Genomic DNA, 114865 nt, shown 5'->3' with positions numbered 1-114865 from the left:
CTCCTCGTCAGTCGGCCGGGGCCCCACGCCGAGTACACGCATGCCTGCGCTGCGGGCCGACTCGACGCCGGTGACCGAGTCCTCCACCGCCATCGCGTCCTCCGGCCGCACGCTGCACAGCCGGACCGCGGTGGCGTAGACGTCCGGATGGGGTTTCGGCAGCAGCCCGTCGCCCGCGACGACCACATGCGCGAAGTAACCGCGCAGGCCGGCCCGTGTGAGGCAGGACTCGACCACGTCCAGCGGGCAGTTGCTTGCGACCGCGAGCGGGACGTGGCGGGCGGCGATCCGGACCAGTGCCGCCGCGCCCGGCATGGTCACGGGGTCTTCGGCGACGAGCGCCATGAAGTGCCTGAGGAGCGCCTGCGCCAGGTCGTCGGCGAGGTGGGGCTTCCCGCTCTCCTCGGCCATGAGGCTGCCGCACTCGGTGTAGTGCACGCCCTTGGCCCGCTCGGCGAAGCCTGGACGCGGTTTCAGTCCGAACTCCCCGAAGGCCCGGCTGCGAGCGTCCTGCCAGTGGCGTTCGGTGTCCATCAGGGTTCCGTCGCAGTCGAAGACGATGGCAGCCGGGGACCAGGTGAAGATGTGACGAGTTGTCATTTGCCTGCCGTTCTCGAAGAGCGCGCCACCCCGCTTCTTCAGTGCTCGCAGTACGAAGCAGGGGAGTGCGGAGAGGCCCGCTCGGCCGCAGAAGGTACGCCGCCGAACGAGTCGCGCTCGACTGCGTGTGAAGGCCGATGTCTCTCCTCCGGGCTCTCCAGCAATGGACATCGTCCGGTCTTCTCCGGATGACCCCAGAAACATCGTGATAACTACGTTAATTTCCAGCTGGAGAGGTCGCAATCATCATTTTGAGTGTTTGACTGCGTGCCATATTTCGAGTAATCGCGACGCGCGAGCAACAGCTCAGCGACAGATGAACGGCGCACTCGTTCCCCATAACTCCGTTGCACATAAGGGAACTTGGGCGTGCCAAGTGGACTCCGTGACGGACGTCCGCGCTCGACGACATCAGGGAAGCGCGATTTTTCGCCATTGACCGTACTCACGCGCAACCCAAGAACAATAATAATCTCCACGCATTAACGGCATGGAGCGCCGTCAGTGCGCCGCGGCGCACAACTTTTCCGCTCGAAAAAAGTGCGAACTGACGAACGAAGGTGAAACACGCATGCAGGACAGGGCGCGCGCGACGCGTAGGGCGCTGCTGGAAGCCGCAGCACGCCTTTTCGTTGAACAGGGGTACGTACGGACAAGCATCAATGAAATCAGCGATCTCTCCGGCCGCACCAGCGGAGCCGTCTACTTCCATTACTCCAGCAAGGAAAAGCTCGCGCTGGCGGTCGTACGCGAACAGTTCGCGGCCTGGCCGTCGTTGGCCGAACGCTATGCAGCCGCCGGGGTACCGCCGTTGGAAAAGCTGGTCGCCCTCAGCTTCGATATCGCCAAGGCGCTGCGCGACGATGTCATGACCCGGGCCGGCGCACGCCTATGGGCCGAGCGCCGCACCATCGACATCGCCATACCCACGCCCTTCGCCGTCTGGACGACTGCCGCCACTCGTCTTCTGGCCGAGGCACGCGCCGACGGCGAGTTGGCCGACGAAGTCGAGCCGTCGGACACCGCCACGACCTTGGTGTGCGCGTTCTTCGGGCTGTACAACCTCACCGAGGACATGACCGGTCAGGAGGACCTCTCCGACCGCCTGCACCGGTGGTGGCTACTGATCCTCAAGGCCCTTCAGGCACGCCCCGAGCCCGCCGCCCTGGTGGCGCGGGCACTGGCACACCACCGGCCGACGCCCGCCGGTTGAATCCCGCCACGGAGCAACGGCTCCGGCGTCGGCCGGATCGCGTCTGCCGGGCTGCCGGGCTGCCGGGCTGCCGGGCTGCCGACCACCGCAAGCCCTCCGAGCCGACTCGGCATCCTCCGGGACCGAAGCCTGCTTCATGCCGCTTACCCCACCTGAACAGCGCGAACGCCTCCGGCCCTCCGCAAAACGGCAGAGGGCCGGATCACGTTCACCACGACAACGAAGCCGGTAGATCGGCCTTGAGGGTCACTTGAGGGTCAAGCGACAAGCAGACGCCACAGCCGGTCTGGGCTACTGGGGGCCGACGTACTCGGAAGACGTCCAGCAGTTCTTCCAGTTCTTCCAGTTCTTCTGCGGCAGTTCAGGGCTTCCCCGCCGCCAGGGCGCGCTTGATGCCGCGCCGCACGAAGGCACGGGCACGCAGCGCCCGGCGAACCCGCTGTAAACGGCTGATGGGCATGGGGCGTGCGTAGCGGCGATCGTGGATGTCACGGACCACGTCTGCCGGTGCACCGAGTTCCTTCAGCTCCGCGAGGGCTTCGCCCTTCGTGATCAGCCGCCCGTCGCGTAGCGTGACGGTCGCGCGGGCCAGGACCAGAAGTCCCAGGTCCACCCAGATGTCCCGCAGCCAGAGCAGGGGCCTGCCCGTGGCCGGCAGCCAGAACTCTTCCAGGTCGCGCCGGATGAAGTCTTCCAGTTGTCCTGGAAGGAGCGGCGGAATCAGCTCTTTCGGCGGCGGTCCGTAGAGGGTGAGGCCGCCCGCAAGCAGTTCCCGGCGCGTCACCGGAGTCACCGGGCGTTCGAGGATCGTGCCGTGAGCCCAGGTGACATGATCGGCCCCCGCATCGGCGAGCTCCGTTGCGACCATGTACGAGCAGTGCAACGCGGCCGCAGCCGCCTCTTCCTCCAACAGCTGCTGGTGCATGCTTGCCAGCCGGTTCCTGTCGTCGCCGTCCAGGGGAACTGGGACGATCGCGATGAGATCGAGGTCGCTGCGTCCGGGTCGGAAGTCACCCAGTGCGAGCGAACCGTGAGCCCATACGGCCACCGTCGGCACTACCCGCCGTACGGCAGAGACGAACCTCTTGAGCACGAGATCCGTTTCGGTTGCCCCCATGGCTGAGATCCTTGCACACGGCCCCCTGCCGCACCGTGGCTTCCGCCTGATCACGATCTGAGGTTCTCGATGCGCGCTCAGGTCTCGACGCGCACTCGGATCTCGTCACTGATCGGGCCGCCTTTTCGACGTCGGCCGGCCGACCCGGCCATGAGGCGCGACACCGTCACTGTCACAGGAGCCGGGGCGGGGACGGCGGCTCCACCCGGACATGCACGTCCCAGACCGAGCCCGGTCGAGCCTGCGCCGGGGGCAGCTGTACGGGTGGCCCACGCCGGGTGCCGCGAATGCCGCCGCGCCTGCCGGCCGTCCGCGGTCGTTCGGACGCCGGTGCCGGGCCGGGGCCGGGGCCGGGGCCGAGGATTCTCCGACGCACGGACGGCGTCAGGGTGGCGCCGGAGTTGGCAGCAGACCGGGCTCCGCCGCGCTGCTTACTGGTCCCGGCCCAGCCCGGCACGTCGGCCGGGCACTCCTCAGGGGCGTCAACCGGTCATCGTCGTGCCAGGGCTCGTTCGCGGCCGTTGCGACCGGGCTTCAGCAGTGGCCGCGCCCCTGCGGGCCTGTTCGCAGAAGGCCACCGGCCGAGGCCGGCCCGTCCATGAAGTCCGTCGCCGCCGGAGCCGCAGGCCGAGGGCTCTCCATCCGATCGAGTACGGCCGGTCGCCCTTCCGTTTCGGTGTGTGCGCTCCTGCCCATGATCCGCCTGGCGCCCCGGCGGGCGTCCTGGCCATCCGGCCACAGGTCACACAGGTCCTGGTCAAACAGCCATAGAGGAATGGAGCCGTTCATATGACTACAGAAGGTGGAGAGCCGCTCGCGTCGGTCACCGACGCGACCCTCGCGGACATCGCTGCCAACGGCATCTGGCGCGGCGCGAGCCTCGACATCAACCCGTCGGTACTCGCCGTCGCGAGGGCCCTGCTCGCGGCGCTCCAGGGGACGGCCCCGGCGGGGGCGCTTCCGGAGGGGCTGCGGGAGTTGGTGGAACGGGTCCTGCGGGAGGCCGGGGTCAGTTTCCCGCGCATTGCCGTGACGGACGAGATCGGTCTCTCGGCGTTCGCGATCAAGCAGAAGACCTCGGAGCCCCGCCCCGTGGTGATCGTGCCCGCCGGGTGGAACCCGTACGGCTGGATGCCGTTCATGGTGGGATACCTCTCCCTGGCGGCGCGCGGGTACCACGTTCTGGCGTACACGCCCCGCGGGTTCGGCGAGCCGGGTGGGCCGTTCACGTCCGACGGCACCATCGGAGTCGCCGGCCCGGACGACTGGGCGGACGGGTCGAAGGTGATCGACCACGCGGAAGGGCTGTTCACGCCGAGCGGGGTCGGGTTCATGGGACTGTCCTACGGCTCCGGGATCAGCCAGCTGGTCGCCGCGCACGACGAGAAGAACCGGGTCGCCGCCGTGGTCGCCCTGAGCACCTGGGGCAACCTGGCCACCAGCCTCTACGACAACGGCACCCGGCACGAGAAGGCCGTGGAGCTGCTGATCAACTTCACCGGAGCCGAGAAGGGCAAGGAGAAGGAGAGGTTCGACGACGCGACCTGGCGCATCCTCCAGAACTTCCAGCAGGGGCAGGACATGGAGGAGGTGGAGGAGTGGGGCACCGTGCGTTCCCCGGAGACCTACGTGGACATCACCAACGCCCGAGGGGTCCCGACCTTCTACTCGAACACCTGGCACGAGAGCCTCTTCCCCGCGGGTGAGGCGATCGCGGCCTTCGAGAAGCTCACCGTTCCCAAGCACCTGAACCTGTGGATCGGCGACCACGGCGCCCCGGAAGGCGTCGGGATCACCGGCATGCCGAGCGGCACCCCGTTCTGGGGCTACCTCAAGCCGATGACGGAGGCCTACGCCTGGCTCGACCACCACCTGCTCGGCACGGCCAACACGGTGCCGGACTGGCCGGTGGTCAACAGCCAGGTGATGTTCACCTACAAGACCAGGCCGACCGGAACCGGCGGCGACCGGATTCACGAGGCAGCACAGCGCGAATCGCTCCGTTCCTGGTACGAGGCCACCACCGGCACCGAGACCTGGTATCTGAGCGGCGCCGACGGGGACGGCGGGGGCACCCTGTCCGACAAGCCGTCCACGGGCTGGAGCCGGGCGTTCACCGCCGGGAACGAGACCACCGCCACCGCCATGGACGACATCATGGAGACGGGGCAGAAGGAGTGGTTCGGCAACCCCAAGACCTACGACCCGGCCGGCTTCGACCGCGACCGGCTCCTTGTCTGGTCCACCGAGGAACTGGCGGGCGGGCGCCGCATCCGCGGCGCCGCCAAGCTCAGGCTCACCGTCCGCGCCGAGGCAGGCGACGCCGCGACCCTGGTCGCCTACCTCTTCGACATGGACCCGGACGGCACCGCCCGGATCATCACTCACGAGCCCCTGACCACCACCGGCCTGGACACCGGCACGGACCGGACCGTCGACTGGACGCTCCAGCCCGCCGCCTACGACCTCGCCGACGGCCACCGCCTCGTCCTGGTGATCAACAGCCGGGACCGCCTCTACGCATTCACCGGCAAGGAGGACGGCACCCTGACCGTCACCTCCCCGACCGGTCACGAAGCCGCCCTGGAACTGCCCCTCGGCTGACCAGCACCGCACACGACGACAAAGCCGGTCAAAGCGACGAGGTGTCGCTTTGACCGGCTTCATTCGGTCGATTGACCTTGGTGGTGTCCGAGGGGGGACTTGAACCCCCACGCCCGATAAAGGGCACTAGCACCTCAAGCTAGCGCGTCTGCCATTCCGCCACCCGGACAAGGTGTCTGTCTCGCGGGCTCCCGCCCGTTCCGACGTGGAAAACAATACCAGGGGTTCAGGGTGGCCATCACCCGCATTTCCGGTGGTCAGTGCGGTGCGGCGGATGCACAGGACACGATCCCGCGCCATCTTCGGGACTTCGGCCACGGTCCGTGTCCTCTGCCGTACGCACCGTACGAATCCGGGCTGGGCAACAGCGAAATCCGGCCGCCCGGCGCACCCGGGTCCGGGAACAGGGGTGCGCCGGGGCGCGCGCGAAGGGTCGCGCACACTCCGGACGGCTGCGGATACCTCGCCCGGTCCGGTCCCCTCACGCACGACGGCTCTCCCCCGCCCCCTCGGCGGGGAGGGCCGTCGTGCGTGCGGTGGGTCAGCAGCCCTTTCGGCGCAGGGTGTGCAGGTAGGCGGCCGAGCGGCGGGCCGTGGTGAAGGAGTCCACGATCGGCTGGTCGTGTTCCACCTGCCAGTGGTGGTCGCGGCGTCCGCCGTGGGTCCTCGTGACCGTGTCGAGGAACTTCTTGTAGTCGATGTCGCCGTCCCCGACGTCCACCATGCGGTAGCCGTCGCGGGCGGCGATGTCGTGCTCACCGTCCTTGACGTGGAAGAGCGGGTAGCGGTCCGGGTGCTTCAGCACGTAGTGCAGCGGGTCGAAGGTGTCGCGGGTGCCGTCGGCCCGCTTGCCGAAGCGGAACTGGCCGACGTAGGCCCAGTAGATGTCCATCTCCAGGAAGACCAGGTCGGGGTCGGTCTCGGCGAGCAGCACGTCGTAGAGGCGGACGTCGGGCCGGTCGGTGGCGAAGGAGAACTCCTCGGCGTGATTGTGCTGGTAGAACTTCATGCCGCGTGCTCTGGCCGCCGCGCCGTAGGCGTTGAAGTCCGCGGCGGCGCGCTTCCAGGCGTCGACCGTCGACCCGTAGCGGAACGGCCCCGATGCGGTGCCGATGTGCTTGAGGCCGAGGGCCTGGGCGTCGTCGAGCACCTTGGTGAGGTTCTGCGCGAAGGTGTAGGCGTTGGCGTTGTTGTCGTCGTAGTAGCCGACGTGGCTGCCTATGCCCTTGAGCCCGTGGTCGTGGGTGAGCCGCTTGAGCTGGGCGAGGGTGAGGGGACCGGCCGAGCCCTGGGTGTAGCCGGCGTACTCGACCTCGTCGTAGCCGTACGCCTCCAGTTCGGCGAAGACCTTGTCGAAGCCGAGGGTCGAGACCTTGTCACGGAGGGTGTAGAGCTGGATTCCGAGGCGGCCGGGCGGGAGCAGCGGGTCGCCCTTGGGCCTGCCGTGGGCGGCGGCGGTCGGGGCGGCGGCGCCGAGCAGGGCGGCTGCGGTGGCTCCGGCGGCGACACCGAGCATGGAGCGTCGGCTGAGCTTGTGGGCGAGTTCGGCGTCGACGGGTGTGCGGCGGCTCATGGGGGAACTCCTTCTGGGGGCGGGACGTTGTCAGTGCAGTCCGGCAAGCTTGAGAAGCAAGGACTTCACTTCGGTGGCCCGGACGGGGCCGGTGAACGCGTGGGGGGTGGAGCACAGGATGAGCGGACCTTCTTCGTCGCTCCGTGGAAGGCGGCCGTGGCTGCCGCGAATAGGTGACGGATCCAGGGGCACGACCGCCATGCGGTAGCGCATGCCGAGCTTCTTGCGGGCGACGGCCGCGGCCGCTCTGACCCGGACGTACGGGTCCTGGGGGTCCAGGAAGAGTTCGACGGGGTCGTAGCCGGGTTTGCGGTGGATCTCGACGAGCTGCGCGAAGTCGGGCGCGCGGGCGTCGTCGAGCCAGTAGTAGTACGTGAACCAGGCGTCCGCTTCCGCGACGGCGACGAGTTCGCCGGAGCGCGGGTGGTCCAGGCCGTGCTCTTTCTTGCCCTCGTCGTCGAGGAGCTGCTCGATGCCCTGGACGTCCCGCAGTGCCTCGCGGGTGGCTTCGAGGTCCTCGGGGCGGCGCACGTAGATGTGGGCGAGCTGGTGGTCGGCGACGGCGAAGGCGCGGGAGGCCATCGGGTCGAGGTACTCCATGCCGTCCTGGGTGTGGACCTCCAGGAGGCCGGCGCGGCGCAGGGCGCGATTGATGTCGACGGGCCGGTCGACGCGGGTGATGCCGTATTCGGAGAGGGCGACGACGGTGCGGCCCTCGCGGCGGGCGTCGTCCAGGAGGGGGGCCATCGCGCGGTCGAGTTCGGCCGCGGCCCGGTGGGAGCGCGGGTCGTCGGGGCCGTAGCGCTGTAGGTCGTAGTCGAGGTGCGGGAGGTAGCACAGGGCCAGATCGGGGTGGCGGGTGTCGAGGATGTGCCGGGTCGCGTCGATGATCCATTGCGAGGAGACGAGGTCGGCTCCGGGGCCCCAGAAGTGGAAGAGGGGGAATGTGCCGAGTTTCTCGGTGAGTTCGTCGTGCAGTGCGGGTGGGCGGGTGTAGCAGTCGGGCTCCTTGCGGCCGTCGGCGTAGTAGACGGGACGCGGGGTGACGGTGATGTCGGTGTCGGCGCCCATCGCGTACCACCAGCAGATGTTGGCGACGGTGTAGCCGGGGTGTGCGCGGCGGGCGGCGTCCCAGAGTTTGTCGCCCTCGACCAGTCCGTTGTGCTGGCGCCAGAGCAGGATGTCGCCGAGTTCGCGGAAGTACCAGCCGTTGGCGACGATGCCGTGCTCGGCGGGGGTGGTGCCGGTGAGGAAGGTGGACTGGGCCGCGCAGGTGACGGCGGGGAGGACGGTGCCGAGGGGGGCGTGGGTTCCGGCGCGGCCCAGGGCCTTGAGGTGCGGCATGTGGTCGAGGAGCCGCGGGGTGAGGCCGACGACGTCGACGACGAGGAGAGGGGTGGGTGCCGGGGACTCGGTGGGTGCCGGGGGCTCGGTGGGCTGCTCGGCTGCGGTCACGGGAGCTCCTTGAGGCCGAGGTCGACCAGGAGGTCGCGGGCGAGGGTGAGTTCGGCGGCGATGCCGTCGGCGAGTTGGGTGCGGGTACGGGGGCGCAGCGCGGCCGGGAGCGCCTGCCAGGTGTAGGTCTCGACCTCCAGGTGCCTGGTGCGTGGCTGTGCGCCGCCCACCAGGCGGGTCAGTGCGGTACGGAGCACGGGAAGGGTGGAGGTGAGCGGTGGTGCGGGAGGTGCGTGCAGGGGGACGTGGAAGTGGGCGCGCCAGGGGGCGCCGTCCGGCAGGGCCCGGCCGGTGACGGCCTCGTCGAGGTCGTCGGTGCCGCGCAGTCCGGCGGCGGTGGCGGTGCGGGTCTGGTGCAGGAAGCGGGGCTCGGCGAAGGCGGCGAGCGCGTTACGGACCTCGGGGAGGTGGGGGTGTTCGGCGTGCAGTGCGGCGGAGAGCTGCGCCTTGGCGATCGGGATGCCAGCGGTGCCGAGCGCGTCGACGGCGGTGTCGGGGTCCTCGAAGGAGGTGGCCAGGTGGCAGGTGTCGATACAGATGCCGATGCGGGGGTGTCCGACGGCGGTGAGGGGCGCGACGGCGTCCGTGGTGGTCTCGACCGTGCAGCCCGGCTCGGGTTCGAGGCCGATGCGGATGGACTTGCCGGTGAGTTCGGCGAGGGCGTCGAGCCGTTCGCCGAGGGTGGCGAGCGCGGTGTGTGCCGTGCGGGCCGCCTCCCGGTCCGTGTCGAAGGGGGTGCGCCAGGCGATCGGGAGGGTGGAGATGGTTCCTTCGGTGACGTCGTCGGGGAGCAGTCCGGCCAGGAGCCGGGCGAGGTCGGTGGTGTGGGCGAGCCGCTCGGGATCCGTCCAGTCCGGCTTGTACACCCGGTACTTGACCTCGTCGGCGCCAAAGCCCTCGTACGGGAAGCCGTTGAGGGTGACGACCTCCAGGCCGCGGCGGTCCAGTTCGGCGCGCAGAGCCCGCAGCTCGGCCGGGTCGTTGACCAGGGCGCGGGCCGCGTCCCTGGCGAGCCAGAGGCCGATGCCGAGCCGGTCCCGGCCGAGGCGTCTGCGGACGGGTTCGCAGTGGTCGCGCAGTTGGGCGCGGACGCCGTCGAGCGTTTCGGCGGGGTGGACGTTGGTGCAGTACGCGAGGTGGACGGTGGAGCCGTCGGGGTGGCGGAAGCGCATCGCCTCACTCCCCGCCGCGCAGGATGGAGTTGCCTTCGTGCAGCGTCTCGGGGGCGTCGATGCCGAGCTGGAGCCGGCCGCTCTGCCCGTAGAAGGCCACCGGGTTGCGCCAGAGCACCTGGTCGACCTCGTCGTCGTCGAATCCGGCGGCGAGCATCGCGTCGCCGACGCCGCGGGTCTTGAGCGGATCGCTTCTGCCCCAGTCCGCGGCGGAGTTGACCAGGATCCTCTCGGTGCCGTGGATCCTGAGGATCGCAACCATGCGGTCCTCGTCCATCTTGGTGTCGGGGTAGATGGAGAATCCGGCCCAGCAGCCGCTGTCCAGGGCATCGCGCACGGTGGTCTCGTTGAGGTGGTCGAGCACGACCCGTTCGGGGGCGAGGTGGGATTCGCGGATGACGTCGAGGGTGCGGTGCAGTCCGGCGAGCTTGTCCCGGTGCGGGGTGTGCACGAGTGCGGGCAGGCCGTGGTCGGCGGCGAGCTGGAGCTGGGCGGCCAGGGCGGTGTCCTCGGCCGGGGTCATGGAGTCGTAGCCGATCTCGCCGACGGCGACGACGGAGTCCTTGACGAGATAACGCGGCAGGGCGTCCAGGACGGGGGTGCAGCGGGGGTCGTTCGCCTCCTTGGGGTTGAGGGCGAGCGTGCAGTGGTGGGCGATGCCGTACTGGGCGGCGCGGAAGGGTTCCCAGCCGAGCAGGGCGTCGAAGTAGTCGAAGAAGCTGGCGGGCGAGGTGCGGGGCTGGCCGAGCCAGAAGGAGGGTTCGACCAGGGCGCGGACCCCGGCGTCGTACATCGCCCGGTAGTCGTCCGTGGTGCGGGAGGTCATGTGGATGTGCGGGTCGAAGATGCGCATCAGGACTCCTCCGTGGGGGCGGCACCGGGGGTGGCGAGTTCGAGCACGCGGGTGAGGTCGGCGGGGACGCTGCGGCCTGCGGCGATGCGTTCGGCCGCGAAGTCACCGAGCATGCGGGCGAGTTCGGCGTCTCCGCGCGCACGGCGGGCCAGTCCGTCGACGGCCGCGACGGGGACCTCCGTGAAGAAACATTTGAGAACGGCGTGGCGCCAGTGGTGCGGCGCCAGGTGGGCCCCGGCGTACGGGCCGACGGCTGCGGCGATCAACCGGGTGTCGTTGGTGCGCAGGGCGTCCTCGACGAGTGGGAGGGCGGTGGGGCCGGGTTCCAGCCGGTGCAGGGTGAGCAGTACGGCGCGCCGTTCGGCGGCGGTGCCCTGCTCGTACAGCCTGGTCAGGGCGGGAAGCGCGGCCCGGGCTTCGACGAGGAGCAGGGCGCGTACGGAGTCGGCGTGTTCGAGTCCGCAGTGCCGGCCGGCCGCTGCGTACCGCAGTTCCCACGGCGGGGCGGCGTACGGTCCGCCGGTCTCTTCGGTGTCCGGGTGGGCGGCGGCGTGCTCCGCCTCGGCGAGGGCCTCGTCGAGCCAGGCGCGCGCGGCTCCGCCGAGCCGTGCGTCGAGTTCCTCGCGGGTCAGCAGTGGGGGGTTCGTCGGGGACATCGGCATGGCGTCGCTCCCTTCGGCAGGTTCAGCGGCTCGACGGACTGTGACGCGACGGACTTTGGCGCTGCGGACTGTGGCGTGGCGGGCTGTCTTGCGCGGGGCCGTGCTGCGACGGGACGCGACCGGTCGGGCCGCGTCGGGACGGGCCGTGCCGGTGGAGGAATTCGATGGAGGTGCGGGCGAGTTCGGGTCCGGCGTGGGAGTGGCGGGGCAGTTCGACGACGGTCAGCCCGTGGTAGCCGGTGTCCGAGAGGGCGTCCAGCGCGTCGAGCACGGGCGGGAAGTCGATCTCGCCCTCGCCGAACGGGAGGTGCTCGTGGACACCGCGGCGCATGTCCTCGATCTGCACATGGCGCAGCCAGGGTGCCGCGTCGCGGACGCAGTCGGCGGGTGCGGCGGGCTCCAGGCACTGGCAGTGGCCGATGTCGAGGGTGAGCCCGAGCGGTGGCGGGTCTCCGCTGAGGACGCGCAGGTGGTGGAAGTCGGCGAGGTCGGCGAGGAGGTGTCCGGGCTCGGGCTCGATGGCCAGGGGGACGCCGGCGCGGTCGGCGGCCTCCAGGACCGGGGCGAGGGAGCCGGTGAGCCGCTGCCAGGCGGTGTCGGGGCTGGTGTCCGCGGGGGTGATGCCGCTGAAGCAGTGCACGGCGTGGGCGCCGAGGTCGGCGGCGATGCCGATGGCGCGTACGAGCAGCCGGGTGCGGGCGGCGCGGGCGTCCGGGTCGGGGTCGAGGAGGGACGGGCCGTGCTTGCGGCGCGGGTCGAGAACATAGCGGGCGCCGGTCTCGACGGTCACGCCGAGTCCCAGCTCCCGGAGCCGGGACGCCACGCGGGCGGTGCGGGCGGCGAGATCGGGGGCGAGGGGATCGAGATGCATGTGGTCGAGGGTCAGGCCGACACCGTCGTAGCCGAGGTCGGCCAGGAGGCCGAGTGCGTCGTCCAGGCGGAGATCGGTGAGCCCGTTGGTGCCGTAGCCGTAGCGGATCGTCATGTCGGGCTCACCTTCCGGGACAGGGCGCGGGCGATCGGTACGAGTGCCATGACGGCGAGTCCCGTGCCGACCGCTCCCGCGCGGGCGGCGAGGGCGGCCTGGAGCGGGATCATCGCCCGGATGCCGCCGCCGACGGCGCGCTGGGTGAGCGGCGGCGACGGATTCAGTGCGGCGTGGAGGAGGGGGACGGCCGCGGTCCGGAGGTAGGAGCCGGTGAGTGCGGTGCGGACGAGACCGGGGGCGGTCGCGAGGGCGGTGGCGGTGGCGGCGAGGGGCGCCGGTGAGCCGTGCGCGGGGCGCGGCCGGGTGGTCGGCTCGGTCCGGCCACCGGGTGCCGGACGGGAGTCCGTCCCCCGGTCCTCGTGCCGACCGCGCAGGTCGTGGACCGCCGCCGCGCCGAGCGCGGCGACCGCCCCGAGCGCGGCGAGGGGCGCGGTGGTGGATCCGCCGTGCGCCTCGTGCCGGGAGACTGCGGTGACGGCGTAGGTGTGCGCGCCGAGCAGGGCGGCGGCCGGCAGGGCGCCGCGTACGGCTCCGGTCGTGGCCGGACCCGCGCTGCGTACAGCTCCGGTCGTGGTCAGACCCGCGCTGCGTACGGCTCCAGTCACAGCCGGACCCGCACCACGTACAGCTCCGGTCGTGGCCGGACCCGCGCTGCGTACGGCTCCAGTCACAGCCGGACCCGCACCACGTACAGCTCCGGTGGCCGGACCCGCGCCGTGGACGGCCCCCGAGACCGGGGTGGACACCCGGCCGGAGGCGGCGCCCTTCCCCGGGGTGGCCGTCTTCCCCGAGGCCACCGTCTTTCCGTGGACGGCCGTCTTCCCGCGGGCCGCACCCTTCGCCGGCACGAGCCGCGGCCCCGTCGCCCGCTGCGACGCCTGTCCCGACACCCGCCAGGTCGCCCGCTCCGACGCCCCTCCCGGCGCCGGTCCTGTCGCCCGCCCCGACGTCTGTTCCGACGCCCTTCCCGGCGTCCGTTCCGACGCCTGCCCCATCGCCGGTCCTGTCGCCTGGCCTGCCGCCCGCCCCGACGCCCGCTCCGACGCCCGTCCCGGCGTTCCTCCGCTCGCTCCGGTCGCGGCCGCTCCGAGCAGCAGGTCGAGCCCGCGCGCTGCCGCCATTGCCGCCGGGCCCGCCGGGGTGTGCTTCAGCCGGAGGTCGTACGCCCACACCGTCGCGGCCAGACCCGTGGCCACCGCGAGGGCCGGGCGACCCGCCCGCGCGGCGAGCCCCAGCCCCGCGGCCGTCAGCGCGCCCGCCGCCGCGAGGGCCGCGCCGGGTGCGATCCGGCCCGAGGGAATGGGCCGGTGCGGGCGGTCGACGGCGTCCTCGTCGCGGTCGGCCCAGTCGTTGAGCGCCATACCCGCCTCGTACAGGCAGAGCGAGGCGCCGACGGCGAGCGCGGTCCCCCGGTCGGGGCGCCGGCCGCTGGCCGCCGCTCCGGCGAGCGCGTCGCCGGGGACGGTGAAGAGCGCGGAGATCCGGAGCAGCTCCGCCCAGGCGCGTGCCGTCACCGGTCCCCCCGCAGCGTCCCGGCGAGGGCGAGCAGCGCGTGGTACTGCTCGAAAAGCGCTGCCGGGCCGCCGTCCGGGTCCTTGAAGTAGAAGCCGAGCTGGGGCAGCGGGCCGCTCATGCCCCGCTCGTGGGCGCGGGCCACCAGTCTGGCGAGGTCGAGGACCAGGGGTGCGGCGAGTGCGGAGTCGCAGCCCTGCCAGGTGGTCTGGAGCACCATCCGTGCGCCGAGGAATCCGTCGAACGCGATGTGGTCCCAGGCGGTCTTCCAGTCGCCGAGGGCCGGGACGTCGTCGATATGGACCTCGCCCTCGGGGGCGGCGCCCAGGGTGTCGGCGAGGACGCGTTCCTTTCCGGCGTTCTTGGCGGCCGCCGCGCCCGGATCGGCCAGCGCCGCTCCGTCGCCGCCGCCGAGCAGGTTGGTGCCCGACCAGGCCCTTACGGGGAGGGCGCGTTGCACGAACATCGGGGCGAGTACGGAGCGGAGCAGGGTCTGGCCGGTCTTGCCGTCGCGGCCCGCGTGAGGAAGTCCGCAGGCCGCGACGGCGTCCTGGAGGGCGGGGGTGCGCAGCCCGGTGGAGGGGGTGAAGTTGACGTAGGGGCAGCCGGCCCGCAGTGCCGCCGCCGCGTAGAGCGAGCTGGCGGGAAGCCTCGGGTCGCCGGGGGGCGGTACGGGTTCCGTGGAGGCCACGTTGATGACGACCGTCCTGGCGAGGCCGTTCCGTCGTCCGAAGTCGGTGAGGTCGGCGGCGAACGCGGTGATGAGTTCCTCGTCGCCGCGGGTGTCGCCGGGCAGCGGGCCGCCGGGCCGGATCTCCGCGTCCGCGGCGGTGAGTTCGGCGTGCACCGCCGGGGGCAGTCCGTGCGGCAGCACTCCACCGGCCGCCAGTGCCTCGGCCCGTTTGGGCAGCGGGCAGCTCGCGGTGTCGTGTCCGCCGAAGACCAGTGAGGTGAGCGGGGGCAGCCCGCTGTCGGTGAAGGGCGGGGTCTCGGTGACCATGCCTGCCGCCGGGTGGAGCCCTGCCGCGACCGCCGCGCACCCCGCGGTTGCGGTGGTGGCGACGGAGCCGCGTGCTCCGATGAACCAGACTCCGGTACGTACGGCGGGTGCTGACACGGGCTGCCTCCCTGGCTGGGGGTGCGGGCTGGGTGGAGCGGGGGCGCTGTACGACGAGCGGGTCGGGTGGCCGGGAACGGCGGGCGGGGTGTCGTGCTCTCCCCCGCCCGTCGTTCCCGCGGTGGGTCCCCGGGGCTTCCCGTCCGGACCAGGCCGGGCTCGCGTGCCCCGGCCCGGTCCGGACCGTGGACCCTCGGACCTCACGTCCGGACCGTGCCGGGCTCGCGTGCCCCGGTCCCTGATCCGGTCCGGTCCGGTGCGGACGGAAGACGCTAGGGCAGTTCCTTCAGCTGGATGTTGCGGAAGGACACATGGTCGTCGGCACTGTGGTTCTGAAGGCCGATGTAGCCGTTCTTCAGGCTCCGTACCGGATCGGTGTTGGTGAAGTCGTTGATCTTCACTCCGTTGAGGAAGACCCGGAGACGTTCGCCCTGGACCTTGATCTCGTAGCTGTTCCACTGGCCCGGCGGGCGCAGCACCTGGTCACGGGCCTTGGTGTTCGCGGCCTTGAAGGTGTAGATCGAACCGGTGGTGCGGTCGGGCGCGTCGCTGGCGTCGATCTGGACCTCGTAGCCGTTGTTCACCGCGGACCAGGGGTCGTCGGACTCCGGGAACCCGACGAAGACGCCGGAGTTGTCGTCGCCCTGCATCTTCCAGTCGAGCTTGAGCGAGTAGGACCCCAGCTCCTTGGCCTGGTAGGTCAGCAGGCCCATGCCGCCCTGGGAGCGGAGTTCACCGTCGACGACGTCGAACTTCCCCGGGCCCGCCTGCTTCCAGCCTTCGAGCGTCTTGCCGTTGAAGATCGAGCGGTAGCCGGTGTCGGGCTTGCAGTCGGCCTTCACCTGGCCGGCCGCGTACCGCATGCCGCCGAGGAGCAGCTTGCGGAAGTCCGGTTCGGCGTAGGACTCCTTGGTGTGACCGAGGCCGGTGTAGAAGGAGCGGCCGCCCTGGTAGGTCTGGCACCAGGTGATGGGGTGGTCGCCCTTCATCGTGCCGCCGGTGTAGGTCGTCTCGTCGAGTGTGGCGAGGACCTTGGCCTGGTCCCGCGGGTTCGTGCGGTAGTTGTACCACTCGTCGGTGCGGTTCCATTCGTCGCCGAGGTCCGCGGTGGCCGGATGCTTGTGGTCCTCGACGCGGACGGTGGCGGGCTGGACGGCGGGGTGCGAGGAGAAGTACGCCCCGACGAGTCCGCCGTAGAACGCCCAGTCGTACTCGGTGTCCGCCGCCGCGTGGACGCCCATGTAGCCGCCGCCGGTGGCCACGTAGTTCTCGAAGGCCTTCTGCTGGGAGGCGTCGAGCACGTCACCGGTCGTCGAGAGGAAGACGACGGCGTCGTAGCGGGCCAGGTTGCTGGTGGTGAACTGGCCGGCCGTCTCCGTGGCGTCGACGGTGATGTTGCTGTTCTTGCCGAGTTCCTTGAGTGCGGCGATGCCCTCGGGGATCGCGTCGTGGCGGAAGCCCGCGGTCTTGGAGAAGACCAGGACCCGCTTGGCGGTCTTGTCCGGGGGGCTGTCGGAGAGTTCGAAGTCGTCGATGTCGTAGAGCGCCCCGGCGCCTCCCTTGAAGACCAGGAAGAGTTCGGTGGACTTCTTCGGGACGCCGCGCAGCGGTACGTCGATGTCCTGGAAGTTGTCCCAGGCGCCGGTCACCGGGACGGGTGCGGAGCCGAGGATCTTGCCGGTCGGCGAGCCGGTCCGTACTTCGAGGAAGCCCCCGGCGCCGCCGGAGGAGATCCGGGCGGTCAGCTTGGTGGAGCCGGTGAGGAGGTACGGCTTGAAGGAGATCCAGTCGTCGTTGTGGATGTCGCCGACCGTCTTGCCGCCGTGGGCGGTCGCCTTGTTCTGCGGGCCGACGCCGTGGGAGTCGCTGTAGTGCTCGGCCTGGCGGTGGCGCGGCTGGAGTTCGGCCTGGTCATGGCCGGTCAGGGCGGCCTGGCCGCCTCCCCCGCCGTCCGTGTAGGAGGCGTCGATGACGCCGAAGATGTTGGCGTTGGGGTCGTGTCCGCCGTCCATCTCGGTCTTGATGGTGCCGGTGCAGCCGTGTGCCGAGGTGATGGGGTGGCCGTGGCTGTCGTGCCCGAGGATGAAGCGGACCTCGATCTTCGAGCAGTCGATGGTGCCGTCCTCGGGGTCGGTGACGGTCACCTTGAAGGGCACGTCGTCGCCGAAGGAGAACAGCTGCCCGTCACCGGGGAGTTCCAGCTTCACCACCGGTGCGGTGTTGCCGACCGTCACATGGACGTTGGCCGAGCCCTTGCGGCCGGTGGGGTCCGTGGCGGTGACGGTGGCGGTGTAGGTGCCGTTCTTCTTGTACGTGTACGTGGGGTTGGCGGCGGTCGATGTGCCGCCGTCACCGAAGTCCCAGCTGTAGGCGAGCGTGTCGCCGTCGGCGTCGGTGGTCCCGGCCGAGGAGAAGGCGACCTTGAGGGGGGCGGTGCCGGAGGTCTTGTTGGCGCTCGCCTCGGCGATCGGGGAGCGTCCGCCGGTGGCGTTCTCGATACGGTAGAGCGCCGAGTTCTGGTCGCCGCCGAAGTAGCCGGTGCCGTAGTCCAGGACGTACAGCGCGCCGTCGGGGCCGAACGTCATGTCCATCACCTGGGTGCCCGACCAGGGGAAGGCGTTGATGGACTTCACCGTGCCGTCGGTGTCCTGGTCGATGCGCTTGATCCAGCGCCGGCCGAACTCCCCGGCGAAGAAGTTGCCGTCGTAGGCCTCGGGGAATTTCACCGGCGAGTCGAGGTCGGCGTCGTAGTGGTAGACGGGTCCGCCCATCGGGGACTCGGAGCCGCTGCCGAACTCGGGCACGGATCCGCCGTCGTAGGGGATCCAGGCGGGCTGGGCCGGCGGCAGGTCGACCAGTCCGGTGTTGTACCGGGAGGTGTTCTTGGGCGCCGCGCAGTCGAAGGTCTCGCCGGAGGTCTTGGTGGCGAAGTCGTAGTCGACGAAGGGGTCGTTCTTGCCGGTGCAGAACGGCCAGCCGAAGTTCCCGGCCTCGGTGACACGGGCGAACTCGACCTGGCCGCCGGGTCCGCGCTGGGGGTCGGCCGCACCGGCGTCGGGCCCGTAGTCACCGACGTACACGATGCCGGTGGGCTTGTCGACGGTGAAGCGGAAGGGGTTGCGGAAGCCCATCGCGTAGATCTCGGGACGGGTCCTGTCCGTGCCCGGGGCGAAGAGGTTGCCCTCGGGGACGGTGTACGAGCCGTCGTCGGCGACCTTGATGCGGAGGATCTTGCCGCGCAGGTCGTTGGTGTTGCCCGAGGTGCGGCGGGCGTCGAACGCGGGGTTGCGGTCGGCCCGGTCGTCGATCGGGGTGTAGCCGTCGGAGGCGAACGGGTTGGAGTCGTCGCCGGTCGACAGGTACAGGTTGCCCTGCGCGTCGAAGTCGATGTCGCCGCCGACGTGGCAGCAGATGCCGCGCGAGGTCGGGATGTCGAGGACCTTCTTCTCGCTGGCGGTGTCGAGCGTGCCGTCCTCCTTGAGGACGAAGCGCGAGAGCCGGTTGACTCCGTCGAACGGGGCGAAGTCGGCGGCGGTGCCGTTCTCGGGGGCGTCGCCGGACGGGGTGTCCAGCGGGGGCGCGTAGTAGAGGTAGATCGCCCGGTTCTTGCTGAAGTCCGGGTCGACGCCGACGCCCTGGAGGCCCTCCTCGTCGTGGGAGTAGACGGGGAGGACACCGGCGAGGGTGGTGTCGCCACCGCTGTCGGTGAGCCACAGCTCGCCGCCGCGCGCGGTGTGCAGGACGCTGCGGTCGGGGAGCACCGCCAGGGTCATGGGCTCGCCGGTCTCGGCCACCCCCTTGGCGAGGGTGACCTGCTGGAATTCCTCGGCGGCGGCGTCGGTGGCGGCCGGTGAGGGCGGCCCGGCCGCCGCTCCGGGCGTGGCGCCCAGGGCCAGGGTGGCCGCGGCGAGCAGGCCGCCGGTGAGCAGTGCGAGGGATTTGCGGACGCGGAGCCGTGTTCTGCTTCTGTTTCCGGTCGGTGTTCTGTGCACGAGTGTCCTCCGGAGAGTGCCGGTTGTACGGGCGGGGTGCTGCCGTGCCGTGCTGCGCGGGGACTGCCGCGCGGGTCGTCCGGGGTGTGTGGGACACCGGCGACCCGGGTCATGTCATGTACACGATTTGGACCGTAGACCTGTTCGTCCGGGACGGAAAGACCTTGCGCACCGGTCCGGTCGAACTTTTTCCTGCGTCAGGACAAAGCGGGGCGTGGGCAGGGGCGGGCGCGGGGCGGCCACCCGGCTCGCCGCCCCGGCCCGGACCGGACGCCCCGTTCCCGGCGGGAGGCCGTCAGTCCCCGCCCCCGAACGCCGCGTCGAACGACGCCGACGGCGGCTCGAAGTCGTACCGCTTCAGCGTGGCGAGCGCCTCCGGCGCACCGGCCAGCCGGTCCATCCCCGCGTCCTCCCACTCCACCGAGACCGGCCCGTCGTAGCCGATGGAGCGGAGCATCCGGAAGACGTCCTCCCAGGGCACATCGCCGTGACCGGCCGAGACGAAGTCCCAGCCGCGCCGCGGATCGCCCCAGGCCAGATGGGAACCGAGCCGGCCGTTGCGGCCGTCGAGCCGCTTGCGCGCCTCCTTGCAGTCCACGTGGTAGATCCGGTCCCGGAAGTCGTAGAGGAAGTTGACCGGGTCCAGGTCCTGCCAGACGAAGTGGCTCGGGTCGAAGTTCAGCCCGAAGGCCTCCCGGCGGCCCACCGCCTCCAGCGCGCGGTGCGTGGTCCAGTAGTCGTACGCGATCTCGCTGGGGTGCACCTCGTGGGCGAACCGCACGCCCTCCGCGTCGAAGACGTCCAGGATCGGATTCCAGCGTTCGGCGAAGTCCTCGTAGCCCCGCTCGATCATGTGCGGCGGGACCGGGGGGAACATCGCGACCAGGTGCCAGATCGAGGAGCCGGTGAAACCGATGACGGTGCGCACCCCGAAGGCGGCGGCGGCGCGGGCGGTGTCCTTGAGCTCCTCGGCGGCCCGGCGCCGGACCCCCTCGGGCTCGCCGTCCCCCCAGATCCGCGCGGGCAGGATCCCCTGGTGCCGCTCGTCGATCGGGTCGTCGCAGACGGCCTGGCCGACCAGATGGTTGGAGATCGCCCAGCACTTCAGTCCGTACCTGTCCAGCAACTGCCGCCGGCCGTCCAGATAGCCGGGGTCGGCCAGCGCCTTGTCCACCTCGAAGTGGTCGCCCCAGCAGGCGAGTTCGAGACCGTCGTAGCCGAAGTCCCGGGCGAGGCGGCAGACCTCCTCCAGCGGCAGATCGGCCCACTGGCCGGTGAAGAGTGTGAAGGGACGGGGCATGGGCGGGACCTCCTAGAGAACCACGGGGGTGTGTACGGAGTTCTTCTCGGCGCTCTCCTCCACCGCGGCCAGTACCCGCTGCACCTGGAGCCCGTCGGCGAACGACGGTGCGGGGGCGGTCCCTTCGGCGATGGCGTGGACCAGGTCGCGGGCCTGGTGGACGAAGGTGTGCTCGTAGCCGAGGGCGTGGCCCGGCGGCCACCAGGCCTCCAGATAGGGATGCTGGGGTTCGGTGACGAGTACGCGCCGGAACCCGGCGGTGGCCGCGGGCTCGGTGTGGTCGTGGAAGGACAGCTCGTTGAGCCGTTCCAGGTCGAAGGCGAGCGATCCGCGCTCCCCGTTGATCTCCAGACGCAGCGCGTTCTTCCGTCCGGCCGCCATCCGGGTCGCCTCGAACGAGGCCAGCGCGCCGGAGGCGAGGCGGCCGGTGAACAGTGCCGCGTCGTCGACGGTCACCGCCCCTCTCGCGCCCATGTCCCCCGCGCCGGAGAGCCCGGCCGACGGGCCCGCGAGCCGGGGCCGTTCGCGTACGAAGGTCTCGCTGACCGCCGACACCCCGACCAGCGGCTCCCCCGCCAGATACTGGGCCAGGTCGACGATGTGCGCGCCCAGGTCGCCGAGCGCGCCCGAGCCCGCGCGTTCCCGCTCCAGCCGCCAGGTGAGCGGCGACTCGGGGTCCACGAGCCAGTCCTGGAGATAGGCGGCGCGGACGTGCCGCAGGGGGCCGAGGCGCCCCTCCGCGATCAGCTGCCGGGCATGGGCGATCGCGGGCACCCTGCGGTAGTTGAAGCCCACCATCGCGACCTGGCCGCGCTCCGCCGCGCGCGCCGCGGCCTCCGTCATCGCCTCGGCCTCGGCGACCGTGTTGGCGAGCGGCTTCTCGCACAGCACGTGCTTGCCCGCCTCCAGGGCGGCGATGGCGATCTCGGCGTGGCTGTCGCCCGGGGTGCAGATGTCGACGAGCTGCACGTCGTCCCGGGCGATGAGGGCGCGCCAGTCGGTCTCCGCCGCCGCCCAGCCGAGGCGGGCGGCCGCCCCGTCGACCGCCGCCCGGTCCCGTCCGCAGACCGCGGCGAGAGCCGGTCTCATCGGCAGGTCGAAGACGCGTCCCGCGGTGCGCCAGCCCTGTGAGTGGGCGGCTCCCATGAACGCGTATCCGACCATGCCGACCCCGAGCACCGGCACGCTCGTCGTCGGCCGGTGCGTCGGCGGCGCTGCGGCCTCCCGATCCGTCTCTTCCCTGCGGGCCATCCGGGCTTCCTCCCTCGTCGGTCGTTCGATGGGTGCGGCGGGAAGGCCGGTCAACGCCTTCCCGCGGGGTGGATCAGTTGAAGCCCGTCGGCAGGTACTGGTCGATGTTCTCCTTGGTGACCACCGCCGAGTAGAGGGTGAGGCTGGTCGGGATCTCCAGCTCGGCCAGGCCGCCGACGCCCTTGCCCTGGGCCAGCGCGCGGGCCAGGTCGATGGCGGACGCGGCCATCGTCGGCGGGTAGAGGACGGTGGCCTTCAGCACGCTGTTGTCCGCCTTGATGGCGTCCATCGCGGACTTGGCCCCGGCGCCGCCGACCATCAGGAACTCGTCCCGGCCCGCCTGCTGGACGGCGCGCAGCGCGCCGACGCCCTGGTCGTCGTCGTGGTTCCACACGGCGTCGATCCTCTTCTGCGCCTGGAGGAGCTGTGCCATCTTGGCCTGGCCCGACTCGACGGTGAAGTCGGCGGCCTGACGGGCCACCAGCTCGATGTTGGAGTAGTTCTTCAGCGCGTCGGCGAAGCCCTGGCTGCGCTGCTTGGTCAGCTCCAGGTTGTCGATCCCCGCCAGCTCGACGACCTTGGCGCCCGCCTTGCCCTTGAGCTGCTCGCCGATGTACGTACCGGCGTTGAGGCCCATGCCGTAGTTGTCGCCGCCGACCCAGCAGCGGTAGGCCTGCGGGGAGGCGAAGACCCGGTCCAGGTTGACGACCGGGATGCCGGCCCGCATGGCCTCCAGGCCGACCTGGGTGAGCGCCTTGCCGTCGGCCGGGAGGATGACGAGGACGTCGACCTTCTTGTTGATGAGGGTCTTGACCTGGCCGATCTGGGCGGCGGTGTCGTTGGAGCCCTCGGTGGTCTCCAGTGTCACCTCGGAGTACGTGGCCGCGCGCGACTTGGCGTTCTCGTTGATGGCGTTGAGCCAGCCGTGGTCGGCCTGCGGGCCCGCGAAGCCGATGGTGACGGGCTTGCCGGGCTTGTTGTCGGCGGTGGTTCCGGTGCTCTTGGCGGTGTCCTCGGTCTTGGGGTCGTTGCTGGTGCAGGCGGTGAGGAGGGCACCCGCGGAGACGGCCGCGGTGCCGAAGAGCAGTCGTCTGCGGCTGGTTTCTGGCATGGCTGTCGAACCCTTCATCCGGTGCGTGACATGTCACATGGGGCGAACGGGGCGGTGGGGTGGGAGGCGGGGCGTCAGGTCTCCCCGTGCGCCGATGTGCGGCGCTGGACGAGGACGGCGGCGACGATGATCGCGCCCTTGGCGATCTGCTGGACGTCGCTCTGCAGGTTGTTGAGCGCGAAGATGTTGGTGATGGTGGTGAAGACCAGGACGCCGAGCACGGAGCCGACGATGGTGCCGCGGCCGCCGCTGAGCAGGGTGCCGCCGATGATCGCCGCCGCGATGGCGTCGAGTTCGTACAGGTTGCCGTTGGTGTTCTGGCCCGAGCCGGACAGCACGATCAGCATGAAGGCGGCGATGCCGCAGCACAGCCCGGAGAGCAGATAGAGGAAGAGCCGCTGGCGCCGTACGTCGATCCCGGCCAGCCGGGCGGCCTCCGCGTTGCCGCCGACCGCGACCGTGCGCCGTCCGAAGGTCGTACGGTTCAGCACCAGCCAGCCGATGACGGTGACCGCCGCGAACATCATCACCAGGGGCGGGATGCCGAGGACGTAGGAGCCGGGCAGCCCCAGGTCCAGGACCGACGCGACGGTGACGATCTGGGTCTTGCCGTCGGTGATCTGGAGCGCCAGGCCGCGGGCCGAGGCGAGCATGGCCAGCGTCGCGATGAACGGCACCATCCGCCCGTACGCGACCAGCAGCCCGTTGACCAGCCCGGTGGCGAGTCCGACGACGACCGCGGTGAACAGGATGCCCGCGAAGCCGTACTCCTGGGTGGCGACCGTGGTCGCCCACACGGAGGCGAGCGCGACCATCGCACCCACCGACAGGTCGATGCCGCCGCTGGTGATCACGAAGGTCATCCCGACGGTGACGACACCGATGACGGAGGCCTGCGTCAGGATCAGCTGGAGGTTTCCGGTGTCCAGGAAGGCGTCGGGCTCGGTGATGCCTCCGACGGCGATCAGTACGGCGAGGACGCCGATGAGCGAGAGGTTGCGGACGTCCACGCGCGGGCCCCGGCCGCGCGCGGGTGCGTCCTTCGTCCGGGGTCCGGGGACCGGGGCGGCGCCGGTGTCCGGCCCGCCCTGCTGCGCCGAGGAGACGGGCTGCGTCATGACGTCGGGCTCCCTTCCATCACTAGGTCGAGTACGCGGTGCTCGTCGAGCTCCCGGGCGTCCGCCGTATGCACGACGCGGCCCTCGCGGAGCACCAGCACCCGGTCGGCGAGGCCCAGCACTTCGGGCACCTCGCTGGAGACGAGCAGGACGGCGAGGCCTTCGTCGGCCAGCCGGCGGATCACGGCGTACAGCTCGGCGCGGGCGCCGACGTCGACACCGCGGGTCGGTTCGTCGAGCAGCAGGACCCGGCAGCCGCGCAGCAGCCAGCGGGCCAGGACCGCCTTCTGCTGGTTGCCGCCGGAGAGCGTGCGGACGGGGGTGTCCGGGTTGTCGGGGCGCAGCGAGAGTTCGCGGGTGGCCTCGCGGGCCGCCCGTCGTTCGGCCGCGCGGTCGATCCAGCCGGCCCTGGAGAAACGGGACATCGAGGAGACGGAGACGTTGCGGGTGACGGATTCGAGCATCAGCAGGGCCTGCGCCTTGCGTTCCTCGGGGGCGAGGCCGATGCCCGCGGCGACGGCCGCGCGGACGCTGCCCGGCCTCAGCTGCCTTCCTGCCACCGTGACCCGTCCGGCGGTGGGCCTGCGGGCACCGTAGACGGTCTCCAGGATCTCGGAGCGGCCCGAGCCGACGAGCCCGGCCAGACCCACGATCTCGCCCGGCCTCAACTCCAGGTCCACCGGGGCGAATTCACCCTTCCTGGTCAGCCCTTCGACCATCAGGACGGGCTCCGTCGCAGCCGCTCCGGGAGGGTTCGCGGGGCGGGGCGGGAAGACGTACTCGACCTTGCGGCCGGTCATCATGGCAACGATGTCGTGTGTCGGTGTGGACTCGGCGGGCAGCCCCCCGGCCACCGCCCGGCCGTCCTTGAGCACCGTCACCCGGTCGCCGATCCGGCGGATCTCCTCCAGGCGGTGCGAGATGTAGACCACGGCGACCCCGTCGGCGGTGAGTGCGGCGACGATACGGAAGAGGTTGTCGACCTCGTCCGGGTCGAGCGCGGCGGACGGCTCGTCCATGACGATGAGCCGTACGTCGTGCGAGAGCGCCCGCGCCATGGAGACGATCTGCTGCTGGGCGGCGGACAGCGCGCCGACCGGGCTGGCCGGGTCGATCTCCGGATGGCCGAGCCGCTTCAGCAGTGCCCCGGCGGCCGTGCGGCCCTCGCGGGTGCGGACGACGAAGCGGGCGGTGGTGGGTTCATGGCCGAGGAAGATGTTCTCGGCGACCGACAGGCCCTCGACCAGGTCCAGTTCCTGGTAGATGGTGGCGATGCCCAGGCGCATGGCGGCGATCGGTGACCTCAGCGCGACCGGTGCGCCGCGCCAGGTGATCTCGCCGTCGTCGGGCTGGTGGGCCCCGGCGAGCACCTTGATGAGGGTGGACTTCCCGGCGCCGTTCTGCCCGAGGAGACAGTGGACTTCGCCGGCCTGGACCTCCAGGTCCACGCCGTCCAGGGCGCGCACTCCGGGGAATGACTTGGTGATGCCGGACATGGTGAGCAGGGGTGGTTCTGGTGCCATGACGAATCCCCTCGGCGAATGGGGCCGGTGAGCGGGCAGGGCTGTACCAGGAGCGGTGGTGCGGTGTTCCCGGCGCTCCCCGTGCGACCGGGGTGCGCCGGTGTGCTGTCGGCCCGGGGTCAGGCCGGCGAGAAGAGGTGGTCGCTGATGAGCCGGGCGGCGCCGATCACTCCGGCGGCCGGTCCCAGCTCGCCCAGCACGATGGGGAGGTTGCCGGTGGCCAGCGGCAGCGACTGGCGGTAGACCTGGGTCCGGACACTGGCGAGGAGGGTGTGCCCGAGACCGGTCACACCGCCGCCGATCACCACCAGGCCGGGGTTGAAGAAGCTGACGAGTCCGGCGATGACCTGGCCGACCCGGTTGCCGCCCTCGCGGATGAGGTCGAGCGAGACGGCGTCGCCGGCGGCAGCGGCGGCCGCCACGTCGGCGGCGGTGAGCCGCCCGGCGGCGTCGAGCCGGCCGGCCAGCTCCGCGGACCGCCCGGAGCGTGCCGCGTCCTCCGCGTCGCGGGCGAGCGCGGCACCGCTGAAGTGGGCCTCCAGACAGCCCCGGTTGCCGCAGGCGCAGGCCCGGCCTCCGGGTTCCACCTGGATGTGGCCGATGTCCCCGGCGCTGCCGGTCGTACCCCGGTGGACCTCGCCGCCGACGACGATGCCGCAGCCGATGCCGGTGCCGATCTTGACGCAGAGGAAGTCACCGACGGAACGCGCGACGCCCGCGTGCTGCTCCCCCATCGCCATCAGGTTCACATCGTTGTCGACCATGACGGGGCAGCCCAGTTCCTGGCTGAGCGCCTCGCGGACCGGGAAGCCGTCCCAGCCGGGCATGATCGGCGGTGCGACCGGTACGCCTTCGGGGAAGCGGACGGGTCCGGGTACGCCGATGCCCGCGCCGTCGAAGCCCTCCGCGAGCCCCGAGGCGCGGAGCTTGGCCGCCATGGACAGCACCTGCTCGAAGATGGCGACGGGCCCTTCGCGCACGTCCATCGGGTGGTTGAGGTGTCCCAGGACCTCCAACTCGGCGTTGGTGACGGCCACGTCGACGGAGGTGGCGCCGATGTCGACGCCGAGGAAGCGCAGTTGCGGTGCGAGCCGGATGTTGTGCGAGCGGCGCCCGCCGCGGGAGGCGGCGAGTCCGTCGGCCACCACGAGCCCGGTCTCCAGCAGTCTGTCGACCTCGACGGCGAGCTTGGAGCGGGAGAGATCGACCTGATCCCCCAGCTGTGCCCGTGAGTTGGGCCCGCCGTCACGCAACAGCCGGAGCAGTCGCGCCTGATGCGCATTCGCGGGTCGTGCCGTCATACGTCTCACGCGCCCCTCCCCGCCACATCGGCCTGTACGTCGGGCTTTCGAGGGGAACGTAGCAGCGGTTGCCGGGAGTGGGAAGAAGTTGCGCAGGAATCCACCACAACTTTCTCCACACCGAGGACAAAGACGTACGGCCGCCCCACCGTCCGGGGCCCGGACATCCGGCGCGGGCCGGGCGTCTCAGCGCTGGATTCCGGCCTGCCGGGCGGCCCGCAGCCAGGACGGGAACTCCGACAGCACCCTGTCGTACAGCTCCTGGTCGGAGACCTGCTCGATGTCGTCGACGGCGAAGAATCCGACGTTGTCGACCCGGCGGCCGGGCAGGGTGTCAAAGCGTTCCAGCACGCCGTACCTGGAACTGCCCAGCCCGACGAACTGCCAGAACACCGGTTCGTCGGCGGCCGCCCGCAGCTCCGACTCGATCTCCTTGTCGCGGTACACACCACCGTCCGAGAAGAAGAGGACCAGCGTCGGATCGGGCACCGGATGGTCCCGTACGAAGGCCCGCACCTCGGCGATGACCTTCTGCTCCTCGTTCTGGATGCCGACCGTACGCATGTCGATCTGGCCGGGGAGCAGCCCCTTGGGCGGCTTCCTGCGCCCGAAGCCGAACATCTGCCCCACGCGTACGTGCAGCCCGAGCCACTCGGGCAGATCACCGACGGCGAGGTCGGGCAGCCGGGCCGGGTTGCCGGCGAACGTCCACGCCTGCATCTCGCCGTCGTCGTCGAGCTGGGCCGCGACGGCCACCATCCGCTCGACGACCCCCGCCACCGTGCCCCGCCGATAGAGACCGGCCATCGAACCCGACGCGTCCAGGACGAGCACGACGCGTGCGCGCAGCTCCGGCACACCGTGCTTGCCGAGGCTGACCAGGACCTGCCGCTTGCGCAGCGACAGCCGCTCACGCATCTCCACGGGCAGGTTCTCCTCGCCCTTGGTGAGCCGGGGGCGGGGCTCTTTCCCGGCGGGCGTCGGCTCGGGGGCGGGGAACTCCGGTGCGCGGGCGGGGTACGGGGGCGCCCCGGCCCGGGAGTCGGGCCCGGCCGCGGGCTGTTCCTCGTCGACGCTGATCCCGAAGTCGGTCGCCAGCCCCGCCAGCCCGCTCGCGTAGCCCTGGCCGACCGCCCGGAACTTCCAGCCGCCGTCGCGGCGGTAGAGCTCCCCGCCGATCAGCGCGGTCTCCGTCGCGGCGGCGATGTCGAAGCGGGCCAGTTCGGCGCCGGAGTCCGGGTCGAGCAGCCGCAGACGGAGCCCCGGCACCCGGCCGAAGGTGCCGCCGTCGGCGGACGCGCAGAGCGCGACGCGCTCGATGTCCGCTCCCAGCTCGCCCAGCCGGACCTCCAGCGAGTCGCTGCCGGGTCGTTTGCCGAGGTGGCGCACGGCGCCCGAAGCATGCCGGGGCTGGTTGTAGAAGACGAAGTCGTCGTCGGACCGCACCCGTCCGCCGCGGGTCAGCAGCAGTGCGGAGGCATCCACGTCCGGTACACCGGCCCCTGCCGACCAGTCGAGTACGGCCCGGACCGCGGAGACCGCGAGAGGTATGTTGGCGCCTTTGCTCAGTGTCGTCACACCCGCAAGTCTGCCCGCCGCCCGGCCGGACCGGCGGCGACGGCACCCACAGCCTCCCGGCCGGGGGCGGTGACGGACGACCACGCGGCGAGGGACGGCACCGGAGCACGCGAGCCCGGCCCGATACCGGACGCGGGGCCCCGGGGCGTGCACCGGAAGCCCCGTCCGCCCGGCGGTCTCCGCCGCGTACGCTCGCCGCGTCGTCGGGACCACCCCGGTACGTCCCTGGCGGGGCGACCCTCCGTCTCGCGATCGCGCGCGCCGGACACCGCCGGACCCGCCCTCCGGGCAGAGGGACGGCGCCGCGTTCGATACACGGCCTAGCCGTGCTCCTGCCGCGCGTCTGTGGTGCGCGTGTGCTCCAAGTGGGAGCGCATGACCTCCGAGGCCCGCTCCCCGTCGCGCGCGGCGATCGCCGCGATCAGTGAGCGGTGCTCGATCCAGGACCGGGCACCGCGCCGACGGGCCGCCGGGGTGGAGTACCAGCGGGCCCGGCGGTTCACCTGGGTGGCGAGCTCACCGAGGACGGCGTTGCCCGCGAGCTCCATGACCTTGGCGTGGAAGGCCGCGCCGACGGTGACCGCCAGGTCCGCGTCGTCGTCGGCGACGGCCTGCTCGCCCCTGGCGCAGAGCTCTTCCAGGGCCGCGATGCCCTCGGGGCCGGAGTGGGCCGCGGCGAGACGCGCGGCCTCGGTCTCCAGGAGTGCGCGGACCGGGAGCAGCTGGTCCGCCTCCTCCTCCGTGGGCTCGTGCACGAACGCGCCCTGGGCGGGCCGGAGGTCGACCCACCCCTCGGTGTTCAGCCGTTGCAGGGCCTCGCGGACCGGCTGGCGGGACACCCCGAGATGGCCCGCCAGCTCGCTCTCGACCAGGTGCTGACCGGGGCGGAGCGTACGCGTCGTGATGAGTTCGAGCAGCGTCCCGTAGACGCGATCGCGCAGCGGACCGGGCCGTTCCAGCTTCGGCACGGCGCCCTGCGGCAGCCCTGCGGACACCATCGCGTCCCCTCCCCGGCAGACGAGCGGCCCCGTGCCTTTCGTCGGCAGTCTACCGATCATGGAACCCCCTCAGGGGCAGCGGATCACCTGACCCGCGTACGAGAGGTTCCCGCCGAAGCCGAAGAGCAGGACCGGCGCACCGCGGTGGACCTCGCCGCGTTCCACCAGCTTGGACAGGGCCATCGGGATCGAGGCCGCGGACGTGTTGCCGGAGTCCACGACGTCCCGGGCGATGACCGCGTTGACCGCGCCGATCTTCCTGGCGACGGGTTCGATGATGCGCAGATTGGCCTGGTGCAGCACCACCGCTCCCAGGTCCTCGGGCGCCACCCCGGCCTTCTCGCACACCTTGCGGGCGATGGGGGGCAGCTGTGTGGTGGCCCAGCGGTAGACGGACTGCCCCTCCTGCGCGAAGCGCGGCGGCGTCCCCTCGATCCGTACGGCGTTCCCCATCTCCGGTACCGAACCCCACAGCACGGGGCCGATCCCGGGTCCGGCCGCGTCGTCCGGGTCCGCGACCACGACGGCCGCGCCGGCCCCGTCGCCGAGCAGGACGCAGGTGCTGCGGTCGGTCCAGTCGGCGATGTCGGCCATCTTGTCGGCGCCGATGACCAGGACGCGCTCCGCCGCCCCGGCCCGGATCGCGTGGTCGGCGGTGGCGAGGGCGTGCGTGAATCCGGAGCAGACCACATTGATGTCCATCACCGCGGGCGAGCCCATCCCGAGCCGGGCGGCGACGCGTGCCGACATGCTCGGCGAGCGGTCGATCGCGGTCGAGGTGGCGACCAGCACCAGATCGATCCCGGCCGGTTCCAGCCCCGCCCCGGCCAGCGCCTTGGCCCCCGCGTACGCGGCCATCTCGTCCACCGGCTCGCCGGGCCCGCCGATGTGGCGGGTCCGGATGCCGACCCGGCTGGTGATCCACTCGTCGCTGGTATCGACCATGGCCGCCAGATCGTCGTTGGTGAGCACTCTGGCGGGCTGATAGTGGCCGAGCGCCACGACACGTGAGCCGGTCATGTACGGGGTCCCCTCGCTACGGATGGCAGGAACCATCCAGTCTTGGTCGCTACCGACCGGTACAGGGGCACGTGTTCCCACAGGAATAACGTCCGGCCGTTGGAGGCTTGACAACAGGCTCGACCGTTACGAAGGCATTTCGTAGACAGTATTCCGGCATCGCCTCCCGTCCTGACGCGACGTCACACCGCGTGTGCAGGACAATGACATCGCCGGACCGCCTCCCCCGCGCTCGTCCGTCCGGTGTCCCGGGGGCGGTGTCCGCCGCACGGGCCGCTTCGGCTTCCATCACCTACAGAATCGGGTTCAATCGCCATGGGTCGGGTCACCGAGCGTCGCCGCACCATCCGTATCCGGGACGGAGCCGTCTCCACCCGCCCCGACACGCTCGTCGCCGAGGAGCCCCTGGAGATCCGGCTGAACGGCAGGCCGCTCGCCATCACGATGCGCACGCCCGGCGACGACTTCGCCCTGGCGGCCGGGTTCCTGGTGAGCGAGGGCGTCGTCGGCGACGGCTCCGAGGTGCGGTCGATCGTCTACTGCGCCGGGGCGACCGCCGACGGCGCCAACACGTACAACGTGGTCGACGTGCGGCTCGCCCCCGGTGTCCCGGTCCCCGACATCACGCTCGAACGCCATGTGTACACCACCTCGTCCTGCGGGCTGTGCGGCAAGGCGAGCCTCGACGCGGTGCGCACCACGACCCGGCATCCGGTCGCCGACGCTCCCCCGCTCCGGGTGGATCCCGCCCTGCTCTCCGCCCTCCCCGACCGGCTGCGTGCCGCGCAGCGGGTCTTCGACCGGACCGGGGGGCTGCACGCGGCGGCGCTGTTCTCCGAGACGGGCGAGCTGCTCGACGTCCGGGAGGACGTCGGGCGGCACAACGCGGTCGACAAGCTGGTCGGGCGGGCCCTCACGGACCTCCGGCTGCCGCTGTCCCGGGCGATCCTGCTGGTGTCGGGGCGGGCCTCGTTCGAATTGGCCCAGAAGGCGGTGATGGCCGGGATCCCGGTGCTCGCGGCGGTCTCGGCGCCGTCCTCCCTCGCCGTCGACCTGGCGGCCGAGTCCGGACTGACCCTGGTCGGCTTCCTCCGGGGCCCCTCGATGAACGTGTACGCGGGCGAGCACCGGATCGCCCTGGAGACGACGGCCGACCGGGGCTGAGCCCGGCCGCCCGGCCCGCACCGGGGTCCGGCCGACGCGGGGGCGACTTCGTCTCGGCCGGTCCCGGCTCAGCTCACCGCGGCGGCCTCCCGCGCCACCGCTCCGGCCGCCGGGTCCTCGTCCCGCACGTCGCGCGAACGGCGCTTGGCGATCACGGCGCACACCATCAGCTGCATCTGGTGGAAGAGCATCAGCGGCAGGACGGCGAGGGACGCCTGCGCCCCGAACAGCACGCTCGCCATCGGCAGCCCGGCGGCCAGGCTCTTCTTGGAACCGGCGAACTGGATGGCGATCCGGTCCTCCCGGTCGAAGCCCAGCCGCTTGCCCCCGTACCAGGTCAGCGCGAGCATCAGGGCGAGCAGCAGCGCCTCCGCGCCGAGCAGCGCCCCGAGCCGGGCCGGGGTGACCTGGTGCCAGATGCCCGCGACCATGCCTTCGCTGAAGGCCGTGTAGACGACGAGCAGGATCGATCCGCGGTCGACGAGGCCGAGGACCTTCTTGTGGCGGGTGAGGAAACCGCCGATCCAGCGGCGCAGCAGTTGTCCGGCGACGAAGGGCAGCAGCAGCTGGGCCCCGATCCTGAGCAGCGCGTCCGCCGAGAACCCGCCGCCGCTGTTGCCGAGCAGGGCGGCCGCGAGCAGCGGAGTGAGGAAGATCCCGGCGATCGAGGAGAAGGAGCCCGCGCAGATCGCCGCGGGCACGTTGCCGCGGGCGATCGAGGTGAAGGCGATCGACGACTGGATGGTCGACGGGACGAGGCAGAGGAAGAGGAAACCGCTGTACAGCTGCGGGGTCAGGACGTACGGCACCAGCCCCCGGCCCGCCAGGCCGAGCAGCGGGAACGCCACGAAGGTGCAGATCAGCACGGTGAGGTGCAGCCGCCAGTGCCGGAGGCCGTCCAGCGCCTCGGCGGTGGAGAGCCGGGCGCCGTACAGGAAGAAGAGGAAGGCGACCGCCCCGGTCGAGGCACCGCCCGCCACCTCCGCGGCGGTCCCGGAGGCGGGCAGCACCGCCGCGAGCACGACGGTGCCGATGAGCGCCAGGATGTACGGGTCGAGCGGCAGCCAGGACGGCGGTTTCAGGGTGCGGCGGCTCATGGGCTCCACGGGTTCTCTCGGTTCCGGTCGTGCGCCGTCCATGCTGCTCCCCTTCGGTGCGATCGGGAATCCCGTACACCGCTCTCACTGTCATCATGTCGCGCGATAGCCTGGCGCCCATGTACGACCCCGCGCAGCTCCGTACCTTTCTCGCCGTCGCCCAGACGCTGAGCTTCACCCGGGCCGCGCACCGGCTCGGGGTGCGGCAGTCCACCGTGAGCCAGCACGTGCGGCGCCTGGAGGACGCGGCGGGGCGGCAGCTGTTCGCCCGGGACACGCACCGGGTCGACCTCACCGTGGACGGCGAGGCGATGCTCGGCTTCGCCCGGACGATACTCGCGGCGCACGAGCGGGCCGCGGCCTTCTTCGCCGGGACCCGGTTGCGCGGGCGGCTGCGGTTCGGGGTGTCGGAGGACTTCGTGCTGACCCGGCTGCCGGAGATCCTCACGTCGTTCCGGCGGGACCATCCGGAGGTCGAGCTGGAGCTGTCGGTGGAGCTCTCCGGCACGCTGCACCAGCGGCTGGCGGCGGGCCGGCTCGATCTGGTGCTCGCCAAGCGGCGCGCCGGGGACACCCACGGGGAGCTGGTCTGGCAGGACGCGCTGACCTGGATCGGCGCGCCGCGGCTGCGGATCGACCCGGAGCGTCCCGTTCCGCTGATCCTCTTCCCGCCGCCGGGCATCACCCGGGCCCGCGCCCTGGAGGTCCTGGAGGAGCACGGCCGGGCCTGGCGGGTGGCCTGCACGAGCACCAGCCTGAGCGGGCTGATCGCGGCGGCCCACGCGGGGCTGGGCGTGATGGCCCACAGCCGGGGGCTGATCCCGCCGGGTCTGGCGCCGGTGCCGTCCAGGGCCGGGCTGCCGGAGCTGGGCGGCGTGGACTTCGTCCTGTCGCACGGGCGCCGCCACGGCGGGGCGCACGAGGCCGCGGACGCGCTGGCCTCGGCGATCCTGGCGGGCGGCGACCGGCTGATCCCGGCCCTGGGACGGGCGGACCCCCCGTCGACGGCCGTCGACGGTTCCTCCTGGAACCCGGACCGGCGGTGACCCTGCGCGATCCCCCACGGCGTATCGGCTCCGGGTCCCGCCGGTCTCGTCGAGCGGCGGGGGGCTGTTCCGCCGTGGAGGCCGAGGGGGTCCGGTCGTCGCCCGCCCCGGCAGGCGCGCGAACCGCATGCCGGGGAAGGGCCCGCCGCCGGGACCGGCTACGCGCTCCGGTCCTGGAGCCAGGTGTCGATGACCTCGGCGACGAAGCGGGCGAGCCGTACGTCGCCGGGAGGGCGGCGTCGTTCGAGCAGGTCCAGGTAGTCGACGCCGAGCTGCGCGCGGGTGAGGCTGTCCCCGAGGCACGCGACACGGATCGTCACGGCGTTCCCGGGCCGGACGTGCCGGTGTGCTCGCTCGGGCGGCCTTCGGCCCGGGGACGGTGCTCGGTGCCGAGACCGGCGGTGACGGTCAGGATGCACGTCGGCCCCGCCATGTCGACCGCGTGCCATGTCCCGGCCGGAGTGACGGTGGCCTCGCCCGGCCCGAGCAGAACCCGGTCGGGCACGCCGTCCGCATCGCGGGTGACCGTCACCGACCCGCTGAGGCAGACGACCAGTTCGTCGCCGGCGGGGTGGCGCTCCCAGTGGTCACCGGGGCCGTCGCCGTCGAAGATCGCCACCATCCGGCCCTCGGCGCCGTCCGCCGCGACCGCGGCACTGTATGCCTGGAGCACCTCCGGGTTCCAGGCGAAGCCCTCGACAGGTTTCGCTCTCGACCCCAGCCCGAGGTGCACGGGGGTGGTCCGCAGGTCGATGGCGCCGGGTTCGTGATCGATGAGTCTCATGCCGACGATCGTCACAGGACGGCGATGGGGCGGTCTTGAAGGAAAGGGAACGGAAGCCCACGCGACGGGCGGCCGGTCGGCGGCTGCCCGGTCCCGAGCAGGACTTCGCCGCGACGCCAGGCTGTCGGCGATCGGCCCGTGAACTCGCTCCACTCCCGGACGAGATGGGCCTGGTCGGCGTAGCCGGAGACGGTCGCCACATCGGCCCACGGAAGCGGGTCGTGCGCGGTGGCCAGTTCGTGCGCGTGCTCGAAGCGCAGCACCCGGGCGAAGGTCTTCGGCGACAGGCCCACCTCACCGCGGAACCGCTCGGTGAGATACCGACGGCTCCAGCCCAGTTCCGCGGCGACCGCCCCGACCTGAACGCGGCCCCGCGCGGCCAGGAGGCGGCGCCAGGCCTCGGCCACCTCGGGGCGCATCCGGGAAACGCGGTCGCCGTCGGCGCCGCGGCCGACGGCTCGCAGGAGCAACTCGTCGAGCGCGGCGAACCGCGCGGCCCAGGTCGTCGCCGCGCGGAGCCGGTCGGCCAGCTCGACACCGAGCGTTCCGAGAAGGTCGTCGAGCGGGACCAGTCGGTGGGCGAGGTCGGCGGCGGGCATGCCGTAGACGGCCCGCGCCCCGAGCGGTGTCAGCGACACCTTCACGCCTTCCTGGCGTCCGTCGTGGTGGATCGCGACGGACCGGCGCATCAGACCCCCGGCCACGCTGCCGAATCGGGTGACCGGTGTCCCGTCGTCGACCCCCGCCGCCACCTCCAGTGAGCCGGACAGGCTGATGACCGCGGTGAGCACGCGGCCCGGCGGACCGCAGTGCACCCCCGCCGGGAACCCACGAAGGTCGAAACCGACGTACGAGCGGACGTACCGCCGCAAGGCGGGCGCCGGACGCCCGTCGATGTTGGTGGCAGTATGGTCTTCCACCCTCGCAGTGTACGAACCGGTGGGCGGGGCACAGCCGGGCCGATGCCTCGTCGGTGGCGATGTCCAGGTGGTCGCGGTCGGCGATGCGGTCGCACGGCGGGGAAGCGGCGGAAGACTGCGTCGCGCCCCGGTTTTCCGGCCACCGATCATTCGAGCCGCCGGAATCCGCTGAAGGCGCCGGCCGACCGTGCGATCCTCCGGATTCACCGGAAAACGTGCGGAACTCGATGAATGCCCCCGGATCGGGAGTGACTGCGGCGTACAGATTCGGTGGAGATTCCGGCGCCCGCCGGTTACTCCGCGTTCCCAGCCACGCCCGAGCCTTGCCCATCTGGCCGGATTTCGGTGGCTGACCTGTGCATATGCCACGTTCTCCGCCGGTACGGAACCCTCCCGCCGCGTCGCCGCGTGGGGTAGCGTCACGGCGCTGTGCGGAGCGCCACGAGGAGCAGGTCATTGCGCGAGTTCACTGTCCCACCCATGGCGGCCGCGCCCCTCGTGGGCGGACTGGCCGACATCGTGTTCGACCATGCCGAGGAGGACCCGCAGCGGGTCGCGCTCGGCCGCAAGGACGCGGCCGGAAACTGGCGGGATGTCACCGCCGCGGTCTTTCGCGACGAGGTGCTGGCGCTCGCCAAGGGACTCATCGCCCACGGTGTCCGGTTCGGTGACCGGGTCGCCCTGATGTCGCGTACGCGCTACGAGTGGACGCTCTTCGACCTCGCGCTGTGGACCATCGGCGCCCAGTCCGTGCCCGTCTACCCGACGTCCTCGGCCGAGCAGGTGCTGTGGATGCTGCACGACGCCGAGGTGTCCGCCGTCCTGGTCGAGCACGAGGACCACGCGATGACGATCGCCTCGGTCATCGACCGGCTGCCCGGACTCAAACGGCTCTGGCAGCTGGACGCCGGTGCGGTGGCCGAGCTGACCGGGGCGGGGGCGGAGGTCGAGGACGAGGTGGTGCACCGACACCGCCGCGCGGTGACGCCCGAGTCCGTGGCCACGGTCATCTACACCTCGGGGACGACGGGGCGCCCCAAGGGCTGTGTGATCACGCACGCCAACTTCATGTTCGAGACGGACACCATGGTCGCCCGCTGGCGGTCGGTCTTCCGTTCCCGGCCGGGTGACGAGGCGGCGACCCTGCTCTTCCTGCCGCTGGCCCATGTCTTCGGCCGGATGGTCGAGGTCGCGGCGATCCGCGGCCGGGTGAAGCTCGGACATCAGCCGGAGCTGTCGGCCAGGGCGCTGATGCCGGACCTGGTGACGTTCCGGCCGACGTTCGTCCTCGCGGTCCCGTACATCTTCGAGAAGGTCTTCGACGCCTCCCGGCGCAAGGCCGAGGCGGAGGGCCGGATCGGGCCGTTCGACAAGGCCGTGGATGTCGCGGTGAAGTACGCCGAGGCGCTGGAGGCGCGGGCCTTCGGGACCGGTCCGGGGCCGTCCGCCGGGCTGCGGATGCAGCACCAGTTCTTCGACAAGGTCGTGTACCGGAGGGTGCGCGAGGCGATGGGCGGCCGGATCCGGCACGCCATGTCCGGCGGCTCGGGGATGGAGCGGCGGCTCGGGCTGTTCTTCGAGGGCGCGGGCGTCACGGTGTACGAGGGGTACGGGCTGACCGAGTCGACGGCCGCGGCCACGGCCAACCCGCCGGAACGCACCCGGTACGGCACGGTCGGGCTCCCGATCCCCGGGACGACCGTGCACATCGCCGAGGACGGCGAGGTGTGGGTGCACGGCGACAACGTGTTCGCGGGCTATCTGGGCGACCCCCGGGCCACCGAGGCGGTGCTGCGCGAGGGCTGGCTGGCCACCGGCGACCTGGGCTCGCTCGACGAGGACGGCTATCTGACGATCACCGGGCGGAAGAAGGAGATCCTGGTGACGTCGGGCGGCAAGAGCGTGTCGCCGGCCGGTCTGGAGGAGCGGGTGCGGGCGCACCCCCTGGTCGCCCAGTGCATCGTGGTCGGCAACGACCGGCCGTACATCGCGGCCCTGGTCACGGTCGACCAGGAGGCGGTGGAGCACTGGCTCGCGATGCAGGCGCGGACGCCTCTGAAGCCGGAGGAGCTGGTGCGCGATCCGGACCTGGAGACGGAGATCCGGCGGGCGGTGGTGGCCGCCAACACCGCGGTCTCGCAGGCCGAGTCGATCCGTACGTTCCGGATCCTGGCGCACCCCTTCAGCGAGGAGCACGGGCTCCTCACCCCGTCGCTGAAGCTGAAGCGCCGGGCGATCGAGACGGCGTACGCGGCGGAGGTCGACGCGCTGTACCGCTGAGGCACCCGGGGTGCCCCGGCGGTACAGCGCCTGCCGCCGGGCCTGCCGTTCGGGCAGACCACGCCATGTGCGGTGGCCGGCCTAGCTGATCGAGACCCGGAACAGCTTGTCCGAGCCGTCCGGTTCGTTCCCCTTGTTGTCGCAGTTGGTGGTGGAGAGCCAGAGCTGGTCCTGGCCCGGCACCTTGGTGACCGTGCGCAGCCTGCCGTACGTACCGACGTAGTACGCGCTCGGTGTGCCGAGGTTCTCGGTGTCACCGGTGATCGGCACCCGCCACAGCCGTTCGCCCTTCAGGGCGGCCATGTAGATGACGTTGCGGACGATGGCGATCCCGCTGGGCGAGGCCTCGGAGATGTTCCAGGTCTTCTTCGGGTTCGTCATCCCGTCGGTGGTGCAGGTGCCCTCGCAGACGGGCCAGCCGTAGTTGTTTCCCGGTTTGATGAGGTTGAGCTCGTCCTTCTTGCTGTCGCCGAACTCCGCCTCCCACAGCCGGCCGTTGCGGTCGAAGGCGAGCCCCTGGGGGTTGCGGTGACCGTAGCTGTAGACGTAGTTGCCGAACGGGTTGCCGGGGGCGGCCTTGCCGTCCGTGGTCATCCGCAGGATCTTGCCGTTCAGCGAGTTCTTGTCCTGGGCGAGGTCGGGCGTCTGCGCCTCGCCGGTGGAGGCGTACAGATAGCCGTCCGGGCCGAACAGCAGCCGTCCGCCGTTGTGGTACCTGCTCTTCTTGATCCCCTGGAGCAGGACCTTGTAGCCGCTGAGCGAGCTGCCGTCGTAGGTCATGCGGGCGATGCGGTTGCCCTCGGACGCGGTGTGCATGACGTACACGTAGTGGTTGCTGGACCACTTCGGGTCGACGGCGACGCCGAGCAGACCGCCCTCGCCGTCGGTCGTGACGGCGTCGGGCACGGTGCCGACCTGGGTCCTGGTGCCGTCGGCGGTGGCCCTGAAGACCTTGAAGCTGTCCCGTTCGGTCACCAGGGCGCTCTTGCCGTCGGGCATCCAGTAGGTGCCCCAGGGGATGGACCAGCCGCCGGAGACGGTGGCGATGCCGGAGGGCACACCGCCGTCGGTGGCGCAGTCCGGGGTGGTGAAGGCGACCGTGTTGCTGGGCGGCGACGCGTTGCCCGCCGCGTCCTTGGCGACGACGTCCAGGGTGTACGGGCTGGCGCAGGCGAGCCCGGTGAGTGTGGCCGTGGTGGCCGGCGGGGTGCCGGTCACGGTCTTGTAGACGGTGCTTGCGCTGCGTATCTCGTAGGCGGTGACGGCCTTGTCGTCCGTCGACGCCCCCCAGTCCAGGGCGACGCTGTTGGCGGTGAGCCCCGAGGCGGACAGGGTGCCGGGTGCCGAGGGCGGGGTGGTGTCGGAGCTGCGCAGGGTGGTGCAGTCCACGATCGGGCTGACCGACGACACGTTTCCGGCCGCGTCGCGCGCGAACACGGTGAGGTTGTACGTGGTGCCGGGGGTGAGCCCGGTCAGCTTCTTCGTGGTGGCGGTGCCCGGCGCCTCGCCGGACTTGTTGCCGTGTTCGTAGATGTCGTAGGCGGTGACCCCCACGTTGTCCGTGGCGGCGCCCCAGTTGAGCGTGAGGCCGTTCTCGGTGATCTCGGAGCAGCTGGGCGACGTGGGCGCGGTGGGGGCCTCGGTGTCCGAGGCGGTGACCGTGACGTCGAGGTAGTCCAGGTTGGGCAGCCCGTTGGCCGTCGTGGACGTCAGCCGGATCTTGTTGCTGCCGGCCTTGACCGGGGTGGTCAGGGTGGAGGTGGCCCAGGTGTTCCAGTCGGTGGTGGCGGCGAAGGCGCGGGCGGCCGAGACCACCGTGCCGCCCACGGCGACGTCGGCGGGCCGGGCGTCCGCCGTGCCGTTGGAGTAGCGGATGGCGATCTTGCCGGTGCCGGCGGAGGCCGCGGTGACGGTGAACTCCACATAGCTGCCGACGACGTTGTCGCCATTGACGAATCCGGTGCCCGAGTAGCCGGAGTGGTTGGACTCCGCGGCGCCCTTGACGATCGTCGCGGACTCCGCCTCGTACCGGGTGGCGGCCGCGGAGGCCGGCTGCGGGATCGCCTGCACCAGGGCGGTGCAGAGCAGCAGGGCGGTGAGCGCGGCGACTCTTCCCCGTGGTGTGGTGAGCGTTCCGGTCTGCATCCGAACCCCCGTCACGGAACCCAGTAGTTGCCGGACGCGACGATCATCGACTGGAGCTGGACGCTTCCGCCGTAGTAGAGGTCCGGGTCGATCGAGGTGCCGGCGAGCTTGTTCCAGAGCGCGTCGAGCCAGGCCTGGGAGCCGGAGTCGGTCATCGCGGTGACGACGAACGGGGCGGTGAACGCCATGTCGTTGCCGCTGTCGAACGCCGAGCCGTTCAGGTGGTAGCCGCTGACGATCTTGCTCGGGTTGCCGCCCGTCTTGGACTTGATCCAGGTGTTGAGCTTGCGGGCCGAGGCGAGCGAGGCGCTGTCCCCGCTGGTGACGGCGTCGGTGCCGATGCGCCACGGGTCGCGGCAGGCGTTCCAGGAGTAGTCGCCGTCGTTGGGGCCTTCGAGCACCTCGCCGGAGGCGGGCTTGGCCGTCTTGTCGGTGTTGACGACGAAGTCCGCCAACAGCCCCGTGCCGGAGGCGTACTTGGACTGCTGGGAGGTGATCAGGTTCTGGTGCGCCGTGCGCACGGTGTCCCAGGTGCTGTCACCGGTGGCGGTCCGGAAGGCGCGGAAGTGGTCGATCATCCAGTCCGAGGAGCGGGTCATCCAGTAGTGGGACTCGCCCGAGTCCGACCAGTCGCCGAGCAGCATCAGATGCGTGGTCGGGTTGACCTCGCTCTTCTTGATGGCGTTGATGTGCTTGACCGCGAGATCCTTGTAGTTGTACGTGCCGCCGGAGCCCCACTGCTTGTCGGCGAGGAGCAGCCCGTAGGCCACGTCCAGGTCGCCGTCGGTCGCCGAGTCGGAGCCGTCGACGCTCTTGCAGGAGGCGTTCTGCTCGGCGGCCAGGAGGTTGGAGTTGTTCACCGAGGGGTGGGCGAGCACGTACTTGACCATGCCGTCGAAGACGGTCTTCGCGTCCGGGTCGGCCCCGGCCATCGTCGCGGTGACGACCATCCCGTAGCCCTGGGCCTCGGCGACGTAGGGGTGGTCGGCGTCCGGCGAGATGACCTGGTACCAGCCGTTGCCGCAGTTCTTCTTGACGAACGCGGACTTCCAGGCGTTGTACGTCTTGACCACGGCCTGGTCGAGTGCCGACTGCGTGCCCGAGGGCTTCAGCGTCCCGGCGGCGTAGGGGAACGTGTGGCTGCCGAAGGGCACCGCGGGGCCGTCGGCCGTCGTGGTCGCGGCCGGCCGGACGGCCGCGGTGTCCTCGGCGGCGGCCGGCGCCGTACCGAGCAGGGGCAGCAGCAGCCCGGCGGCGGCGAGCGCCGCCGTGCCGATGGTCGCTGTCTTCGTGGTGGTACGCATGGGATCTCCTCAGCCCTTGTACTGGACGACGATCTTGGTGAATTCGTACGGCGACTGGGACACCCCGCTACAGGTGTCGCCGTCGCTTCCGGAGCCGCAGGCCCGGTCCCGGTTGACGGACCAGAAGGCGTAGCGCGCGATGTGGTGCTGTTGCGCGTAGCCGAGGACGGTCCGGAAGTCCGTGGTGGTGACGGTCTCGTCCGCGTCGTCGGTCTTCCCGTTCATCGAGGAGACCCCGATGTGCCGGTAGGCGGCGTCGTCGGTGTATCCGTAGGCGCTCTTCACGGCCGACTTGAGGCCGTCGAGGGCGGTGACCGTGGCGGCGCCCATGGTGCCGGTGTGTCCGCCGAAGTCGAAGGGCATGACGATCCAGCCGTCGTTGTCGAGCCCCGCGGCGGCGCCCCGCTTGATGAGGTCCTTGCCGGTGGCGTCGGGGCCGGTCGGGGTGGTCCCCATGGTCACGTACGTGACGAGACCGGGGTTGGCCTTCCTGACGGTCTTCAGTGCGTCGACCACCCGCTGCCGCACGGTGGCCTTGGAGAACTCGGTGTCCTCGATGTCGATGTCCAGCGCCTTGAGGTGGTAGGCGTCGATCACCTTCTGGTAGGCCCCGGCCAGGGCGGCGGCGCTGGTGCACTTCTCGCCGAGCTTGGCGCCGCTCCAGCCGCCCACCGAGACGACGACGTCCCCGCCGGCCGCCCGGATGGCGTCGATGGCGTCCTCGTCCGAGCCGCCGGTCAGCGGCCGGTCCCCGTCCCACTTCGGGTTGCAGCCGCCGTCCGAGAGGACGAACGCGAGCGTGAACCACTTCACGCCGGTGGCCGCCATCACCGCGGTCGGCTTCTGCGGCTTGCCCCAGCCGAGGTACTCGTACGGCGCCGCGGCCATGGCACCGGGGCCCGCGGCGGTCGTGCTGGGCGGGGAGTCGGACGCGCCGGTGGTCACGGGGGTGTCCGTGGCGGCGTAGGCCTTGGGCAACTGGCCCAGCAGGGGCAGCAGCAGACAGCTGAGCCCTGTGAGGACCGCCACCAGGCGGCGTGGGGGTGCGGCAGGGTGCACGGATGATCCCTTCCGGTTCTCGGTGTTAGGAAAGGTTCCTAACCGACACTGCATGGGATTCCCTGCGGAGCTTTCTGTCAATGCCCCGCGCGGGCCCAAATCTCAAGCGGTGGCCGCGGGTTGGGTGGAGCGCGGGCAGCCCTCCGGGGCGGCGGGGCCGTCACCCCGTCGCCCGGCCGCGCGCGGGCGCCCCGCCTCCCGTTCTTCAGACCAGTCGGTACCCGCGCATCCTGGCGAGCAGAAGACGGGTGTCCCGCGACGATCCCGACGTGCCGCCGGGCGATCGGCGGATACCCCGCTCGGGCCGGACCCGGTCGCCGAGGAAGGCGTCGGCCCCGGACGCGGACACGTCGACGACGGGGGCCGCCCCGCCCTCCGGGATCCGGCGGACCGCGCCCGACGTGCCGTCACCGATCGTGATCCGGACGTCGACGCCGATCCGCCTGTCCTGCGGCGGGGCGGGGTCGGTGCGGCCGACGGGTACGCCGGCGGAGAGGGGCTCGATGGTCCGGGCGCCGTTCACCCGGCGCGGGGGCCGCACGACGGCCGGCGAGGTGCCGTTGCCCGGCTGCTTCATCCGCATGATGTGCGTGGAGCCGGTGGCCGCCTTCGAGGAGCCCGGGTTGTACGTGCGGTGGGCGATCCGCCGGGTCTCGCCGGGCAGCCGCGTGAGGTACGGGCCGCCGCCGGTGCGCGGCCCGCTCGCCTCCTGGCACCGGCGGTCCGCCGCGGCGCCCCGGTCGGCGGTGTGCGTGATGAACCGGAGGCCGTCGCCCTCGGTGCGGCTGCGCGGACGTCCCGCCGGACGGGCACCGGCCCGGTCGTCCTCGACGGTCCCGAAGACGCCGGGTCCGTCGCCGCTCGCCGAGGGCGACCGGCGTAATGACCAGCTCGCGGTGTGCGCGGGGGCGGGGAGCCCGGCAGCGGCGACGGCGCCGTCGGCCGCCGCGCCGCCGGGCGCCCGCCCGGAAGGGTTCGTCACGTCGACCTCGCTCGGAGTCGTGCGTGCATGATCGCGAAAGAGTGCGTTCACAAGAGTGACCGTTGTTCAGTGACGTGCTCCAGGGTTGCGTGCCGGAGGGATCCGGTCAATGCCCCGGACGGATGAGCCCGAATGAGCCCGGGTGACCGAATCGGAACTCCGCGCGCCCGGCTCGGAACGCGCCGACGGTTCGGGAATGCTTGACGGCCGGTGATCGTTGACCTTCCGAGTACCAACCGACGACGTAAGGATCGACCGCTCGTGAGCCAGGTCCCCTCCATCACTCTCAACAATGGCGTCGAGATGCCGCAGCTCGGTTTCGGTGTCTGGCAGGTGCCGGACGACGAGGCCGCGAAGGCGGTCGCCACGGCCATCGAGTCCGGGTACCGGAGCATCGACACCGCCGCGATCTATGAGAACGAGCAGGGCACCGGCCGGGCCATCGCCGCCTCCGGTGTCGCCCGCGAGGAGCTGTTCGTCACCACGAAACTGTGGAATTCGGAGCAGGGCTACGACTCGACCCTGCGCGCCTTCGACGCCTCGCTCGGCAAGCTGGGCCTCGACTACGTCGATCTGTACCTGATCCACTGGCCGGTGCCCGCCAAGGACGCGTACATCGACACGTACCGGGCCTTCGAGAAGATCCTCTCCGAGGGCCGTGCCAAGGCCATCGGGGTCTCGAACTTCCTGCCCGAGCACCTGGAGCGGCTGCTCGGCGAGACCTCCGTGGTCCCCGCGGTCAACCAGATCGAGCTCCACCCGCAGCTCCAGCAGGCCGAGTCGCGCGCCTTCCACGCCAAGCACGGCATCGCGACCGAGGCCTGGTCGCCGCTGGGTCAGGGCAAGGGCCTCCTGGAGGTCCCCACGGTCGTCGCGATCGCGCAGAAGCACGGCCGCACGGCCGCCCAGGTGGTGCTCCGCTGGCACCTCCAGACCGGCAACGTGGTGATCCCCAAGTCCGTGACGCCGTCCCGCATCGCGGAGAACCTCGACGTGTTCGGCTTCGAGCTGGACGCCGACGACCTCGCCGCGTTCGCCGCGCTGGACGAGGGGCGGCGCCTCGGCCCCAACCCGGGCGAGTTCAACCTCGGCGCCTGATCCGTACCGACGCGCCCCCGGACACGCCCCGGCGGGTCATGTCCGGGGGCGCGCTATGGACGCCGCCGGGTCCGGTAGCGGTGCGCGAGACCGGCGCGATCACCGCCGGGACCGCAAGGCGCCGAGGGCCGGGATCACTCGGCGGCGTGCCGGGGCGGCGTCAGTCCCGGCGCCCCAGGTGCACGGTGCGTGCCGAGAGCAGGAAGAGATCGGGGCGCCGGCGCAGCCCGGCCGGGTCCTCGGGGTCGAGCAGCCGGTCGAGCACGGCGACGTCCTCGGCCGCGAGCTCCTCCTCGAACATCTGCCGTCGGCGGGCGAACTCGGTGATGACGTGGTCCCGGGCCCCCTCGGCAAGCGGCGCCGGAAGGTCGAGCAGGAAGCTGCGGGTGCCCTGCGGCGTCAGGCCCGCGGCAGCGAGGAGGGCGCCCCAGTCCTCGGTCTCCCGCTTGCTGCCGGGCAGCGCCGCCCGCATCTCCTCGAACCGGTTCACCTGGATCGCTTCGAGCCGGGCCTCCAGACCGGGCCGCCCGATGCCGATGTCGCGCGGGAGGCGGCGGGGCTGAAGGCCGCCCTCGGCCAGGGCCACGATCCCGCCGGGGCGCAGCAGCGCGGCGAACCCGGCCAGGACGGCGCGCTGGTCGCCCATGTGGTGCAGGGCGTTGCCCGCCCAGATCAGGTCCGCCTCGCCCAGTGCGTCGAGGTCGTCGGGGATGTCGGCGTGGTGGGTACGGACCCGGTCGCCGAGACCGAGGCGCTCCGCGTGGTCCCGGGTGCGTTCCAGGAGCGCCGGGGTGCCGTCCACGGCGACGACCTCCGCCTCGGGGAACACCTCGGCGAGCAGGCAGCTGATCACGCCCGGCCCGCTGCCGATGTCGGGCACCCGGCGCACCTTCGGGGCCGTGCGGAGCCCGGCGATCCAGCGGGCCGCCGCCTCGTACTGCGGGCAGCCGACCTCGGCCTCCTGCTCCAGCATCGGCCCCATCACGTCCCAGTCGATGTCACCGGCCTCCTGGTGGTGTGCGTGGGGGGTGTGCCGGTGACCCTCGCGGGCGGGGTCCGGGTGGTGGCTGTGCGCGGTGTCCGGGTGGGGACCGTGTCCGGTGTGCTGGCTCATGGGGACAGCCTCACCACCGAGCGCCCCATTGGCAAGTTTCGTTGCCGGTTCAGCAAGTCGCCGCGTACCGGACGCCTCGTACCCCGTCCGGCGTCCGGCGGGTGTCCGTCCGGTATCCGCCAGGCACCTGTCCGGTATCCGCCCGGCCCCGCAGCGCGTCTCACTCCATGGACACCCGCATATTGCCGGTGGGCCGCCGGGCCCATAACTTGCGTTTATGGACCTGGAGTTGCGCCATCTGCGAACCGTACGTGCCATAGCCGACACCGGGAGCCTGACCAAGGCGGCCGCCGCCCTCGGGCTGGCCCAGCCCGCGCTCAGCGCGCAGTTGCGGCGGATCGAGAAGGCACTGGGCGGCCCGCTCTTCGACCGCGACCACACCGGCGCCCGGCCCACGCTCCTCGGTGAGCTGGTGCTCGAACGGGCCCGGGTGGTGCTGCCCGCCGTGAGCGAACTCCAGCAGGAGGCGGTGCGGTTCGCCAACGCCCTGGGGACGATGGAGCGCTTCCGGCTGGGCGGTACGCACGGCCCACTCCTCGGCGGCCTGGTGGACCGGCTGGTCACCGCGCACCCGACCGCGCCGGTGTCGACGTACACCGCGTGGTCGGTCTCCGAGATCGCCTCGCAACTCGTCGACGGGCGCCTCGACTTCGCCCTCATCGGAACCTGCGGGGAGAGCCCTCCGCCCGCCCACGACCGGCTGACGTGGCAGGTGATCGGCGTCGATCCGGTCTTCGTGATGCTGCCCGACTCCCATCCGCTCGCCGGTCGGCAGGAGCTCGACCTCGCCGCCCTGGCGGACGAGTGCTGGGCGGACGTGCCGGGCGAGGGCTGTTTCGCCGACTGCTTCGTCGGTGCCTGCGCGCGGGCCGGGTTCAGCCCGGTCTCGGTCTATGAGACGGACACGGCCTCCGTCGTCCATCTGGTTCAGGTGGGGCGGGCGGTCGGACTGTGCCGGGCGACGTTTCCGCCGACCCCGGGTGTGGTGACGCGCCCGATCACCGGCTCACCGCTGGGCTGGCGCCATCTGCTGGGCTGGCACCCCCGGTCGGCGGCGGCGGGCGCGGCGGCCGGGGCGGTGAGCGGGCACACCCGGGCGGCGTACGCGGATGCCGTGGAGCGCAGCGAGAGCTACACGCGCTGGCTCGCCGCGCATCCACGGTTCGGCGCGGCGATGTGACGCGTCACCGCGCCCGCGCCGTCCGGTGCGGCTACCGCACACCGTGCCCCGGGGCGATCGCCGCCACTCGTGCGGCCAGGGCCAGGTCGTTCTCGGTGACCGCGCCGCCGGCGTCGTGCGTGTTCACGGACAGGGAGACGGTGTTGTAGCCGAGGGTGAGATCGGAGTGGTGGTTCAGTTCGTCCTGGATCGCGGCGACGTGGACGGTCAGCCCGACGGCGGCGAAATGGGTGGCGAGCCGGTAGACGCAGGTGATCCGGTCCCCCTCCAGCGACCAGCCGGGCAACTCCCCGAGCCGGTCCTCGATCTCTTCCCGTGACAGTGGTACGGCGGGCATGCGGCGGCTCCCTCATCGGCGGTCGGTGCCGGTCGGCGGTGCCGGTGACGTTACGGTCTCGGTATGACGACTGTCGCGCTTGACACGGGGGTAGGGCCGCTGCTGCGCAGCTGGCGGGAGCAGCGCCGGATCAGCCAACTGGAGCTGGCGCTCCGCGCCGATTCCTCGGCCCGGCACATCTCCTTCATCGAGACGGGCCGCTCCCGTCCCAGCGAGGAGATGATCCTGCGGCTGGCCGAACATCTGGAGGTCCCGGTCAGGGAACGCAACGCCCTCCTGCTCGTCGCGGGATACGCGCCCCGCTACGCACAGACCGCGCTCGACGACCCCGCCCTGGACACGCTGCGCGAGGGGATGGAGCGGCTGCTCCAGGCGTACGAGCCCTACCCGGCGCTCGTCGTGGACGGTACGTACCACGTGGTGGCGGCCAATCGGGGCATGGCGATGCTGACGGAGGGGGTGGCCGAGCACCTGCTGGCACCGCCGCTGAACGCCATGCGGCTCACCCTGCACCCGCAGGGTCTCGCCCCGCGCATCCGCAATCTGCGGGCCTGGCGGGCCGATCTGCTGGACCAGATGGAGCGCCAGATCGCGCTGGCCCGTTCGGCGGAGCTGCGTGAGCTGTACGAGGAGGTCGCGGGGTATCCCGTACCGGAGGACACCGGCCCCGGGTCCGTGCCGTCGCTGCCCTTCGCGCTGCCCCTGCTGATCGAGCACGACGGGCGGGTGCTCTCCTTCGTCTGCTCCATCGCGACGTTCAACACGCCGATGGACGTGACGGTGGCCGAGCTGGCGATCGAGACGTTCCTGCCCGCCGACCGGGCCACCGCCGACCATCTGCGGTCCCTCGCCTCCTGACGGTTCCGGGCAGGGCCGGAGGGGCACGGCGGCGTCACGGCCGGGTGTCCTCCTGCGGGGTCTCCGGCCGGTGCCCCGCCGACGCGCCTGCGGCGTGGGGCGGTCCGTGCCCGGACCGTCCCGGTGACGAAGCCGTGGCCGGGGGGCCGGCGGACTCCGGGCACCGGGACGGTCCGGGCCGCCCCTCAGACGCGGGCCCCGTTGTCGGACGGATCCCGGCGTGCCGTCCTCGTGCCGGACCGGCGCCCCGGCGACCGCTTGCGGGCGGGTGGCGGGGCCTTGCTGCTGCGCTCCAGGACGAGCGCGGCCGGCACGGCGGTCAGCACCGAGGAGTACGTGCCGACGCAGATGCCGATCAGCAGGGCGAGGGCGAAGTCCGCGAGGGAGTCGCCGCCGAGCACGGCGAGCGCCACAAGGATGAAGAGCGCGCCCATTCCGGTGTTGACCGTGCGCGGAACGGTCTGGAGGACGGCCCGGTCCGCGATGGTGGCCAGCGGCACGCGACGGGCCTTGGCCCACAGCTCCCGCACCCGGTCGAAGACCACCACCGAGTCGTTGACGGAGTATCCGATGACGGTGAGGAGCGCGGCCAGGAAGATGCCGTCGACGGTGCGGCCGAGCCAGGCGAAGGCGCCCGTCAGGATGATCACGTCATGGACCAGCGCCCCGACCGATGCCAGGGCGAACGTCCAGCGGAACCGGACCGCGAGATAGGCCAGTTGTACGCATACGGCGATGGCGAGCGCGATCAGGGCGTTGCGCCTCAGCTCGTCGCCGAGACTGGGGCCGATCAGCTCGTCCCGGACCTTGGTGGTCGTGCCGCCCTCCTTCGCGAGGGCCTCGCGCACGGCGTGTTCGCCCTCGTCGTCGAGTCCGCCGGTCCGTACGGAGAGGTCGCCCGCACCGGCCGTGGTGACCTCGGCGTCGCCGAAGCCCGCGTCGGCCAGGACGGTGCGGGCCCGCTCCACGTCGACCGGACGGCTCGTGGAGTACTCGACGAGCCGTCCGCCGGTGAACTCGACGCCCAGGTTCACCCCGCGCACGACGATACCGAGGACGGCCACGGCGACCAGCGCGGCGGAGATCATCAGCCAGCGCCGCGGGAACCGCATCAGCCGGGGCTCGCGCCGGGTCAGCCAGGTGCGGACCCGGCCGGGGAAGGCGATGCCGTTGACGCCCCGGTAGTCGCTGACGAACCGGGACCCGGCGGCCGTCTCGGTGAGGGCGCGGGCGATGACGAGCGCGGAGAACATGGAGGCGATCACACCGATGGCGAGCGTGACGCCGAAGCCCTTCACCGGACCGGAGCCGAGGAAGAAGAGCAGCCCGGCCGCGATCAGGGTGGTGACGTTGGAGTCGGCGACGGCGCTCCAGGCGCCCCGGAACCCGGCGGTCAGCGAGGAGCGCAGCGAGCGGCCCGGATGCTGCGCGTGCTCCTCCCTGGCCCGTTCGAAGACCAGCACGTTGGCGTCGACCGCCATCCCGATGGCGAGGACGAATCCGGCGAGGCCGGGCAGGGTGAGGGTGACGCCCAGGGCCACCAGGGCCGCGTAGGAGATCAGTCCGTAGGCGGCGAGGGCGACGGCTGCGAGCGCGCCGAAGAGCCGGTAGACGACGGTGATGAAGAGTGCGGTGGCCGCGGCGCCGATCAGGGCGGCGCGGGCGCTGGCATCGATGGCGGCGGCGCCGAGCGTCGGCCCCACGGTCCGCTGCTCGACGATCTCGACGGGGAGCGGCAGGGCGCCGCCCTTGATCAGCAGGGCCAGGTCGCGGGCCTCGTCCGCGCCGAACGACCCGGTGATCTGGGTGGAGCCGGAGGGCAGGCCCGCGCCGCAGCCGACCGAGGGGGCGACCTGCGGCGAGGAGATGATCCGGTCGTCGAGGACGATGGCGACGCGCCGCCGGTCGTCCTGCACCGGGTGGCAGGCGGCTTCACCGGTCAGCCGGGTCCACTCCCGGCCGTCCTTCTTGTGGAAGTCGAGGGAGACGGTCCAGCCCGCGCCCTGCTGGGCGTCGAACGAGGCGGTGGCGTCCTTGACGCCCGCGCCGGAGAGCCGGGCCGGGCCCAGGTCGAGGGCGCGTCCCTGTTCGTCGGGGAGGGTCGGCCCCGCGTCGGCCCCGGCGTCCTCCCCGCTCCCCGGGCCCTGGACCGCGTGGAAGCTGAGCTGGGCGGTCCTGCCGATGACTTCGGCGGCCTTGCGCGGGTCCTGGACGTCGGGGAGTTCGACGATGATCCGGTCCTCGCCGGAGCGGGTCAGGGTGGGTTCGGCGACGCCCAGCGAGTCGATGCGCCGGCGCAGCACTTCGAGTGTGCGGTCGGTGCTCTCCCGGTCCGCCTTCGCGGTGTCCGAGTCCTTGGCCTGGAGCACCATTCTGGTGCCGCCCTGGAGGTCGAGGCCGAGCCGGGGCGACATGGTCAGTGTGATGAGCACGGAGACGAGCAGCACGGCGGCAGCCAGCACCGCTCGCACCGTGGTGGCGCGAGTCATGGTTTTCCTCCGAGGGGGCGCCGGGCGCCCTCACCTCGGCGAGGACGGGACGGCGGTTCTGCGGGACGGGGCCGGTGGCAGGACCGGTGGCCGGTGGACGGCCGTCCGTGGAGGCCCGCGTACGCCGGGGAGCGCGATGCGGGAGCGGCCGGTGGCGCGCGGGGGTGCGGCGGGGCCGGGCCGGTGGGTGCGGTGCGGTGCGGGGACGCCGGGTGTGCCCGGGAGCAGGATGTCGGAGCCGGGCGGCGGGAGGTGGTGCGCGGTACGGGCCTGGTCGCTGCCGGCCCGGGGCGCGGGACCGGGCGTGGCCCGCGGCCGGTCGCGGTGGGGGTCGGTCGCCGTGGCCGTGCGGGTGCGCCGGGTGTCGTGGGCGGTGCCGGTGCGGGCGGTCCGGTCGGTGTGCGGGGTGGGCTGGTGGGCGCCGGGGGCGGAAGCGGCGGCGGGCGGCACGCCGGCGAACGGCCGGGCGGGGAGCGCCGATCCGGCGGCCGCGGGGGCGCCGCCCACGACAGCGAGGACCGTGAGCAGCAGCGCGGCGAGCAACTGCCGGGCCGCCCGTGCGGTGCGGTGCTGGTGTGCCGGGGCCGGGGTGCCCGGCCGTGCCCCGGGGGGCACCTTCCCCCGGGGCGGCCCCGGGAGGGGGGTCACCCGGTCCGGCCGGTCAGGGCCGGGGCCGCACCGGCCTGCCGCAGCACCGCGCTGAGGACCATCCCGGCGCCGCGTACGACCGCGGTCGCCGGGTCGTCGGCGGGACGGACCGGGGCGCCGAGGCGGGCTGCGATGCGATGGGTGATGTCGGGGCGCGCGGCGCCGCCTCCGGCGAGCAACGGGCCCCTGCGCAGGGCACCGAGGACGGCGCCGTGCCGGTCCTGCTGCCACATCTGCGTGATCATGTCCAGCACGGTGCGGACGACGTCGGTGGGCGGCTGTGCCGGGTCCAGGTCGCCCAGTCCGGTCTCGGCCTGGCGGGCGTCGCGGACCTGCCCGTCGACGAGCAGGGTCGCCTCGGTCAGCTCGGCGCCGAGGTCGACGACGAGGAGCGGTCCGCCGTCGCGCGGTCCCGCGTACGCGGCGGCGGCCCTGGCGCTGTCCAGGGCGATGACGGTCGTCGGGCCCAGGGCGGCGATCAGCTCCCCCGCGGCGGCACGGTGCCGGGGCCCGGCGAGGACGGGGTGGCTGAGCACGATCACGGTGCCGGTGCGGTCCGTGCCCAGGGCCGTGTCCGCGATCCGGCCGAGCATCCGCCCGCAGGACTCGGGGTCGACGATGCGCCCCCGCCGGACCGGGCGGCCGTGGCCGGGCCCCGTACCGGAGTCGCCCCGGAGGTCGGTGTCGGCCAGGACTCCGTGTCCGGGCACCCAGACACGGGTGCGGGAGCTGCCGAGGTCGAGGGCGAGACCACGGGTGATGCCCCGGTGGTCCCGGCGGGCGGACGGTCCGAGTCGTCGCCCGTCGTGCAGAGCACGCATCGCCCCTCCCCCCGGCCTGCCGTCGCGGCCGCGTACCCACCCATGAACCCGCTGATCGCGAGGCATGGCCGAGCCCTCACTATGCAATAGGGAGGCAAAGAAAGCCACTCCCGGGCAAAATCCAAGGGCTCGGGTGCTGTGCGGCCCCGCTCCGCGTCACACCTCCGACGGCAGGAAGGCGGCGACCAGCGCGGCGAACTCGTCCGGTGCGGCGATCCTGAGGCCGAGGTCCTCCGCCTTGGTGCGCTTGGATCCGGCCTTCTCCCCGGCGACCAGGAGCGAGGTGCGCTTGGAGACGCTGGACGAGGACTTCCCGCCGGCCCGCTCGATCAGCTCGTTCATCTCGTTCCGCGAGAGCTTCTCCAGGGCGCCGGTCATGGCTCCGGTGACCACCACGGTCATCCCGTCCAGCGGCAGGCCGCCGCCCTGCCCCTCCGGCGCGGCGGCGGCCTCCTCGTCCTCCTCGCCCGGTGCGGGCGGCGGGGTGGCGCCGGGCTCCGTCATGGTGACCCCTGCGGCCATCAGCTTCTCGATCAGCGGGGCCAGCTCCACCAGCTCCGCGACGACGGCGGCGGCCTTCTCCTTGCCTATGCCGTCGACGCGCTGGAGCTCCTCGGCGTCGGCCGCCCTGATCCGGTCCATGTCCGCGAAGTAGCGGGCGATCCGCCGTGACATGGAACGACCGGTGCCGCGCACCCCGAGCGCGCAGAAGACCCGGGAGAGCGGCTGGGTCCGTGCGGTGGCTATGGCGGCCAGGAGGTTGTCGGTGCTGGTCTCCCCCATCCGGTCCAGGCCCAGCAGCTGCTCGCGGTCGAGGGTGAAGAGGTCCGCGAAGTCGGCCACCAGACCGGCGTCGACGAGCTGGACGACGCGGGTCGCGCCCAGGCCCTCGATGTCGAGCTGGTCGCGGCCCGCCGCGTACGAGACGGAGGCGACGATCCGGCAGTCGCGGCCCCGGACACAGCGCCAGCGCTGCTCGCTGGTGTCTATCCCGGAGCCGCACTGCGGGCATGCCTCCGGGAAGTCGATCGGCTGCTCGTCACCGGTGCGCAGATGGGCGACGGGGGCCTCGATGCGGGGGATGATGTCGCCCGCCTTGTAGACCATCACCCGGTCCCCCAGGCGCAGATCGCGGCGGGTGATGTCGGCGGGGTTGTGCAGGGTGGCGTAGCTGACGGTCGAGCCGTCGATCTCGACCGGCTCCAGCACGGCGCGCGGCGCGATGATGCCGGTCCGGCCCACGTTCCACTCGACGCCGATGAGCCGGGTGACCTTCTCCACGGCCGGGAGCTTGTAGGCGATGGCCCAGCGCGGCGCCCTGGTCCCGGAACCGGCCTCGCGCTGGTCGGCGGCGAGATCGGCCTTGATCACGATGCCGTCGATGCCGAACGGCAACGCGGCGCGCAGGGCCGCGACCTCCTCGACCCGGCGCTGCACCTCCTCGACGGTGGTGACGGTGCGCGGCGCCACCTCCGTGTCCGCCGCGGTGTGCACTCCGAGCCGGGCGACGTGGGCGAGGACCTCGCTGTGCGGGAGTTCGACGAGGGTGTCGGCCCACTCGCCGGAGCCGGGCAGCGGCAGGGCGCCGTAGGCGAAGAACGTCATCTCCACCGTGTACGCGCGGTCCTTGGCGCGGAGGGTGCCCGCCGCTCCGTTCCTCGGGTTGGCGAAGGGGGCGCCGCCGTGTTCGGTGCGTACGGCGTTGGCCTGTTCGAACTGCTCGGTGGTCATGAGGATCTCGCCGCGCATCTCGACGGTCACCGGTTCGGTGAGCCGCTCGGGCAGGCCCACCACGGTGCCGATGGCATGCGAGACGTCCTCGCCCGCGGTGCCGTCGCCCCGGGTGATCAGCTGTTCCAGGCGGCCCGCCCGGTACCGCGCCGCCACGGCCAGTCCGTCGAGCTTCGGTTCCACGCTCCAGGCCGCGACGGGGCGGCCTATCCGCCGCTCCAGCGACGCCGTCCAGGTGACGAACTGCTCGGCGGAGAAGACGTTGTCCAGGGAGAGCATCGGGACCGTGTGCGGCACGTCGCCGGTCGCGGCGCCGCCCGCCACCTTGCCGGTCGGTGAGGCGTCCAGCAGCTCCTGCGGGTGCTCCTGCTCGTAGGCGGCGATCCCCCGTACCAGCCGGTCGTAGGCGTCGTCGTCGAGCGTGCTCTCGCCCGTGGCGTAGTACGCCGCGGCGGCCCGCGACGCTTCTTCGACCGCGGCGGCGTAGGCGGCGGTATCGGCGGGCACGACTGCTGAGTTCGTCATGGCCCCCATCCTGCCGCCCACCACTGACAACGCCGCTCAGCCGACCGCCCGGACCGTCCCGTCCGCCTCGTCGGCGCCACCCGCCGCGTCCGGCCGGGACAGGGGGACCTGCGGTCCCGAGCACTCCCGCAGCCAGCGCCGCAGCACTCGGTGCACCTGTTCGGCGCCCACCAGTTCCGCGTCCGGTGCCACCGGCGCGGACAACTCGGCCGGCCACAGCAGGAACGGCCGGGACTGCTCGCCGCCCAGACCGCCGTGCGAGCCGATCTGTTCCTCGAAGGCGTGCACCTGTCCCGTGGCACCGTCGTACATCGAGTTGACCATGATGTCGGCGACGTGCGGGAAGGTGTCGGTCCGCCGGACCGCCTCGGCGGCCCCGGGGCCGAAGGGGGCCAGCGGCCCCTCCCCGTCCACCAGTTCCGCCACCGGGACCTCCGTCCCGCCGCGGCCCAGCACCACCGATCCGTGGCGCTCGCTGCGGACCAGCAGGAAGCCGATGCCGGGGTGGTTGGCGAGGGTGCCGAGGAGGGCCGGGCGGCTGTGGTCCAGCTGTTCGCGCGAGGCGCGACCGCGGATGTCGGGGAAGGAGATCAGCCCGAGGTTCCCGGACGCGAGGACCACGGGGTCGGACGGCCTGGCGAGGGGTTCCGCCCCCGCGTCGACCGGCCGGTGCAGGGCGATCCGTACCGCGTCGCGCGCCTCCGAGGCGCTGGGGGTGCGCTGCGCCCGGCGGGGCACGGGCAGTCCGCAGCCCGCCCGCACCAGATCCTTGAGGGTCAGCCCGTACGCCCCCGCGAAGGTCTCCCCGGGGCTCTGCCCGTGGTCGGACAGCAGCACGATCCGGTAGGCGCGCGGGGTGTGCTCGGTGACCTTGACGATCAGGGCGAGCGAGCGGTCCAGGCGGGCGAGCACCTTGTCGGCGTCGCGGCTGTCCGGTCCGGAGTGGTGCGCCACCTCGTCGTAGGCGACCAGGTCGGCGTAGACGGCGGTGCGGCCGGCGAACATGTCGCCGATGACGGCGGCGACCACCACATCGCGTTCGACGACGGTCGCGAAGGCCCGGATGAAGGGGTACAGCCCGCCGCGCTTGATCCGGGGCGTCTCCTTGCGCATGCGCGCCCGGGTCGACTGGCCGATCTCGCGGCAGACCTCGGCGACGAACGACAACGCGGTGCGTACGGCGTTGGCCGGGTCGGAGAAGTACGCGAAGTACCCGGCCCTGGAGCGGCGGCCCTTGCCGAAGCGGGCCGCCATGGACAGGACCAGCGCCAGCTGGTCGGCGCCGCCGCTGAAGAGGTTGCCCCGGCTGGCGCCGTCCAGGGTGAGCAGCCCGCCGTCGTGGGTGCGGGCGACGGCCCTGCGCTGGAGTTCGAGGGCGCTCGCGGGTCTGCTGGAGACCATGACGTCGCCGGTCTCCTTCTCGTACCAGCGGAAGGCGGGGACGTCGTGGTTGCTGCCGTGCAGGATGCCGAGCTGGCTGGCGCCGGTCTGGCTGGACCAGTCGGTGCGCCACGGGGTGAGCCGGTGCCCCTCCTCGTCGGCCAGCCACCGCGCGACGGTCGGCATCAGGCCCTCGTCGGCGGCGCGGGCGAGCACGTCGTGGCCGACGCCGTCGAGCTGGATGAAGACGGTGCCCGGCGGTCCGCTGCGCCCGCTGTCCGTTCCGCTGCGCCGACGGCGGCGCACGGCCAGCCGGGAGAGCCTGCGCCGGTAGGCGTTGTCGTCGCGGACGGCGAGCGCGGTGGAGGTCGCGGAGGCGACGGCGGACATCACGGCGGCGACGACCACGGCCGTCTGCGGGTCGGCGGCGCCGCGCCCGTCCGGGATGAGCCGCAGGGCGAGCAGCAGGAGCGAGCCGTTCAGGAAGAAGACCAGCAACCCGAGGACGAGCGCGGGCACGATGAGCAACGCCCTCACCAGGGCCGGCCAGACCAGTGCGGAGAGCAGGCCGAACGCTCCGGCGCCCCAGGCGGCGGTGAACGCTATTTTGGTGATGGTGTCGCCGTCGTCCGACTGGAGCTGGAAGTCCGGCAGTATCCCGGCGAGCGCCAGCATCGTGAGCGTCGAGACCGCCCACACCACCACCACTCGCATCAGGGCGCTGCCGGCTGTTCGCCATCGCCCGTCACCCACGCCGTTCCACCTCACGTCCGGACCCCGCCGTTCCGGGCCCTGGCCCCCCAGCTTTGCACAGCGGGTGCGCGGTCCCTCGGCCACGGCGGCCGGCGCCCCGGTCAGCAGCCGTCGTAACCGGCGGTCGGCATGGAGAGGCGGCGGTGCACGCTCGCCTTGGCGCGGGCGCTGTACGTCGGCTCGTCCAGCCCGGCGATCTCCAGGCGGACCCCGCGCCGCTCGCACTCGGCGGCGAACTCCGGCACCGAGGTGAGGGCCCGTGCCAGCACCCGGTCGTTGGCGGCGACGAAGAGTTCCACCTCGCCGTTCTCGACGTCGGTCCACAGGGCGTGGTGGTCGGGGCGCAGACCGTGGAACCGCAGCTGCCGGGTGACGACATAGCCCTTGTCGGCGGCCCAGCGGGCGCACATGTCGTGCTGGCCGCGGGTGTCCACGAGGAACGGATCGCTGTCCAGCTCTTCGAGCGGTGTGAGGCTGGCGATGGCCGCCACCCGTACGTCCGTCACGTCCCCCATGACCGTCCCCCCGGTGTCAGGGCGCCTCGACCGGATCATGCCGGGCTCGTGGAACCCGATCCGGACGCGGGGCCCTAGGCGTACCGGCGACCCTACCCCCCGGACCCCGGCGCAAGAAGGCGCGTGCCGGGAGGGCGGGAGTGCGGGGCGCACTGCCCCGGAACACCTGTGCGCCCTTGCCCCGGTCCAGCCCTTAGGCTCGATGCCGGGGCCGGAATCCGAGGAGCCCGGGGACGAGGAGGCGGCGCGTGCCGGTGGACGTCACTTGGTGGGGCCATGCCACCTGCACCATCGAGGACTCCGGGGTGCGGGTGCTGACCGATCCGCTGTTCGCCCGGCGCTTCGCGCATCTGCGCCGCCGCCGCGGCGAACTGCCCGGTCCCGAGGCCGCCGTCGCCGACGTGGTGCTCGTCTCCCATCTGCACTCCGACCATCTGCATCTGCCGTCCCTGGCCAGGCTCGCCCCCGGCAGCAGGCTGGTCGTGCCGCTGGGCGCGGTGCGCTCGGTGCCGGGGCTGCGGGTGCTGCGCTCGGTGCGCGGGCTGCGGATCACCGAGGTGGCCCCGGGCGACGAGGTCCGGGTCGGCGAGGTGCGGGTGCGGGCGGTCCCGGCGCTGCACGACGGCAGGCGGCTGCCGGTGGGCCCGCACCGCTCCCCCGCGCTCGGCTTCGTGGTCGAGGGCGAGGCCCGGACGTACTTCGCCGGGGACACGGGGCTCTTCGACGACATGGCGCGGTCGGTCGGCCCGGTGGACGTGGCCCTGCTGCCGGTGGGCGGCTGGGGCCCGTATCTGGGCCACAGTCATCTGGACGCGGGCCGGGCGGCGCAGGCGCTGGCGCGGCTGGCGCCGAGGTCGGCCGTGCCGGTGCACTACGGCACGTACTGGCCGATCGGCCTGGACGGGGTCAGGCCGCACGAGTTCCACTCGCCGGGCGACGAGTTCGTCCGCAAGGCGGCGCTGCTGGCGCCGGAGGTGGCCGTGCACCGGCTGTCCCACGGCGAGCGTGTGCGGCCGGAGGCCGCCAGGTGATCCTTGAGGTCGTGAGGCAGCTGCCCCCGGAGTCGACGCAGCAGGCCGTCGGCTATCCGTCGCTGTTCCTGCTGGTGTCACTGGGGGCGCTGGTACCGGTGGTGCCGACGGGCGCGCTGGTGAGTTCGGCCGGGGTGGTGGCGCTGCACCAGTCGTCGCCGTTCTCGTCGCTGATCGTCTTCGCGGTGGCGTCGGCCGCGGCGTTCCTCGGTGACATCTGCCTGTACTGGCTCGGCCGGCGCGGGGTGCGGTCGAAGAACGGCTCGAAGTGGCTGCGGACGATCAGCGACCGGGCCGCTCCGGAGCGGCTGGCGCAGGCCCAGCGGAAGCTGGACGAGCACGGTGCGGCGGTGCTGGTGCTGTCCCGGCTGGTGCCCGCGGGGCGGATACCGGTGATGCTGGCCTGTCTGCTGGGCCGGATGCCGCTGCGGCGGTTCGCCCGCGGGGACGTGCCGGCGTGTCTGGCCTGGGCGGCGACGTATCAGCTGATCGGCGTCCTGGGCGGTTCGCTCTTCCCGGAGCCGTGGCAGGGGGTGGTCGCGGCGGTCGGCCTGACGCTGCTGATCAGCGGGGCGCCCGCGGTGTGGCGCAGGGCGCGGGCCCGGTTCAGCCACTGACCGTACGGGGGGCCGGTTCCAGTACGCGCGAGGCGCCGATCGGCAGGTCCCAGAGCAGGCTCCGGGGGTGTCCGGCCCGCTGCCAGGCGGTACGCAGCCGGGTCAGCGGTTCGAGCACGGGTTCCGCGGAGAGCAGGAAGGTGGCCCAGTGCATCGGCGCCATCGCCCGCGCGCCGAGGTCCTCGTAGGCCCGCACCGCCTCCTCGGGGTCGGTGTGCACGTCACCGAGCCACCAGCGCGGTTCGTACGCCCCGATCGGCAGCAGGGTCAGGTCGATCCCGGGGTGGCGGCTGCCGATCTCGCCGAACCAGTGTCCGTAGCCGGTGTCCCCGGCGAAGTGGATCCGCTGCCCGCCGGGGCCGGGAGCGGTGATGATCCAGCCGCCCCACAGGGAGCGGCAGGTGTCGGTGAGGGTGCGTCTGGACCAGTGGTGGGCCGGTACGAAGTCGAAGCGGACGCCGTCGAGCTCGGCCGATTCCCACCAGTCGAGTTCGGTGACGCGGGTGAAGCGGCGTCGGCGGCACCAGCGGCCGAGCCCGGCGGGCACGAAGAGCGGGGTGTTCCTGGGCAGTCTGCGCAGGGTGGGGGCGTCCAGGTGGTCGTAGTGGTTGTGGCTGATGACGACGGCGTCCACGGGCGGCAGGTCCTCCCAGCGGACGCCGACCGGGGTGATCCTGGCCGGGGTTCCGAGGATGCGGCGGGACCAGACGGGGTCGGTGAGGACGGTCAGCCCGCCGGTGCGGATGATCCAGCTGGCGTGCCCGGCCCAGGTGACGCAGGTGCCGTCCGCGGGGACCGTCGGCAGGGGCTCGGGGGCGTAGGGGAGCCGGTGGATGCCGCGCAGTCCTTCCGCGTCGGGGCGGAGGGCACGCTCACGGGCCAGTCGGGACATGCCTATGACTCCGGGGAGCGGCGCGGTGAGCCGGTCGGCGAAGCTCGCGGGCCAGACCCGGACCTCGCCGAGCGGACGCGGTTCGAGGACCCTGCCGCGGGCCGCCCGGCGCGGCCGCGCGGTTCCGGTGCCGGAGCGCTCGGTCTGTTCCGTCATCGGGAGACTCCTGTCTCGCGTGTCTCGCGGTCGCTCAGCGGAGTTCGTCGAGGGCCGTCCCGAAAATGCTCAGGGCTTCGGCCACGTGCGGCAATTCCAGGGGCGCCACAGCGGTGAGGGACTCCAGCTGCTGCTCCGGGGTGGACCCGAGCAGCGTCCCGGTGCCCAGCCGTACGCGCAGCGCGCCCAGTTCGTCGCCGAACCGGTGCCCGCCCGGCGTCGGGGCTCCGAGACGTTCCGTCAGGTACTCCTCCAGCTCCAGGGAGTCGGTGACGCCCCGGCTCGCCAGCCGGGATCTGAGCGGGCCGAGGTCGGCGTAGAGGTGGCGGCCCGCCTGCGGGGGCCTGGCCAGCGCGCCCGCCGCCAGGACCGCGCGGTGGGCCGCGGCGGCGACCCGGGCCTGGAGCGCGGCGGCCCGGCGGACCCGCTCCGTCACGGCGGCCGGTTCGCGCAGCGCGTGCGCGGCGGCCATGGCGACCGGCCCGGTGACGTGCGCCCCGAGCGCGGTGAGGATGTCGAGCGTACGGGCGTGGCGGACCGCCGCCCGTCCGGTGTCCGGGAACCGGGCGACCGCGACCGGCCAGGCGGACGGGGTCAGCGCGCCGGCGAGGTCGCAGACGACGGTGACGTCGTCCGGGCACATCTCGGCCGGGCTGAGCAGGACCGTGTCGTGCGGGCGGTGCAGGGTGTCGCGCCAGGTCTCGTCGCTGATGACGTGCAGCCCCTCGGCGACCGCCGCCTCGCACGCCTCGCGCACCAGCTCGGGCGGGGCGACGGTGGCGGTCGGGTCGTCGACGGCCGAGATCAGCAGCAGCCGGGGGCGGCCGCCCTCGGCGCGCACCCTGCGCACGGTCTCCAGGAGCGCGTAGGGATCGGGCACACCGCCGCACTCGGCCGGGGTCGGCACCTGGTAGGCGGGCCTGCCGAGCAGCCGGGCCTGCGGAATCCAGGTGGCCGTGCAGGGGCGGGGCATGAGGACGTCGCCGCCGTGCGCGGCGATCAGCGCGAGCAGCAGCGGCGAGGCGCCGGGGGCCGCGGCGATGCGCTCCGGGGAGCCGGGCAGCCCGCGCCGCTCCCAGTAGGCGGCCGCGGCCGCGCGCAGCGCGGGGCCGCCACCGGTCGGTTCGGGTTCGCCGCCGGCCGCCGCCGAGGCGAGCACCTCGGCCAGCTCCGGCAGCACGGGCAGACCGGGGTCCGGGGCGGGCGGCCCGTACCGGACGGGGCCCCGGTCCTCGCGTACGGAGCCCCGTCCGGTCCGCTGCCGCGCCATCCGGGCCTCCTTCGCCGCCGCCCCGTCGCCCTGTCGCGCCGGTCTCGCGCTCAGGGCCCTGTGCACTCAGGGCCCTTTATACGAGGGTTCGGCCGGCCACGCCCGCCGACGGCGCGACGGCCGGCCGCCGGGGCGGGCTCAGCCCGCGAAGACCGGCTGGGGCGTTCCGTGTCCCGCGTCGGGCAGCACGAGCAGCGAACCGGACAGCGGGTGCGGGGCGGTGAGCCCGGTGCGGGCCGTCGAGATGTAGAGGTCGCGCAGTCCGACGCCGCCGAAGGCGCAGGCGGTCGGGCGCCGTACCGGCAGCGCGACGGTCCGGTCCAGGGCGCCGTCGGCCGTGTACCGGCGCACCGCCGCGCCGTCCCAGAGCGCGACCCAGACGGCCCCCTCGGCGTCGACCGTCAGTCCGTCGGGGAAGCCCGCCCCGTCCTCGATGGTGGCGAACGGGCGCCTGTTCACGGCGTGTTCGCCGTCGGTGTCGAAGACGTCGACGCGGCGCGTGGGGGTGTCGATGAAGTACATCAGCCGCCCGTCCGGGCTCCATCCGATGCCGTTGCCGCACGTCACCGCGGTCGGCACCGGGGTCACCGCGCCATCGGCCGCGATCCGCCGGAGACCGCCTCCGTCCGGCGCGTCGTCGTAGCGCATGCTGCCCGCCCACAGCGCCCCGTCCGGTGCGATGGCGGCGTCGTTGCCGCGCCGTCCCGGCACCGGGTCGTGGACCAGCCAGCGGAAGGCGCCGTCGGGGTCGTACAGGCCGATGCCGTCGCGGAGGTTGACCACGAGTCCGCCGCCCGCGCGGGGCTTGGCCGCGCCGACGTGCTGTTCGGTCGCCATCACCGTGCGGCGGCGGCTCACCGGGTCGTAGGTGTGCACGCGGGCGGAGACGATGTCGACCCAGATCAGCCGTCCCGCGGCCGCGTCCCAGGTCGGCCCCTCGCCGAGTTCGGCCTGTTCGGCCACGGCCACGTCCAGGTCTGTGCCGCTCACTGTCTCGCCCCTCGTGGTGTCCGAACCGGCCGGATCGCCTTCGGCGCTCCGGCCGCGGGGACCGTCGGCCCCCTCGTGTTCCTCGGTCCGGCGGATCACCGGAATCACGCGCTCAGCGTAGACGTGCGGCCAGGGCACCGCAGCGGCGGCCGGGCGGGACCGGGGGCCGGGCAAGGGGGGCCGGTCAGGGGGTTCGCCCCCGGTGGCCGGTACCGGCGGGGGCTCGGCGGACGGGTGCGCGGACGGTCCGTGCGTGGTCCGCGCGCGGGCGATCCGGCGGCACGGCCCGCGCGCCTGCTGGTTCGGCGCGGCCGGGCGGGGTATGCGCTGTCCCATGTCCGCACCGTTCTCAGCTTCGCGCCTCCCGTTCACCGTCCCGTCGTCCACCGCGCTCCGCGATGTGCTGCACCGCCGCGATCTCGCCGTGTTCCGGGGGCTGGCCCACCGGAACTGGCCGGGCGCGGGGCCGGTGCTGCCACGGCTGAGCCGCAGCGCCGACCACGGACTCCTGTGGCTGGGGGCCGCGGCCGGGCTCGCGACCCTGGGCGGCAGTGCGCGGGCCAGGCGGGCCGCCCTGCGCGGGGTCGCCTCGCTGGGCGTGGCCTCGGCCGTGACCAACATCCTCGGCAAGAGCGCGGTACGCAGACAGCGCCCGCTGCTGGACGCCGTGCCGGTGGTCCGGCGGCTCGCGCGTCAGCCGTTCACCACCTCCTTCCCCTCCGGGCACGCCGCGTCGGCCGCGGCGTTCGCCACGGGCGTGGCCCTCGAATCGAAGGGCTGGGGCGCGGTCGTGGCGCCGCTGGCCCTCTCCGTCGCCGCGTCCCGCGTCTACACCGGGGTCCACTATCCGAGTGATGTGCTGGCCGGCGCGGTGATCGGTGTGGGCGCCGCGCTGGCACTGCGCGGAGTCGTGCCGACCCGCGGTCAGCTGCCGGCTCCGGGCCGCCCGCCCGCACACGCGCCCGCGCTGCCGACCGGCAAGGACCTGGTGGTCGTGGTCAACCAGGAGTCGGGCACCGCCACGGCGACGGCCTCCCAGGTACGCGGCGCGCTGCCGGACGCCGAGGTGGTGGAGTGCGCCCCGGAGGAGCTCTCCGCCGAGCTGGAGAAGGCGGCGGGCCGGGGCAGGGTCCTGGGGGTGTGCGGCGGGGACGGCACGGTCAACCGGGCCGCGGCCGTCGCCGCCGTGCACGGGGTGCCGCTGGCAGTGTTCCCGGGCGGGACGCTGAACCACTTCGCCTACGACCTGGGCATCGAGACCGTGGACGACGTCTGTACGGCGCTGGTCGCCGGCGACGCGGTCCGGGTCGACCTGGGCCGCTTCCGGCCGGGACCCGAGGGGCCCGGTGGCGCCCACGGCTACTTCCTCAACGCGTTCAGCCTGGGCGTCTACCCCGAATTGGTGCGGGCCCGTGAGCACTGGTCCCCCAGGATCGGAGGCTGGCCCGCGGGTGTGCTCGCGGCCTGGAAGGCGCTGCGCGGGGACCGTCCGCTGGAGATGGAGGTGGAGGGGCGGCGGCGTCCGCTGTGGCTGCTGTTCGTGGGCAACGGGATGTTCCAGCGCGTGGGCCCGGCGCCGGGCCGCCGGCACAACCTCGCGGACGGGCTGCTGGACGTGCGGGTGGTGCACGGCGGCCGTGTGCCGGGGCTGCGGCTGCTCGCCGCGGCCGTCGCGGGGCCGCTCACCCGCTCCCCCGTCCACGCGGCGCAGCGGCGCCGCCGGATCCGGATCACCGGTCTGGCACCCGGCACCCCCTACGCGTTCGACGGCGAAGTCGCCTACAGCCAGGAGGCGTTGGTGCTCGACAAGCTCCCGGAGGCGCTGACGGTGTACTGCCCCATGCCGGTCTGAGAGAGCTTCGGGGAGCAGCCGTGCCGGGACGAGCCGGACGGACCGGGGCGGCCGACGCCGGGTCGGCCGCCCTTCCCGTGCCCGCCGACCGGGCCGCCTTCCCGCGCGACGGCCACCGGCGACCCCGAGGGGCGTCCGTATCGCAAGACGCATATCTCAATATTCGACATCGGCGCGTACGGTGGAGCCGACGATCAGCCCTTCGCGCGGCGCGCGTTCGGGCTCCGCGCCCCGAGGAAGGATCCACGGCCATGCCGAAGGAGACCGCCGTCTACACCCACGGCCACCAGGAACCGGCGCTGCGCTCGCACCGCTGGCGCACCGCCGCCAACTCCGCAGCCCATCTGCTCGACGAGCTCCGCCCCGGCCTGACCGTGCTGGACGTCGGCTGCGGACCGGGCACCATCACCGCCGACCTCGCCGCGCTCGTCGCTCCCGGCCGGGTGACCGCCGTCGAGACCGCCCAGGAGATCCTGTCCCAGGCCGCCGGGGTCGCGGCCGAACGCGGCCTGGACAACGTCGACTTCGCCGTCGCCGATGTGCACGCGCTGGACTTTCCCGACGACTCCTTCGACGTCGTCCACGCCCATCAGGTGCTCCAGCACGTGGGCGACCCGGTGCGGGCGCTGCGCGAGATGCGGCGGGTCTGCCGCCCCGGCGGCGTGGTCGCGGTCCGCGACAGCGACTACGCGGCGATGGCCTGGTACCCGGAGCTTCCCGGGCTGGACGACTGGCTGGACCTGTACCGCCGGGTCGCCCGCGCCAACGGCGGCGAGCCGGACGCGGGCCGCCGACTGCTCTCCTGGGCCCGCCGGGCCGGGTTCACCGACATCACCCCGACCACCGGCAGCTGGTGCTTCGCCACCCCGGAGAGCCGGACCTGGTGGAGCGGCATGTGGGCGGACCGCACGGTCGGTTCGACGTACACGGAGATGGCCGTCGCGGGCGGTCACGCGAGCGCCGGGGAACTGGCGGAGATCGCGGCCGCCTGGCGCGAGTGGGGCACGGGGGACGACGCCTGGTTCATGGTTCCGCACGGCGAGCTGCTCTGCCGGGTCTGAGCCCGCCCGGCCTCCCCGAATCGATCACGCGCCGATGGGCCGCCAACTACCCTTGCGTGCATGGATATTCTGGGAACCACGCTCCGTATCTGCGTCGACGACCTGGAGGCCGCGGTGGTCTTCTACGAGCAGCTCACGGGCGGTTCGGCGCTCCGCTTCGAGCGCGGCGGGGTGTCGGTCGCCGCGATCAGCTGCTTCCTCCTGATGAGCGGCCCGGAGGCGGAGCTGGAGATCCTGCGCAAGGTGACGGCGACGATCGCGGTGAAGGACGTCGACGACGCGCACGCCGCGCTGACCCGCGTCGGTGCCCGGATCCTGGCGGGTCCGGTGCCGACGCCGGTCGGCCGCAATCTGATCGCCGTGCACCCGGACGGCTCGGTCTTCGAGTACGCCGACCGGAGCCTGCCGACCGGCCCGTGAGGGCCGGACGGCGGACGGGATCACACCTCCGTCAACTCCTGGGGCGCATCCGGTAGTTGTACATGTCGGGCAGCGGGTCGTCGGTGATCCGGGCCCACACCTCGTCCAGGATCTCCGCGCCCTCGCGCAGATCCGCGACCTCGAAGCCCTCGTCGAAGACGGCCCGCGCGGCCGCCCGGTCGCCCTCGGCGATCAGCAGCCGGGCCTCCAGCAGGCGGAAGCGGCCGCGCCGCCGGACCGCCGGGGGCAGCGCCGTCCACACGGCCCGGACCCCGGCGGGGCGCCCCGCCTTCAGCAGGGCCTCCATCGCCTCCCGGCCCAGTGCCGCCGCGGCCGCCGTCCATGCCTCGTCCTCGTCGCGGCGCTCCGCGCACAGCGCGTCGAACGCCTCGCCGCAGAGGTCCGCGGCCCGGCCCCACTGACGGCCCTCCTCGGCGGCGACGGCCAGACACCTCAGCAACGGCCAGCGGGACGGGGCGAGCGCCAGTCCGCGTTCCCAGCTGCGCACCGCCTGCGCGCGGTCGCCCGCATGCCACTGGGCGACGCCCAGGTGGTATTCGGTGAGGGGTTCGGCGGGAGCCGTCTCCAGCATGTCGCGCCAGTGCGGGGAGACCAGGGAGGGGCCGGGCGGCACCGCGGGGTCCGGCGCCGGGAAGGTGCCGTGGTCCAGCAACTCCAGCCAGGGCCGCTGCTGTTCGCCGAGGGTGGAGTCGGCGAAGGGGGTGCCGGGAAGTTCGTACTTCCCCCGCCGGACCTCCAGCGCGCCCCAGCCCGAGCCGGTGGCGAGCGACTCGCCTGGTTCGGTGTCGGCGCAGCGGCGCCAGGCGGCGTGGGCGGCCTCGACGTCGGCGCGCGGCAGCGCCTCGGCGAGCCGCTGTTCGGTCTCGGCGCGGGCCGCCGCCCAGTCCTCGCCGTGCACGGTGCCCGGGTCCGCGGACAGCGGCCCGTACGATTCCAGCCAGCTGAACTCGGCGCCCGGTTCCAGGGGGACGTGCTCCAGCTGGGTGCGGGCGAGTCCGGCCTGGATCTCGGCGTAGCCGACGGTGCCGGGCTCGGTCAGCCACTCCTGCCAGCGCCGCCCGCCCGCGCCGCCGCCCCAGAGGAAGAGCTTGCGGCCGCGCAGCAGATCGGTCGAGGTCTGGACGAGTCCGTGGCCGTCCTCGTCGAGCGAGGCTATCCAGCGGCGGGCGCCGTCGGGCACCTCGTAGAAGTAGTCGGCGGGGAAGTCGCCGCGCAGCGGGTACGTACGGTCGACGGAGCCGCTCACCGGCACCGGGACCCGGGTCAGGGTCCGTTCGTACCCGAAGTGCCACGCCTCGTCGGCAGGGGCCAGGACACGGGTGCGTTCGCCCTCGGGCACGGCGATGTTGGACCACCAGTACACGGGGGCGGTGTGTTCGTGCGGATTGCGGATCCGTACGCCCACGTGCAGGAAGTCGGAGTCCGCGGGCAGCCACAGGTCCACCTGGAACGGCAGGTCGCGCAGCCGTTCCCACTCCCAGAGACGGACCATCTCGCCCCCGTCCGGCGCGGGGACGCGGGCCGCGTGGAGCGGGGCGCAGGAGAGCGTGGTGTGGCCGGTGGCACCGATGTTCCACTCGATGCCGCCGGAGAACCAGGCGCCGTTGAGCGCGAAGTCGGCGGGCTGGAGCACGGGGTTGGTGTAGAGCAGTTCGCGGCCGGTCGGCTTGTGGTGGAGGGAGTGGATCCGCCCGCCGAGTCCGGGCAGGACGGTGGCCCGCAGCCGGTCGTTCTCGATGACGATCGCGTCGAGACCGGTGGGGGTCCGCTCACGGCCGTAGCCGTCGAGGACGCGCACCGGCAGCACCGTGGTCAGCGGCCGGTAGCCGATCTGGCGTGCCATGTCGCGCGGCAGCGCCGCCCGGTCGCGGTCGTCGATCACATGCATCTCGTCGAGCGGCCGCAACGCGGGCAGCGGATTCTCCGGGCCCAGTGGCGCGGCGGGCAGAGTCAGTACGGCACGTCGTACGGTCGTGGCCAAGACAACCTCGCTCCCTCGCACGGGACGCCGCGGGTCCGGGCGTCCCCGATGACCATGGAACACGCTGGGCAGCGGCCGGGCCAGGGGCACTGCCGTCAGACTTCGGCAAAGGCCCCGGGGCGTTCCCGGCGCCGCCCGAAAATACGGATGCGCCCCGCCCGTACCGCCGTAGCCTTGGCCCCGACGACCCATGGCGGTGGCCGGTGCGCCACACGGACGGAACGCGGAGCAGAACACGATGAGCACGCAGCACACCTACCGAGTGATCGTGCGCGGCACCTGGGACGGCCTGACGGACGAGGCCCGGACCCGGCTGCTGTCCGAGGTGGACGGACACGGGCTGAGCGCGATGCAGTTCACCGAGGAGGGCTCGCTCGCGTACGACCGTGTGCTCAAGCACTTCAGCTTCCGGTACGTGGTGGTCTCCGACGACGGCGAGGAGATGGCGGGTGCGATCGCCGAGGACCGCGCGGAGACCTTTCTGAACGAGCGGGGGTACGGCCACGGCGCCCTGCGGTCCACGGTGACGGACATGGACGCCATGAAGATCAACTACAAGGGCCGGCGCGGTACGGGGGCGGCCTGATCGCAGGCCCGCGGCGGCGGCCACCGGTCGCGCCGGGGGGCCGGAGGCGCCGCGCGCCGGCGCCCGGCGGAGGCCGGCCGACCGGACCGCTCGTCCGCATGAGCCGGTGCCCGGCGGGTGGCGCGGGCGCGACGCGTGGCCGCCTCCGCGCCGTGGCGGAAACAGCCTGGCCGGAATGGAGCGTCACAGGGAACGTTTGTCTGCCGTTCACTTGGTGGAAGTGGTACGGCGGACGAGAGGTGTTCACAGTGCGGCCAGCCCCGAGGTGCCTGTTGTTCACGGCCGGGAGCGGCCTCGCGGCCCTCGCGGTGGTGGCCGTGCACGGCGTCGGTGCCCCACCGCTCGCCGTCCTGGTGTACGCCGACGCGGTCATCGGTCTGTCCTGGCTCCTCGCCGCCTTCCTTCTCCTGCGCGGACTCCGGCCGTCCCCGGTCTCCCCCGGCGACGACGCCCCCGGCCCCCGCCACCACCACGCCGTGCGGTTCTCCGCCGACGGCGAGCCGGCCGCCCGTTCCCACTGGACCGCGCGTCACCGCTACTGATCCGGCCAAACTCCCGGCACCCCGGGGCCCGTCCGTCCGCGCTCTGCGAGCATGACCGACGACCATCCCTGCCGAGGAGCGCCGTGTGACCATGCCTCATGTGAGTTCGGCCGTCATGACCCACCCCGTACGCCTCGCTCAGGCCCAGGACCTCGCCGACCGGCTGCGGCTCGGCGGTCTCGCCCTCGACCCGGCCCCGGAGGGCCCGCCCTCCGCCCTGCGCACCGCCCTGGTCGCCTGGGCCGCCGCGGACCCGGAGGCGGCCGGCCACCACCTCGTCGTCCAGGACGACGTCGACGCGCCCCCCGAACTCCTGGAGATCGTCGCCCGTGCCGCCGCCCGGTTCCCCGACGAGGCGCTGGTCTTCTACACCAACTGGCACGCGCGCAACGGCGCCGCCGCCCGTCTCGCCGCCCTCGCCGGTGCCTCCTGGGTGCGCGCCGTCCCGGACGAGTTCACGCCGTCCCTCGCCGTCTGCCTGCCCGCCGCGAGCGCCGCCGCGTTCCGCGCGTACGCCCGTGACAGCGCCGAGCGCCATGACGACGAACTGCTCTCCGTCTTCTTCCGGGAGCGGGGCCGGATGAGCCTGCTCGCCGTGCCCAACGTCGTCGAGCACATCGGCACGACCAGCATCAACGACCACGCCGCCCAGGGCATCCGGCTCGCCGTCTGTCCCACCTCCGCCGCGGACGCCGCGCCGCTGCTGGACCGGGGCCGGGTACTGGAGGAGCCGGGCTGGGTCCCTTACATGCGGTACGGCGAGGGCTACATCCGGCTCGTCGGGCAGGAGCACGGCGCCGACGGCGGGCGCGGCCACCACCGCTGGCGGGACGCCCTGCCCGCGACCGGGCTCACGGAGGAGACGGTCGGCGCCGCGCGGGACGCGCATCTGCCGGAGGAGCTCGCCGAAGAAGTGGCGCGGACCTTCGGCCGCGCGTTCGCGACGGAGCTGTGGACCCACTGCCTGCTGCTCGGGCGGCAGTCGGCGCACGCCGCGCGCGGCCTGGGGCCGCTGCCGGACGGCGTGCCCGCGGAGGCGCTCGACCGGTTGCGGCACTCCGCCGTCGCCACGGCCGGACCCGCCGGACTCCCGCCCGAACGCCGCCCCGAGGCGGGTCCGGACGAGGTCCGCGCGATGGCCGCGTTCGCGTGGACGGCCGTCCGTGCCGGAGAGCGGCTCGACTGAGGGGCCCGGCGCCCGGACGCCGCCGGGAGCCGGGGAGGCAGCCGTCGTCGCACCCCGCCGGGAGTGCGACGACAGCCCTCAGCGCCCGTCGTCCGGAGCGGACCGGGTCCGCGCGGCCCCGGCCGGGTGCGTGATCCATACACCCGGCTCCCAGTAGGCGGCCAGGTCCCGCGCCCGGTCGACCCGGAGCGGTGCGAGGCCGCCGGGGAAGACGTACTCGCCGTCCTCCGGAAGGGCCAGGCCCGTCCAGCTCTCCCACTCGGCGACCGTCCCCGTGATCCGGGAGGAGCGCGCGGACGCCGCCGCCAGGGTGCCGCCCGCGCCCACCTGGGTCCGGATCCAGGGGTCGAACGGGCTCCCGTCGTCCCGGGTCCACGCCGCGTACCGCTCGATCGGGACCAGCGGGTACCGGTCCTTCCAGGTGGGGCGCACCGGCACCAGGACCGTCCCCAGACCGGCGCGGCGCGCCGTCTCCGACATCGCGTCGAGGAGCACCTTGGACAGACCCCTGCCCTGGTGGTCCTCGGCGACCTCGATGCCCAGCGCGCACAGCGCGTCCGGGGCGCGCCCGGCGTCGCGGTCCGCGAAGGCCCGCGCGATCGAGTCGTCCAGACCCGGACCGAGGTCCGCCGCGGTCCCGTCCCAGGTGCGGGGCAGCGAGCGGCCCGCCCCGGCGATGGTGTCGCGCTCGTCGTCGTACAGCAGGAACTGGAACTCCGGGAAGTCGTCGAACAGCCGGTTCCAGTAGTCGCCGTTGATATCTCCGTGCAGGTTGTACTCGGGCACCACGCCGGCGAACCGCTCGGGGATCCGGTCCCACAGCTCGGGCCGTTCCGAGTGTCGAATCAGTGCCAGGGCCATGCTGTCTCCTTACCGGGCGGGGACCTCGACGTCCCAGACGACGACGATCGGAAGCCCCTCCCAGGCGGCGAGGGCCGCCTCCGCGATGAACTCCTCGTAACCGCCGGGCGCGAGGCGTCCGTTGAACAGCGGCTCGTGGCAGCCGCGCACCCGCAGCCCCGCGCGCCCGAACGCCTCCAGGTAGTGTCCGGCCAGATGGACGTGGTTGCGGACGAAGGCCAGCTCCTCGGCGCCGTGCACGAAGAGGCACTGGCCCTGGAGCGCGATCACGAACGGGTGCATGTCCGTGACGACGATCCGCCCGCCGGGCCGCACCACCCGGGCCAGCTCCGCCACGGCGGGGGCGACGTCCGGAAGGTGTGTCATGGCCAGTGAGCAGACGGCGAGATCGACGGAGTCGTCGTCGAGCGGCAGGGCGTCCAGGTGCCCGAGACGGTACTCGGCGCCCGGGGTGTGCTCGCGGGCCTTCTCGATCATGTGCGGCGACTGGTCGACGCCGATCACCCGGTGGCCCCGTGCGGTCAGCTCCCGGGTCTGCCGGCCGGTGCCGCAGGCGGCGTCCAGCGCCGTTCCGGGCGCGAGGCCGTCCAGGATCGTGCGGACGACCGGCTCCTCCACCTCGATGTACGAGCTGGGCAGCGAGTCGTACACCGCGGACCAGGACGCGTAGCCCGCCGCCGCGTCGAGCTCACTGACCTGGGCCCCGCCGTCCGGAAGCTTCTCCTCGTCGAGGACGAAGCGGCGCATCTCGGCCACCCGTTCGCGGAGGAACGTCTCGTCACCGTCCACGGCGTGGCGCAGCAGCGCGAGCCCCTCGATACCCAGCACCAGTTCCCGTACACGGAATTCACCGTGGAATTCATTGCTCATGCGAGCCCCTCATCGATCGACGGACGACCCCGCGTCTTTTCCGGATTTTCCCTACCCGGGTGCGGGGACGGAGAGTCCCGCCCCTCTCACCGTGTCCGAAAACAGAGGACGGTATGGCCGGTTGGCGGCACCGTTGTCGTCCGCGCGGCGGCTGCCTAGCATGAGCGGCATGATTGAGGGATATCTCGGGCGTGAAAGTGTCACCGTCGGCGGAGAAGTGACACTTCATATCTCCACCGACGCCCCCCGGTTCCGTCTTCGTTTCTACCGGCTCGGCAAGGAACTCGTACCTGTCGGGGAATCCGGGGAATACCCGGGCGCCGAGCACGCCCCGCCCGGCCATCCCGATGGATTACCCGGGCTCGCCTCGCCCTCCGACGACTGGAATTGGCCGCCGCTCGCGCTTCCCGTTCCGGAGGACTGGCAGCCGGGAATCCATCTGGTCGAATTCATCGAATGCGGACCGGGCCGCGCGGAGAATCCTCCCCCGCTCGGCGGGGCGGATCTCGAAGGGCATGCCCGCGAGTTCTTCGTCGTACGGCCCCGCGTCCCCGGCAGCCTCTCCCGCATCCTCTACAAGAAGTCCACCTTCACCCGGCACGCCTACAACCGCTCGGACCGGCCCGGTCTGGAGCGGGCCGTCAGTCTCTACGACCACCCGGTCCACCGGGCCGGTGGCGACGGTGAACCCCGAGGTCACAAGGTCAGTCTCCACCGTCCCGGGGGCGTCGTCGACCTCGCCTACTGGGACGCCCCCTTCATCGCCTGGCTGGAGCGCCACGGCTACCCCGTCGAGTACTGCACCGATCTCGATCTCCACGAGGATCCCGGCCTGCTCGCCCCGTACGACCTGCTCCTCAGCGTCGGCCACGACGAATACTGGAGCGCGGCGATGCGCGGTCACGCGGAGCGGTTCGTCGGCGACGGCGGGAACATCGCCTTCTTCAGCGCCAACACCTGCTGGTGGCGGGTGCATCCGACGGACCGGAACACCGCATTCGTTTCCGACACCGACCACCACGTCGGCGAGGAATATCCTCATCTGCCCGCCACCGACCAGTGGTGGACACCCGCGCCCGACGGCGTCGGCAGGCCGGAGAACACCCTGACCGGAGTGAGTTTCCGGAACGGCGGGATGTGGCCCGCGACGGAATGGCCCGGCGACCGCCCCCGTGTCGGATACACCGTGCAGCACGCGGACCACTGGGTCTACGAGGGCACCGGACTGCGCGACGGGTCGGGCGGCGGCACCGCGGACCGGCTGGGTGCGGGCACACCTCTCATCGGATACGAATGCGACGGCGCCGCGTTCTCCTACGACGCGGACGGAATCGCCCGCGCGACCGGGGAGGACGGAACTCCGGACTCCTTCCTCATTCTCGGAATTCACGTCCTCGAACCGGTGCACGAGGATTTCCATCACTTCAAGTGGGGGCACTGGAACGGCCCCGTGCGCGAGTCGGCCATCAGCAGCCCGCGCGCCGCCACCATGGGCCTGCACACCGCCGGCGGCACCGTCTTCACCGCGGGCACCACCGACTGGCCCGTGGTCTGCGGACACGAACAGGACCCGGCCGTCGTCCGGGTCACCCGGAACCTCCTCGACCGTCTCCGCCACCGGGGTCCGCTGCCGGAATGAGCTCGCGCAGACCGGTGATCCGCGCCGCCCCGTCCGGCAGGGGCGGCGCGACACCGTCCACCGCCCGGTCGGGCCGCCACAGATGCACCGCCCGCATCCCCGCCGCCAGCGGACCGAGCACGTCGGGCACCCACATGTCCCCGACGAACAGCACCCGGTCCGGTGGCAGCGCGCAGCGTTCCAGCAGCGTGCGGTAGATCAGCGGATGCGGTTTGCGGGCCCCCGCACGCGCGGAACCCACCACCACGTCCACGGCCCCGCCGATCCCCACCGACCCGACGCACTCCTCCAGGTTCCAGAACCAGTTGGAGCACACCGCGATCAGCAGACCGCGTGCCCGCAGCTCCGCGAGCACCCCGGGCACGTCCGGGTAGAGGGCGAGCCGGACCGCCTTCATCGCCCGGTCGATCTCGTCGACCAGAGCGTCGAGCGCGGCCTCCGGCACCCCGCAGGCCCGCGCGCGGCGCCGCAGCCGGTCGCGCTCCCAGGTCACGTACGCCGTCTCGTCGCCCGAGTGCGCCGTGTGCTCCTCGCCCTCGCCGGGGCCCACCGACCACTGGTCGCCCCAGAGCTCGCCCTGTGCCGCCAGGCCCCGGCGGGCGAAGATGGTGCGGTGGTCCGGCGGCAGCGGCTCCACCATCCGTACGAGCGTCCCGTAGAAGTCGAGGACGACCGCCCCGGTCCTGTCGGTCACCGCCACGGGACGCGCCTAGAACCGGCCGTAGCGGTGCGGGAAGTAGTCCTCCAGGGTGCCGTCCCGCTCGATGTCGACGGTCGCGCAGTGCAGCCCGCCGCCGAACGGCCCGACCGCCCGGAACGGCACCGGCACGATCTCGAACCCGTACGAGGACAGCTGCTCGGCGAGCCGTACCTCCTTCTCCTCCACGCACAGCGTGTTCTGGTCGAGGTTCAGCATGTTCCCGGCGAGCCACGGGCTGCAGAAGGAGAGCTTGGGCGGATGGTCCCAGCTGGCCGGCTGGACGGCCTCCACGATCTCCCAGTCGTTGAGCTTGAAGAACTCCATCAGCTCGGCGTCCGCGAGCCGCTCCCCGCAGTGCAGCACGAGGCCCGGCCGCAGCGGCACCCAGGTGGCGTCGATGTGCAGCGGATGCGTGTTGGTCGAGGTCACCGCGTGCACCCGGTGGTCGGGGAAGTGGCGGCGCAGCCAGTCGTAGCCGCTCCTGTTGGTGACGAACGAGAGCTGTACGAAGAGGTCCTTGCCGAACCGGGCCACGTCCGCGGCGTCGAAGAGCGGCTCCGCCTCGGTGAGCACCAGGTCGTAGTCACGGACCCGGGCCAGCTGCTCCTCGGTCGGCAGGTCGTTGTACGTGTCCCAGAACCCGGTCCGGTAGGAGGCGTCGGTGAGCCGCGGCTTGGGCGCGGCCTCCCAGCGCATCCGGTCGTCGGCGTCGAACAGGCTCTGGAGCACCGGCCGGTAGCAGAGGTACTCGAACCAGCGGCTGCGGTACGACATGGTCGCTTCGAGGACCTCGTTGCCGACCGTGAGCAGCAGGTCCCGGGGCGGCATGCAGCCGAACATGGAGTCGTGCGTCCACTCCGGGGTGGACACCTCGCGGGTGAAGTCGACCGGGGTGGGGCGGTCCACCCGGATGCCGCGCCGCCGCAGCATGTCCGAGAAGTCGTCGAGCTGCTGGTCGGCCTCGGCCACCATGTCGGCCGGCATGGGGCCGTACGTCCCCAGCGGGAAGCCGTCGTCGGGGTAGTCGCGGCGGACCGCGTGCTCGGGGGCCTGCACCACGGTGCCCTCCGCACGGCCGACGATCACGTGCCGCAGGGGGTCCCAGCCGTTCCAGGCGTTGACCCGCACGGGGTGTTCGGAGCCGTCGGGGGCGGAGGTGTCGGACGTGGTGGTGCTCTGCTCGGTCACGTACAAGCCCTTCGATGGGGGTCGTGGAGTGCCGCAGGGGCCAAAACTGCGTGTCCCGCACCATCACCGTCAAGAGCCACTCGGCTACCCACCGTGCCATTCGCGTCAGCGTGGCTTGACTACGGTGGCCGCCCCCGGTCACCGCCCGGCATCGGCCCAGCGCAGCGGCGGAACGCTGGGCCCTTCGCGGGAAGCACACCGCCGTCTTCCGGCCGAAACTCCGTGTCGCGGCGGGGAGCCTCCTTCCGCGGGGTAGTCAGAAGACCGTCGTCGAAGTCCCGTACGCCTCGATGAATCCCGCACGGAGGAATCCATGACATTGCGCCTGCCCCGCCGATCCGCGGTCCTGGGGGCCCTGCTGCTGTTCGCGGTGACGGGCTGCGGCTCGGGGGAGGGCGGCACTTCGGGCGGCCGGGCGGACGGCGACGATCTGACGGTGTGGCTGACGGTGGACGCCCGCGAGAGCTGGCCGGAGATGGTCGCCTCCGCCAACGCGCGGTTCGCCGAGAAGCATCCCGGTGTGAAGGTCGACGTCCAGTACCAGCAGTGGACGACGAAGAACCAGAAGCTGGACGCCGTCCTCGCGGGCCGGAACGTGCCCGACGTGGTCGAGATGGGCAACAGCGAGACCACCAACTACATCGTCAACGAAGCCTTCGCACCGCTGGACCCGAAGAGCTTCGACCACTCCGGGCAGTGGCTGCCCGCCCTCGCCGACGCGTGTCGCCACGACGAGCGGACGTACTGCGTGCCCTACTACGCGGGCGCCCGCGTGGGCGTCTACCGCACCGACTACTTCAAGGACACCGGGATCGCCCGCGCCCCGCGCACCTATCCCGAGCTGATCTCCGACCTCGACCGGCTCAAGGCGAAGTACGGCGCCGGGGACCCCGGCTTCTCGGCCTTCTACATGCCGGGCCGCTACTGGTACGCGGCCATGGGCTTCGTCAAGGACGCGGGCGGCGAGATGGCGGTGGAGAAGGACGGCCGCTGGCAGGGCGCCCTCTCCTCGCCGAAGTCCGTGGCCGGTCTGACCGCCTGGAAGAAGCTCCTGGACGACTACTACGTCGGCGACCGGGCGAAGGACAACGGCGACCAGCCGGCCGTCGTCGGGCAGGGCAAGGTCGGCGTCTTCTACGGCAACACCTGGGAGGCGCAGGCCGCCGCCGACGCCCGCTCCGGGGGCGACCCGCGCCTCAAGGGCAAGTTCGACACCTTCGCCTTCCCCGGCCCCTCCGGGAAGCTGCTCCCCCCGTTCCTCGGGGGCTCCACCCTGGCCGTGCCCGCCAAGTCGCGGAACCAGGAGCTGGCCGCCGACTGGATCCGGCTGTTCACCGACGACGCGTCGCAGCGGAAGCTGATCGCCGCCAACACCCTCCCGAACAACACCGTGCAGCTCGCCGACGTCGCCGCCGGAGGGATCAACGGACCGGCCGCCCAGGCCGCCGCGCGCGGCTGGGTCACCCCGCTCGCCCCCGGGTGGACCTCGGTGGAGAAGTCCAACGTCCTGCCCGAGATGCTGGAGCGCATCGCCACCGGGAAGGCGTCCGTGCGGGACGCGGCGCGCGAGGCGGACCACCGGATCGACGCGGTGATCAATGAGCGCTGATCCGGCCGGGCACAGGCCGCGCCCCCGCCTGCCCTATCTGCTCATCGCCCCGTCCTTCCTCGCCCTGCTCGTCGTCCTCGGCTATCCGCTGGTCGACATGGTGACCCTGGCGTTCCAGGACATGACCCGCAAGGAGCTGTTCAGCGGGGCGGCGCCGCCCTGGGCCGGTCTCGGACAGTTCCGGACGATCCTCGGCGACGGGTTCTTCTGGACGGTGGTGGGCCGCACGGCCCTGTTCACCCTCGTCTGCGTCTGCCTCACCATGGGGACCGGCCTGCTCGTCGCGCTGCTGATGCGACGGATCTCGCCCTGGGTGCGCGCGGTCCTCGCCGCGGTGCTCGTCGCGGTGTGGGCGATGCCGGTGATGGTCGCGGCGGCCATCTTCCGCTGGCTCTTCGACGCGGACTACGGGCTCGTCAACTGGCTCCTGTCGACGCTGCCCGGGGCCGACCTCGCCCGGCACAACTGGTTCACCGACCCCTGGCAGGGCTTCGCCGTGATCGCCGCGGTCGTCGTCTGGGGCGCGCTGCCGTTCGCCGCGGTCAGCCTGCACGCGGCCCTCACCCAGATCCCGCCGGAGCTGGAGGAGGCCGCGCTCATCGACGGCGCCCGCCCGTCCCAGCTCTTCCGCCATGTCACCTTCCCCGCGATCAAGCCCCTCTTCGTGATGGTCACCACCCTGATGGCGATCTGGGACTTCGGCGTCTTCAACCAGATCTGGCTGATGCGCGGCGGCCAGCCGGAGCGCGAGTACTACCTGCTGGGCGTGTACTCCTTCATCGAGTCCTTCGCGGTCAACCGCTACAGCACGGGAGCCGCGATCGCCCTGGTCACCGTCGTCCTGCTGCTCGCCGGCGCGGTCGTGTACCTGCGGCAGATGCTGAGGCTGGGTGAGGCCGAATGAGAGCACGGAAGGGGCACGGCGCGACGGCCGTGCGGCGGCCCCGGCGCCGTTACGACCTTCTCGGCCTGCTCGTCGCCGCCCTCCTCGGCTTCCCCGTCTACTGGATGGTGCTGACCGCGTTCCGTCCCGCGACCGAGATCCTCAGCCTGCCGCCGGAGTTCTGGCCGAGCCACCCCACGCTCGACAACTTCGCCCGCGCGATGCGTACCGAGACCTTCTGGCCCAACGTCCGCTCCAGCGCCGTCATCGGGCTCGGCACCGTGCTGGTCTCCCTCGTGGTCGGCACCCTCGCCGCGTTCGCCCTGGCACGCTTCCGCTTCGCCGGCCGCAAGGCGTTCGTCGTGGTGATCCTCACGGTCCAGATGATCCCGCTCGCCGCTCTCATCATCCCCGTCTACCTGCTGCTGAACGACGCCGGTCTCACCGACAGCCTGGGCGGCGTGATCCTCGTCTACCTCGTCTTCACGCTGCCGTTCACCGTATGGATGCTGCACGGCTTCATCGCCGCGATCCCGGCGGAGCTGGAGGAGGCGGCGATGGTCGACGGCTGCGGCCGGCTCGGCGCCTTCGTCCGCATCGTCCTGCCGCTGCTCGCCCCCGGGCTGGTGGCGACCTCCGTCTTCGCGATGGTGCAGGCGTGGAACGAGTACGTCCTCGTCTACGTGCTGCTGTCCACCCCGGACAAGCAGACCCTCAGCATCTGGCTGGTCTCCTTCCAGACCAGCTTCGGCACCGACTACGGCGGGCTGATGGCGGGCGCCACGCTCACCGCCCTGCCCGTCGTCATCTTCTTCCTGGCCGTCCAGCGCAAGATCGCCGCGGGACTGGCCACCGGTGCGGTCAAGGGCTGAGCGACAGCCGACCGCGGCACCGGCGCGACCCGCCGACACCCGTACATCCCACGGAGGAGAACCCTGTGACGCACGACCGTCTCGACCTCGTCTCCAAGCTCTACCAGCCCACGGGCTGGCCCCGGATCCTCCAGGCCGCCGCCGGCGAACCCTCCTCCGCGCCGTTGGTCGTGGACCTCGACCCGACCACGTTCTGCGATCTGGCCTGCCCCGAGTGCATCAGCGGAAAGCTCCTCAACCAGGGCCGGTTCACCCCGGAACGGCTCGCCTCGCTCGCCGAGGAACTCGTCGCCATGTCCGTACGGGCGGTGGTCCTCATAGGCGGCGGGGAGCCGCTCGCCCATCGCGGCACCCGCAAGGTTCTACGCATCCTCGGCGAAGCGGGCCTGGCCGTCGGAGTCGTCACCAACGGCACGATGATCGAGCAGAACCTCACCGAGCTCGCCCGGTACGCCACCTGGGTCCGGGTCTCCGTCGACGCCGGGACCGCCGGGACGTACGGCCTGTTCCGGCCCGACCGCAAGGGCCGCAGCGTCTTCGACAAGGTGATCGGGAACATGCGGCTACTCGCCGCCGAGAAGACCGGCGCGCTCGGCTACTCCTTCCTGGTGATGTCGCGTCAGGAGCCGGGCGGGCCGACCGTGACCAACCACCACGAGGTGCTGCGCGCCGCCGAACTCGCCCACGACATCGGCTGCGACTACTTCGAGACCAAGGCCATGTTCGACGACGACCACCACATCGTGCAGGTCCCCGGCGAGATGCTGGAGTCCGTGGACCGTCAGCTCGCCGAGGCCGCCCGGCTGGAGAGCGAGAGCTTCCAGCTCGTCAACTCCTCCACCCTCACCTCGCTGCGCGGCCACGTCGGTGCCGTCCAGCCCAAGGAGTACGACCGCTGCCGGGTCGCCGAACTCCGCACGCTGATCACCCCGTCCGGCGTGTACGTCTGCTCGTACCACCGGGGCAACCCGCTCGCGAAGATCGGCGACGCCGTCACCGACGACCTCGCGACCATCTGGCAGGACGCGGACCGCCGGGGAATCGTCGACCCCAGCCGGGACTGCCGGTTCCACTGCGCGCGCCACCGCTCCAACCTGGAGCTGGAGCGCATCGCCCGCGGAACCGGCGAACTCCCCGACGGGCAGGACTACGACCCCTTCATCTGACCCCCCGCCACCGGTACCGGCTCCCGCCGGGCGCCCGGGGCCGCCGTGGTGGCCACGACCCGGGCCCCCGGATGGGAGCCGAGCAGCGCCCGTGCGAGGCGGGCCGCCGTCTTCGCCGCCTCGTCCGCCGGGCAGACGCCGACCAGCGCACCGCCCCCGCCGGCCCCGCTGAGCTTCAGCGGGAGCCCGGCGGTGCGCAGCGCGACGGCCCGCAGCTCCTCCAGGAGCGGCGTCGACATCCGCTGGTGGTCGCGCATCGCCTCGTGGGCGGCGGTCATCGCGGCCCCGAGTTCCGGCAGGTCCCGGCGGCGCAGCGCCTCCCACACCCGGCCCGACGCCTCGTCGGCCGCCGACCGGTAGGCGGCCAGCGCCGGGTCGCCGGAGGCGAGTTGCGCCCGTACGTCCCGGATGTGGTGCCGGGTGTCCTTGCGGGTGCCGGAGTCCACGACGATCACCCGCCACCGCTCGGGGAGTTCCAGGCGGTCGCGTACGACGGGGAGCCCGCGCTCGCGGCCGTCGAGGAGGAGTGCCCCGCCCTCGACGACCGCGAGGTGGTCCATCCCGCCGCCGTTGAAGACGGCGAACTCGAACTGGTACGCCCACCGGGTGATCGTGGCGTCGGAGACGCGCCGCCCGCGCAGGGAGGTGTCCGCGAACGCCCGGAACAGCGCCACGATCCGCGCCGTGGACGACGACAGGCCGCTCGCCGCGGGCGCCTCGCTGCGTACCGTGACGGCGGGCGGCCTCGGGGCGAGTCCGGGCAGCCGGGCGCGCAGGAACCCCCACACCTCCCGCTGCCAGCCTTCCTCGGCCGCTTCGTCCGGGGCGGGGCCGGGGCCGACCTCCACGGTCGTCATCAGACCGAGGGCCAGACTCACCGACCGTCCCCCGCCGAGCCAGTCCAGGTCCTCACCGGACAGGCAGGCCCGGCAGGGCACCGTCGCGCGTATCGGATGTATGGGGTTCACCGGGCCTGGAACCTTCCTTCCACGCGGAATCTCTCGTACATGGACAGCACCACCTCCGTGGGCGGGTGCAGCGGCCGGGGCGGGGCGTCGAGCGGCCGGAACACGGCCCGGCGCACCTCGTCGGCGCCGGGCGACAGCTCCCCCGCCCAGCGCCGGGCGACGAAGCAGAGCGCGAAGCAGTGCGTCACGTCGCCGTTGGGGTAGGTCAGGGTGTGCACGTCCGGGTCGGAGAGCGTCCCGAACGCCACCAGGTCGTCCCGCTCGACCCGCAGGCCGGTCTCCTCGGCGACCTCGCGGACCGCGGCGTCGGTGAAGTCGCCGTCCTCCTCGCAGGAACCGGCCGGGAGCTCCCAGACCCCGGTGTCCGCGCGCTGCTGGAACAGCCCGTGGCCCTCGGCGTCGATCAGGAGCACCTGCGCGCCGGGGACCAGCAGTTTCCTGGGGCCGACCCGTTGGCGCAGCGACCAGATGTAGGAACCGGTGTAGCTCATCGTGTCCGTGTCGCCTCCGTCGCGGTACGTGCGCCCCGGGGGGCCGTCCGTGCGCAGCGTGTCACGCCCCTTCCGGATTCCCGGACTCCTCGGACAGCCAGCGCGGCATGGCCTCCGGCGTCGCCAGCAGCCACCGCACGTACCGGTCCACCCCCTCGCGGACCCCGATGCGGGCCTGCCAGCGCAGCAGTTCGCGGGAGCGCTCGACGTCGGCGTAGCCGCCGAGCGGGTCCCCCTCCGGGCGGGGGGTGACGATCTGCCGTGCGCCGGGGAAGTACGGGGCGATCAGATCGGCGACCTCGCGGACCGACGTGGGCCGGCCCGTGCCGACGTTCACGGTCTGCTCGGCCATCTGTTCCTCGGTCAGGGCGAGCGCGGTGGCCTCGGCGACGTCGTCGACGTGGATGAGGTCGCGGACCTGGTTCCCACCGCCGTTGAGCCGCATGGGGCGGCCGAGACGCGCCTGGAGCGAGAGCCAGGGCACCATCCAGGAGTGGCTGCCCGGCTTGGGGATCTGCGGGTCGCCGTACACGGAGAAGTAGCGCACCACCGCGTACTCGGTGCCGCTGGCGGCGTCGAGCATCAGCCGGGTCTGGTGCTCCGCCCAGAGCTTGCCGTTGGCGTACACGGACACCGGGTTGAGGGGCATGTCCTCGTGGAAGACCTGCGGCCCCTCGACGCCGGGGGCGCCATTGCCGTACACGGACGCCGAGGAGACCAGCACGAGCCGCTGGACCGGGTGCCGCGCGGCCTGCTCCAGGACGACCTGGGTGCCCTCGACATTGGCGCGGAAGGCGATGTCGGGGCGCCGGGTGCAGGCGGCGACGTCGGCGTAGGCGGCCGCGTGGACCACGAAGTCGGCCTCGGCGAGCAGCGCGCCGACGGTGTCGGCGTCCCGGACGTCGCCGACGACCAGCCGGGCGCCGCTGCGTGCCACGCCGAAGGTCTCGTGGCCGGACTCGGGGTAGGCGTCCATGCGGTCCAGGACGGTGACGTCGGCTCCGGCGCCGCGGAGCAGCGCGACCAGCCTGCTGCCGACGAGTCCGCCGCCGCCGGTCACGACGACGCGGGCGTCGCGGAGCTTGTCGAGCCGGGAGCGGACGGTCTCCTCGGTGGCGGCGGCGGTGGAGGAAGGTAACGCGGGCATGACAGCCTCTTTCCGGCGTCGGGGGAGGTGCACGCGGTGGGTGGGCCTGGCGTGCCGGGCCCAGCATCACGGGCCGACCGCCCGCCTGCCAGAGGGCCATTTCGGCACTCTTGCGGGGCATCGGCGCCACCCGTACTGTCCGAATCCGGCTGGCGGACCCGGGTCCTGGACGGATGTCGGGTACGGTCCGGGCCGATCCGGACCCAGGGAGGACGTATGGCACGCCAACGGCTCAGCGCGGTGGTCATGACCCATCCCAGACGCCTGGCCGCGGCGGAGGAAATGGCCCGGAGTGTCCCTTCCGGCCTGCTGCGGGTGGTCATGGACCCCGATCCCACGGGCACTCCGTCGGTGCTGCGCACGGCGCTCGCCGCATGGTCGTCGATCGAGGACGGGGCCACACATCAATTGGTGGTCCAGGACGACATGGTGTTGTCCGAATCCTTTCTCGACCGGGTGCGGTGCGCGATCGAGGAACAACCCGACGCGGCGCTGGCGCTGTTCGCCCTCTGGGACTCCCGCAACGGGGCGGCGGTGCGGCTGGGCGCGATGGCGGGGGCCCGCTGGGTCGGCGCCGTCAACGAGTACTTCCCGTGCGTGGCGATCGTGCTGCCGCGCCGGTACGCCGAGGGGTTCGTCGCGTACGGCAGGCAGCGGCTCGGCGGCTGGCCGGACGACATCCTGATGCACCGCTATCTGAGCGCCCAGGGCGTCCCCCGCTTCGTCGCGGTGCCCAATCTCGCCGAGCACGAGGACCGGGGCTCGATCTCCGGGAACGCCTTCCGGGGCCCGCGCCGTTCGGTGTGCTTCGTGCCGGGCGACCGGCCCGGGAGGGAGGGCGACACCCTCACCGGTCTGACCGTGCTGCCGTTCTTCAAGCACGGTGTCGCGCAGTGCGCGGTACGGGTCCGGGAACCCGGTCCGCAGCGGTGGCTGCACCTGGACGCGGAGCAGTACCTCCGGGGCGCGGGGCTGTCCGCCGCGCTGCTGCGCCCGCCCGGCCCCGGCGCGGCGGCGGATGTGCGGGGGACCTGGCTGACGGCCCTGGCCATGGGCTTCGAGGCCGCCCGCACCGGGCTCCCCGAGCCGCCCGCGGCCTCGGCGGCGTACGAGGAGTCGGTGGCGACGATCGGTGCGGGCGGCATCAGCAACGCCTGTACGGAGGAGCACATCGCGGACCGCCGTGAGCCGCTGGCCGAGGTGGCGCGGCGGGCGCTCCTGGCCGGGCGGGAGGCCGCCGCCGGGCTCCGCGCCCGCCCGCGACGGCCGGACGGTCCGGTCTGGCACGGGGCGGCGGGTCCGCTGGGCGGCCATCTCGCGCGCCGGCTGGCCGACCTCGGCGAGCGGCACGCGGCCGTGATCGACCTGACGCCGCTCCGTTCCGCCGATCCGCGGGTGACGGTCCGGCCGCACGGCGAGGCGGTCCCGTACACGCTGAGCGTGGGTGAGCTCTACGGTCCCGGCTGCTCGCGCCGCACCCCGGTCGGGCGCATGGTGTGGGACGCGCTGCGCAGCCGGCCGGTCGAGGCCGGGGGCGACCCGGACGCCGAGGTGTATCCCGTGCATGTGAACGACCTGGCCGACGCGATCGGGGCGGTGCTGCGGGCCCGGCCGGAGAGCCGCGAGATCGTGGTGGCCGCCGAGAAGCCGTGCACGGCGGCCGAACTGGCGCAGGCCGTGCACGACGCGGTGCGGCCGGTGCCGGTGCGGGCGGCGCCGGACGCCGGGCCGGGGTGGCACGCCCCGGCCGGCACCGTGCGGCCGCCCGGCTGGACGCCCGCCACGGGCCTGGCCCGCGGCCTGCACTCCTTCGCCCAGTGGCTCGCCTACGAGGGGGTGCTGACCGAGTCGGAGTGACCGGCACCGGGGCGGAGGCCGCCCGCGGCCGCTCAGCCGAGGATCAGCTCGGGCTCGTACATCTCCAGCCACAGGGCGAGGTCCAGGGCGCGTTCCAGGCCGCGGCGGGATGCCGAGGTGATCTGGGGGGCGTGGTGCTCGACCGCCGTGCGGAGCCGGTCGCGGTCGACGAGTTCGAACACGCGGTGGTCCGGACGGGCGAGCAGCGCACGGGCGTGTTCCTGAAGGGCCGTGGCGTACTTGGGGTCCTGGGTCGACGGGTAGGGGCTCTTGGTCCGGTCGTACACCGACCGGGGCAGCACATCCGCGGTGGCCTCGCGCAGCAGGCTCTTCTCCCTGCCGTCGAAGGACTTGAGGGCCCAGGGCGCGTTGTAGACGTACTCGACGAGCCGGTGGTCGCAGAACGGCACCCGGACCTCCAGGCCGACCGCCATGCTGGCGCGGTCCTTCCGGTCGAGCAGGACACGCACGAACCGGGTCAGGTGGAGGTAGCAGATCCTGCGCATGCGGAACTCGAAGTCGCTCTCGCCCGCGAGGCGTTCGATGCCGGCGACGGCGGTCTCGTAGCTGTCGCGAACGTACTTCTCCAGGTCGAGGGCCTGGCCGAGGTCGTCGCGGAGTATGTTCGAGTCCTCGCCGAAGTCTTCGGCGAACCGCACCAGCCAGGGGAAGGTGTCGGCGTTGCGGGCCCGCTCGTCGAAGAACTGGAGGTAGCCGCCGAAGACCTCGTCGGCGGACTCGCCGGACAGCGCGACGGTCGAGTGCTCGCGGATGGCCCGGAAGAGCAGATAGAGCGAGGCGTCCATGTCTCCGAGGCCCATGGGGATGTCCCGGGCCCGGATCATCCGGGCCCGCACCTCCGGGTCGGCGAGGGTGTCGGGGTCGAGCACGATGTCGCGGTGGATGGTGCCCGACTGCTCGGCCACGTCGTGCACGAACGGGGTGTCGGGGGTGGTGCGCAGTTCGTCGGCGACGAAGTTCTCGGTGCGTCCCACGAAGTCGACGGCGAAGGTGCGGACCTTCTCGCCGCTCTCGGCGAGCTGCCGGGCGGCGAGCGCGGTGACCGACGACGAGTCGAGTCCGCCGGAGAGCAGGACGCAGCGGGGCACGTCGGAGACCAGCTGACGGCGCACGATGTCGTCGAGGAGCGACCGTACGGTGGCGACCGAGGTGTCCCGGTCGTCGGGGTGCGGGCGGGTCTCCAGCCGCCAGTAGACGTGCCGCCGCAGTCCGCCGCGGTCCACGGTGACGACCGTGCCGGGCTCCACCTCGGACATGCCGTCCCATACGGCGTGGCCGGGGGTCTTGACGAGGGCGAACAGCTCCCGCAGCCCGTCGAGGGTCACCCGGGGCCGGGCCAGCGGATTGGCCAGGATGGCCTTGGGCTCCGAGCCGAAGAGCACCCCGTCGGGCGTCGGCCAGTAGTAGAAGGGCTTGACGCCCATCCGGTCGCGGATCATGACGAGCCGGTCGTGGCGGCCGTCCCAGATCGCGAAGGCGTACATGCCGTTGAGCCGCTCGGCCAGGGCCTCGCCCCACTCCAGGTAGCCGCGCAGCACCACCTCGGTGTCCGAGTCGGTGATGAACCGGTGCCCGCGGGAGGCCAGCTCCTCGCGGAGTTCGGTGAAGTTGTACGCCTCACCGGAGTAGACGAGCGCGACCGCCCCCTCGGGTGTGTCGACGGTCATGGGCTGGCGTCCGCCGGGCAGGTCGATGATCGCGAGCCGCCGGTGTCCGAGCGAGGCGTGGGCGTCGGTCCACGTCCCCCGGTCGTCGGGGCCCCGGCAGGACATGGTCTCCGTCATGGCGTCGAGCGTCGTGACCGCCTCGGCCGCCCGCAGATCGTGGTCGAACGAGACCCAGCCGGTGATGCCACACATATGCGTCCTCCCGATCCGGTCCCGCCGGAGAAGCCTCGTACGCACGGTGCCTCCCCGCCACGGGCGGCGTGCCGAGGACAGGGGCCCGGCAGAACCAGTTGTATTCAGCAGCTATATGACGAGCGTCTGCCTGCGATTGCGTACGGTCAACACGACCGTTACCTCCACGGCTGCGGGTTCCCCATACTTTCGGCCGCGGTTTTCCGGTTCCTGTACGGAGCCCCTTGCTCCGAAGCCCTTGTGGGGACGGCTCGCGCGCCGTTCACGGGGTCCCGATCCGGCCATCGGCAAAGACTTGGCCAACCGGGTCGCCCAGTGGGGTGGACCGCCTTCGCGGGCCCGTGCGGGACCCGGCGCGGCGGCGCCGTCCGCCCGGCTCGCGCCACCGCCTGGCACTCCGACGCGTGACCGCGCGATCACGCTATGCTCCCCCGGACCCGCCGCGGCCGGCACGGGCCCCACCGGACGGAGCACGTCATCTCTCTCATCCGGCACACGCCCCGCGCCCCGGCCGCCGCGACGACGGAGCACCTCCCGCCGCCTCCCGCGAGCAGCCCGCGCCGATGGACCCCGTGGGTCCCGGCTCTGTCGGCCCTGCTCGTCGGGGTCTGGGGGATCCGCCGCCAGGACACCCTGTGGGGCGACGAGGCGGTCACCTCCGCCATGGCACACCGCACCGTGCCGCAGATCTGGCACACCCTGGGCCATGTCGATGTGGTGCACGGTCTGTACTACCTGTTGATGCACGGGGTGTTCGCCCTCTGGGACGGCGGCCTGGTCGCGCTGCGGCTGCCGTCGGTGCTGGCGGTCGCCGCGGCGGCGGCCGGCATCGCCCGGCTCGGGCAGCGGCTCGCCACGACGCGGGCCGGTCTGCTGGCGGGTCTGGTGTTCCCGCTGCTGCCCGCGGTGCAGCGGTACGCCCAGGAGGGCCGGTCCTACGCCCTGGTCTGTGCCCTGGTCACCTGGGCGAGCTGTCTCCTCGTCGGCGCCCTCTCCCGGCCGCGGCGGCGGGGCTGGGTGGCCTACGGCGCGGTGATGCTGACGGCCTGCCTGCTCCATGAACTGGCCGTCCTGATGCTCCTCGCCCATGGGGTGACCGCCTTCCGGGCGCGGTCGGCGGCTCCGGTGCGGCGGGCGTGGAGCGTCACGGCGGGCGGGATGGTCGCCGTGATGCTGCCGCCGGCCATGTTCAGTACCACGCAGTCCGCGCAGGTGGACTGGATCGGCGCCCCGGACGCCGGGGCCGTGCTCGGCTTCGTGGCGACGGCCCTGCTGGGCGCCGTCCTGGCCCGGCTGCCCCGGCTCCCGCCCGGCGCCCGCCCCTCGGGCGGCCCGGTGCCCCTGCCCGAGCTGGCGCTCCCGCTGCTGATCCTGCCCACCGCCCTGCTGATGCTGGCGAGCCCGCTGCACGCGCTGTACGTGGACCGGTACGTGCTGGCCTCGACGGTCGGCTTCGCGCTCCTGACCGGCTCCGCGCTGGACCGGCTCGGCCCGTGGGCCGGGGCCGGCGGTGCCGTGCGGCGGACGACCTGTGCGGTGGGCCTGGCGGCGGTGCTCGCCGCGCTCGTCCCCGTGAGCGTCGCGCTGCGGCGGCCGGAGAGCCGCGAGAACGATGTCGGCGCCATCGCCCGGACGGTCCGGGAGACCGCCGGGCCGGGCGACGGGCTGCTGTTCACTCCGTACCGCAGACGGGTGTGGACGCTGGTCCGCCCGGACGACTTCCGGGCCCTGTCCGACCTCGCCCTGGCCCGGACACCGGTCGAGTCCGGCACCCTCTTCGGCCGGGAACTGCCGCCCGCCGCGATCCGGGCACGCATGCTGGCCGAGGAACGCCTCGTGGTCGTCGGCGATCCCGAGGGCCGGCCGCTGGAGCCGGACGCCCGCGAGGCGGTGAAGCGGGCCACCCTCGACGAGTTCTTCGAGCAGTGCGCCGACCGAACGGTCACCGGGGCGCGCATCCGTGTGTTCTCCACGCCCGGCCACTGCTGAACCGCCCCGGCCGGGGCGGCCCTCAGGCCCGCTCGTCGACCATCTCGGCGGTGATGGCCCACCGTTCGTGATCGCGCCAGGCCCCTTCGATGAAGAGGAAGTCCGGCGAGAGCCCTTCGAGACGGAATCCGGCCCGCCGGACCAGGGCGAGCGAACCCTCGTTGCCGGGCTGGATGTTGGCTTCCAGCCGGTGCAGTCCGAGCGGCCCGAAGGCGTAGCGCAGCACCAGGCCGAGGCCCTCGCTCATCAGGCCGCGTCCCACCGCGTGGGCGAAGACCCCGTATCCGAGCGCGCCGCAGCGGAACGCGCCCCCGACGATGTTGTTGATGTTGATGAACCCCGCGATCCCGCCCACGGGCCCACCGTCGGGTCCGTCCCCGCCACCGCGTTCGCAGACGAGGAAGCCCGCCTTCGTGGGGTCGTCGATCAGGCGGCCCGCGTAGGCGGCGTACGCGCGGGCGTCCGCGGGCGGGAAGAGCCAGGGGCTGTGCAGGTCCCGGCTCTCCCGCACCCGGCTGGTGAACTCCTCGGCATCGGCGGGGGTGAAGGGGCGGATCGCCGCGCGCCGCCCCACGGCCAGACAGTCGCTCTCAGACATCGGGCCAGCTTAAGCGCTCCTCCCCGCTGCCGGGCCGGGCGCACGGTCAGCCGCCCTCAGGGCACCGGCTCCGGCACGGGCACCCGGACGACCGCCACCTCGCCGGTCGACGGGTCACCGTGGTTGTAGAGGACGGCGGAGCCGTCGGGCGTGAACACCGGGTGCGGGTGCCGGGGGTGGCGGTCGGCGGCAGTCCGGGCCAGGGGCGTACGGGCGCCCGTCGTCATGTCGACGAGCACGATGTCGGAGACCTGCCCGGCGTTCTGCCAGCCCCGGCCCGGCCCGTCGAGCGGACCGGTCGTGTCGACCACGGCCCACCGTCCGTCGCGGCTGATGTCGCAGTGCCAGTCCCGCTCCCCCTCGCTGACCAGGCGGGCCGCCCGGCCGTCCGGGTGGACCGCGTACAGACCGCGCGGCCCCGCCTCGCTCTCGCCGTACGCGCAGACCACGGCGCCCAGGTCGTGGAACATCCAGCGCTCGTGGCCCACGGCGAGCGTGCCGCCGTCCGTCGACTGGTCCAGGACGCGACGGCCCCGCGGTGCCCGTGCGGGGTGCCGGGCCCAGATCCGGTCCGGGACCTCCCGGGCGGGCCCTTCATGGGCGAAGGCCAGCCACGACTCGTCGTACGGGCTGTGCGCCGGATGGTTGGCGAACCAGTCCGTGCCGAACAGTTCGTCGGCCCGCCCGGTGGCCACCGAGATCTCCAGACAGGTCACCGGATGCTCCCGGCCCGCGGGCTGTTCCATCACCACCACCCGGTCCCCCGCCGCCGTCAGGGAGCAGAGGTCCTGGAGGGTGTGCCCCCGGGCGGCCGTGTACAGCCGCTCGGGGGCGCCGGAGTCCAGGTCGAGGACATGGAGGGCGTCGTTCCAGACCCAGGCCATCCGCTCGGCGGCCAGGGCGACATCGGGCCAGAGCAACTGCCCCGGCCCCGTGGTTCCCGGCTCCGGCTCGTAGAGCGGGCGGGCGGCCCGCTCCCCGTCGCGCCAGCGGACGCTGGTGAGCCCGAGGGCGCCGGTGGCCGGTGCGTACCGGGTCAGCACCAGCCGTTCGCCGTCGGCGTGGAATCCGTTGGTGTGCGGATAGGGCAGATGCGCACCGGTGACCAGAGGCGTCATCGCACCAGCCTCACGGACCGGAACAGGGCGGGGTTCTTGGGCGAGGCCCCCACCCCGGCACCCCATTCGAGGTAGCCGTCGCGCGCGTCCGTGGCGGTGCTCGCGTCGGCGTCGTTGACGAGGAAGGAGAGTCCGAACGTCTTGGTGGGCGGGCGGTCGAACCCGAGCGAGGTCCAGGGGACGGCCAGCCGGTAGGTGGTGGTCCCGGCCTGCTCGTCCCGTACGGCGGAGACCTCCGCGCCCGGTGTGGGCCCGGCCTGCTGCCCCGGCGGGGCGGCCCAGGTGTAGGCGGTGGGCCCGCTCGGCAGCAGTGCCGCGCCGACCTCCACCCGGTTGCCACCGGGCGTGCCGGGGAAGTCCGAGTACAGGTCGTACTGGAGGGAGTCGGCCTGCCAGGCCGCCGAAGGGTCCGTCCGGTCCGCGTGGTGCACGTCGTCCTTGATGACCGCGTCCAGGATCAGCTTCTGGTCCGTGTGGGTGTAGCGGATCGTCCCGGAGAGATCCTCGGGGCCGGTCCTGGTGCCGCCCCGCAGACCCACCCAGTTCCCCGTGGAGCCCAGGTCCGTCGGGGCGAGCGTGGTGGCGCCCGCGGGCTCGACCGGGCTGAGGCTGAGCGAGCCCGAGTCGGTGGCGTCACCGGTCGTCACGGAGTAGGCATAGGGCACGAACTGCCGCACTTCGGCGGGGAGTTCGACCGTCCTCTCGGACGACTTCCCGGCCGGGACCGGGCCCGGGTCCGCGAGGGTCCCCGTCCAGGGCCCGACGCGCCAGCCCACCGGCGCGGGCGCCAGCGCCCGGTCCGGGTCGTTGTTGGTGATCCTCACCGTGAGGCCTCCGCCCGTCCGCCGGATGTCGGGCCGCCCGGTCACGGTGTACGGCTCGACCACCCTGGTCGTGGTGCGCAGCCGGGCCAGGCCCCCGAGGGAGGCACTGACGTCGCGCACGCCGGTGGTCGCGGTGGCGGGCAGCTTCACCGTGACCGAGGTCTTCGCGCCCGCCCGGGTCCTCAGCACGGTGTGCACGCCGTCGATCGTGACCGGCAGCCATCGGGGCAGTGCGCCCGCCTTGGTGCGGTCCGCGGTGAGGGTGACCTTCAGGGCGGCGCCGGTGACCGACTGCTCGGGCGTGCTCAGCCAGAGCGGCGAGTCCGTGACCGTGACCCCGGCGACCGGGCCTTCGAGGAAGACGGGGCTGCCGTCGAGGCCGAGCGTGACGCGCCCGGCGTTCGGGACGAGCGTGCTCCGCTTGCCGAACTGGTCGGTCAGCGTCAGGGGCTTGTCGGTGCGGACCGAGACCGTCTTCGGCGAAGTGGCCCACAGGGAACGGGTGGTGGTGCCGTACGGGTAGACGTGGACGGCCGGGTCGCCCGCGCTCTCCCGGGCGCCGAGCCGCTTGCCCGCCGTCTGGCGGATGAGGACGGCGTTGGAGACGGCGGCGGGCTTGGGGGCCAGGCCCTGGACGCCGTTCCCGGCGCGGTGGAACAGGCCGAAGCGGTGCTCGCGGTCACCGGGGTTGTCGCCGTCGTCGAGGAGGTCGTACCAGAAGTACTTGTCGGCCCCGGCCGCGCGGGCCAGCGTCTGGGCGCGGATCAGGTAGTCGGCCTGCTGGGACTCGCTCCAGCCGCCGGTGTTCGTGGGCCAGCCGTTCTCGGTGACCCAGACCGGCATCTTCTTGCGCGCCTCGACCTTCTTCACCAGCTGCGCGAACTCCCCGAGCGCCTTGATCTCCTCCGGCGGCGTGCCGGGGCCGTCGCCCGCGCCCGCGTAGTAGTTGACGCTGAAGGTGTCGAGGTGGTCCAGGCCGCCGCGGGCGATGAAGTCGTCGTGCCAGGCGAGCTGGGTGCCGGCCGAGGTGGGGCCCACCACATTGGCGTCCGGCATGGCCTGCTTCACCGCTTTGATCATGTCGATGTAGCAGGCGGCGGTGATGCCGCAGGCCCCGTCGTTGAACCCGGTCCCGTTGAACTCGTTGTAGACGGCGAAGTCCTTGGTGTACGGGGCGTAGGCGGCGGCCGCCGCCGCGCCGAACCTGGCGAAGGCCGCCAGTCCCTCGGGTGAGCTGGGGGTCTTGCCGCCGTCGTAGAGCGGGTTGCGGTAGCCGAGGATCGGCATGGTCCTGATGCCGCGCTCCGCCGCGTTCTTCAGCCCGGCGTCGAGGGGGTAGGCCCCGAAGTCGTAGACGCCCTTCTGCTTCTCCACCGCCCAGTTGACATCGGATCTGACCTGGCTCCAGCCCACCGTGGCGGCGGAGTCGAGCAGGGTGTCCTCCCAGCCGGGCTGCCATCCGTAGTGCAGGGCCACGGCGTAGTACGGGTCCTTGGCGGGCAGCGGTGCGACGACTCCGAAGGAGGTGGTCCGGGTCACCGGGGCGCCGGAGTCGGCGGTGGCGGTGAGCGTGTAGTAGCCGGGACCGAGATCCCTGATGTCGAGGGCGGCCCCGCCGTCGGTGACCTGCGCCGTACCGGACTTCAGCGGGACGCCGCCGGGGTCGCCGATGGTCCAGTCGATCCGGTCGGCCGCGGAGGCGAAGGTGATCGGGCCCTGGTCCGTGCCCTGGGTGAAGAGCAGGCGGCGCGAGGTGATGTCGAGCAGCGGGGCGTCGGTGAACTCGACGGCTATCCGGCTGAAACAGACCGGGGGCATGTTCTCGGCGGTCGCCTGGACATCGATCCGGAAGTCGGCCCCGTTGGCACGGTTGGCGAACCGGATGTCGCCGAGTTCGAACTGCCGGCTGCGCCAGGTCCCGGTGCCCTTCAGCTGCGGACCGGACACACCGGTGAAGGCGTTGGACTGCGAGTCGTACTGGAGCCCCATGCCGATCGCGCCCGCGTCGAAGTAGTCGACCGTGACCACGGCCCGTTTCGCCCCGGCGGGGACGGCGCCGGCCGCCACATCGACGTACAGATACCGGTTGTAGGGATCGCCGGACATCGTCCAGCAGCTCCGTCCCGCCTGCTCGCGCACCGCGTGGGCGGGGTCCTTGTCACGGTCGCCGGGCCAGGCCCGTTCGATCCCTTCGTACACGGGCTGCGCGCCGAGCACGGCGGTGGCGCGGGCCGGCCGGGCGTGGGCCGGTGCGGCGGCGGGCGCCTGCACCAGGGTGGCCGCCAGGGCCGCGACGGCGAGCGTCGTGAGCGCGCGGCGCAGCCGGGTGAGCGTTCTTCTCGGTGGTGCTTCGGACATCGCGAGGTCCCCTCTCGTGGGGCTGTCGGGCTGCTGGACCGTCCATGGCGACGGCCTCACCGCTGCGACCGGTCGAGGGCCGTGCCGACCCGCCGGTCCGCCTTCTCCAGCTCGGCGGCCGGGTCGGCGTCCTCCCGGGTCAGTACGGCCTGCACGGCGCTGTCCAGTGCGGCGTACAACTCCTGGGCGGCGACGGGTGGTTCGACGACGTACTCGGTGGTGCCGAGGCTGTTCACATAGGGGGCGAAGTTCTTCAGCGGTACGTTGGAGTGCTCGCGTTCGGCGGCGGCGGCAGGCCCGGAGACCTTCGCGTCGTAGAACGGGAGGCCGGGCACTCCGGCGGGGTTCTTGTCGGCGGCGACCTGCGCGGTGCGCTCGGCGGCCGACGCGGGGTCGTACTTGGTCCGCAGATAGAAGAAGTCGATCCACTTCGCCGCGGCGGTGCGCTGCGCCGCGTCCGCCTTCGGCGAGACGACGGCGACACCGCCGCCGAGGAGGGTGGCCTTCTCGCCCCCGGAAGGGAGCGGCGCCTGTCCGTACGCGTCGGGTCTGCCGTGGAACTTGGAGACATAGGCGCCGTACGTGCTGGGCGAGCCCAGCAGCATGGCGACCTTCCCGCCCGCGAAGTCGCGGGTCAGGTCGTCGGTGCCGCGCAGGTGCTGCTTGCCCATCGACCCGTCGGTCCACCGCATGGCCTTCAGCAGGCCGAGGGCCTTGGCGGTCGGGCCCTCCTGGAAGGCGGTGACCTGCTTGCCACCCACCTCCTTCTCCATCCGGCCGCCGTAGGAGTACGTCATGGTGGTCAGCATCCAGCCGCCGGTGTTGTCGGTGGTGTGCATGCCGAAGCCGGCGACACCGGTCCGGTCCGTGATCGTCCTGGCCGCGGTGCGCAGCTCGTCCCAGGTGGCGGGCGGCTTGTCGGGGTCGAGGCCGGCCCGGCTGAACAGCTCGCGGTTGTAGACCAGGCCGACGGAGTACACCTCGGTGGGAATGCCGTAGATCCTCCCGTCGGAGTCCGTGGCCGGGGCGAGCAGCCGCTTGTCGAACTCCGCTCCGTGCGGCAGGGCTTCGACCTCCTTGCTGAGGTCGGCGATCTGGTGCCGTTCGATCATCTCCGGCGGGTAGGTCAGCGGCACCCGGAAGACGGTCTCCAGTCGGCCGGAAGCGAGCCGTGCGGGGAAGGTCTTGGCGTCCCACAGCGCGTCGGTCGGCTTGATCCTGATGCCCGGGTTGGCCTTCTCGAAGGCCGCGACCTGGGCGAGGAAGTCCTTGCGGCCGGCCGGCAGGGTGGTCGGCGGCATGCCCGAGACGGTGATCTCCGTCCGGCCGTCCGCGCTCTTCCCGCTCGCGCCTCCGCCCCCGCAGGCGGCGAGGGAGACGACCAGCAGCGCTGCCGTCCCGAGGGCGACGAGCCCTCGTCGTCGGCCCTTCGTCCGGCTGTCGGCCAGTCTGTGTGCGGGTTCGGTCATCACGGCTCCCCTGTATGCGGATCGGGCTGGGCAGAAGCTAGCAATAGCGCGTTAACGCGTAAAGGTGTTGCGACGAACTCACCTGCTGCGAGGCCGAAGTTCGTGCAGTTAACACATCAGGCACGCTGTTACTCGTCCCCGTGCACCACTCCGCGCCCCGGCCTCGGGGCGTCTTCTGCTCGGCAGCGAACCGGAGTTACCCTTAGCGCGTTAACGTGTCAGGAAGTCGGAGAACGAGTCGGTGGACGATGGGGGCAGCATGATCGAGGCCGAGCGCGCCGGCATGGGCCAGGAACCGCTCTACCGGATGGTGAAGCGGGATCTGGTCGCGGACATCGACCGGGGCGCCTACGAACCCGATCAGCCCTTCATCAGCCAGCGCGAGGTCCGCGAGCGGTTCGGCGTCAGCTCCACGACCGCGGTGCGGGCCCTCAACGAGCTGGTGGCCGAGGGGTACTTGGTGCGGCAGCGGGGGCGCGGGACGTTCGTGGCCGAGCGGAGCTCACCACCGACCGGCACCGGAACGGGGGCGCGTGAACGCTCGGTCGCCTGTGTGATGCACGGGCAGGGCCCGCACCAGTCCACCGTTCTCGATGGCATCGAGTCCGTCTGCGGCGAGGAGGGGCTGCGGATGTTCCTGTCGAACTCCAAGGGCTCGAAGCAGGCCGAGGAGCAGGCGCTACGGCTGGCCCTGCAGACGGGCGCCGGCGGCGTGGTGCTCTATCCCATCGACAGCGGCTCGGACTCTCCGGCCCTGGCCGAACTCACCCGGTGCGGCGTCCCCGTCGTCATGATCGACCGCTACCACCCCGAATCCCCGAGCGATGCCGTCGTCTTCGACAACTACGCGGTGGGATTCGGGCTCACCGAACACCTCGTCGAGCGCGGCCACCGCCGGATCGCCACGCTCTGGGACGAGACCGACGTCACCAGCGTGGCGGAGCGGCTCACCGGGCACGTCCAGGCGCTGCGCAAGCACGGCATCCCGGTATCGCCCGAGCTCACCGCCCTGACGACCTATCACAAGCTGCCCGACGAACGGCGGTTGAGCATGCTCTCGGCCTTCCTCGACCGCCCGGAGCCGCCCACCGTCCTGCTCTGCGCCAACGGCCACACCCTGGCGCACGCCGCCCGGGACCTCTCCGTCCTCGGTCTCGAAGTGCCCGGTCAGATCGAACTGGCCGGCATGGACGACGCCGGGCCCTTCGACCTGCTCCCCCTGACGGTCGCCGCCGCCCGCCTCCCCTCCCGCGAGATGGGCCGCCGGGCGATGGAACTGCTCGCGCAGCGCATCCGGAACCCGGACGGTCCGCACGAGGTGCGGCATGTCCTGCTGCCCGTCGAGATCCGGACGCGCGACTCCGCGCAGGCGTATCTGCGGGTGGTCGGGGCAGATGGGGCCCGGCCCGCCTGAGAGCCTGTCAGGTGACTTCCGACCGGTCGCCCGACGGGCTCCGGACGCGGCCGGGCCGTGTCACTTCAGCCGGCCGCCGACCACCGGCAGCTCCAGCACCCCGGTGTCCTCGGGAGCGCTGACCACCGTGACCGGCTTGATCCCCCGGTTGCCGAAGTACGCGTCGTCGCTCGCCGCGATCACGAACTCCAGCCGGTGCCCGGCTTCGTAGCGGTGGACGATGCCAGGGAGCCGCACGGTGAACGAGCGGGTGACGTCCGGCACCCGCACCGGGGCGACCAGCCGGTTCACGAGGGTCCTGCCGCCGTCCGGGGCCACGTCGTAGACCTTGGCGAACAGGACGAGCTTGTCGGCGGCATCGCCGCTGTTCTGCACCCGCTCCGTCTTCGGCGAGACGACCTTCAGGGTGGCCTTCGGCGCGCCGACCACATCGACGGGGGCCGTCAGCGGGGCGCTGGTCCAGCCGAGGTAGGTGCCCTTGGTGTCGTAGGGCCGAGGGTCGGGCAGTCCGACGAGACCGGCCAGCGAGCTCTCCGAATGGCTGGTGGGAATCAGCCAGTTGGCGTACTGGCGGCTGCCCCGGACGACCTCGGAGCGGTCACCGACGAGCTTGCCGTCGCCGGACAGGTAGACCTTCTGCGTGAGGGCGGGCACCGAGTCGGCCGTGCCGTAACCGCTGTGCCAGTCACGGTAGTAGGCGAACTCGGGGCCGGTGTCGGTGTTCTTCCGGTGCCGGAGGTAGCGGTCGAACCAGGCGAGGACGCGCTGTCCGACGTAGCTGGTCTCCAGATTGCCCTGGCCCAGGTCGAGTTCGCCGGGTACCTGTCCGCCGCTGTGCCCCCATGCCTGCCAGATCATCTTGACCGTGGTGCCCTGCGCCTTGAGCTTCTCGTAACTGGCGGTGGCCTCGTTCAGGTTGAACAGGGTGTCGGTCTGGCCCTGGACGAGCAGGGTGGGCGCCTTGACCTTGCCGAGGTGGTCGACGGGTGACACGCTGCGCGCGTAGTCGAGCATCGCGGCGGTCCGGTCCGCCGGGTAGCGGCCGGAGTTGAGCAGCCGGATGGTGTCGCAGGCCCGTGACGCGAAGTGCAGACAGGTGAGACCGTTGAACCGGGACGGGTCCAGGCTCGCGTTGAGCACCGTCTGCCCCTCCCCCAGCAGATAGAAGCCGTCGGTCCACTGCCACTTGAAGACCCCGGGTGTGTCGGACGAGACGCCCTCGCGGGCGTCGGCGTTGTTCGGGGCGAGCGAGTACGCCAGGTCGTTCCAGGTGATCAGCGGCACGAGGGCGTCGATCCGCGGGTCGACGGCCGCGGCGGCCGGCTGGACGGCACCGCCGTAGGAGCCACCGATCATGCCGACCCTGGGGTCGTCGCCGCCGTCCCGGGTGACGTAGTCGGCCCTGGTGCCGTCGTCGGCGGCGCGGGTCCCGGCGAGGAAGTCGACGAGGGCGGACGCCGCCCGGCCGTCGACGGCCGGGTCGTCGAGGGTGATGAGGCAGCCCGACTTGCCGAAGCCGAGGCCGGAGTAGACGAGGCCGACGTAGCCGCGGGAGGCGAAGGCCTTGCCGATGGCGTCGGTCGAGCCGTCCGACTTGCTGCCGCCGAAGCCGTTGGTGGCGAGCACGGCGGGGGCCGGGTGCCGGGCGTCGACCCCGGCGGGCCGGTACAGATCCGCGTCCACGGTGCAGGAGCGGTCGCCCGCCCGGACGGTGAACTTCAGCGGGGTGACGCCGTACTGGCCCGCGTCGGCGGCGGTCGCGCGCGCCGCGCCCGCGAGGAGCAGCGGTGCGGCGAGCGCGGCTCCGGCCACGACCGCGGCGGACTTCCGGGAGAGCGTCCGGTACCCGGACCGGGGGCGGGGAACAGCACGCGACACGAGGACCTCCACACGAGGGCGCCTTACCGGCCGGTAAGCAACAGACCGCGCTCATGCTGTGACACGTGTCATAGTGATGTCAACGTTCAGGGCGGCGTTTCCTGAACCATGCTCAACTTCTTTGCGATACGCCCTCGTTCAGCGCAGCGCGGGCACCTCCACCGTGAGGGTGGCGGGGCCGCCGTCGGCCGGGGCGTCCAGCACCGCGGGCACTCCGAGCGGAATGGTGAGCGCCGTCGGCCCGTGCCCGAACCCCAGTTCCTCGACGACGGGAACGCCCAGCGGGGCGAGCCGGTCGGTGAGCACGGCCCGCACCTGCTCGTAGGGACCGCAGCCCGCCCAGGAGCCGCAGACCACCCCGGCCACCCCGTCGAGCGCCCCGGCCCGCAGCAGTTGGGTGAGGATGCGGTCGATGCCGTACGGGTCCTCGGTGGTGTCCTCGATCACCAGCAGCCCGCCCCGCGCCGAGGTCCGGGCGTGCGGGGTGCCGAGTTCGGCGGCGAGCAGGCTCACACAGCCGCCGTAGGTGATGCCGCGGGCCCTGCCGGGGACCAGTGCCCGCGCGGTGGGCAGACCGAGGCTCCGTACCGACGCGGGCTCGAACAGGGTGGCCCGCAGGGACTCCTGGGTGTCCGGGTCCTTGAGGAAGGTCTCGGTTCCGGCCATCGGACCGTGCAGGGTGGCCAGCCCCATGCGCCGCGCGAACGCCTCGTGGAGCACGGTGATGTCGCTGTAGCCGATGAACACCTTGGGCCCCGCCGCGCGCATCGCCGCCCAGTCGACCAGGTCGACCATCCGCTGCGCGCCGTACCCGCCGCGGGCGCAGATCACCGCGTCCACCGTGGGGTCGCACCAGGCCCGCTGGAGGTCCCCGGCCCGCTGCTCGTCGGTCCCCGCGAGATAGTCGAGCCCGTGGTGGACCTGGCGCGCATGGGGTGCTTCGACGGGCTCCAGGCCCCAGCCGCGCAGGACGTCCAGGCCCGCCTCCAGCCGGTCGGCCGGTACCGGTCCGCTCGGTGACACGACGGCGATCCTGGCTCCCGGGCGCAGCCGGGCGGGGCGGGTCAGCGGTGCGAGGGTCACTTCTTCAGCTCCAGGGCCGGGACGTCGGTGCGGTCGAGCCCGAAGGTCTGCGCGTACAGGGAGAGTTCGGCCTCCAGGGCGCGGACCATGGTGTCGGCGCGCCGGAAGCCGTGCCCCTCGCCCTCGAAGGTCAGGTACGCGTGCGGGACGCCCTTTCCGTCGAGCGCGGCGAGGAAGCGTTCGCACTGGACGGGCGGGCAGATCGGGTCGTCCAGCCCCTGGAGCAGGAGGAAGGGCGTGGTCAGCCGGTCGGTGCGGCTGATCGGCGAGCGTTCGCGGTAGCGGCCGGGCACCTCGGTGATGGGGCCCACCAGGGACTCCAGGTACCGCGATTCGAAGTCGTGGGTCTCGCCGGTGCCCCAGCCGGTCAGGTCGAGGATGGGGTAGATGACGGTCCCGCAGGCGTAGACGTCGGTGCCGGTCAGTGAGGCCGCGGTGGTCCAGCCGCCTGCGCTGCCGCCCCGGATGGCGAGCCTGCGGCGGTCGGCCGTGCCCTCGTCGGCCAGCGCCTCGGCGACGGCCGCGCAGTCCTCGACGTCGACGACGCCCCACTGTTCGCGCAGCCGGTTGCGGTAGGTCCGGCCGTGGCCGGTCGAGCCGCCGTAGTTCACCTCGGCGACGCCGATGCCGCGCGAGGTGAAGTAGGCGATCTCCAGGTCGAGTACGAGTGCGGCGTGGCCGGTGGGGCCGCCGTGCGCCCAGACCACGTAGGGCGGCCGTTCGTCCTCGGGGCCGGTCCGGTCGGGGCTGTGCGGCGGGTGGACGTGGGCGTGGATCTCGCGTCCGCCCGGCCCGGTGAAGGTGCGCTGTTCGGGCCGGGGGTAGTACGCGGGGTCGACGGCGTCCCGGTGCGGCGCCCCGATGACGCGGGTGCGGCCGGTCGCGGTGTCCAGCTCCACCACTTCGAAGGCGCTGTACGGGCTCGCCGCCACGCCGATGACCCGGCTGCCGTGCACGGCGAGCGTCTCGGCCCACTCGGTCCAGGGCCCGGCGGCGTCGGCCAGTTCGCCGGTCTGCGGGTCGAGGATGCCGAGCGCGGTGGTGCCCCTGCCGTGGACGGTGGCGATCAGGCCGTTGTCCAGCGGCCGGAACCAGCTGAGGCCGATCTTCCAGAGCGGTCCGGCGAACTCCTCCTCGCCGGGGTGGAGCGCGACCGTGTCCCCGTCCGGGTCGGCGCGGTAGAGGTTCCACCAGCCGCTGCGGTCGCTGGCGAGGAGCAGATGTCCGCCGGCGTCCCACTCGATCTGCGGCACCGACTCCTCGGGGCCGCCGGCGAGGACCCGGGTGCGGTGGAAGGTGCCGTCCTCGGCGATGTCCGCGAGCATCACCTCGGTGCCGTCCCACGGCATCCGGGGGTGGTCCCAGGCGATCCAGGCGGCCCGCCGGCCGTCGGGCGAGACCTTCGCCCCGGTGACGAACCGGTGGCCGTCGTCGCTGAGTTCGCGTACCGCGGTGCGGTCCTCGGCGGCGGAGCCGTCCAGGGGTACGGCGACGATCACCCGGCGCAGTTCGGTGGGGCCCTCGCCGGTGAACTCCTCCAGGACGCACCAGACTTCGCCCCGGTCGGGGTGGAGCCGCGGATCGGCCCAGCGCAGCCCGCCGCCGACGGCCGAGACCGGGGTGAGCGGCCGGGGCTCGTCGGGCCCGTCCGGGGCGTAGGCGTACAGCCGCTGGTCGGCGAAGTGGACGAAGACGATCAGCGGGCCGCCCTCGGCCCGCGCGGTCCCGGTCCAGGGCACGCCGCCGTACTCGATGACCCGGCTCCGCACGTTCCACGGGGCGGGCAGCACGGGTACGGTCTCCCCGTCCGCGCGGCGGCGGACCAGGGCGCGGCGGCCCGCCTCCGCGGGGCGCGGCTCGGTCCACCAGACCTCGTCGCCGACGGTGGAGACGTACTCCGGGCGCCCGTCGTGGGAGGCGGCGAGCGCGGCGTCGATCGGTGAGGGCCAGGTTCCGTAGGCCCCGGTGGGCAGCATCATCGATTCCCCCTGTAGCGGTCAGGCAGTACGCAGATAGTGGTCCAGGACCCGGACGCCGAAGTGCAGGGCCTCGACGGGGACCCGTTCGTCGACTCCGTGGAACAGCGCCTGGTAGTCGAAGCCGACGGGCAGCTTCAGCGGCGAGAAGCCGTAGCCGGTGATGCCGAGCCGGGAGAACTGCTTGGCGTCCGTGCCGCCCGACATGCAGTACGGCACGGTGTGGCCGGCCGGGTCGAAGCGTTCGATGGCGGCGCGCAGTTTCGCGAAGGTCGGCGAGTCGACCGGGGCCAGGAGCGGGACCTCGCGGTGGTGGAACTCCCAGTCGACGTCGGGGCCGGTGAGCCGGTCCAGGGTGGCGTGGAACTCGTCCTCGCCGCCGGGCACCATCCGTCCGTCGATGAAGGCGGTGGCGCGGCCCGGGATCACGTTGACCTTGTACCCGGCCTCCAGCATGGTCGGGTTGGAGCTGTTGCGTATGGTCGGTGCGACCAGGTCGGCGGCGGGGCCGAGCTTGCCGAGCAGTTCGTCCACGTCGAAGCCGGGGGCGTCGAGGTCGGGGTGGATGCCGTGCAGCGCGGCGATCTCGGTGAGTGCGGCGCGGACCGTCGGGGTGAGCCGGACGGGCCAGGTGTGCTCGCCGATCCGGGCGACGGCGGCGGCGAGTGCGCTGACCGCGTTGGCCTTGTTGACCTTGGAGCCGTGCCCGGCCTTGCCGTGGGCGGTGAGCTTCAGCCAGGCGGTGCCGCGTTCCCCGGCGGCGATGGGGTAGAGCGGCAGGTCGGGCCCGGCGTGGAAGGTGAAGGCGCCGGATTCGCTGATGCCCTCGGTGCAGCCTTCGAAGAGGTCCGCGTGCTGGTCGGCGAGGAAGCCGGAGCCGTCGTCGGCGCTGGCCTCCTCGTCGGCGGTGTACGCGATGACGATGTCGCGGCGGGGCCGGACCCCGGCCCGCGCCCAGGCGCGTACGACGGCCAGGACCATCGCGTCCATGTTCTTCATGTCGATGGCGCCGCGGCCCCAGACGACGCCGTCCCGGACCTCGCCGGAGAAGGGGTGCACGGTCCAGTCGGCCGCCTCGGCGGGGACCACGTCGAGGTGGCCGTGGACGAGGAGCGCGTCGGCGGACGGGTCGGTGCCGGGGATCCGGGCGACCACGTTGGTGCGTCCGGGGGTCCGCTCCAGCAGGGCGGGTTCCAGTCCGGCGGCGGCGAGCCGCTCGGCGACGTACTCGGCGGCCGGGCGCTCCCGGCAGTCGCCGCCGCCCCGGTTGGTGGTGTCGATCCGGATCAGCTCGGAGGTGAACGTCACCGATTCGTCGAGCGCCTGCCGGTCGACGCCGTCCTGGGTACCGGTCGCCTCAGCCATACTGCTCCTCCACGGCGGACGACACGATCGTCGTCACCGCCTTGAACGTGCGGATACCTTCGTACATCGTCGCGCTGGTGTAGGCGACGCGCCGTTCGCCGCCGGCCGCCACGCCCGGGACGACGGTGGCCGCCTGGGCCAGGTGTGCGGCGTCGAACTCCAGCTCGATGGTGAAGGGGCCGCCCTCCACCGGGGTGTGCCGCTCGGCGAGCACGGTGGCGTCCTTCGCCGCGGCGCGGATGTCCGCCGCGGTACGGGCCGGGGTGCGGCAGACCGCCGCGTACCGCGACACGTAGTCCTTGACCGCGACCTTGCGGGCCCGGGGGGCGTACGCCTGCGCGTCCACGCAGGTCAGGTCGTCGCCGGTGACGAGGACGACGGGCACACCGTATTCGGCCACCACATGCGCGTTGAGCAGTCCCTCGCTCGCGCGGGCGCCGTTGAGCCAGACCCCGGTGATGGAGTTCGCCAGATAGGTGTGGGCGAGGACCCCCTCCGCACCGGCGCCCGTGTGGTAGCCGACGAAGGCGATGGCGTCGACGTCCCCGTGCTGGATGCCCTCGACCATGGAGAGGGACTTGTGCCGGCCGGTGAGCATCTGGACCCGCTCGTCGAGCCGCTCCAGCAGGAGGTTGCGCATGGACCAGTGGGCCTCGTTGACGAGGACCTCGTCCGCGCCGCCGTCGTAGAAACCGAGCGCCGCCGCGTTCACGTCGGAGGTGAACATGGCGCGGCACCGCTCCCATTGGGGTGTGCCCGGCAGTACGTCGGCCGGCCAGGTCACACCGGTGGCGCCTTCCATGTCCGCGCTGATCAGGATCTTCATGCCGGGTCACGCTACGCGCCCGAGAACCGCCAGGCCAGAGCCCCGGAGACGTTCAATGGTCCAGTCCTCCGAAGAGAGTGACACGCAGGCCCCCAACAGGTGCATCACGGACACCCGCCGCGCGGCGGCGCCCTGCGCGCCTTGACACATTCCACTGTCCCAGACCATGATTCCATTAATTGACTAATGGAATTGAGGGAAGTGCATGGCAGGCACATTCACTGCGGACGGCACGTCCGGCGCGTGGGCCCTGGAGGCCCGGGGCCTGGGCAAGCGCTACCGTCGCGGCCCGGCGCTGCGGGACGTCTCGTTCCGGCTGCCGGCCGGCCGGATCTGCGGACTCGTCGGCCCCAACGGAGCCGGGAAGAGCACACTGCTGGGCATCGCGACCCGTCAGGTGCAGCCCACGGAGGGCGACCTCCGGATCTTCGGCGTCCCCGTGGACGACCCCGGGGTGATGCCGAAGTTCGCTTTCCTCGGGCAGGACAAGCCGCTGTTCAAGCGGTTCACCGTGGCCGAGACGCTGCGCATGGGCGCCGAGCTCAACCCCGGCTGGGACGCGGCCGCCGCCGAGCGGATCGTACGGTCGGGCCAGGTGCCGATGAACGCCCGCGTCGGCACGCTCTCCGGCGGCCAGCGCACCCGTGTGGCGTTCGCGCTGGCCTTCGGCAAGCGGCCCGATCTGCTGCTGCTCGACGAGCCGATGTCCGACCTCGACCCACTGGCCCGCCACGACATGAGCACCATGCTGATGTCGGAGGCCGTCGAGCGCGGCACGACCGTGGTGATGTCCTCGCACATGCTCTCCGAGCTGGAGGACATGTGCGACTACCTGCTCGTGCTCGCGGGCGGCAGCATCCGGATGGCGGGCGACGCGGACGCGCTCGTCCCGGCCCACGCGCTGGTGACCGGGCTCGCCCCGGAGGGGGACCTGGCCGCCGCGCTCGCTCCGCACACCGTGGTCGAGTGCCGGGTCCAGGGCAGGCAGTTCCACGCGCTGGTGCGGGTGAACGGTCCCCTGTCGCCCGACTGGGTCGTGGCCGAACCCAGCCTGGAGGAGGTGCTGCTGGCGCATCTCCGCTCGCCGGACGTGCCCCCGCTGTTCACACCCGGTGCCCGTTCCGAGGCCGAAGGGAGCCACACCTCATGAGCACCACCCTGACCGACGCGCCCCGCACGGAGCGCGCCCCCGGGCCCCGGCTGCTGCGCGGGCTGAGCTGGCTCGTGGTGCGCCAGCACCGGGCCATGCTGTTCAGCCTGCTGGCCCTGCTGGTCCTCGGCTCGATCTGGCTCGTCTACGAGCGCGGCAGCATGAAGGACTTCCTGGACGCCGCGGGCTGGCCTCAGAAGGAGCTGGCGCAGCCGTCGTTCGAGTCGGGCAGCACGGACCTCCTCGTCAGCGCGCTGGGCATGCTGCCGCTGATCCTCGCCGTCTTCGTCGGCGCCCCGCTGATCGCGGGGGACCAGGAACAGGGCACCGCGCAGCTGGTCACCACCCAGTCGGTCTCCCGGCTGCGCTGGGTGACGACGAAGTTCGTCTGGTGCTACGCGGGCGTGCTCCTGACCGGTGCGGTGCTCTCGGCGCTGTTCACCTGGTGGTGGAAGCCCTACCGTTCGGTGTTCCCCAGCTCGTGGTCGGACGGCGCGATCTTCGATGCCACCGGCCCCATGCTCCCCGCGCTCTGTCTCTTCCTGACCGCCGCCGGCATCACCATCGGTGTGCTGGTCCGCCGGGTCCTCACGTCCATGGCGATCGCCTTCGTCCTCGCCTCGGGGTTCGGCGTCTTCTTCGACCGGATGATCGTCCACCTCGCCCCGACCCGCACGCTCGTCTACCCGCTCGACGCGGACATGCCCTCGCGGCTGCACGAGTCACTGGAGGTGGACCGCTGGATCGGCTCCGCCGACGGCCGTCTGTACGGCTGGGGCCTGTGCTCCAAGGAGACCGAGGCCGCCTCCGACGCGTGCGTCAAGAACCACGGCATCGTCAACAACGTCTACGAGTACCTCGGCTTCGACCAGATGGCGGCCATGCAGTGGACCGGGGCGGGCATCCTGCTCGCGGGTACTGTCGTCCTCACCGCCTTCGTCCTGTGGCGGGTGTCCCGTCGCCCCCTCTAGCGCCCGCCGGCGCGGGTGCACGGGGACTTGGCAGTCGAAGGGGAGGTGAAGGCAGTGGTCGTGTTCCGCATCGACCGGCGCAGCGGTGTGGCGACGTACCTCCAGATCGTGCGCCAGGTCGAACAGGCGCTGCGCATGGGCGCCCTGGAGGAGGGTGACCGGCTGCCCACGGCCGCGCAGGTCGCGGCCGACACCAAGGTCAACCCGAACACCACCCTCAAGGCGTACCGCGAACTGGAACGCGCGGGTCTCGCCGAGGTCCGGCAGGGGGCGGGCACCTTCATCACCCGCTCCCTCGCCCCGGCCCAGGCGGGCGCCGACTCGCCCCTGCGCGCCTCGCTCGCCGCGTGGCTGGACGAGGCGCGGGCGCAGGGGCTCACCGGCCAGGAGGTCGACGCCCTGTTCCGGTCGGCCCACGCGGCGGTGTTCCCGCCCGGGACCGACGGCGGCTGAGCGGCGCGGCCGCGCGTGCCGGGGTGTGCGGCGGCTCCGGTCCCGGCAGGGGCCGGAGCCGCCGTGCGTCACCGCGGCGCCGGGTGGTCGCCCGTGGCGCCGTCGGTCCGCTCGCGCAGCAGGTCCGCGTGGCCGTTGTGGCCGTTGTGGCCGTTGTGGCCGTTGTGGCCGTTGTGGCCGTTGTGGCGGGCGTACTCCTGAATCATCGTCAGATACACCCAGCGCAGACTGCCGGTCCGGCCACGGCTCGCCGACACGAACGTCTCGTCCGGGCCGCGCCCCGCCACGGCCGCCTCGCACGCCTCGGTCTCGGCGCGGTGGACGGCGAAGTCGCGCTCGGCGTGCGCGGCGTCGACCCCTTCGAACCCCTCGTCGCGTCGCCCGGACCGGTGAAGACATCACCGACCGGTTCACCCGCGAAGCTCCGCCGGAACCACCGGCGCTCGGTCTCCGCCATGTGCCGCACCGGGCCGGGAAGGGCGGGACCGGACGGCGCGGCGGCGGTGCGCGCGAGCTGGGCCGGGGCGAGCCCGGCGCACTTGGTGAGCAGCGTCTCCCGGTGCCGGCGGAGCCGGCCCTCCAGCACGACCCTCTCGTCCGTGGCGCTCGGGACGCTCAGCTGGTCCCCGTCGGCCGTCGTACGTGCGATGCGCGGCGCTGTCCATGTCCTGACGGTGATCCCGCACCGCGGTGGCGGCGGTGCGGGGCGTGCGCCGCGCGGACCGCTCAGGTCAGTTCCCGCAGCAGCGGTTCCGGGTCCGCGAGCAGGAAGAGATGACCGGCCTCGGGGATCGTGCGCAGCTCGGCCCCCGGAATCTGCGCGTGCGCCCACCGGGCCACCTCCACGGGCACGTTGCCGTCCGCCTCGCCGTGGAGGAACAGGGTCGGCACGGCGACCGAGCCCAGCGGGTCCGGCAGCGGGCGGACATAGCCGGCGAGGTCGGTGATGGCCGCGTCCACACCCTGACGCTGCCCCTCCGCCGTATCCAACTGGGACAGCGCCGCGAAGGCGGGGGTGGTCATGATCAGCCGGTCGGAGCGGGGCCAGGCGTCGAGGTTCGGTTCGCGCCTCGCCTTCTTGAAGACCCCCTTGCCCGCGAGCATCGGCCGGGCGATCGCCGGAGCCCAGACCACGACCCGGTTCAGCCACTTGACCAGCGGGATCCGGCGCGCGTACGCCTCGCGCGGCGCTCCGGGCACCGCGGCGCACGCGAGGATCAGCCGGTCGACCCGCCCGGGGTGCCGCTGGGCCGCCGAGAGCGCGTACCCGCCGCCGCCCGAGATCGCCACGAGCGTCGCCCGTTCGTGGCCGAGGTGGTCCAGCAGGGCCACGAAGTCGTCGTTCCAGCGGTGGAAGCCCCGGCCCGGTACGGGATCGGTCTCGCCGTACCCGGGACGGTCCGGGAAGACCAGGTGCAGGCCCGCGTCCGTCGCCGCCTGCCGCAGCGCGAGTCCTTCGTAGCGGCTGCCCGGGGTGCCGTGGAGCACGATCACGGGCGGGGCCGCGGGGTCGCCGTAGGAGCAGTACGCGATGCGGCGCCCGTCCGGGGCCGTCAGCCGGTGCGTCTGCGGCAGCTCCGTCTCCGGTGCCTTCGGCGATTCCGTCGGGTCCGTCGGGTCCGTCGCGGAGGGGGTCATCTCTGCTCCTCGTGGGGTACGGGGGTGGCGGCAGCGGCGGCGATCCCGCCGATGACGAAGTCGAGGCCGAAGGCGAACCTGCGGTCGTAGTCGTGGTGGTCCACGAAGACCGAAGCGACCCGGCGCTCCGGCGGCAGCTGGTGCAGTTCCAGATCGCCCCGGCCGAGGCGGATCGCCACATGACCGGTCACGAAGTCGTGCAGGGTGCCGTAGGCGTACGCGGCGGACTCCTCGTCGAGCCCCGCGCTGCGCAGCGCCGCCACGACCCGGTACGCGACGTCGTCGGCGCCGGGCCCGACGAGGGAGGCGCGGCGGTGCGCCTCAAGGATCACCGGGTGGCGCATCAGCAGGTCGTGGAGCGTTTCCGCGAAGAGCCGGACGGTGGCGCGCCAGTCGTCCGGCCAGTCCACCGACCGGGTCACCTCGCCGACGATCCGGGAGACCAGCGAGTGCTGGAGCGCGTCGATGCCGCCCGTCGTGCGGTGGATCGCCATCGGTGAGACGCCCAGCCGGTCGGCCAGCGCGCGGAAGCTCACCGCGTCGAGCCCCTGGTCGTCGGCGAGCTCGGTCGCCGCGTCCAGGACCGTGTCGAGCGTCACCGCCCGGGGACGGCCGTTCTTCGGAGTGCTTGCCTTCTCGACCCTCATGCACGCACCATATCGATACGCGTAACGAAACTTCAATGGGAGCGCGCATGACGGAGTTGCACGAACTCACCGCCCTGGAACTGGCCACCGCCTACCGGCGCGGGGAGACCGGCCCGGTCGATGTCGTGGAGCATCTGCTGGCCCGGATCGGCGACGGCGACCGGGTGGGTGCGTTCACCACCGTCTCGGCCGACCGGGCCCGCGCCGCGGCGGCCGGGGCCGAACGGGCCCTGCGCTCGGCGGACCGGGACGGGCTGCCGCGCCTGTTCGGCGTGCCCACCGCCATCAAGGACCTGGAGGCCACCGCCGGTGTGCGCACCACGCTGGGATCCGCGCTGTTCCGCGACTGGGTCCCCGGACACGACGACGAGATCGTCGAGGTCATGGCCGACGCGGGGCTGATCAGCCTCGGCAAGACCACCGTTCCCGAGTTCGGGGCCGCCTGCTACTCGGAGCCCGAGGTGGCCGCCCCCGCCCGCAGCCCCTTCGACCTCGGCCGCAGCGCGGCCGGGAGCAGCGGCGGCGCCGCCGCGGCGGTCGGTGCGCTGCTGGTGCCGATCGCGCAGGGCAGCGACACCGCCGGTTCGGTGCGCTCCCCCGCGAGCGCCTGCGGGGTGGTCGGGCTCAAGCCCAGCCGCGGGCTGATCACCGCGGGTCCGGACGGCCACGACGGGATGGGGCTCTCGGTACGGGGGCCGCTCGCCCGCACCGTCCGCGACACCGCCGCCTTCCTCGACGCGCTGACCACCCGTACCGGCGTCGGCACCGTGCATCCGCCCCGGGTGGACAGCTACGAGCGCGCCTGCGACGTGCCCGTGCCGCGGCTGCGGATCGCGCTCGCCCAGGGTTCGGTCTCCGGCGCCCCGGTGGACCCCGAGGTCGCCGCCGCCGCCGAGCTCACCGCCCGCACGCTGGCCGGACTCGGCCATGAGGTGTTCGCCCGGGAGCAGGCGCCCGACCCGGAGTTCACCGAGAACTTCCAGATGATGTTCACGGCGCTGGTCGGCTCCCGGACCATGGCGCTCGACGGGGCGTCGCTGCGCCCGATCGTCCGCCATCTGCGGTCCCGCTCCCAGGACTTCACCTCGGGCGAGCTGGCCGCCGCGATCGGCGTCGTACAGGCGCGGGCACGGGCCTGGACGCTCGCCCACGCGGACGCGGACGTGGTGATCACCCCGACCGTGACGGCCCCGCCGACGCTCGTCGGCGGGCTTCGCGACGACACGGACCCGGCGGCGGAGCTGGCCGCGATGACCGCGTTCACGGGCAACACGATCCTGGCGAACGCCACCGGGTTCCCGGCCATCAGCCTCCCGCTGGGCTGGAGTGCGCGGGGCCTGCCGCTCGGGGTCTCGCTCACGGCGGGCTGGGGCCGCGAGGACCTGCTGCTCGGCGTGTCGGCCGGCCTTGAGGAGGCCCTGCCATGGGCCCACCGCTACGGCGGCCGGGACGCGGCGCAGACGCCGTAGCGGGCCCCGCCCGGCCAAGGACTGTCTTCGAACCGCACGGCGGGCGCGGTTCGAAGACAGGCCCTGCTCGCCGGTGGCGCCGTCGACGCGCTTCCGGAGCAGGTCCGCCCGGCCGTTGTGGCGCGCGTGCTCCTCGATCGGGTGCGTGAGGACATACCGCAGCGAGAACACCTCGTCGCCATGGCTCCCGGTGGTGTCGAGGGACTCGGCGGCCTCGACGCGATCGTCCCGCCGGGGCCACCCTCAACCCCTCGAACACCGACTACCGCGCACCGGCCCCGGCCGTCGCCGAGCGGCGGCGCGGGGCCGTCGGCCGGACGGCGCGGCCCGAGCGCCGTTCCGTGATCCGCGGCGGGCGGGCCGTGCCCCGGCGCCCGGCCGGGGCCCGGCCGGGGCGAGTGGCGCCGACGCCGCCGCGCTACCGCCCTCCCCCGTTCCCGTTCCCGCGCCCGGCCGGTGCCAGTACGAACCAGCGCGCGGGCAGCGCGACCCGGGTTCCGTCGGGCAGGTACTCGGTCTGGGCCAGGGCGGTCGCCCCGTCCGCCAGCGTGGCGAGACCGGCGTCCCGGAGCAGCCGGCGCACCTCCTCCTCCGAGGCGCTCGCGGGCTTGAGCCCGTGGTCGAGGACGCGGCGCAGCTTCTCCGGCGGTCCGTCCGGGCCCTGCGCCACCTGCTGGAGCACATCCTTGGAGGCAGGCGTCGGCTCGACGACGAAGGCCCGCCCCCGCTCCCCCAGCAGCGTCGCGACGGCGGCGGCGACCGCGGCCCTGGCCTCGGGCTCGCTCTGGTGGATCACCGCACGCATGTAGACGTTGGTGTCGCCGGTCCGCTCGTGCAGGGCCGCCACCGCCGCCGCGTCGACGAGATCGAGCTGGGCGAACTCGGCGACGCCCCCGGGGTCCGCGCGGCGGGCGTGCGCGATCGCCGCGTGCGAGAGGTCCACCCCGATCGCCCGGCGGAAACAGGTGGCGAGATAGCGGGTCTGGGTGCCGTTGCCGCAGCCGAGGTCGACGACGGGCAGCGAGGTGTCGGCGTGCGGCAGGAGCAGTTCGGCGTGGGGCGCGGAGGTGAGCAAGGGCTCGGAGTCCCAGATCGCCTCGCCGGGTGTGTCCGAGGTGGCGGACCAGTAGCCCTCCCATGCCTGGCGGTACCGCTGCGACACGTCCATGCGCACTCCCGGGTCCGTTCGTCCTGCACCATTGCGTTCAGGACCGGACTACCCTCCCGGGACGGCCACGGCAAGAGCGCGCACAGCATCCGCCCGCTCGCCGCGAGGCATTCACCGTCCGTGCGACCGGGGGCGCGGGACACCGCCCAGCGCCTGCTCGAACCAGACGGTCTTGCCGTGCGCCGTGGTGCTGGTGCCCCACTCCCGGGCGAGGCTGCTCACCACCAGCAGACCGCGGCCGGACTCGTCGTGACAGGCCGCGTCGAGCAGGGTGGCCGGGGCCGGTTCGTCGTCGCTGACCTCGCACAGCAGGGCTCCGGTGCGGACCAGACGGAGCCCGATGTGATGGCACCGGCTGTGCTTCACCGCGTTGGTCACGAGCTCACTGACCATCAGCTCGGCGGCCTCCACCGCGTCCGGCAGCGCCCAGTCGAGCAGCTTCCCGCGCACCAGGCGCCGGGAGCGCGCCACTTCGCGCGGGTCCAGGGCGAGTTGCCATTCGGCGACCTGGCCGTCCGGGATGCCGTTCAGCCGGGCCATCAGCAGCGCCACGTCGTCCTTGCGGCCGCCGCGCGGATTGAGGGCCCGGATGATCGTGTCGCAGGCGTCGTCCATGGAGGCGGCGGGGTGGGCCGCCGAGGCACAGAGCGCGGCGAGCCCGGCGCCGATGTCCTGGCCGCGCACCTCCACCAGGCCGTCCGTGCACAGGATCAGACGGTCGCCGGGACGCACCCGCACGGTCGCGGTCTCGAAGGCGACACCGCCGACGCCGATCGGGGCGCCGGTGGGCAGGGCCAGGAGTTCGGACCGGCCGTCCTCGGCGCGGACCAGCACGGGCGGGATGTGCCCGGCGTTGGCGATCTGGATCTCGGACCGGATCGGGTCGTAGACCGCGTAGAGGCAGGTCGCCAGATACTGCTCGCCGAGGCGCTGCGCCAGGTCGTCGAGATTGCGCAACAGCTGGGCCGGTGGCATCTCCATCATGGCCATGGTCAGCACCGCGGTGCGCAACTGACCCATCATCGCGGCCGAGTTGAGGCCGTGTCCCATGACGTCACCGACCACCAGCGCGGTCCGCGAGCCGGGCAGCTTCACCGAGTCGAACCAGTCGCCGCCGATCCTCCCCTGCCGGGCGCCGGGCAGATAGCGGGTCGCGATGTCGCAGCCCGCCATGCGCGGTTCGACCTGGGGCAGCATGCTGTCCTGAAGGGTGTCGGCGACGTTCTCCTGGTACGTGTACATGCGCGCGTTGTCGAGCACGAGCCCCGCACGGGCGGCGAGTTCGGCGCCCGTGGTGCGGTCCATGTCGTCGAAGGGCTCCCGGCCGGGACGGCGCATCAGGACCATGAAGCCGAGCACCACGTCGCGCGCCTTGAGCGGCACGATGAGCAGCGAACGGTGGGTGATCAGCGGGCGCAGGTCGCGCTTCTCGAACTCGCCCGAGATCCGGTTGCTCAGCTCCTCGCCGACGTACGGCACGAGCACCGGCTCGCCGGTGACCATGCACTGGAAGAACGGGGTGTGTTCGGGAAAGGCGATGGACTCCCCGACCGGGACGGTGTCGTCCCAGCGGCCCGGTTCGTCGTTGTGCTCGACCCAGACCCGGTGCCAGACGGTGGTGACGTCGGGCGGCCCGTCCGGGAAGCCCTCGCCGGCCAGGACCGCTTCGCGCAGGTGCGTGCCCGCGAAGTCGGTGAAGCGGGGCACGGCGGCGCTGGTGACCTCGCGGATGGTGCGTTCCAGATCGAGGGAGGTGCCGATGCGGCCGCTGACCTCGTTGAGGAACTCCAGCCGTTCGCGGACCGCCGCGTATTCGAGGTCCAGTTCGGGGCGGGGTACGGCGCGCGGCTCGGGCGTCCCGCCGCCGTCGCGGGGGCCGGGGGCGAGGGCGCGGACGGTGTGCCGCGGCACGCCCCAGTCGGGGGTGACCGGGACCCGGCTCAGATGGCTGAACTCCAGGACTGGATAGCCGAGTTCGAGGACCTGGGCGACGATCCTGGTCGCCTCCCCCACGCTCATGCTGGGCAGGATCTCGGGCAGTCGGCCCGCCAGTTCCTGGTAGCCGGGGAAGTCGGTGTGGAGCGCGAAGGCGGGGGCGACCGTACCGGTGTCCCGGCCGTCCGCCCCGTCGCCGCTCACCCGGGCGGCGTCCGCGGCGAGCACCAGGAGCCGCCCGGAGCCCGCGCCGACCAGCGGATAGGCCCACCACAGGACGTCGATCCTGCCCCGTTCCGGTTCGTCGATCCTGGCCCGGCCCGAGGCCGGGTGGCAGAGGGGAGCGCCCGGTACGCCGTCCAGCTCCGGGTCGAATCCGCCGCGGTCCTCCTCGGTCCGCCCCAGCACACCGCCGACCGGGAGCAGTTCTCCGGCCGGGCAGCCGAGCGCGTCCCGGCGGGCGACGCCGAAGAGCCGTCCCGCGCCGCTCGACCAGTGGGAGACGAGGCCGTTCTCGTCGACCACCGCGACGGCCAGCGGCACCCGGCCCGTCGAGGCGTCACGCGGCAGTGGTGTCCGCTGTGCCGGCACATCGCGATCCATGGCTGGACGGCTCCTTCCCCCCGCAACGCTCTGCGGCTCGTGACTCCACGGTACGGCCCCGCGGCCGGCGCCCGCCGGTCATCGGCCCAATCGCCGACCGCGGTGGTGCGCCCGGCGCACGGGCGGGCGCACCGAGTGGTCCGGACATGGCTGACGGGCCACCCGGGAGGACCACCGGCCGGCTCTCGGCCCTCCGGACGGTCAGTCCTCGTGGCCGAGTTGGAGGTCGCGCTCGGTGCGCCCGCCGCCCGCCACCTGGAGGACGGTGGCCACCGGCGGATATCCGGCCGCGATGACGGTGTACTCGCCGGTGGACAGGTCCACGAACCGGAAGGCCCCGTCGGGCCCGGTGGTGAGGGTGTCGACCACATTGCCCGCCGCGTCCAGGAGGGTGACCCGGGCGTCCTCGACGGGGCGCCCGCCGCTCGCCCGTACGATGCCGCGCAGCACCGCGCCCCCGGCCAGTTCGATGTCCTGCCGGGTCTCCCTGGCCGCCTGCACGCTCACCGGCAGCGCGGCGGGCCGGAAGGCGGGGGCGCTGGCGGCGAGGGTGTACTCGCCTGCCACCAGTTCCGTGATCACATAGCCGCCCTCGCGGCCGCTGCGGGTGGAGGCGACGACTTCGCCGCGGACGTCGGTGAGGGTGACGGCGGCGTCCCGCACCGGGGTGCCGTCCGCGGTGAGGACGGCCCCGGCCAGGCGCCCGGCGCCGCCGAGCACCACGTCGAGCTCGACGGGCCGTTCGCCCACGGTGACGCTGACGGCCTGCGGCTGGTGTCCGCCGGCCGCGGCGATGAGGACGTACGGACCGGCGCCGGGCACGCTGAGCGCGTACCGTCCGTCGTCGCCGCTCGCGCCCCGTCCGACCTGCTGGCCCTGGACGTCGATGAGGGTGAGTGCGGCGTGCGGGACCTTCGTCCCGTCGGGATGCTGGACGCTGCCGCGGACCGGCACGCCCGGGGGGCGGCCGGGCGGCGGCGCGGCGGCCTCGGTGGCCGAGGTGGTGCGGGCGGCCGGAACGGTCACGGACTCGGCGGTGTTGTCGGGGCTGTGGTGGGACACCAGCGGTTTCTCCTTGAGGAAGAAGGCGAAGAACATGCCGAGCGCGAGCACCGGCACGAGGTAGAGGAAGATCCGCGGCATCGCGTCGGCGTACGCCTGGATGTAGCTGTCGCGCAGCGCGGGCGGCATCGCGTGGACCAGCTGCGGGGTGATCGACTCGGGGTCGGGGAGGTCTGCGCCGGACGGCAGCCGGTCGGCGAGCGCGTCGGCGAGGCGGCCCGCGAAGAGCGTCCCGAAGACGGCGGCGCCGACGCTGCCGCCGATCTGCCGGAAGTAGTTGTTGGCGCTGGTGGCGGAGCCGATGTCGGCGGGGGCGACGGAGTTCTGCACGGCGAGCACCAGCACCGGCATGATCAGCCCGATCCCGATGCCGAGGACCGCCTGCGCGATGCTGTACTCGATGCGCGGGGTGTCGGTCTCCAGGCGGGAGAGCAGCCACATCCCCACCACCGAGGTCGCGCCGCCGAGGATCGGGTGGACGCGGTAGCGGCCGGTGCGGGAGATCAGCTGGCCGGAGACGACGGACGCGATGACGATGCCACCCATCATCGGGAGCATCAGCAGTCCGGATTCGGTGGCCGTGGCGCCGTCCACCATCTGGAGGAAGGTCGGCAGATAGCTGGCGGCGCCGAACAGCCCCACCCCGACGACCGCCCCGACGAGAGCGGTCACATTGAAGATCGAGTCGCGGAACAGCCGCAGCGGGATGACGGGTTCGGCGGCCCGCTGCTCGACGACCAGGAACAGCAGAGTCGTTCCGGCGGCTCCGGCCCCCAGCCCCAGGATGGTGGGTGAGCCCCACGCGTACTCCGTGCCGCCCCAGCTGGTCAGCAGCACCAGGCAGGTGGAGGCGGCGGCGAGGAGCAGCGCGCCGAGCACGTCGAGCCGGGGGCGGACGGTGGGCCTGGGGAGTTTCAGCACGACGGTGATGACGGCGAGGGTGATCAGGCCGAACGGAACGTTGATGTAGAAGCACCAGCGCCAGGAGGCGTGGTCGGTGAAGAAGCCGCCGAGCAGCGGACCGGCCACCGAGGCGAGTCCGAACGCGGCGCCGATGAGCCCCATGAAGCGGCCGCGCTCCCGGGGCGGTACGACGTCCGCGATGATCGCCTGGACGCCGATCATCAGTCCGCCGCCGCCGATGCCCTGGACGGCGCGGAAGGCGATCAGCTCGTCCATGGTGCGGGACCAGCCGGCGAGTGCGGAGCCGATGACGAAGACGACGATGGCGAACTGGAAGACGCCCTTGCGGCCGAAGAGGTCGCCGAGCTTTCCGTAGATCGGCAGTCCGATCGTGGAGGCCAGCAGATAGGCGGTGACCGCCCAGGACATCTTCTCCAGGCCGTGCAGCTCGCCGACGATCTTCGGCAGTGCGGTGGCGACGATCATCTGGTCGAGCGCCGCGAGCAGCAGCGTGAGCATCAGCCCGAGGAAGAGCAGCCGGATGGAGCGGGGGCTGGTCTCCGGTACGCCGGACGGGGCGGGGGCCTCCCCGGATCCGGCGGGCGGTGCCGGGGGCGGTACGGCGGCCGCACCGGCGCTCCCCGCGCCGTCCGGCTCCTCCTCCAGCAGAGTGATCCCACCCACCACGTACCGCTCCCCTCGTCGCGTCTGCGCCGCCCATTTCTCGCATTGTGCGATCGGGGAGGGCAAACGCGACGGGGGGCGTCGGCGGCGCACGCCGGGGGCTTAACTCCCGGTGGGAGGCGCTACGGCGCACCACCGGCGGGCCGGTGAAAACCACCCGAACCGGTGAGGCCGGTCAAGAGCGGGGAGGGCTACTTCTCGACCTCGGTGGCGAGATTCTGCAGCAGCTCGTCGTAGATCCGCCCGAGGCCCTTCGGAGC

90 protein-coding genes, 1 tRNA gene and 3 pseudogenes (2 of these 94 running past the window's edge) are annotated in these 114865 nt (G+C 72.7%); 28 read left to right on the top strand and 66 right to left on the bottom strand.

Annotated elements, in window-relative coordinates; translation table 11 throughout:
- Positions 1-600, bottom strand: the 5' portion of a protein-coding gene (locus tag ACFVFH_RS21665; protein ID WP_383771156.1) for an HAD family hydrolase. 87 nt of this gene lie to the left of the window's left edge; the window shows 600 of its 687 coding nt (coding positions 1-600); it begins with the start codon at positions 598-600; its stop codon lies off the left edge, out of view.
- Positions 601-1171: 571 nt separating this feature from the next.
- On the opposite strand from ACFVFH_RS21665, the gene ACFVFH_RS21660 reads away from it, so the two are divergent.
- On the top strand, positions 1172-1813 hold the full coding sequence (locus tag ACFVFH_RS21660) for a ScbR family autoregulator-binding transcription factor (RefSeq protein WP_383771538.1): 642 nt from the start codon (positions 1172-1174) through the stop codon (positions 1811-1813).
- A 361-nt stretch (positions 1814-2174) separates the two neighbouring features.
- Here ACFVFH_RS21660 and ACFVFH_RS21655 read toward each other — a convergent pair whose 3' ends face one another.
- Entirely contained in the window at positions 2175-2930 is a 756-nt protein-coding gene (locus ACFVFH_RS21655) for a nucleotidyltransferase domain-containing protein (RefSeq protein WP_383771154.1), read from the bottom strand.
- Between the two features lie 789 nt (positions 2931-3719).
- On the opposite strand from ACFVFH_RS21655, the gene ACFVFH_RS21650 reads away from it, so the two are divergent.
- Positions 3720-5534 carry a CocE/NonD family hydrolase gene (locus ACFVFH_RS21650; protein WP_383771151.1) on the top strand — a complete coding sequence of 605 codons (1815 nt, stop codon included), beginning with the start codon at positions 3720-3722 and terminating at the stop codon, positions 5532-5534.
- A gap of 81 nt (positions 5535-5615) precedes the next feature.
- Here ACFVFH_RS21650 and ACFVFH_RS21645 read toward each other — a convergent pair.
- From ACFVFH_RS21645 to ACFVFH_RS21555, 19 genes are all read right to left on the bottom strand, one after another.
- Positions 5616-5703: transfer RNA gene (locus ACFVFH_RS21645), tRNA-Leu, on the bottom strand.
- Positions 5704-6075: 372 nt separating this feature from the next.
- A complete protein-coding gene (locus tag ACFVFH_RS21640) occupies positions 6076-7107 on the bottom strand; it encodes a sugar phosphate isomerase/epimerase family protein (RefSeq protein ID WP_383771148.1) in 1032 nt (343 codons plus the stop codon).
- A 30-nt stretch (positions 7108-7137) separates the two neighbouring features.
- Positions 7138-8562, bottom strand: coding sequence for an alkaline phosphatase family protein (locus tag ACFVFH_RS21635; protein ID WP_383771145.1), 1425 nt, complete (start codon positions 8560-8562; stop codon positions 7138-7140).
- Positions 8559-9734, bottom strand: a complete 1176-nt coding sequence (eboE, locus tag ACFVFH_RS21630) for a metabolite traffic protein EboE (RefSeq protein ID WP_383771142.1) — start codon at positions 9732-9734, stop codon at positions 8559-8561. Before eboE ends, ACFVFH_RS21635 begins: the two co-directional genes overlap by 4 nt.
- 4 nt (positions 9735-9738) lie before the next feature.
- On the bottom strand, positions 9739-10587 hold the full coding sequence (locus ACFVFH_RS21625; protein ID WP_383771139.1) for a TatD family hydrolase: 849 nt from the start codon (positions 10585-10587) through the stop codon (positions 9739-9741).
- The gene (locus ACFVFH_RS21620) at positions 10587-11249 is read right to left on the bottom strand and encodes an EboA domain-containing protein (RefSeq protein WP_383771136.1); all 663 of its coding nucleotides are present in this window, start codon (positions 11247-11249) and stop codon (positions 10587-10589) included. Before ACFVFH_RS21620 ends, ACFVFH_RS21625 begins: the two co-directional genes overlap by 1 nt.
- Before the next feature lie 22 nt (positions 11250-11271).
- Positions 11272-12234, bottom strand: a complete 963-nt coding sequence (locus tag ACFVFH_RS21615) for a sugar phosphate isomerase/epimerase family protein (RefSeq protein ID WP_383771134.1) — start codon at positions 12232-12234, stop codon at positions 11272-11274.
- A complete protein-coding gene (locus ACFVFH_RS21610) occupies positions 12231-13751 on the bottom strand; it encodes a UbiA family prenyltransferase (protein ID WP_383771131.1) in 1521 nt (506 codons plus the stop codon). Before ACFVFH_RS21610 ends, ACFVFH_RS21615 begins: the two co-directional genes overlap by 4 nt.
- Positions 13748-14866 (bottom strand): inositol-3-phosphate synthase, encoded by a 1119-nt coding sequence (locus tag ACFVFH_RS21605; protein WP_383771128.1) that lies wholly within the window; start codon positions 14864-14866, stop codon positions 13748-13750. The genes ACFVFH_RS21610 and ACFVFH_RS21605 overlap by 4 nt, the downstream gene beginning before the upstream one ends.
- A gap of 272 nt (positions 14867-15138) precedes the next feature.
- Positions 15139-18858 (bottom strand): ThuA domain-containing protein, encoded by a 3720-nt coding sequence (locus ACFVFH_RS21600; RefSeq protein WP_383771125.1) that lies wholly within the window; start codon positions 18856-18858, stop codon positions 15139-15141.
- A 295-nt stretch (positions 18859-19153) separates the two neighbouring features.
- Positions 19154-20158 carry a sugar phosphate isomerase/epimerase family protein gene (locus tag ACFVFH_RS21595; protein WP_383771122.1) on the bottom strand — a complete coding sequence of 335 codons (1005 nt, stop codon included), beginning with the start codon at positions 20156-20158 and terminating at the stop codon, positions 19154-19156.
- A gap of 12 nt (positions 20159-20170) precedes the next feature.
- Positions 20171-21409 carry a Gfo/Idh/MocA family protein gene (locus tag ACFVFH_RS21590; RefSeq protein WP_383771119.1) on the bottom strand — a complete coding sequence of 413 codons (1239 nt, stop codon included), beginning with the start codon at positions 21407-21409 and terminating at the stop codon, positions 20171-20173.
- A gap of 73 nt (positions 21410-21482) precedes the next feature.
- Positions 21483-22520 (bottom strand): substrate-binding domain-containing protein, encoded by a 1038-nt coding sequence (locus ACFVFH_RS21585; RefSeq protein ID WP_383771116.1) that lies wholly within the window; start codon positions 22518-22520, stop codon positions 21483-21485.
- Between the two features lie 74 nt (positions 22521-22594).
- Entirely contained in the window at positions 22595-23638 is a 1044-nt protein-coding gene (locus tag ACFVFH_RS21580) for an ABC transporter permease (protein ID WP_383771113.1), read from the bottom strand.
- Complete coding sequence (locus ACFVFH_RS21575) at positions 23635-25161, bottom strand: sugar ABC transporter ATP-binding protein (protein ID WP_383771110.1); 1527 nt, start codon at positions 25159-25161, stop codon at positions 23635-23637. The genes ACFVFH_RS21580 and ACFVFH_RS21575 overlap by 4 nt, the downstream gene beginning before the upstream one ends.
- 119 nt (positions 25162-25280) lie before the next feature.
- Complete coding sequence (locus tag ACFVFH_RS21570) at positions 25281-26462, bottom strand: ROK family protein (protein WP_383771107.1); 1182 nt, start codon at positions 26460-26462, stop codon at positions 25281-25283.
- Positions 26463-26648: 186 nt separating this feature from the next.
- Positions 26649-28040 carry a VWA domain-containing protein gene (locus tag ACFVFH_RS21565; protein WP_383771104.1) on the bottom strand — a complete coding sequence of 464 codons (1392 nt, stop codon included), beginning with the start codon at positions 28038-28040 and terminating at the stop codon, positions 26649-26651.
- Positions 28041-28360: 320 nt separating this feature from the next.
- Complete coding sequence (locus ACFVFH_RS21560; RefSeq protein ID WP_383771536.1) at positions 28361-29038, bottom strand: GntR family transcriptional regulator; 678 nt, start codon at positions 29036-29038, stop codon at positions 28361-28363.
- A 69-nt stretch (positions 29039-29107) separates the two neighbouring features.
- Positions 29108-30058 (bottom strand): beta-ketoacyl-ACP synthase III, encoded by a 951-nt coding sequence (locus tag ACFVFH_RS21555; protein ID WP_383771101.1) that lies wholly within the window; start codon positions 30056-30058, stop codon positions 29108-29110.
- A gap of 315 nt (positions 30059-30373) precedes the next feature.
- On the opposite strand from ACFVFH_RS21555, the gene fdhD reads away from it, so the two are divergent.
- Positions 30374-31222: a formate dehydrogenase accessory sulfurtransferase FdhD gene (gene fdhD / locus ACFVFH_RS21550; RefSeq protein WP_383771098.1), complete on the top strand. Its 849-nt coding sequence runs from the start codon at positions 30374-30376 to the stop codon at positions 31220-31222.
- 68 nt (positions 31223-31290) lie between these two features.
- On the opposite strand, the gene ACFVFH_RS21545 is transcribed toward fdhD, so the two are convergent.
- Entirely contained in the window at positions 31291-32319 is a 1029-nt protein-coding gene (locus ACFVFH_RS21545) for a bile acid:sodium symporter family protein (protein ID WP_383771095.1), read from the bottom strand.
- Positions 32320-32438: 119 nt separating this feature from the next.
- Here ACFVFH_RS21545 and ACFVFH_RS21540 point away from each other — a divergent pair, with 119 nt between their 5' ends.
- Positions 32439-33365, top strand: a complete 927-nt coding sequence (locus tag ACFVFH_RS21540; RefSeq protein WP_383771092.1) for a LysR substrate-binding domain-containing protein — start codon at positions 32439-32441, stop codon at positions 33363-33365.
- A 203-nt stretch (positions 33366-33568) separates the two neighbouring features.
- Here the strand turns inward: ACFVFH_RS21540 and ACFVFH_RS21535 are convergent.
- The 3 genes and pseudogenes from ACFVFH_RS21535 to ACFVFH_RS21525 form a co-directional block, all read right to left on the bottom strand.
- A pseudogene (locus tag ACFVFH_RS21535) lies at positions 33569-33685 on the bottom strand (SGNH/GDSL hydrolase family protein); the annotation flags it as partial.
- The gene (locus tag ACFVFH_RS21530) at positions 33682-34149 is read right to left on the bottom strand and encodes a cupin domain-containing protein (RefSeq protein ID WP_383771089.1); all 468 of its coding nucleotides are present in this window, start codon (positions 34147-34149) and stop codon (positions 33682-33684) included. The pseudogene ACFVFH_RS21535 and the gene ACFVFH_RS21530, both read right to left, overlap by 4 nt.
- An 11-nt stretch (positions 34150-34160) precedes the next feature.
- Positions 34161-35069 carry a helix-turn-helix domain-containing protein gene (locus tag ACFVFH_RS21525; protein ID WP_383771086.1) on the bottom strand — a complete coding sequence of 303 codons (909 nt, stop codon included), beginning with the start codon at positions 35067-35069 and terminating at the stop codon, positions 34161-34163.
- Positions 35070-35549: 480 nt separating this feature from the next.
- Between ACFVFH_RS21525 and ACFVFH_RS21520 the strand changes: the two genes are divergently transcribed.
- Positions 35550-37349: an AMP-dependent synthetase/ligase gene (locus tag ACFVFH_RS21520; protein ID WP_383771083.1), complete on the top strand. Its 1800-nt coding sequence runs from the start codon at positions 35550-35552 to the stop codon at positions 37347-37349.
- An 81-nt stretch (positions 37350-37430) separates the two neighbouring features.
- On the opposite strand, the gene ACFVFH_RS21515 is transcribed toward ACFVFH_RS21520, so the two are convergent.
- The 4 genes from ACFVFH_RS21515 to ACFVFH_RS21500 form a co-directional block, all read right to left on the bottom strand.
- Entirely contained in the window at positions 37431-39494 is a 2064-nt protein-coding gene (locus ACFVFH_RS21515; RefSeq protein ID WP_383771081.1) for a PQQ-dependent sugar dehydrogenase, read from the bottom strand.
- Positions 39495-39505: 11 nt separating this feature from the next.
- Positions 39506-40798 (bottom strand): glycosyl hydrolase family 8, encoded by a 1293-nt coding sequence (locus ACFVFH_RS21510; RefSeq protein WP_383771078.1) that lies wholly within the window; start codon positions 40796-40798, stop codon positions 39506-39508.
- Between the two features lie 9 nt (positions 40799-40807).
- On the bottom strand, positions 40808-41857 hold the full coding sequence (locus ACFVFH_RS21505; RefSeq protein ID WP_383771076.1) for a chitinase: 1050 nt from the start codon (positions 41855-41857) through the stop codon (positions 40808-40810).
- Between the two features lie 205 nt (positions 41858-42062).
- Positions 42063-42839 carry a Tat pathway signal sequence domain protein gene (locus ACFVFH_RS21500; protein ID WP_383771073.1) on the bottom strand — a complete coding sequence of 259 codons (777 nt, stop codon included), beginning with the start codon at positions 42837-42839 and terminating at the stop codon, positions 42063-42065.
- A 261-nt stretch (positions 42840-43100) separates the two neighbouring features.
- Between ACFVFH_RS21500 and ACFVFH_RS21495 the strand changes: the two genes are divergently transcribed.
- Positions 43101-43937: an aldo/keto reductase gene (locus tag ACFVFH_RS21495; protein WP_383771070.1), complete on the top strand. Its 837-nt coding sequence runs from the start codon at positions 43101-43103 to the stop codon at positions 43935-43937.
- Positions 43938-44097: 160 nt separating this feature from the next.
- On the opposite strand, the gene ACFVFH_RS21490 is transcribed toward ACFVFH_RS21495, so the two are convergent.
- Positions 44098-45051 carry a class I SAM-dependent methyltransferase gene (locus ACFVFH_RS21490; RefSeq protein WP_383771067.1) on the bottom strand — a complete coding sequence of 318 codons (954 nt, stop codon included), beginning with the start codon at positions 45049-45051 and terminating at the stop codon, positions 44098-44100.
- A 217-nt stretch (positions 45052-45268) separates the two neighbouring features.
- Here ACFVFH_RS21490 and ACFVFH_RS21485 point away from each other — a divergent pair, with 217 nt between their 5' ends.
- Positions 45269-46231, top strand: a complete 963-nt coding sequence (locus tag ACFVFH_RS21485) for a LysR family transcriptional regulator (protein ID WP_383771064.1) — start codon at positions 45269-45271, stop codon at positions 46229-46231.
- A 31-nt stretch (positions 46232-46262) separates the two neighbouring features.
- Here ACFVFH_RS21485 and ACFVFH_RS21480 read toward each other — a convergent pair whose 3' ends face one another.
- The gene (locus ACFVFH_RS21480) at positions 46263-46568 is read right to left on the bottom strand and encodes a 4a-hydroxytetrahydrobiopterin dehydratase (protein ID WP_383771061.1); all 306 of its coding nucleotides are present in this window, start codon (positions 46566-46568) and stop codon (positions 46263-46265) included.
- Between the two features lie 63 nt (positions 46569-46631).
- Between ACFVFH_RS21480 and ACFVFH_RS21475 the strand changes: the two genes are divergently transcribed.
- Positions 46632-47426, top strand: a complete 795-nt coding sequence (locus ACFVFH_RS21475) for a helix-turn-helix domain-containing protein (RefSeq protein WP_383771059.1) — start codon at positions 46632-46634, stop codon at positions 47424-47426.
- 185 nt (positions 47427-47611) lie between these two features.
- Here the strand turns inward: ACFVFH_RS21475 and secD are convergent, their stop codons facing one another.
- The 6 genes from secD to ACFVFH_RS21445 form a co-directional block, all read right to left on the bottom strand.
- Positions 47612-49915 (bottom strand): protein translocase subunit SecD, encoded by a 2304-nt coding sequence (secD, locus tag ACFVFH_RS21470; protein WP_383771055.1) that lies wholly within the window; start codon positions 49913-49915, stop codon positions 47612-47614.
- 30 nt (positions 49916-49945) lie between these two features.
- Positions 49946-50530 carry a hypothetical protein gene (locus tag ACFVFH_RS21465; RefSeq protein WP_383771052.1) on the bottom strand — a complete coding sequence of 195 codons (585 nt, stop codon included), beginning with the start codon at positions 50528-50530 and terminating at the stop codon, positions 49946-49948.
- A 29-nt stretch (positions 50531-50559) separates the two neighbouring features.
- Complete coding sequence (locus tag ACFVFH_RS21460) at positions 50560-51384, bottom strand: rod shape-determining protein MreC (RefSeq protein ID WP_383771050.1); 825 nt, start codon at positions 51382-51384, stop codon at positions 50560-50562.
- Between the two features lie 156 nt (positions 51385-51540).
- Positions 51541-53649, bottom strand: coding sequence for an NAD-dependent DNA ligase LigA (gene ligA / locus ACFVFH_RS21455; protein WP_383771047.1), 2109 nt, complete (start codon positions 53647-53649; stop codon positions 51541-51543).
- A 27-nt stretch (positions 53650-53676) separates the two neighbouring features.
- A complete protein-coding gene (locus tag ACFVFH_RS21450) occupies positions 53677-55773 on the bottom strand; it encodes a phage holin family protein (protein WP_383771044.1) in 2097 nt (698 codons plus the stop codon).
- A gap of 101 nt (positions 55774-55874) precedes the next feature.
- A complete protein-coding gene (locus tag ACFVFH_RS21445) occupies positions 55875-56288 on the bottom strand; it encodes a hypothetical protein (RefSeq protein WP_383771042.1) in 414 nt (137 codons plus the stop codon).
- Between the two features lie 248 nt (positions 56289-56536).
- Here ACFVFH_RS21445 and ACFVFH_RS21440 point away from each other — a divergent pair, with 248 nt between their 5' ends.
- Entirely contained in the window at positions 56537-57319 is a 783-nt protein-coding gene (locus tag ACFVFH_RS21440) for an MBL fold metallo-hydrolase (RefSeq protein ID WP_383771039.1), read from the top strand.
- Positions 57316-57936, top strand: coding sequence for a DedA family protein (locus ACFVFH_RS21435; protein WP_383771036.1), 621 nt, complete (start codon positions 57316-57318; stop codon positions 57934-57936). The genes ACFVFH_RS21440 and ACFVFH_RS21435 overlap by 4 nt, the downstream gene beginning before the upstream one ends.
- Here the strand turns inward: ACFVFH_RS21435 and ACFVFH_RS21430 are convergent.
- The 3 genes from ACFVFH_RS21430 to ACFVFH_RS21420 form a co-directional block, all read right to left on the bottom strand.
- Complete coding sequence (locus ACFVFH_RS21430; protein WP_383771033.1) at positions 57926-58984, bottom strand: MBL fold metallo-hydrolase; 1059 nt, start codon at positions 58982-58984, stop codon at positions 57926-57928. The two genes, ACFVFH_RS21435 and ACFVFH_RS21430, sit on opposite strands and share 11 nt — an antisense overlap.
- Positions 58985-59018: 34 nt before the next feature.
- Positions 59019-60254, bottom strand: a complete 1236-nt coding sequence (locus ACFVFH_RS21425) for an aminotransferase class I/II-fold pyridoxal phosphate-dependent enzyme (RefSeq protein WP_383771030.1) — start codon at positions 60252-60254, stop codon at positions 59019-59021.
- A gap of 138 nt (positions 60255-60392) precedes the next feature.
- Positions 60393-61244 carry an SMP-30/gluconolactonase/LRE family protein gene (locus tag ACFVFH_RS21420; RefSeq protein WP_383771027.1) on the bottom strand — a complete coding sequence of 284 codons (852 nt, stop codon included), beginning with the start codon at positions 61242-61244 and terminating at the stop codon, positions 60393-60395.
- 334 nt (positions 61245-61578) lie between these two features.
- Here ACFVFH_RS21420 and ACFVFH_RS21415 point away from each other — a divergent pair, with 334 nt between their 5' ends.
- The 3 genes from ACFVFH_RS21415 to ACFVFH_RS21405 all read left to right on the top strand — a co-directional run bounded on the left by ACFVFH_RS21415 (position 61579) and on the right by ACFVFH_RS21405 (position 64577).
- Positions 61579-63096, top strand: coding sequence for a bifunctional phosphatase PAP2/diacylglycerol kinase family protein (locus ACFVFH_RS21415; protein ID WP_383771024.1), 1518 nt, complete (start codon positions 61579-61581; stop codon positions 63094-63096).
- A gap of 251 nt (positions 63097-63347) precedes the next feature.
- A complete protein-coding gene (locus ACFVFH_RS21410; protein WP_383771021.1) occupies positions 63348-64157 on the top strand; it encodes a class I SAM-dependent methyltransferase in 810 nt (269 codons plus the stop codon).
- A gap of 60 nt (positions 64158-64217) precedes the next feature.
- Complete coding sequence (locus ACFVFH_RS21405) at positions 64218-64577, top strand: VOC family protein (RefSeq protein ID WP_383771018.1); 360 nt, start codon at positions 64218-64220, stop codon at positions 64575-64577.
- A gap of 31 nt (positions 64578-64608) precedes the next feature.
- Here the strand turns inward: ACFVFH_RS21405 and ACFVFH_RS21400 are convergent, their stop codons facing one another.
- Positions 64609-66579: a DUF5107 domain-containing protein gene (locus ACFVFH_RS21400; RefSeq protein WP_383771015.1), complete on the bottom strand. Its 1971-nt coding sequence runs from the start codon at positions 66577-66579 to the stop codon at positions 64609-64611.
- Positions 66580-66817: 238 nt separating this feature from the next.
- Between ACFVFH_RS21400 and ACFVFH_RS21395 the strand changes: the two genes are divergently transcribed.
- From ACFVFH_RS21395 to ACFVFH_RS21385, 3 genes are all read left to right on the top strand, one after another.
- Complete coding sequence (locus tag ACFVFH_RS21395; RefSeq protein ID WP_383771012.1) at positions 66818-67165, top strand: DUF6204 family protein; 348 nt, start codon at positions 66818-66820, stop codon at positions 67163-67165.
- Between the two features lie 272 nt (positions 67166-67437).
- The gene (locus tag ACFVFH_RS21390) at positions 67438-67707 is read left to right on the top strand and encodes a hypothetical protein (protein ID WP_383771009.1); all 270 of its coding nucleotides are present in this window, start codon (positions 67438-67440) and stop codon (positions 67705-67707) included.
- Positions 67708-67798: 91 nt separating this feature from the next.
- Positions 67799-68893, top strand: coding sequence for a hypothetical protein (locus tag ACFVFH_RS21385; protein WP_383771534.1), 1095 nt, complete (start codon positions 67799-67801; stop codon positions 68891-68893).
- 78 nt (positions 68894-68971) lie between these two features.
- On the opposite strand, the gene ACFVFH_RS21380 is transcribed toward ACFVFH_RS21385, so the two are convergent.
- Together ACFVFH_RS21380 and ACFVFH_RS21375 are read right to left on the bottom strand one after the other, a co-directional pair.
- Positions 68972-69754, bottom strand: a complete 783-nt coding sequence (locus ACFVFH_RS21380) for a GNAT family N-acetyltransferase (RefSeq protein WP_383771006.1) — start codon at positions 69752-69754, stop codon at positions 68972-68974.
- A gap of 9 nt (positions 69755-69763) precedes the next feature.
- Positions 69764-70624 carry a class I SAM-dependent methyltransferase gene (locus tag ACFVFH_RS21375; protein ID WP_383771003.1) on the bottom strand — a complete coding sequence of 287 codons (861 nt, stop codon included), beginning with the start codon at positions 70622-70624 and terminating at the stop codon, positions 69764-69766.
- 169 nt (positions 70625-70793) lie between these two features.
- Between ACFVFH_RS21375 and ACFVFH_RS21370 the strand changes: the two genes are divergently transcribed.
- On the top strand, positions 70794-72263 hold the full coding sequence (locus ACFVFH_RS21370; protein ID WP_383771000.1) for a N,N-dimethylformamidase beta subunit family domain-containing protein: 1470 nt from the start codon (positions 70794-70796) through the stop codon (positions 72261-72263).
- Here ACFVFH_RS21370 and ACFVFH_RS21365 read toward each other — a convergent pair.
- Together ACFVFH_RS21365 and ACFVFH_RS21360 are read right to left on the bottom strand one after the other, a co-directional pair.
- Positions 72211-72963, bottom strand: coding sequence for an HAD family hydrolase (locus tag ACFVFH_RS21365; RefSeq protein ID WP_383770997.1), 753 nt, complete (start codon positions 72961-72963; stop codon positions 72211-72213). The genes ACFVFH_RS21370 and ACFVFH_RS21365 overlap by 53 nt on opposite strands.
- A 9-nt stretch (positions 72964-72972) precedes the next feature.
- Positions 72973-74151, bottom strand: a complete 1179-nt coding sequence (locus ACFVFH_RS21360; RefSeq protein ID WP_383770994.1) for a serine/threonine protein kinase — start codon at positions 74149-74151, stop codon at positions 72973-72975.
- A gap of 313 nt (positions 74152-74464) precedes the next feature.
- Between ACFVFH_RS21360 and ACFVFH_RS21355 the strand changes: the two genes are divergently transcribed.
- From ACFVFH_RS21355 to ACFVFH_RS21340, 4 genes are all read left to right on the top strand, one after another.
- A complete protein-coding gene (locus ACFVFH_RS21355; protein WP_383770992.1) occupies positions 74465-75760 on the top strand; it encodes an extracellular solute-binding protein in 1296 nt (431 codons plus the stop codon).
- The gene (locus ACFVFH_RS21350; RefSeq protein ID WP_383770989.1) at positions 75750-76664 is read left to right on the top strand and encodes a carbohydrate ABC transporter permease; all 915 of its coding nucleotides are present in this window, start codon (positions 75750-75752) and stop codon (positions 76662-76664) included. The genes ACFVFH_RS21355 and ACFVFH_RS21350 overlap by 11 nt, the downstream gene beginning before the upstream one ends.
- Positions 76661-77515, top strand: coding sequence for a carbohydrate ABC transporter permease (locus tag ACFVFH_RS21345; protein ID WP_383770986.1), 855 nt, complete (start codon positions 76661-76663; stop codon positions 77513-77515). The genes ACFVFH_RS21350 and ACFVFH_RS21345 overlap by 4 nt, the downstream gene beginning before the upstream one ends.
- Positions 77516-77580: 65 nt before the next feature.
- Entirely contained in the window at positions 77581-78681 is a 1101-nt protein-coding gene (locus tag ACFVFH_RS21340; RefSeq protein WP_383770984.1) for a radical SAM protein, read from the top strand.
- On the opposite strand, the gene ACFVFH_RS21335 is transcribed toward ACFVFH_RS21340, so the two are convergent.
- From ACFVFH_RS21335 to ACFVFH_RS21325, 3 genes are all read right to left on the bottom strand, one after another.
- Positions 78663-79649: a mevalonate kinase gene (locus ACFVFH_RS21335; protein WP_383770981.1), complete on the bottom strand. Its 987-nt coding sequence runs from the start codon at positions 79647-79649 to the stop codon at positions 78663-78665. The genes ACFVFH_RS21340 and ACFVFH_RS21335 overlap by 19 nt on opposite strands.
- Positions 79646-80140 (bottom strand): NUDIX domain-containing protein, encoded by a 495-nt coding sequence (locus tag ACFVFH_RS21330; RefSeq protein ID WP_383770978.1) that lies wholly within the window; start codon positions 80138-80140, stop codon positions 79646-79648. The genes ACFVFH_RS21335 and ACFVFH_RS21330 overlap by 4 nt, the downstream gene beginning before the upstream one ends.
- 61 nt (positions 80141-80201) lie before the next feature.
- Positions 80202-81287 (bottom strand): NAD-dependent epimerase/dehydratase family protein, encoded by a 1086-nt coding sequence (locus tag ACFVFH_RS21325; protein ID WP_383770976.1) that lies wholly within the window; start codon positions 81285-81287, stop codon positions 80202-80204.
- Positions 81288-82023: 736 nt separating this feature from the next.
- On the opposite strand from ACFVFH_RS21325, the gene ACFVFH_RS21320 reads away from it, so the two are divergent.
- On the top strand, positions 82024-82146 hold the full coding sequence (locus tag ACFVFH_RS21320) for a hypothetical protein (protein WP_383771532.1): 123 nt from the start codon (positions 82024-82026) through the stop codon (positions 82144-82146).
- Positions 82147-83176: 1030 nt separating this feature from the next.
- On the opposite strand, the gene asnB is transcribed toward ACFVFH_RS21320, so the two are convergent.
- A complete protein-coding gene (asnB, locus tag ACFVFH_RS21315; protein ID WP_383770973.1) occupies positions 83177-85024 on the bottom strand; it encodes an asparagine synthase (glutamine-hydrolyzing) in 1848 nt (615 codons plus the stop codon).
- A 423-nt stretch (positions 85025-85447) separates the two neighbouring features.
- Here asnB and ACFVFH_RS21310 point away from each other — a divergent pair, with 423 nt between their 5' ends.
- Entirely contained in the window at positions 85448-87013 is a 1566-nt protein-coding gene (locus ACFVFH_RS21310) for a hypothetical protein (RefSeq protein WP_383770970.1), read from the top strand.
- A 22-nt stretch (positions 87014-87035) separates the two neighbouring features.
- On the opposite strand, the gene ACFVFH_RS21305 is transcribed toward ACFVFH_RS21310, so the two are convergent.
- The 4 genes from ACFVFH_RS21305 to ACFVFH_RS21290 are packed head-to-tail and all read right to left on the bottom strand — an operon-like array spanning position 87036 to position 93380.
- Complete coding sequence (locus ACFVFH_RS21305) at positions 87036-87611, bottom strand: GNAT family N-acetyltransferase (protein ID WP_383770967.1); 576 nt, start codon at positions 87609-87611, stop codon at positions 87036-87038.
- A 56-nt stretch (positions 87612-87667) separates the two neighbouring features.
- Positions 87668-88729, bottom strand: coding sequence for an oligogalacturonate lyase family protein (locus ACFVFH_RS21300; RefSeq protein ID WP_383770964.1), 1062 nt, complete (start codon positions 88727-88729; stop codon positions 87668-87670).
- The gene (locus ACFVFH_RS21295) at positions 88726-91911 is read right to left on the bottom strand and encodes a sugar-binding protein (protein ID WP_383770961.1); all 3186 of its coding nucleotides are present in this window, start codon (positions 91909-91911) and stop codon (positions 88726-88728) included. Before ACFVFH_RS21295 ends, ACFVFH_RS21300 begins: the two co-directional genes overlap by 4 nt.
- 56 nt (positions 91912-91967) lie before the next feature.
- Positions 91968-93380: an ABC transporter substrate-binding protein gene (locus ACFVFH_RS21290; RefSeq protein ID WP_383770959.1), complete on the bottom strand. Its 1413-nt coding sequence runs from the start codon at positions 93378-93380 to the stop codon at positions 91968-91970.
- Between the two features lie 259 nt (positions 93381-93639).
- On the opposite strand from ACFVFH_RS21290, the gene ACFVFH_RS21285 reads away from it, so the two are divergent.
- Positions 93640-94794 (top strand): LacI family DNA-binding transcriptional regulator, encoded by a 1155-nt coding sequence (locus tag ACFVFH_RS21285; protein ID WP_383770956.1) that lies wholly within the window; start codon positions 93640-93642, stop codon positions 94792-94794.
- 60 nt (positions 94795-94854) lie between these two features.
- Here the strand turns inward: ACFVFH_RS21285 and ACFVFH_RS21280 are convergent, their stop codons facing one another.
- The 5 genes from ACFVFH_RS21280 to ACFVFH_RS21260 form a co-directional block, all read right to left on the bottom strand.
- Positions 94855-96684 (bottom strand): CocE/NonD family hydrolase, encoded by a 1830-nt coding sequence (locus tag ACFVFH_RS21280; protein WP_383770953.1) that lies wholly within the window; start codon positions 96682-96684, stop codon positions 94855-94857.
- A gap of 126 nt (positions 96685-96810) precedes the next feature.
- Positions 96811-97755 (bottom strand): LD-carboxypeptidase, encoded by a 945-nt coding sequence (locus ACFVFH_RS21275; RefSeq protein WP_383770950.1) that lies wholly within the window; start codon positions 97753-97755, stop codon positions 96811-96813.
- The gene (locus ACFVFH_RS21270; RefSeq protein WP_383771530.1) at positions 97752-99731 is read right to left on the bottom strand and encodes an LpqB family beta-propeller domain-containing protein; all 1980 of its coding nucleotides are present in this window, start codon (positions 99729-99731) and stop codon (positions 97752-97754) included. The genes ACFVFH_RS21275 and ACFVFH_RS21270 overlap by 4 nt, the downstream gene beginning before the upstream one ends.
- A 21-nt stretch (positions 99732-99752) precedes the next feature.
- The gene (locus tag ACFVFH_RS21265) at positions 99753-101096 is read right to left on the bottom strand and encodes a M20/M25/M40 family metallo-hydrolase (protein ID WP_383770947.1); all 1344 of its coding nucleotides are present in this window, start codon (positions 101094-101096) and stop codon (positions 99753-99755) included.
- A complete protein-coding gene (locus tag ACFVFH_RS21260; RefSeq protein ID WP_383770944.1) occupies positions 101089-101922 on the bottom strand; it encodes a M55 family metallopeptidase in 834 nt (277 codons plus the stop codon). Before ACFVFH_RS21260 ends, ACFVFH_RS21265 begins: the two co-directional genes overlap by 8 nt.
- Before the next feature lie 205 nt (positions 101923-102127).
- Between ACFVFH_RS21260 and ACFVFH_RS21255 the strand changes: the two genes are divergently transcribed.
- Genes ACFVFH_RS21255 through ACFVFH_RS21245 form a run of 3 tightly spaced genes read left to right on the top strand, consistent with a single transcriptional unit; the run spans position 102128 to position 104496 of the window.
- A complete protein-coding gene (locus ACFVFH_RS21255; protein ID WP_383770942.1) occupies positions 102128-103072 on the top strand; it encodes an ABC transporter ATP-binding protein in 945 nt (314 codons plus the stop codon).
- Positions 103069-104043, top strand: coding sequence for an ABC transporter permease subunit (locus ACFVFH_RS21250; RefSeq protein ID WP_383770940.1), 975 nt, complete (start codon positions 103069-103071; stop codon positions 104041-104043). Before ACFVFH_RS21255 ends, ACFVFH_RS21250 begins: the two co-directional genes overlap by 4 nt.
- Before the next feature lie 45 nt (positions 104044-104088).
- Positions 104089-104496 carry a GntR family transcriptional regulator gene (locus tag ACFVFH_RS21245; protein ID WP_383771528.1) on the top strand — a complete coding sequence of 136 codons (408 nt, stop codon included), beginning with the start codon at positions 104089-104091 and terminating at the stop codon, positions 104494-104496.
- A gap of 68 nt (positions 104497-104564) precedes the next feature.
- On the opposite strand, the pseudogene ACFVFH_RS21240 reads toward ACFVFH_RS21245, so the two are convergent.
- From ACFVFH_RS21240 to ACFVFH_RS21230, 3 genes and pseudogenes are all read right to left on the bottom strand, one after another.
- Positions 104565-105082, bottom strand: a pseudogene (locus ACFVFH_RS21240) (DUF664 domain-containing protein).
- A gap of 140 nt (positions 105083-105222) precedes the next feature.
- Positions 105223-106134, bottom strand: coding sequence for an alpha/beta fold hydrolase (locus ACFVFH_RS21235; protein ID WP_383770937.1), 912 nt, complete (start codon positions 106132-106134; stop codon positions 105223-105225).
- Complete coding sequence (locus ACFVFH_RS21230; RefSeq protein WP_383770934.1) at positions 106131-106781, bottom strand: TetR/AcrR family transcriptional regulator; 651 nt, start codon at positions 106779-106781, stop codon at positions 106131-106133. Before ACFVFH_RS21230 ends, ACFVFH_RS21235 begins: the two co-directional genes overlap by 4 nt.
- Before the next feature lie 47 nt (positions 106782-106828).
- Between ACFVFH_RS21230 and ACFVFH_RS21225 the strand changes: the two genes are divergently transcribed.
- Complete coding sequence (locus ACFVFH_RS21225; protein ID WP_383770931.1) at positions 106829-108250, top strand: amidase; 1422 nt, start codon at positions 106829-106831, stop codon at positions 108248-108250.
- Between the two features lie 90 nt (positions 108251-108340).
- Here ACFVFH_RS21225 and ACFVFH_RS21220 read toward each other — a convergent pair.
- The 5 genes and pseudogenes from ACFVFH_RS21220 to ACFVFH_RS21200 form a co-directional block, all read right to left on the bottom strand.
- A pseudogene (locus ACFVFH_RS21220) lies at positions 108341-108463 on the bottom strand (DUF664 domain-containing protein); the annotation flags it as partial.
- A 205-nt stretch (positions 108464-108668) separates the two neighbouring features.
- The gene (locus ACFVFH_RS21215) at positions 108669-109418 is read right to left on the bottom strand and encodes a methyltransferase domain-containing protein (RefSeq protein ID WP_383770928.1); all 750 of its coding nucleotides are present in this window, start codon (positions 109416-109418) and stop codon (positions 108669-108671) included.
- 111 nt (positions 109419-109529) lie between these two features.
- On the bottom strand, positions 109530-111956 hold the full coding sequence (locus ACFVFH_RS21210; RefSeq protein ID WP_383770925.1) for a SpoIIE family protein phosphatase: 2427 nt from the start codon (positions 111954-111956) through the stop codon (positions 109530-109532).
- Between the two features lie 201 nt (positions 111957-112157).
- Positions 112158-114608: an MFS transporter gene (locus ACFVFH_RS21205; RefSeq protein ID WP_383770923.1), complete on the bottom strand. Its 2451-nt coding sequence runs from the start codon at positions 114606-114608 to the stop codon at positions 112158-112160.
- Positions 114609-114796: 188 nt separating this feature from the next.
- Positions 114797-114865, bottom strand: partial view of an SRPBCC family protein gene (locus ACFVFH_RS21200; RefSeq protein WP_383770921.1) — the end only. The gene runs 375 nt beyond the window's last position; the window shows 69 of its 444 coding nt (coding positions 376-444); its start codon lies beyond the right edge, outside the window; it ends in the stop codon at positions 114797-114799.

The sequence above is a fragment of the Streptomyces sp. NPDC057697 genome, from assembly GCF_042799335.1.
Lineage (GTDB): Bacteria > Actinomycetota > Actinomycetes > Streptomycetales > Streptomycetaceae > Streptomyces.
This window is presented reverse-complemented; position numbering and strand designations above follow the sequence as displayed.

Bases quoted from the DNA above. Each gene is read 5' to 3' on its own strand.
- ACFVFH_RS21480 (WP_383771061.1), bottom strand. From the start codon at position 46,568: ATGCCCGCCGTACCACTGTCACGGGAAGAGATCGAGGACCGGCTCGGG.
- ACFVFH_RS21305 (WP_383770967.1), bottom strand. From the start codon at position 87,611: ATGTCTGAGAGCGACTGTCTGGCCGTGGGGCGGCGCGCGGCGATCCGC.
- ACFVFH_RS21345 (WP_383770986.1), top strand. From the start codon at position 76,661: ATGAGAGCACGGAAGGGGCACGGCGCGACGGCCGTGCGGCGGCCCCGG.
- ACFVFH_RS21210 (WP_383770925.1), bottom strand. From the start codon at position 111,956: ATGGATCGCGATGTGCCGGCACAGCGGACACCACTGCCGCGTGACGCC.
- ACFVFH_RS21290 (WP_383770959.1), bottom strand. From the start codon at position 93,380: ATGACCGAACCCGCACACAGACTGGCCGACAGCCGGACGAAGGGCCGA.
- ACFVFH_RS21285 (WP_383770956.1), top strand. From the start codon at position 93,640: ATGATCGAGGCCGAGCGCGCCGGCATGGGCCAGGAACCGCTCTACCGG.
- ACFVFH_RS21350 (WP_383770989.1), top strand. From the start codon at position 75,750: ATGAGCGCTGATCCGGCCGGGCACAGGCCGCGCCCCCGCCTGCCCTAT.
- ACFVFH_RS21375 (WP_383771003.1), bottom strand. From the start codon at position 70,624: ATGAGCAATGAATTCCACGGTGAATTCCGTGTACGGGAACTGGTGCTG.
- ACFVFH_RS21380 (WP_383771006.1), bottom strand. From the start codon at position 69,754: ATGGCCCTGGCACTGATTCGACACTCGGAACGGCCCGAGCTGTGGGAC.
- ACFVFH_RS21255 (WP_383770942.1), top strand. From the start codon at position 102,128: ATGGCAGGCACATTCACTGCGGACGGCACGTCCGGCGCGTGGGCCCTG.
- ACFVFH_RS21490 (WP_383771067.1), bottom strand. From the start codon at position 45,051: ATGAGCCAGCACACCGGACACGGTCCCCACCCGGACACCGCGCACAGC.
- ACFVFH_RS21250 (WP_383770940.1), top strand. From the start codon at position 103,069: ATGAGCACCACCCTGACCGACGCGCCCCGCACGGAGCGCGCCCCCGGG.
- fdhD (WP_383771098.1), top strand. From the start codon at position 30,374: ATGGGTCGGGTCACCGAGCGTCGCCGCACCATCCGTATCCGGGACGGA.
- ACFVFH_RS21215 (WP_383770928.1), bottom strand. From the start codon at position 109,418: ATGGACGTGTCGCAGCGGTACCGCCAGGCATGGGAGGGCTACTGGTCC.
- ACFVFH_RS21260 (WP_383770944.1), bottom strand. From the start codon at position 101,922: ATGAAGATCCTGATCAGCGCGGACATGGAAGGCGCCACCGGTGTGACC.
- ACFVFH_RS21590 (WP_383771119.1), bottom strand. From the start codon at position 21,409: ATGGCCCGCAGGGAAGAGACGGATCGGGAGGCCGCAGCGCCGCCGACG.
- ACFVFH_RS21620 (WP_383771136.1), bottom strand. From the start codon at position 11,249: ATGCCGATGTCCCCGACGAACCCCCCACTGCTGACCCGCGAGGAACTC.
- ACFVFH_RS21460 (WP_383771050.1), bottom strand. From the start codon at position 51,384: ATGCGTGCTCTGCACGACGGGCGACGACTCGGACCGTCCGCCCGCCGG.
- ACFVFH_RS21515 (WP_383771081.1), bottom strand. From the start codon at position 39,494: ATGCAGACCGGAACGCTCACCACACCACGGGGAAGAGTCGCCGCGCTC.
- ACFVFH_RS21595 (WP_383771122.1), bottom strand. From the start codon at position 20,158: ATGCCCCGTCCCTTCACACTCTTCACCGGCCAGTGGGCCGATCTGCCG.
- ACFVFH_RS21485 (WP_383771064.1), top strand. From the start codon at position 45,269: ATGGACCTGGAGTTGCGCCATCTGCGAACCGTACGTGCCATAGCCGAC.
- ACFVFH_RS21355 (WP_383770992.1), top strand. From the start codon at position 74,465: ATGACATTGCGCCTGCCCCGCCGATCCGCGGTCCTGGGGGCCCTGCTG.
- ACFVFH_RS21540 (WP_383771092.1), top strand. From the start codon at position 32,439: ATGTACGACCCCGCGCAGCTCCGTACCTTTCTCGCCGTCGCCCAGACG.
- ACFVFH_RS21405 (WP_383771018.1), top strand. From the start codon at position 64,218: ATGGATATTCTGGGAACCACGCTCCGTATCTGCGTCGACGACCTGGAG.
- ACFVFH_RS21410 (WP_383771021.1), top strand. From the start codon at position 63,348: ATGCCGAAGGAGACCGCCGTCTACACCCACGGCCACCAGGAACCGGCG.
- ACFVFH_RS21295 (WP_383770961.1), bottom strand. From the start codon at position 91,911: ATGTCCGAAGCACCACCGAGAAGAACGCTCACCCGGCTGCGCCGCGCG.
- ACFVFH_RS21555 (WP_383771101.1), bottom strand. From the start codon at position 30,058: ATGACCGGCTCACGTGTCGTGGCGCTCGGCCACTATCAGCCCGCCAGA.
- ligA (WP_383771047.1), bottom strand. From the start codon at position 53,649: ATGGGGGCCATGACGAACTCAGCAGTCGTGCCCGCCGATACCGCCGCC.
- ACFVFH_RS21625 (WP_383771139.1), bottom strand. From the start codon at position 10,587: ATGCGCATCTTCGACCCGCACATCCACATGACCTCCCGCACCACGGAC.
- eboE (WP_383771142.1), bottom strand. From the start codon at position 9,734: ATGCGCTTCCGCCACCCCGACGGCTCCACCGTCCACCTCGCGTACTGC.
- ACFVFH_RS21230 (WP_383770934.1), bottom strand. From the start codon at position 106,781: ATGAGGGTCGAGAAGGCAAGCACTCCGAAGAACGGCCGTCCCCGGGCG.
- ACFVFH_RS21545 (WP_383771095.1), bottom strand. From the start codon at position 32,319: ATGAGCCGCCGCACCCTGAAACCGCCGTCCTGGCTGCCGCTCGACCCG.
- ACFVFH_RS21415 (WP_383771024.1), top strand. From the start codon at position 61,579: ATGTCCGCACCGTTCTCAGCTTCGCGCCTCCCGTTCACCGTCCCGTCG.
- ACFVFH_RS21235 (WP_383770937.1), bottom strand. From the start codon at position 106,134: ATGACCCCCTCCGCGACGGACCCGACGGACCCGACGGAATCGCCGAAG.
- ACFVFH_RS21650 (WP_383771151.1), top strand. From the start codon at position 3,720: ATGACTACAGAAGGTGGAGAGCCGCTCGCGTCGGTCACCGACGCGACC.
- ACFVFH_RS21385 (WP_383771534.1), top strand. From the start codon at position 67,799: ATGCCTCATGTGAGTTCGGCCGTCATGACCCACCCCGTACGCCTCGCT.
- ACFVFH_RS21520 (WP_383771083.1), top strand. From the start codon at position 35,550: ATGGCGGCCGCGCCCCTCGTGGGCGGACTGGCCGACATCGTGTTCGAC.
- ACFVFH_RS21585 (WP_383771116.1), bottom strand. From the start codon at position 22,520: ATGCCAGAAACCAGCCGCAGACGACTGCTCTTCGGCACCGCGGCCGTC.
- ACFVFH_RS21655 (WP_383771154.1), bottom strand. From the start codon at position 2,930: ATGGGGGCAACCGAAACGGATCTCGTGCTCAAGAGGTTCGTCTCTGCC.
- ACFVFH_RS21300 (WP_383770964.1), bottom strand. From the start codon at position 88,729: ATGACGCCTCTGGTCACCGGTGCGCATCTGCCCTATCCGCACACCAAC.
- ACFVFH_RS21395 (WP_383771012.1), top strand. From the start codon at position 66,818: ATGAGCACGCAGCACACCTACCGAGTGATCGTGCGCGGCACCTGGGAC.
- ACFVFH_RS21575 (WP_383771110.1), bottom strand. From the start codon at position 25,161: ATGGCACCAGAACCACCCCTGCTCACCATGTCCGGCATCACCAAGTCA.
- ACFVFH_RS21310 (WP_383770970.1), top strand. From the start codon at position 85,448: ATGCTCCCCCGGACCCGCCGCGGCCGGCACGGGCCCCACCGGACGGAG.
- ACFVFH_RS21430 (WP_383771033.1), bottom strand. From the start codon at position 58,984: ATGACGGAACAGACCGAGCGCTCCGGCACCGGAACCGCGCGGCCGCGC.
- asnB (WP_383770973.1), bottom strand. From the start codon at position 85,024: ATGTGTGGCATCACCGGCTGGGTCTCGTTCGACCACGATCTGCGGGCG.
- ACFVFH_RS21580 (WP_383771113.1), bottom strand. From the start codon at position 23,638: ATGACGCAGCCCGTCTCCTCGGCGCAGCAGGGCGGGCCGGACACCGGC.
- ACFVFH_RS21425 (WP_383771030.1), bottom strand. From the start codon at position 60,254: ATGGCGCGGCAGCGGACCGGACGGGGCTCCGTACGCGAGGACCGGGGC.
- ACFVFH_RS21640 (WP_383771148.1), bottom strand. From the start codon at position 7,107: ATGAGCCGCCGCACACCCGTCGACGCCGAACTCGCCCACAAGCTCAGC.
- ACFVFH_RS21265 (WP_383770947.1), bottom strand. From the start codon at position 101,096: ATGGCTGAGGCGACCGGTACCCAGGACGGCGTCGACCGGCAGGCGCTC.
- ACFVFH_RS21370 (WP_383771000.1), top strand. From the start codon at position 70,794: ATGATTGAGGGATATCTCGGGCGTGAAAGTGTCACCGTCGGCGGAGAA.
- ACFVFH_RS21530 (WP_383771089.1), bottom strand. From the start codon at position 34,149: ATGAGACTCATCGATCACGAACCCGGCGCCATCGACCTGCGGACCACC.
- ACFVFH_RS21660 (WP_383771538.1), top strand. From the start codon at position 1,172: ATGCAGGACAGGGCGCGCGCGACGCGTAGGGCGCTGCTGGAAGCCGCA.
- ACFVFH_RS21225 (WP_383770931.1), top strand. From the start codon at position 106,829: ATGACGGAGTTGCACGAACTCACCGCCCTGGAACTGGCCACCGCCTAC.
- ACFVFH_RS21560 (WP_383771536.1), bottom strand. From the start codon at position 29,038: ATGGTGTCCGCAGGGCTGCCGCAGGGCGCCGTGCCGAAGCTGGAACGG.
- ACFVFH_RS21475 (WP_383771059.1), top strand. From the start codon at position 46,632: ATGACGACTGTCGCGCTTGACACGGGGGTAGGGCCGCTGCTGCGCAGC.
- ACFVFH_RS21615 (WP_383771134.1), bottom strand. From the start codon at position 12,234: ATGACGATCCGCTACGGCTACGGCACCAACGGGCTCACCGATCTCCGC.
- ACFVFH_RS21325 (WP_383770976.1), bottom strand. From the start codon at position 81,287: ATGCCCGCGTTACCTTCCTCCACCGCCGCCGCCACCGAGGAGACCGTC.
- ACFVFH_RS21510 (WP_383771078.1), bottom strand. From the start codon at position 40,798: ATGCGTACCACCACGAAGACAGCGACCATCGGCACGGCGGCGCTCGCC.
- ACFVFH_RS21445 (WP_383771042.1), bottom strand. From the start codon at position 56,288: ATGGGGGACGTGACGGACGTACGGGTGGCGGCCATCGCCAGCCTCACA.
- secD (WP_383771055.1), bottom strand. From the start codon at position 49,915: ATGACTCGCGCCACCACGGTGCGAGCGGTGCTGGCTGCCGCCGTGCTG.
- ACFVFH_RS21570 (WP_383771107.1), bottom strand. From the start codon at position 26,462: ATGACGGCACGACCCGCGAATGCGCATCAGGCGCGACTGCTCCGGCTG.
- ACFVFH_RS21330 (WP_383770978.1), bottom strand. From the start codon at position 80,140: ATGAGCTACACCGGTTCCTACATCTGGTCGCTGCGCCAACGGGTCGGC.
- ACFVFH_RS21270 (WP_383771530.1), bottom strand. From the start codon at position 99,731: ATGCTGCCCACCGGGGCCTACGGAACCTGGCCCTCACCGATCGACGCC.